The sequence below is a fragment of the Erythrobacter sp. SG61-1L genome, assembly GCF_001305965.1.
GTDB lineage: Bacteria > Pseudomonadota > Alphaproteobacteria > Sphingomonadales > Sphingomonadaceae > Andeanibacterium.
In genome coordinates, this window is the sequence record NZ_JXQC01000003.1 from 1522629 (window position 1) to 1633125 (window position 110497).

Sequence of the window (110497 nt, forward strand, 5' to 3'; positions counted from 1 at the left end):
GGCTGCAATTCACCGCGCAATCGGCTACTCTCCCACCGGACAGGCGGGAGAGCGCAGATCGTTACCCTAAAGCTGAAGCTGCAGATTTATCTGGGCGACGAGATCGCGATGGGGCCGGGCAAGGCCGATCTGCTCGACGCGATCGAAGCGAGCGGGTCTATTTCCGCCGCCGCGCGTTCCATGGGCATGAGCTACCGCCGAGCCTGGTTGCTGGTGGACGCCATGAACCGCTGCTTTGCCAAGCCTCTGGTGGAAACACATCCCGGCGGCGGACAGCAAGCCGGAGCTAAAGTCACCGAACTGGGTCGCGACATCCGAGAGGCCTATCGCAAAGTCGTGGAAATGGCTGAAAATGGCGCTCAGGGCGAGGCGCTCGACATGCTGACACGGGCACTCAAAGCCTGAAAACCGCATCTTGGCGCGCCCCAAGCAAAGCATCGCTTGCCCTCGCGCCCCTGCAGTCCCATCTAACGCGACAGAGTCAACAAACCCCCTCGCAGGAGAGCCGCGCCATGTCCGACGACACCTATACTCCGCCCAAGGTCTGGACCTTCGATCCCGAGAATGGCGGCCAGTTCGCCGGCATCAACCGCCCGACCGCCGGCGCGCGCGAAGATCATGTGTTGCCGGAGGGAGATCACCCGTTCCAGCTCTATTCGCTCGGCACTCCTAACGGGGTGAAAGTCACCATCATGTTCGAAGAACTGCTGGAAGCGGGCTTTTCCGATGCCGAATACGATGCCTGGTTGATCAAGATCTTCGAAGGCAATCAGTTCTGGTCCGGCTTCGTGGACCTCAATCCGAATTCGAAGATCCCTGCCCTACTCGACAAGTCCGGACCGGAGCGGTTCCGCGTGTTCGAATCCGGCTCGATCCTGCTGCACTTGGCCGAGAAGTTCGACTACCTCCTGCCCAAGGCCCAGCCCGCCCGCGCCGAAACGCTGAGCTGGCTGATGTGGCAGATGGGTAGCGCGCCTTCGATGGGGGGCGGCTTCGGGCATTTCTATGTCTACGCCCCGGAACGCTACAAATACCCGATTGACCGCTATGCGATGGAAACCAAGCGCCTGTTCGCGGTGGCCGATATGCAGCTTGCCAGGACCGAATATCTTGCGGGCAGTGATTACACGATCGCCGACATCGCCGCCTACACCTGGCTGGGAAACCTCTATCACGGCGCCTATAATCGCTGTGACATTTTCCTCAGCCTCGACGAGTATGAAAATGTCGGCCGCTGGATCCGCGCAATCGACGCGCGTCCGGGCGCCATCCGTGGCCGGCTCGTCAATACGCAAGCGATGGCCGAACGCCATTCGGCCGCGGATTTCGAGGCACTGGACCAGTCGCTGTTCGATCCGATCCGCAAGCGCCCCGATCTCCTCTGAGGAAGGACGGGTATAGCACCTTGCGCATGGGCGAGGCCCCGCTATAGGGGCGCCTCACCCATGCGCCCGAGAGCGCAGGCGGAGACGCTGCTGGGGCGTCGCCAAGTGGTAAGGCACCGGTTTTTGGTACCGGCATTCGCAGGTTCGAATCCTGCCGCCCCAGCCAGAGTTTGTGCCATCTGGTGTCAATGAACGCCGAGAGCGTTGCAATTCTGCCCTAAAATGCAAAGACTTTGTGCCAAGTGGGGCCATTGAGTCGCAGCGAAGGGCGCTGCAGCTGGGGGCCTTGCCGGGGGCCTTTCGTGAAGAACAACCGCCTTACAGATCGAGCGTGCTTGGCGGCGAAGCCCGGCGATCGGGAACTGCGCCTGTTCGATGGTCAGGGCCTCTACCTTGCGGTTCTGCCCAGCGGCACGAAGAGCTGGCGATTGAAGTACCGCTTTGCGGGTCGCGAAAAGAAGCTCAATCTGGGTCCGTACCCGTTGCTCTCACTGAAACAGGCACGCGAAGCGCGGGATCGAGCTCGCATCGAAATCATCTCCGGAACCGATCCAGCCGCCGCACGGAAAGCTGCGCGCCTGAAGGCGAAGACCGGCGAGACATTCGAGGAGGTGGCTCGCAGCTGGCATTCGCAGAAACAGCAGAGCCTGTCTCCGCGCTATGCCGCGCACATTCTCTCACGCCTCGAGGCCAACGCCTTTCCAGCGTTCGGACGCACTTCAATCAAGGATGTGACGCCCAGCGACGTGCTGGAGGCAATACGTCGGATCGAGGCGCGGGGCGCCAAGACTATGGCCCACGAAGTTCGGGGCCACATCTCCGAGGTCTTCGTCTGGGCCATTGCATCAGGCCTGGCGGAAACGGATCCAGCAGCGATCATTCGCAAGGCGCTCTCGCCATCCGGCGGTGGGCGCCGGCCAGCACTATTGCGGATCGAGGATGCCCGAACGCTGGTCGAGGCAATCGACAAGGTGCAGCTCGCATCGACTTCGACCAAGCTGGCTTCACGACTTCTCGCGCTGACAGCTGTTCGGCCGGGCGTGGTCCGTCTAGCCGAGAGGAACGAATTCGAGGACTTGGATGGAACGATGCCACTATGGCGTGTGCCGGCATCCAAGATGAAACTGAGCAAGACGCGCAAGGCGGATCCTGCCTTCGACTTCATAGTGCCTCTTTCGTTGCAGGCGGTCGCTACGGTCCGCGCGGCAATGCAAGCCAGCCAACACAAGTCGCTGCTGTTCCCCGGCGATCGCGGGACGAAACCGATCTGCGACTCCACACTGAGCCAGTTGTATCTCGACGCTGGGTATCGCGATCGCCATGTGCCCCATGGCTGGCGGGCAAGCTTCTCGACCATAATGAACGAACGAGCTGCAACCGCAGGCCGCGAAGGCGATCGCGGGATTATCGACATGATGCTCGCGCACATGCCTGGCGGCGTGGAAGCTGCATACAATCGAGCGGCCTACATGCCCCGGCGACGCGAACTCGCTCAAGAGTGGGCAGACTTGCTTCTGCCTTCAGCTCCCGCCCCGGCCAGCTTGATCAAGGCAAAGCGCAGAACACGCTGAACGCCATGGGAGGTGCAGCATGACGGCTGCAGTTCCCAGCTTCGATGCGCAGCCCCTCGGCTTGCTGGCAGCCAAGATCACTGGCGCAGCCCTCGACCGCAAAACACGAGTCCAACTCACGCGCGGCGACAGTCCACGTAGTGGCGAACCCGTCTGGAGAAACAGCTATTACGTTGGACAGATCGAAGATCGGATCTGGCGGCCGATCAACGGCGGCTCTGTCCGCGCCGGCAAGCGCTGGACGGCTGCGCTCCTTAAGGCCGCAAAGGCTTTCGAAATTCGAACACGTGCCGAAAGGCGAGAAAAGGAACCTGGTGCAAGGAACGGTGCTTTGGGAGAGGTCGGAATCGCCGTCCTCGAATACCTCTATGGCAAGGTTGACTATGCCACCGGCCGCCTCGATCCAGCTATCCGAACGATCGCAGACGAAATAGGCCGCGCATATTCCGCCGTGCATGAAGCGATAGTGCGACTGCGCAAGCATGGCTTCCTGCAATGGATGCGCAGATCTCAGCCGATCGAGAACCCAGAGCCGGGAGGCCCTCAGGTGAAGCAGGCTAGCAACGCCTACGCCCTGCTTGTCCCGGAAGCATTAAAGGGCTGGCTAGCCCGTCTGATCGGAAAGCCTCGCACGGCCGACTGCGAGGAAGACAGACGCCGCATGGAGCGCGAAGAATTCGAACGCATGCTCACTGGCCTCTCGGCCACGGAATATGCGCGGGACTTCCTCTGGACTGGCGACAGGCTCCTGGGCGAAACGCTGCGCAATATCGCCGCCGCCCTCGACGGTCGCGATAACCTGCACCGCGAATCCTCCAGCAACGATGAAACCGGGGGATCATACTGATCCATATGAGGAATGAGGCCCCATAGGGGGACCTCATGCCCCTTTAGCTTCCCCCGGTGCCCATCTAGAGGTGTCCCAACCCCCAAACAAAGCGCCGGCCGCACCGGCGCGCAGGGGCGGCTGCGCCGCCCATGGGCTGCCAGGGGGGAAGCGCAAGGTCCATGCCAAGCGCCCCCATGCGTTTGTAGTGCCGACCGAGATGCATTTACGTGCGTCATTCTGCGTTGCGTGATCTCGAAGGGCAGAGGCGCTCTTTTCCCCTGAAACGTCACGCTTCCAGCCATGCGTCAGTGGCAACCGAACTGCGTAAAAACCGACCAAAGAAGCCGAGGGCGAGGCGTGGGGGCGAGGGCGGCGCGCGGGGTCCGGGAACCGGCCCGTTCACATTGGGCTCGCCGAACATGAATGCACTGTCGCATCGCTTGCGGTTGCGCCGTTTGTTCTTCATTCGTTCCGAAATGAGTCGCTACGTTGATGGCATCCCGGTTCCCACCTGCGTGTTTGAGGCAGCTGCCTGGCATCAGACCGTGAGGATCCGCTGCGCCTGCGGTCACACGGCGTTCCATGATCCCCATGGCCTGTGGTGGCTCTGCCGCTGCCGACACTGGGATGATGGCTTCCGGGCCCTCGTCCCGCGCTTCTACTGCACCCGCTGTCTGGCCAGCCTGCGCCGCAAGGTGCGCCCCGCCTCGATCGACGTGGCGAAGGCGAGTGCCACAATCTACCTCCCGATGCCGCCCGACCGGGTTTGGAAGAGCGAGATACGTCGCTTTCGTGGCTAGGCGATTGACAGTGCCCCTCTGCCGCGCTCACCCTCGACGCCCATGTGCAACCTCTACCGCATGACGAAAGCCTCCGCCGAAGTCGCCCGGCTCTTCGGCGCGGCCGATGCGGCGGCGGGCGCCAATCATTCGGAGCTGATCTTCCCCGGCTATCCCGGCCTAGTCGTCGCCCAGGGCGAGGTGCGCCAGATGAACTGGGGCTTCCCGCTGAGGCAGGTGAGCAAGAAGACCGGCAAGCCCATCAAGCCCAAGGCCGTCACCAACACCCGTGACGATCGACTGCACACCGCCTTCTGGAAGGACAGCTTCGTCCACCGTCGCTGCCTGATCCCCGTCAGCGCCTTTGCCGAGGCGGAAGGCGATTATGGCAGCATGACGCGCACCTGGCTGTCAGTGCCCGGCGAAGAACTGTTCGCCATCGCCGGGATCTGGCGCGAGAGCGAAGAATGGGGAGCGGTCTATTCGATGGTCACCTGCCCGCCCACCGCGCAGACGGCCGACATTCACGACCGCATGCCGGTGGTGCTGAACGCGGCCGACCACGCCCGATGGACCGACAGCACCCCGGAACAGGCCTTTGCGCTTTGCCGGCCCTATTCCGAGGTGTTGTCGATCAAGCGGACTGCCGTCCCCTGGATCAGCCGGTGATAATCACTTCCTTCGCAAGCTTGGCGCGACTGTTTCCGCCCACCGTCCAGCGCACTTCTTCCTCGCGGGAATTGAAGCCGGCGAAGATCCTTCGCACTTCGGGGTGATCATTGAGCGACAGGATGAAACGACCCCGGATCTGGCGGAGCTGCTCAGCCATCTGCTCAAACTCACCCCGTTCGAACATCCCGGCGCCATAATCGCGCTCGTTCCCGTAATAGGGCGGATCGAGGTAAAACAGCGTGCCCGGCCGGTCATAGCGGGCAATGAACGCGCTCCAGGGCAGACGCTCGATCGAAACCGAAGACAGGCGTTCGTGCACCGCTTCCAGTACCGGGGCCAGCTTTGTGACATCGAAGCGTGCCGGATTATCGACCGCCACCCCGAAATGCCGTCCGCTCACCTTCCCGCCAAAGCTGGTGCGCTGCAGGTAAATGAACCTCGCCGCCCGCTGCAAATCGGTCAGCGAACGCGGTTCCAGCGCCAACAGCTTCTCGAACCCTGCCCGGCTCGTCACCTGAAAGCGCAGCATGTCCATGAAGGCGACATAGTGGTGCTGCAGGATCCGGAAGAGGTTGGAAACATCCTCTGACCAGTCATTGATCACTTCGGCCTTTGGCTTGCGATCGCGGCGGAAGAACACCCCGCCCATGCCTACGAACACTTCGGCATAGAGTGAATGGGGCGTTTCATCGATCAAGGTGACAAGGCGCTTGGCCAGGTTGCGCTTGCCGCCGATATAGGGCGCCGGCGGCCGGCAGGGGGTAACATGCTCCAGGACGTATCCGGGATTCGACTCCATCTCATTTGTTCCTTATTCGTTCCGCCGCCGAGTCGGCAGGCGGGTTGGCCCCATGGCGGGACCGAGTGGGGACAGGACGAGCATGGATCGTCGGAAAAGGGGCGTTGCCGCGCCCCCTTCCCCCGCCTCTCGGCGGAGGGAATTCAGGCGGCGGTGGCCGTCATCATCGGCTGATATTCGCGATACTGCACCACCGGGAGGCCAGTGCGTTCATTCACCTGCTCCATCGCCCGCATGATCGGTTCGATCTCATTGGGGAAGAAGACGTCCATCGCGCTGCGCACGTCGCCAAAGCCACCGTTGTTCTGCGGGATCACGCCGATCAGCTGGGGCGGCACGCGGTGAGCGGCCAGCAGGTCATCACGGCTCACGTTCTTAATGCTGCCAAAGTCATCCTTGGCGGAAACCTCCGAGATCGGGATCAGCTTCACGCCATCGGGCTTGCCGCCGGACGAATGGATCGCGAGATTCTTGAAGTTGTTGCGGCCTTTCGCTGACGACAGCTGGGCCTTGATCGCCTCGAAGTCCTTTTCGCTGATCGTCGCATCCGTCACGAGCAGGATGTAGCCAGCATGCCCGCCATTGATGTAATATCGACGCCGGAACAGGGTGGCGCTCTCATTGAGCAGGCCTGACTGCAGCGCGCTCAACCAGCCCGGCATGCCATAGATCTCCTGCTCGACATCGGGCTCGCGCAGGTGGATCACCGAATTGGCGGGGAACTCATAATCGCCGCTCACACTCCCCAGGCCGAGCGTATTAGGTTTGACCCAGAAGTAGCGGCCGGCTTCCACTCCCACGCGCGTGTGCAGCGCCGGGCTGACCTCGTACCGCAGCGGTCGCTTCGCCAGGTTGCGGACTTCCTGCAGGAAAAGGTTCCCCATCTGGAGATAGTCCAGCACCGCCCGTTCATGGGTGGCAGCGTCCATCCAGCGCGAAGGGACGAAGTGGCGCTTCAGCAGGTTTACCTTCAGCTTGATCGCGCTCTGGTGGTGGGCGCTCATACGAAAGCTGCGGGCAAGGCCCAGGAACGGCACCGGCGGCTCGTACCAGTCGCCGCAAATCCACGCGCCATCGAAATAGCCCCAGAGTTGGCCGTCCAGCACGCCGGCATCGTCGCCGAACGCAAATGCAACCACCTTGCCGGTCGCGGCCGAATTGCTGGCCTTCTTGCTCATTGGAAAAACTCCACCTTAGCCTTGCGGGTGCCGCCATCTTCGACGCCCAAGGGTTCGTTGATCAGGGCGTGCATCGTCGCCCATGCGATATCGGCATGGCCCAGCTCGCCGCTGCGGCCGGAAACATAAGTCAGCTGCTTGCCGCTGCTGGTCAGGCTGGGCCGGATCATCATGAAGGAATCGCGCACGTCGCCGAATTCGATCGGGATCTCGATGCGGCCGGCGCGCAGCAAATTCTGCGCCTTCATCACCATATGCGCCTTGCCGGTGATCGAATAATCCACCTTGCGCGCCAGCGGGAACCACTTGACCACCTGCTGGTAGACCGCGCTGCCGAAGGCGCTGTTCTCGATCGCGATATCCGTCACATTGTAACGGCGGGCCATCTGCTGCAGCGCGCGGTTCTGCGCGGCAAAATCCCCATCCACCTTCTGCTTTTCCAGCAGGCGGAACTTGCCGCCGGGCCGATCTGGTGGCGCAACCACCATGATCTGGGCATTGTCTCGGCCCTGGTCGTTCGGATCGAAGCCCAGCCACACGGGCTTGTCGCCAAAGGGGCGCGGCGCGGCGGGCTTGAAGTCCTTCCACTTGTAGAAGGCATCCACCATCGCGGGCTGCAGCATCGCCCAGGTGAAGGCAGATTGCGTATCGTCCACGAACAGGCACAGGAACTTGTTGCCGAATTCCTCGACTGAATATCGCCGCTGCAAAGCCTCGCGGTCGAAGCGATCGAAGCCCTGTTCTTCCGCATCGTCGATCGTCACGATCTGGCGCCAGATCCCGTCCGGCCCCACCGCGCCCTGTTTCAGTGCCTTGTGGCTGGTGTCGAACCGCTGGCGCTCCGCCTTTGGCCGGCCCTTGTTCCACTCCTCGCCGCTCCACTTGCCATAGGCGCCATGGGTCACGGTGCTGGGGGTGGAGAAATAGGTCAGGCGATAGAATTTCTGCGACGCCATGGCGCTCGCCGCGGCCTCGAAACTGAGGAAGCCCGGCAGCCAGAAACATTCGTCCAGATAGACGTCGCCGTTATAGCCCTGCGCCGTGCGCAGATTGGTGGCCAGGAAATAGAAGGTCACCGGCTCGAGCTGGTTGCCCTGCTCGTCCTGCCGGTTGATCACCAGCGGGTTGCCCTTCAGCTCGATCCCGGTCGCCGCGAAGACGAAATCCTGAATATAGCTGCGGAAGATCTCGGCCTGGTTCTTCGATGCCGACAGGAAGATCTGGTTATTGCCCGTCTCCATCCCGCGCATGAAGGCCTCGCGCGCGAAATACCAGGTCGCGCCGATCTGGCGGCTCTTCAGGATGAAGCGGATCGTCTGCCCGCTCGCCTCCCACCAGGCGCGCTGGTGGCCGAACAGCCCCTCGGCGAACAGGGCGCGGCACTTTTCGATGTCCTCATGCGTCAGCGCGTTCTTGCGCCGGGATCTCTTGGCCTTGGCCGCCGGTGAATTGCGCCGCTCGATATTGGGATTGAGGTCGGTCTCGTTCCCGCCACTGGCATATTTCCGGCGCCGCTCCACCTTGTCGAGCTGGCGGTTGAGCAGGTCGATTTCCTTGAAGTCGCCGCCGGTCTTCTGTTCCTTGCCCACCAGAGTGAGCAGCCGCTCGAGCAGCCCTTCCTCAAGGCGCAGATCGGGCGCGGCGGCATCCCACTTTTCCCGCCGGCACCAGCTCGCAACGGTTGAGTATTTGAGGCCCAGCTCCCCCGCGATCTGGGTCAGCGCCCAGCCCCGCCAATAGAGCGAGCGCGCAGCGCGGCGCGCCTCGAACGGCACAGCCGGTGCGGGCACATTGCTGTCGGTCTCGGGCGGCTCCTGCATCCCGGCGGGAATGTCGCGTCACTGCCCCGCCCGCACCTTCGCGCACTCCTTGGCGGCACAGCAAGGAGGCGGGCCTGTTGCGTAAAGCAGCCCATTTCGGGCCTTCCAGCCCCATCGAACCCGCTGAACCGCCTCCGCCCTGGGAGACCCCGATGAAGACCAAGAAGTTCCTGCTCGCCACCTCTGGCGCCACCGTCGACGGCCGCAACATCGACGCGAAGATGCTCAAGGAAATGGCCAGCAGCTTCAATCCCAAGACCTATGGGGCCCGGCTCAATATCGAGCATATTCGCGGCATCAGCGGCGACGGCCCCTTCCGGGCTTATGGCGACGTACTCGAGCTCTCGACCGAGGAAATCGAAGTCGATTTCAACGGCCAGAAGGAAACCCGCACCGGCCTCTACGGCGTGTTCGAGGTGACCGAGGAAGCCAAGAAGCTCAATGCCGCAGGACAGAAGGTTTACCCCTCGATCGAGATCGAGCCGAATTTCGCAGGCAAGGATTTCGCTTATCTGATGGGCTGCGCCCTGACCGACAGCCCCGCCTCGATCGGCACCGATCGCCTGACCTTCAACCGCAAGCTGCCCGGCACCATCCTGCTCACCGCCCAGGACTGCGGGATCGAGGCGGCGTTGCTCGAGCTGATGCCGGAAGGCCCGGCAGCCGATGCCGCCGTGCAGGAGGTGAAGAGCTTCTTCTCCAAACTGACCGCGATGCTTCCCGGCGCGGCACCCAGGCAGGAAGAACAGCCCAAGCCCGCCGAACCGGCCCCGGTGGATTTTGCCAAATTCGCCAGCGATCTGGGCGAGACGCTGGACAAGGCCTTCACCAGGCAGGCCGAGGTCAATTCCACCCAGATCACGGCGCTGACGGCCAAGGTCGATGCGCTGGCCGCGTCGATCGAGAACACCGAAGCCCCCAACCAGCCCAGGCGCCCTCCCGCGACCGGCCCCAGCGGCAATTACAGCAAGACTGACTGCTGATCCCCGCCCGCTCCGCCAAACCCCACCCAAGCCGCGCACTTCGATCGAGGACACCAAACGATGCGTAACGAAACCCGCGCCCTCTTCAACGCCTATGTCAGCCAGATCGCGCTGCTCAACGGCGTCGATCGGGCAACCACCAAGTTCTCGGTCGACCCGGTGGTCGGGCAGCGGCTCGAGGAGAAGATCAAGGAATCTTCCGAATTCCTTCAGCTGATCAATATTGAGCCGGTCACCCAGCAATCGGACGAAACGCTCGGCCTGGGCGTCACCCGCACGCTGGCCGGTCGCACTGACACGTCCGGCGCTGGCGAGCGCAACCCGACTGACCCGACCGACAACGAAAAGATCAACGAGTATTTCTGCAAGCAGACCAATTTCGACTGGTCGCTGCGGTATGCTCGGCTCGATGCCTGGCGCCACAAGCCTGAATTCCAGACCATCATTCGCGACGCGATCCTGAAACAGCAGGGCCGCGATCGCATCATGATCGGCTTCAACGGCACTTCGGCGGCGGCCACCACCAATCGCGCCGCCAACCCGCTACTGCAGGACGTCAACGAAGGCTGGCTCTACAAGATTCGCACCAATGCGCCGGAGCAGGTGTTCAACGATGGCAATCTCACCGTCTATGCCAGCGGCGCCAACAATCCTGGCCTCAAGGCGATCTATGTGAAGGCCGGCGTCGAACTCTTCGATGGCGAGGCCGTCTACAATGCCACGGGTGGCTCCGCTGACGCAGCTGCGGACTACAGTTCGATCGATGCCCTGGTGCTGGACGCCAAGCGCATGCTGCCGGAATGGCATCGCGGCGACACGGAACTGGTGGTGATCGTCGGCCACGAACTGGTGGACGACAAATATTTCAACATCGCCCAGCAGACCGGCGCCACTGCCACGGAAGTCGAGGCTACTGACCGCATCCTGCGTTCCAGCAAGACGCTAGGCGGCCTGCCGGCGGTGCGCGTGCCCTTCTTCCCGGCCAACGGCATCCTGATCACCCGCCTCGATAACCTCTCCATCTATTGGCAGGAGGAAACCCGGCGCCGGATGCTCGCGGACGAACCGAAGAAGGACCGCGTGGCCAACTACGAGAGCGTGAACGAGGCCTACGTGGTCGAGGATTACGAGCTCGTCGTTCTGGTCGAAAACATCGTGATCGGCGGGGCACCGGCACGCCCGGCCGCCCCCTAAGCCATAAACCCCGGAGGGGCTGTGAAGGGGAACGCTGCCGGTGCCAGCGGCCAGCCTGGAGCCTGACAAACAGGAGGGGGACGGCACCACGCCCCCTCCACCCACAAATCAGGAGCCGCGCATGTTCAGTCCCGCCCTTCGTCACAAGCAAGCCAAGCTGGCCGCCCTGGCGGCCGCTGCCTCCGGCGCTGTCCTCGTGCAGGGCGAAGCGCCCGCCATGCCCGAGGAGGGCCCGGTCGCGACCGAGTACCAGAGCCTGCTCGGCCAGCTGCACGAGGATCTGCGCAAGCTCCACGAGATCCAGTCGACCGAGGCAAAGGCCGTCGAGAAGGAAAAGATGATCCTGGCCTATCTCGACTGGTGCAAGGGCGCGCTTGAGATCGAGCCGGGCACTGCCGCTCCGCAGGACGAGATCGTAATCCACTGCCTGATCTGGGCCGTCGATATCCGCAACTGGCCGCTGGCGCTGCTGCTGGCCGATCACGTGATCGCGCATAATCTCAAGCTGCCGGAACGCTTCCACCGTTCGCCCCGCGCCCTGTTGTGGAGCGAGCTGGCAGACTTCGCCATCGCCAATCCAGGCGCCGTTCCGCACGATATCCTGCTGCGCGCAGCACCGGGCGACGATCCGGTCAGCGACGTGAAGGACGAAACAATCGCCCGCATGCACCGCGCCATCGGCGAAAGCTGGGCCCTGCAGGCGGAGAATTTCGACGCCTCGGCCGACAGTGCCCCCGCCGGCGGCAAGCCCGCCATGGTCGATGCCGCCCTCGCCTCGCTGCGCCGCGCGCGCCAGCTCGATGCGAAGGTCGGCGTCAAGAAACAGATCGAGCAGCTGGAGCGCGAGGAGAAGAAACTCGCCGCCGCTGCCGCAGAGAATTGAGAGCTCGCGCCACGGCGCCAGGGGGGCGGTGATGCGGAAGCGACGGGATCCTCTCCCCCTGTCGCAACCGCTGATCCCCACCCCCCTTTAGGACCCGACCATGCCCAGCGACGTCATCTCCACCCCGCCGCTTCCTGCCTCGCCCGATGGCAGCACGATCGACGCGGGCGAGTGGTGGCCGACAATCGACGTCAACCAGGTACGCGATCAGGTGAATATCGGCGGCGCGATTCCGCACGCCCGCCTGGTCGAAGCCCTGCAGCAGGGAATGATTTCGGCGATCGACGAACTGGCCGACTGGCAGGCCGCGCAGATCGCCGCCGGCCACGCGGATCTCGGCGCGGTGCCGCCCGCCGTGACGGTGGACGGCAAGCCCCGGCGCGAGCTGCTGTTCCTCTCTGCCGTCTGCTCATTCGCCGCCGCGCGCCTGGCCGAACGCAATCCCGATCTCACCGCCACTCGCGAAGGCAGCGACCGGGCCGACCAGCGCCGCGACATGGCCGACGATCTGCGGCGCGAGGCAACCCACGCCATCCGCCAGATCATGGGCAAGCCGCGCACCAATTCGGAGCTGATCTGATGGCCGCGCTGGAAACCATCACCAGCAAGGCTGGCGAAATGCTCGACCAGATCGTCTGGCGCCATCGCGGCCGTACTGCCGCGCTGGTGGAACAAGCGCTGGAACTCAATCCGGGGCTGGCCGATCTCGGCCCCGTCCTGCCCGCCGGGATCGCCATCACCCTGCCCGAAGCCGCCAGCGCTCAGCCGGTGCGCGAAACCGTGAAGCTGTGGGGGTGATGATGAGCGACCCGTTCCGCGAAATGTCCGAGCCCGCCAAGCACGTGGTCGACGGCCTTTCGATCATGACCATGCTGGGGGCGCTTGTGCAGATCCTGCCGTCCGTCGCGGCTGTCCTGACCATCATCTGGACCGCGATCAGAATCTACGAAACCGACACCATCCGCCGCCTCTTCCGGCGCAAGGGGGAGGATTGACCATGCAGATCTCCGAACACTTCACGCTCGAGGAATTCCTCAAGAGCCAGACGGCCGCGCGCCTGGGAATCGACAACAGCCCCAGCGATACGGTGATCCGCAACCTGCAGGCCCTGTGCCACAACGTGCTGGAGCCGGTGCGGCTGCACTATCGGCGCCCGGTGGTGATATCGTCCGGCTATCGCAGCGCTCTGCTTAATCACTGGATCGGCGGGGCAGCCACCAGCCAGCACCGCAACGGCGAAGCGGCGGACTTCGAAGTGCCCGGCGTTGCCAATCTCGAGGTGGCGCGCTGGATGGAAAAGCACCTCAATTACGATCAGCTGATCCTCGAATTCTACACCCCCGGCCAGGCCAATAGCGGGTGGGTGCATGTCAGCTGGCGCAAGCCCTACCGCAATCAGGAACTGACCGCCGTGAAGCGCGGCGGGAAGACGGTCTATCTGCCGGGGCTGGTGGCGTGAGCCGCCCTCGCCCGCGAGACATGATGCGCGCCGTGTTGGTGCTGCTGCTTGTGGGCGCCTTCGAGCTCGCGCTGTTCTGGCTGTTCCAATGGCCGATCCCCAAGGGCAACCGCGATCTGGTGACTTACATGCTGGGCCAGCTCTCCGGCCTCGCCCTGGCGGCGGTCACTTTCTACTTCGGCACTTCGCAATCGAGCCGGGAAAAGAGCGATGCCATGGCGCGGCTTGCCGCCCCGCCCGCGCCCGAGCCGGAGGCGCCCCCGTCCCCGGCCGAGCTTCCCGAACCTCGCTTCGGCATGGAAGGAAATGCCCGATGATCTTCGCCACCATCACCGCCCTGCTGGCGAAGCTCGGCCTCGGCCAGCAGGCCGCCAATCGCGCCGCGCCCTACGTCTTTGCCCTTAGCCTGCTCGCCGCCGCTGCCACTGGCTTCGCCCTCTGGCTGCACTTCCACGATGCCGGCGTGGTGGAACGGCACCTCGCCGCCGCGAACAACCAGACACTGGGCCGCACGATCAAGGCCAACGAGGCCGCCGCCGCCGAGCAGCTGGCCGACCAGAAAATCCTATCGGACCTGCAGAGGAGTTACGCCGATGCGCTCAACAATCCGCCGCCTGGCGCCAGCCCTGATCCTCGCAAGCGCCTTGATTGCCAGCGCCTGCTCCGGGCCGGCTATCGAGAGGCCGATCTTCCCGCGAGCTGCGGATATGCGGGAAGCGGTGGCACAGGAACCCCGCCCCACCCCTGACATCGTGGACGATCCCGATGCCAGCGCCGCCTTTGGCGCTGCGCATGATGTCTGGGCACTGGGCGTCTCACTCGCCGCCGGCCGCATCTGCCGCGCCGCCGTGGCGATGGGCGCGGATTACGATTTCTGCCCGCCCGCGCCGGCAGGCCAGCCCGACCAGTAAGGAGCCCAGATGATGGCGCAGCAAGCGACAAAGGAAAATCAGGAACGCGAGATCGCGCTGCTGGACGGCTTCGATTACGTGGCCGTTCCGGCAAATTCCGCCGCCATGCCACTGGGCGCGGGCGGCGGCGCTTCCGGCGATACGCTCAGCCATTTGCTGATCACCCCGCTCAATACTTCGCCGGGGCCGGTCTCGATCAAGGATGGGGACGGCGCGGCCATCACCGTCTTTGCCGGCGGGGCAAACAGCCTGGGCCAGCTGGTGCCCTTCCCCGTCTCGCTCGGCGGCAAGTCCGCTTCCGGCCCCTGGAAGATCACCACCGGCGCCAATGTGCAGGCCGTGGCTTTCGGGCGCTTTGCCTGATGCGGCTTGCCAGCACCCTGCTGGCCTCGGCCTGCGCGATCGCCGCGCTCGGCATGGCCACCCCGCACACCACGTTCGGCGCAGGCCTCAAGGTCTGGCATGATGTGTGGGATCCTGACACGGTATTCGCTGACTTCGCTGGCACGCCCGCCACGCTGGGCTCCCGAGTGGCGCTGGTGCTCGACAAGTCGTTGTGGAATGGCCGGACGCGGGCGCAGGAACTGGCGCAGCAGCCGGAACTTGTGACAAATGGCGATTTCTCGGATGGCCTAGCCGGTTGGACTGCGGCTCCTGCCTCTGGCAGTGTCGGAAATGGCATCATATCGCAGAGCTCCGGCGGCGGAATACGCGTTACCAACGATGCTTCTGGTTTCAATTTTGGGCTGGCGTCTCAGGCCATCAACTGCGTGCCAGGTTGCCTCTACAAGGTGACGCTCTCTCGCGGTGCGACGTCCAGTGGATCATTGGCCTTTTGGTATGTTGGAGATGCACCGAACGGGAATCAGGCGACCGCCGTGGCGGCGAACATCACCACAAACACGCGATACTTCTTAGCCACCAAGGCCACGCATTATCTCAACCTCGGGGCCTACGTGAATGTCGCCAACGGTTGGGCTGAGTGGGACAATATCTCCGTCAAAGCCCTCCCCGGCCCGCACATGGCGCAGGCTTCCACTGCCCAGCAGCCATTCTATGGCCGCGTGCCTCGTGGCGGGCGCAGGAACCTTCTGACCTATACGGACCCAGACGCTGTGGTGCCGACCGGATGGACTGACTTTAGCGCCGCCCCACCGGGTAAGAGCTTCGCCGCTCTTTCCAACGGCATTTCGGGGCTGCGCTTCCAATCGTCGGGAAATCGTCCAAGAATTTCGCAGTCCTCTGTGACTGTCACTGCCGGCCAGACCTTCACTGCGACCGTTTACGTTGAACCGGGATACACTGCGCCTCCACCATCCATCTCGGGTAACGACGTTCTACGTCTGTTTGTTTCAGGCGGCGCAGACATTCGAGCCAGTCTTGGGCAAGAGGATGAAAACGGCAGGCTCACATTGGTATACACCGCGACCGTGGGCGGTGTGCTCGTATTCCAATACGGGCCGGGGATCGATGGCCCCGTCACAGGCCACGACGTTGTGATGGGGGGCGCTCAGCTTGAAACCGGCTCCACCGCAACGGCCTATCAGAAGGTCTTGCAGCCCTACGACGTAACCGAAGCCGGGGTGCCCAGCGTTCCCTGCCTATACTCGGATGGCGTAGATGACGGGATGGTGACGCCTCCGCTCGACCTGACCGGAACCGACAAGCTCGCCGTGTTCACTGCGGTTGAAAAAATGAGCGATGTGGCAGCCGGTATTCTTATCGAACTTAGTTCAAACATGGCCAGCAACAACGGCTCCATATTTGTCGCCGCCCCCGCAGCATCAAACGCCTCATACGCCAGCGCGTCTAAGGGCAATGCACAATCAACGGCTAGTTACATCAACGCAGTAGTCGCGGCGCCTAATACCGCCGTGCTGACTGGGCTGGGCAACATCTCTGGCGACAGAGCAACCCTCCGAATAAATGGCGCACAAGTGGCTCAATCCACTGTTGATCAAGGCACTGGAAACTACGGCAACCATCCACTCTACTACTTCCGGCGCGGCGGCACATCGCTGCCATTCAACGGCTATTGGTTCGGCGACATGATCGTCGCCGGCATTCCCTCGCCCGCCCAGATCGCCTGGGCGGAAGATCACTACAATCGCATCGCAGGGGCTTACTGATGGCGCTGGTTCTCATCGTTCCCGCCGCCTTGCTGGAAGCGGCCAATGCGCTGGGCGCTGCCCTTGGCCACGGCCCCCAATCCTATTCCATCGCCCTCTCGCCATCAGGCGAAGCGCCCGCCAGCCATTTCGGCCTCAACCTGGTCGAGCCGGATCAGGCCTTTCTCGCCATGCTGGCGGGGGCCGGTGAGGGCGTGATGCCGCAAGGGCTGGAATTCCCTGCCGGGGACTTTGCCGAAGTCATGGCAGGGCTGATTTCCACGGATGGGGAATTTTTCGCCGTGGCCACGGCCAATGGCCTCCGCATCGTGGAAGCCACGCAATGAGCCCCACCCCGCCCGCGAGGATCGCCGATGAAAAAGCCTGACAGCCTGCGCGCCAAGCTGATGGAGATCTTTCCCGAGCTGACCCGCGACCCCCACCGCCTGCGCATGTGGATCGAAAAGGGCGCGGTAAAATGCCGCGCCGCCGATCCCGCCCAGGGCGAGAACCTCAGCTACCGCCTCGACTACACGCTCACCGTCGTGATCGAGGAATGGACCCGGCCCAGCCTGCTGATCTGGATCGTGCTGCTGGACTGGCTGCGGATCCACGAACCCGCCCTGCTCACTGCCGCCAATGGGCGCGGGCTGGAATTCGAGGCCGATCTGATCTCCAACGCCAAGGCGGATATCAGCTTAGACCTGCCCCTGTCCGAAGCGGTGATCGCCACCCGGCGCGCGGATGGCGGCTTCGATATGCAGGTGAAAGAAGAGCCCGATCCCCTGATGCCGGACACCATGCCCATCGTGGCGGGCGGAGAGCGGCTCAAGGCGATCTGGCTGGACGGCACTCAGCTGGTGCCCGATCCTCTGGCAGCCGAGCGGGCCTGATGGAACGCAAGGGCGAGCTGGAGGCAATTGAGCCCTTCTTCGGCGAGCTGCTGCAGGCCGTCGAACCGCGCGGCCGGCGCAAGCTGATCGACAGGCTGATGCGCGCCGCCCGCCGCGCCAATGCCCAGCGCATCGCCACGAATTTGGAACCGGATGGGGCAAAGATGGCCCCGCGCAAGAAGCGCAAGGGCAAGCGCGGCAAGATGTTCCGCCGCCTGGGCAAACAGTCCAGCCTCAAAATCCGCACTTCACCCGAAGAAGGGGAACTGCGCTTTGGCAGCCGCTCAGTTGAGGACACCGCCGCCACTCACCACTTCGGCCTGACCGGCTTCGTCGGCCGCACCCGCGACGGCCGCGTGATCCGCACGAAATACGACGCACGGCGGGTTCTGGGCTTCGGGAAAGAGCAGGAGGAATTGCTCGACGAAGTGCTGCGGCATTTAACAGAGACTGCAAACTAAAGCTTTTTCCGCGGTTCTTGGTATGCTTTATCTAGGTGCTTTTGAGCCTCTTCTTTGTCAAAATCACCGCCGATGAATTTGTCAAAATCTTCGCCGATGTAACTCAATATTGATTTGGCAATTCGCCCGATATCAAGTCCGTCGGCGATAACAGGAACCGTTCGGTCCTGCTCGCAGCGATCCGCTCCATCATAGAACTGTACGCCTCCCCCATCGCAGTGCCATTTCACGATACATTTGGGGCTGACTAAACTGTCTTTGCGGGACACATTTGCATTCAAACCGGCCAAGAAATCGGCCACGTTGAGCGGTGAGACTCGTCCTTTCTCAAATGCTGCAATCAAGCGGAACAGGTTACGATACCAATCGCCAACAGGATCGAGGTGACTTGCACCAGAGCCACCCACTCCAATTCGAGGAAACCATTTGCTTTTGTCCAATCTCATATATCGGTTCGTCTGCATTATCGGTTCACCGGCCGGACCTAGAACAAGTCCGATCGTGTAAAGTCGAGGAGCCCCCTCCACGATGGCTGGCGCGACAACAAAGTGCCCCGCAACTGGCATCTTAGAAATGTGGATGGGCAAGGACTTTCGCATCTCCTCAACGAGCACACCTATGTAGTTTTCCAAGGGCATTGCAGGCAGGTCGATGAGGAGATCGTTCATCCACTCAGAAGGCTCGGTCTGGCGGGCAGAAGCGCCGAGCCCAGCATAGCCCAACAATGCACTTCCATCTCGCGCACTCACCTCCAGCATCTTGCACCCATCGTCTCTATGACGATTGGGATATGAGAGCCGACGATCAGCAAGCAACCAGGCAGATTTTTTGCCCAAAACCGCAAGGATGAAAGTCACAATGAAGGCTCCTAGTCCGGCTGACTATCCCGCACCTCACACCCCTCACCCATCACGGCGCGCAGCTCGCCCTCGATCCGGTGGATGTCCCGCCAGTCGCGGATGTTATCGAGTGACCGGCGCGAACCTCTGATCTCGCGGCCTTCCTCGTCCACTACGTAAAGCCACCTTCGCATCGCGCTCCCCTTCCGGCTTGCCCCCACAATTGCTGCCCCAACGCCNGGCTAGGCAGGGGCCTCCTTGCCATGCCGCCAAGGAGGCCCCTGCCTAGCCAGCGCGCGCGGGGCTGCGCATCCGATGCTGCATGCTTTCCGGCAGCACCTCGACCAGCAGCGCCATCGATCTTTCACGCCTGCCCCCGCCGGACGTGATCGAGGCGCTCGACTTCGAAACCCTGTTGGCGGACCTTGTCGCCACCCTTCAAGGTCTCTGGCCCGAGTTCGATGCCGTGGTCGAAAGCGACCCGGTGATGAAAATCCTGCAGGTGGCCGCCTATCGCGAACTGCTGCTGCGCCAGCGGGTCAACGAGGCTTCGCGCGCGGTCATGCTGGCCTATGCCGCCAGTGCCGATCTCGATCAGCTGGCCGCGCTGGTTGGCGTGGAGCGGCAGGAAATCACCCCTGCCGATGAGGATGCCGGCACTCCCGCCGTGATGGAATCGGATACCGAGCTGCGCGCCCGCGTGGTTCTGGCGCCCGAAAGTTTCTCAGTCGCCGGGCCGACGCTGGCCTATGTCTTCCATGCCCTTTCCGCCCATCCCTCGGTGCTCGATGCATCGGTGATCAGCCCCGCGCCGGGCGAGGTGCTGGTCACTGTTCTGGCGCGCGAGGGGGATGGCGAGCCGGAGCCCGACGTGCTCGACGCGGTGGAGGCGCGGGTCAATTCCCGCAGCGTCCGCCCGCTCACCGATCTGGTGACAGTGCAGCCGGCCGAGATCGTGCCCTATGCGATCGAGGCGGATCTGTTCCTCTACGATGGGCCCGATCCCACCGTGGTGATCGCCGCCGCGCTGGCCAAGGCGCAGGCCTATGTCGAGCTGGTGCGCAAGCTGGGCCGCGATGTCACCCGCTCCGGCATCTTCGCCGCCCTGCATGGTGAGGGCGTCCAGCGGGTGGAACTGCCCAGCCCGGCAGAGGATCTGGTGCTGGCTGCCACGCAGGCCGGGCATTGCACCGGCATCGCGCTGGAGTTTGCCGGCTATGCCGACTGATCTCCTGCCGCCCAATGCCACCCCTTTCGAACGGGCGCTGGCGCAATCCCTCGCGCGGATCAGTGAGGTGCCCGTGCCCCTGCGGGATCTCTGGTCGCCATGGAATTGCCCGATCGAGCTGCTGCCCTGGCTGGCCTGGGCCTTGTCCATCGACCGCTGGAAAGCGGAATGGAGCGAATATCAGAAGCGCATGGAAACCGCCCGCGCGATCGAACTGCAGCGGCGGAAAGGCACGCCTGCCTCGATCGAGGATCTGCTGGAAAGCTATGACCGGCTGATCCAGCTGGTCGAATGGTTCGAAACCAGCCCCCGGATGGATCCGCACACTTTCCAGGTGATCATCCCGATCGACGGCACGCAGGCCGCCCGCACCACCGCCGCATTCCAGCGTGAGATCGTGCGCGACATCTTCCGCACCAAGCCTGCGCGATCGCACTTTGACCTGGTGCTCAAGCTCGCCTGCGCGGCGAAGCTCACTCTTCGCGGGGCAGGCCATGCCATGGTGTTCCGGCGCCTGACCCTCGCCTCCGATGTCTCGGTCACCGATGTGCTGGTCACCGAAGATGGCTTTGCCCTGACCACCGAAACTGGCGAAATTCTCGAGGTAGGCTGATGGACCCCCTTCCCCTTACGATCACCGATGCCGGCATTGACCTGATCGTGGCGGCCGAGTCCGGCGGGCTGGATGCCATCGTGATCGCCGAGATCGGGCTGAGCGCCACGCCCTTTGTCGCTGCGGCGGATCTCACTGCCCTGCCCGATGAGATCAAGCGCGTGGCCACCATTTCCGGCGCTGCCGTGGATGCCGGAACGCTGCACCTGACCATGCGTGACAGCACGACGGACACTTACGAATTCACCGGCTTCGGCGTGTTTCTGGCAGATGGCACCCTGTTCGCCACTTACAGCCAGGCGGAAGAGGAAGGGCCGATTGCCGCCAAGGCGGAAGTGAGCATGCTCTACCTCGCCTTCGACCTGAAGCTGGAAGCCGAAGTGGCCGAGCTGTTCACCTTTGGGGACGCCAATTTCCTCAACCCGCCCGCCACTGCCGAGACGGCAGGCGTGGCCCAGCTTGCCACGCTGGAAGAGGTTCAGGCCGGGGATGGCGACGACACGATCGTTTCCCCCGCCATCCTCAAGGCGGTCTATGTCGCGCTTGCCCAGCTGGGCGTTGCCAATGGCGTGGCCACTCTGGGCGCGGACGGGAAGCTTGCCCTTGCCCAGCGCCCGCCGATCGATCCCATCGACTTCTGGTTTCCGGAATCGGAAGCGGCCATGCTCGCACTGGAAGCCAGTGTCGGCGACTGGGCCATTCGCGGCGATACCGATCCGACCGAGATCTACGTGCTGCAGGAAGAGCCTGCCAGCGATCTGGCCAACTGGCTCTCGCTGAATATCCCCGCGCCGGTTTCCAGCGTGAACGGCAAGGTCGGCGTGGTGGTGCTGGATGCGGCGGATGTTGGCGCCGTGCCCACTGCCCGCACCATCACCGGAACCGGCCTTGCCAGTGGCGGCGGCGATCTGGGCGCCAATCGCGAGATCATGGTGCCCAAGGCAAGCCGGGCCGAAACCTCCGCTGGCGAGATCGATACCAAGGCGGTCACGCCCTATGGCCTTGCCGGTGCCTTGGCAGACATTGGCGCCGGTGTTCCGGCGGGCCGCAAGATCAATGGCGGCGGCCTTGTCAGCGGTGGCGGCGATCTTTCCGCCGACCGGACCCTAACCGTGTCGATCGCCAGCGCGGCAGAAGCACTGGCGGGTGCCATCAACACCAAGGCCCTCACCCCGGCCTCCCTCGCCAGCATCCTCGATGCGATTGCGGCAAAGGTGCCCAGCACCCGCACCATTTCCACCAGCGGGCTGGCAAGCGGCGGCGGCGCCCTCTCGGCCAACCGCTCGATCGATGTTCCGGCGGCCAGCGTGGCCGAAGTTCTGGCTGCCACGATCGGCACCAAGGCCGTTACTCCCGCCTCGCTCGCAGGCCTGATCTCGGTCAGCGGCAGCGGCAGCACCATGGTGATCAAGATCGGCAGCGCGATCTTCCAGATCTTCGCTGGCACCGCCAATGCCAATGGCACCACTACGCTCGCCCTGCCCGAAAACTTCCCCAGCGCCTGTGTCGCGGCCTTCGCCAATGGCGGCCTCTACAATGCGGCAGCCTCGGACAACGGGCCCTATGTCTACAGCAAGACCGCCTCCTCGGTGACGCTGTTCAACGCATCGGATGCTGTCCCGGTGCAGATCCTCGCCATCGGGAAATAGCGGAGCACATCATGTCGAACCGACGATTTTACAGCCCCTCTACCGGCGGCTTCTATTCCGAGCTGATCCACGGCGCGCTCAGAATCCGTGAGGATCAGCCCGCCCCCGGCAGCCGGCGCCGCCGGATGATTCCCAACCCGGATTGCATGATCCCGGCAGATGCCGTTCCGGTCACCCCTGCGGAATATGAGAAGCTGTTTGCCGCACAGGGCGAAGGCAAGATCATCGTGGCGCGCGGCGGCAGGCCCCGCGCCGTGGATCCCGAAGACGATCCCGAAACCCGCACCGCCAGGAACCGCCTGCGGCGCGACCGGCTGCTTGCGGCCAGTGACTGGACCCAGCTGCCGGATACGCCGCTGGACGATGCCCTGTGTGCCGCCTGGGCCACCTATCGGCAGGCCCTGCGCGACATGGACCTTCTGGACCCGATCTGGCCAGTCGCGCCCGGCACTGCGGAAGCGGAGGCGAACTGATGGGCAGGAAGATCTCCCAGCTGCCTGCTGCAGAGGCAGCCACGGGCACGGAAAGCGTGCTGGTTGTCCAGGGCGGCGCGACAAAGACCCTGCCAATCGAACTGATGCGCGGCCCGCCCGGCGGCGGCGCGGATGGCTTTGGCGATCTGGCAGGCGTGCCCGGCGACAATGTGGCGCTGGCGGCAATTCTGGCCGCCCTCGCCCCCAAGGCCAGCCCGGCCTTCCTCGGCACGCCCACCGCCCCCACGGCGGCCCCCGGCACGAACACTACGCAGCTTGCCACCACGGCCTTCGTGCTTGCCGCCACTGCCGCCATTCTCGACAGCGCGCCCGAGGCACTCAACACGCTCAACGAGCTGGCCGCCGCACTGGGCGACGATCCGGCCTTCGCCACCACCGTGCTCAATGCCCTCGCGACCAAGGCCTCGCTCACCGGCGCGGAGACGCTCACCAACAAGCGCATCACCCGCCGCGTCGTCGCAGCCCCGGCCGCCAGCGGGAACCTTACTGCCAATTGCGACACGACCGATCGCTTCAAGGCTTTCGGCCTGACCGGGGCCACCACCTTCCCCGATCCCACCGGCACGCCCACCGATCAGCAGCAGCTGGTGGTCTATGCGAAGGACAACGGCACTTCCCGCGCGATCAGCTGGGGCGCTTCCTTTGTTGCCGCCAAGAACAAGACGCTGCCAGTGGCCACCACTGCCGGCAAATGGTTCAAGGCCGCCTTCGAATGGAACAGCGATGATGCAAAATGGGTGATGGTCGCCCTGGTCGAACAGGCCTGAGCCAATGACCCAGATCCTTCGGCCGAACAGCAACGTCACCAAGGCGAACTTCTACAACGGCTATGCGGCCATTGACGAAACGCCCTATAGCGACAGCGATCAGGCCTACCACACGGATGAAAGCACCGGCACCAGCCTGGCCACGCTGGAAGTGGGGCTCACCGACCCCGCAGGAACCCCGGCGCCGGGCACCTGCACCGTCCGTTATCGCATGGCCAAGATCAACACCTATGGCGGCGCGCTGGTTTCCACCGGGTCGAACCCCACGGCGCAGATGCATGTCTACCAGGGCGCTACGCTGATCGCTTCGGATGCGGTCAAGACGCTCACCACCGGGGCCTTTGCCGATTATGCCTTCACCCCGGACCTATCCGCCGTAACCGACTGGAGCGACCTGCGCCTGCGCCTGGTCAGCAACGCCCTGAACTATCGCGGCGCCGGCATTTCCTTTGCCGAGCTGGAAGTGCCGGACGACATCCCCGACAGTTCCGACATGATGCTGGCTTTCGGCTGAGCCACCCTCCTTGCCGCGCCGCCAAGGAGGCGCGTCTCTCGCATTCCCCCGGCATTTGCGCTTGCCATCGCTGCCATGCAGCGCCCGCTTTCCGATCATGTTTCCGACCCGTCGCAGATCCTGCGCCTGGGCAAAGTGGTGGGCGTGGACCTGACCACCGCCCTTTGCGAGGTGGAATTCGGCGACCCGGAAGAAGGCGCCGTTTCCACTACCCAGATCCAGTGGGGCGTGATCCGCGCTGGCGAAACCATCGTCTGGAGCCCGCCCAGCGAGGGCGAGCAGGTGCTGCTGTTCTGCCCGGACGGCGACCTTGCCCAGGCGATCCCCTTCGGCGCGCTCTATTCCGATCAGTTCCCTGCCCCCGGCAATGGCGCGCGGGAATTCGTGCGCTTCGGGGACGGTGCCGAAATCGGTTACGATCCCGATGCCCACCATTACGACATCACCCTGCCCGGCGGCGCGACCGCCCGGATCGAGGCCGATGGCGGTGTGAGCATCAAGGGCGACGTCTCGATCGAGGGCAAGCTGGACGTTTCCGGCAACATCGCAACTGAGGCGGATCTGTCCGTTGCAGGCGATGCCGATGTCCAGGGCGAGGTTACCGCCAGCGAAGTGACCGGCGGCGGCAAGCACCTGTCCAGCCACACCCACAGCGGCGTCACTTCCGGCAGCGGCAGTTCGGGGCCTCCCTCATGATCGGGATGGACCGCAACACCGGAAAGGCGATCTCTGGCGAGCTGCATCTCGCGCAGTCCATCGGCGACATTCTCACCACCCCGATCGGCAGCCGCGTGGAGCGGCGCGACTATGGATCGATGCTGTTCGAGCTGATCGATCAGCCGCTCAACGGCGCCACGCGCCTGCTGGCCTATGCCGCCACTGCATACGCCATCCGTCGCTGGGGGCCGAACTTGCGCGTCCTCAAAGTCGGCCTCGCCCCGGTCGAAGGCCAGCCCGGCCAGGCCGTGATCACCATCGAGGGCGAACGCACCGATCTGCCCAGCGCGAATGAGCGCATCGTCCTTTCCATCCCCATCCGGGCGGGCGGCGTTTCCCCCGCGCCCGTCAGCTGAAGGAGAAATCCATGTTCCACGGCGTCAAGGTCAACGAGGTTGTTACCGGCACTCGCCCGATCAACCCGGAATCCACCGCGATCATCGGCCTGCTCTGCACCGCCACGGCGGATGCGGGCACCGCAACCGACGCGCTCGATGAGGCCTTTCCGCTCGATACCCCGGTGCTGGTGACCGATATCCGCAAGGCCATCGGCCAGGCGGGTACGGGCGGCACGCTCAAGCCCGCGCTCGAGGCGATTGCCGATCAGTGCAGCCCGGTACTGGTGGTGGTGCGCGTGGCCATTGGCGTTGCCGGCGTGGGCGAGGATGCCCCCACCGCCGCCGAGGATCAGGAAGCCAGGCTGATCGGCACTGTCACTGCCGGCAATGTCTACACCGGCATGCAGGCCTTCCTCGCCGCACAGGCCCAGCTGGGCCTGCGCCCGCGCATCCTTGGCGTGCCGGGGCTGGATAGCCAGGCCGTGGTGGCCGAACTTCTGCCCATCGCCGAGCAACTGCGCGCCATGGTCTATGCCCAGTGCGAGGGCGACGATGTGGCCGAGGCAATCACTTATGCCGGCGGCTTCGGCGCGCGCGAGCTGATGCTGCTCTGGCCCCGCTTCGCCGCCGAATTCCTGGGCGATACCGTGGCCCGCGCGCTGGGCCTGCGCGCCAAGATCGATCAGGACATTGGCTGGCACAAGACGATCTCCAACATCGCCGTTTCCGGCGTCACCGGCCTCGATCGCGATATCAGCTTCGACATTCTGGGCGGCGATACCGACGCCAAGCTGCTGAACGATGCCAAGGTGACCACCCTGATCCGGCACGAAGGCTATCGCTTCTGGGGCAATCGCACCCTGTCCAGCGAGCCGCTGTTTGCCTTCGAAAGCGCCACCCGCACCGCGCAGGTGCTGAAGGACGAGATCGGGGTGGGCCTGACCTGGGCAATGGACAAGCCGCTCACCAAGGTGCTGGTGAAAGACATCCTCGAGACGATCAACGCCCGCTTCCGCCTGCTGACCGGGCAGGGAATGATCATCGGCGCCCGCGCCTGGTACGATCCCGCCATTAACGAGGAATCCACTCTCGCCGCCGGGCAGCTGAAGATCGATTTCGACTTCACCCCCGCCGCGCCGCTGGAAGGCCTCGAGATCAACCAGCGCATCACTGACAGCTACTACGCCAGCTTCGCGGACATCGTGGCGGGCTGATCTGCCGTCTGACCCTTCCCGCCCCTCCACCTGACGAAAGGATCCCGCGATGCGCCTCCCCTCCAAGCTCAAGAACCTGAACCTCTATAACGAGGGTAACGCCTACCTCGGCCAGAGCGCCGAACTGACGCCGCCCAAGGTCAGCCACTCCATGGAAGACTGGCGCGGCGGCGGCATGCTCGGCGCGGTGAAGATCGACCATGGCCTCGAAGCGCTCGAGTTCGAATGGACCATTGGCGGCTTTGCCAGCCAGGTCGTGGGCCAGATGGGCATTACCCAGATCGATGGCGTACTAATCCGCGCGCTGGGCGCTTTCCAGGCGGAAGACACCGGCGCCGTCTCCTCGGTCGAACTGGTGATGCGCGGTCGGCACCAGGAACTGGACTTCGGCAGCTGGAAGCCCGGCGACGATACCGAGAAGAAGGTGAAGACCGTCCTCACCTATTACAAGGTGATCGTGGACGGGCGCGAACTGCTCGAAATCGACATGATCTCCGGAATCTACGTGGTGGATGGCGTCGATCGTTACGCAGCCATCCGCGCCGCCATTGGCGGCTGACCCTCTTCGCCGGGCGGGGCTTCGCGGCTTCCCGTCCGGCGGAGATCCCGAAGCCGCGAGTCCCCGGCCTCAAGCAGCGTCAGCAATAGGCCGACAAGGAACCAAGGAAAGCCGCGATGGAAACCCCCGATCCCAATCAGCTCCCAACCGAACCGCAAACCGAACTGGCGCCCGAGAATGCCCCCGCGACAGAGACAGTCCCCCTGCAGGAGCCGATCCGCCGCGGCACCCAGCTGATCACCTCCGTCGATGTGCGCAAACCCAAGGCCAAGGATCTGCGCGGGCTCACCCTGCAGGCCATCCAGCAGGGCGAAGTGAACACCATGATCGCGCTGATCCCGCGCATCACAATCCCGCCCCTTCTGCCCCATGAAGTGGAAGACATGGACCCTGCCGACCTGCTTTCGTTGGGAGGGGCGATCTCGGGTTTTTTCTACACGGCGGCGGACAAGGCGATGCTGGCCAAGGTGCTTGGCCAGATCGAGCAGGAGACCCCGAACAGCTGATCGCGGACGTCGCCTTCCTGTTCCACTGGCCGCTGGCTGACCTGCGCGAGATGGATCTGGAAGAGCTGGCCATGTGGCAGCGCCTGGCGGTCGATCGATACGAGATGAACCTCAAGGCAGTGCTTTCGCCATGGATAAGAAGCTAGCTCTCACCATCCGCTTCAACGCGCTCGACAAGCTCTCCGGCTCGATGAAAAACATCATCGGGCTGGGGAAGTCGGGCGCGCAGGAACTGGCCGGGCTGAAGCGCGAGGCCCGCGATCTTGACCGCCAGCTGCAGGATGTGCGCAGCCGCCTGTCCAGCGGCAGCATGCAGGGCGGGCTGGTGATGGCCGAGCGCGAGCTGGTGAAGGCCGTCGCCCAGACCAATCGGGAACTGGAGAAGCGCCAGCGCTTCCTGCAGATCGACAGCAAAGTCGCCCGGATGCACGCCCAGGGCGACAGCCTGCAGGCCGCCGGACAATCAAACATGATGCAGGGCGCCGGGATGATGGCGCCGATCATCCTTTCCGCCCGCGAGGCCATGCAATTTTCCAGCGGCATGGTGGACCTGCAGCAAAAGGCCAATCTCACCAATGGCGAGATGATGCGCATGCAGGGCAACATCCTATCGGTCGCACGCGCCACCTATCAGCTGCCGGAGAACATGCGCGCGGCGGTGGACGTGCTTTCCGGTTTCGGCATGGATCCGCGTGACGCGGTGAAACTGGCCACGCCCATTGGCCAGCTGGGCACTGCCTTCAAGGTGGAACTGGCAGACGGCGCCGCCGCCGCCTACGCCAATATCAACAACCTGAAGCTGGCAGCCAGCGAGACGGGCAAGGCCTTCGACATCATGGCCGCCGGTGGCAATGCCGGCGCCTTCGAGATCAAGGACATGGCCAAGTGGTTTCCTGCACTGACCGCGCAGGCGCAGACGCTTGGCCAGCACGGAACGGCAGCGGTGGCGGATCTGACTGCCGCGCTGCAGATCGCCCGCCGCGCTACCGGGTCTGCAGACGAAGCCGCCACCAACGTGGGCGATCTGATGTCCAAGATCTACGCGCCTGCCACCATTCGCGCTTTCGACAAGCAGTTTGGCGTGGACCTGCCCGCCGCGATGAAGCGCGCCTATGCCGAGGGGAAAACCCCGCTCGAGGCCATTGCGGAGCTCACCAACAAGGTGACCGGCGGCAACATGGAAAAGATCGGGCAGGTTTTCGGCGACAAGCAGGCCCGCATGGCAGTGACCTCGCTGATCCAGAACATGGACGACTACCGCAAGATGCGCGACGAAATTTCGAAAGCGGAGGGCACCGTTCTCGCGGCTTTCGATCAGCGCAAGATGAATGACGGCATGGTCGCATGGTCCGCTTTCAGGGTCGAACTCAGTGCAACCATGCTGGTGCTCGGCAACAAGCTTCTTCCCGTCGCAAGCCAGTTCCTTGGTATTCTCGGTGGAATGGCGGAAGGCGTGGGAAATTTCGCCCAGGCGAACCCGCAGCTGACAACCGGGCTGCTCTACCTTGTCGCCGGCACCGCCGCCGCGAAGATCGGAATCGGCGGGCTGCAATTCGCCTTTGGCAGCATCCTGAAGCCTGCCGCCAGCGCATGGGGAATGTACCAGAAGTGGAAGGCAGCTGCTTCGGTGGCCGAGGCATTCCCAAAAGCTGCTCGCGCCTTCACCATGCTCCGGACGGCAGCCCTGTTCATGGCCAAGGGAATTGCCCGCGCAGGCCTCTATCTGCTGGCAAACCCCATAATCCTCGGGATCATGCTGATCGCGGGCGGCATCGCTGTGGCGGGCTATCTGATTTATCGAAATTGGGACACGATCAAGGCCGCCTTCAACGCCGGGCTGGCCAATCTCAGCGCGGCATGGAACTGGATCAAATCCACCTTCATGCGCTTCCCGGCCCTGTTCGGCCCGATCGGCATGGCCGTGGCCTTCGTCATCCGCCATTGGGACGGGATCAAGTCCGCCTTCGGCGCGGGGATCGACTTCCTTGCGTCCCTGCCCTCCCGCATGCTGGCCATGGGCAAGCAGATCATGGCCGGGTTGCTCAACGGCCTTAATCCCTTCGGCCTGCGCAACCGGCTGCTGGACATCGCGAAAACCGGCGTCACCGCCTTCAAGAACTTCTTCGGCATCAAATCCCCTTCCCGCCTGTTCATGCAGATGGGCGGATACCTCACCGAAGGGCTGGCGCGCGGCGTGGATCAGGGCGCGGCGCGGCCGGTCCGCTCGGTCGGCCGCATGGCCACGGCGGTTGCCGGTGCCGTCGCGCTGGGCACCGCCCCGGCGGCGGCCAAGGGCCCCACCAGCGGCAGCGCGCTGGCAGGCGCCGCCGGCGGCGTGAACATCTCCATCACTATCCACCAGCAACCCGGCGAGGATGCCGCCGCCCTTGCCCGCCGCGTGGCGGACGAGCTGGAGCGCCGCGCCGCCGCCGCCCGACGCGGAGCCTATTACGATGAGTAGCGATCGTCTGCTCTCCATCGGCATGTTCATCTTCACCACCGATGGCCTCTCCTATCAGGAGCTGGAACGGCGCATGAGCTGGAACTGGGCCGCCGCGCCCCGTTTCGGCGCGCGCGATGCCCTGCAATTCACCGGGCCGGGCGAGGACAAGATCACGCTCAACGGCGTGCTGGTGCCCGAAGTGGCGGGCAAATATTCCGACATCGCCCGCCTGCGCGAAATGGCCGACAGCGGCCAGGTGCAGGATGTCACCCTGGGCGAAGGCGATGTGCTGGGCCAGTTCGTGATCGTGGCCGTGGATCACCGCGAACAGAACATCATCATGGGCGGCCGCGCCCGCCGCTATGACTTCGCGGTGGATCTGCTGAGGTATCAGCCATGAGCGCCCGCCGCGCCGGCTTTTCGCTGGTGGTGGACGGGATCGATTATGCGAAGGAAATCGTCCCCCGCCTGATCCGCCTCTCCCTCACCGAAAAGCTGGGCGAAGCGGCGGACGAGCTCGAGATCGAGCTTTCCAACCATGACGGCGCGCTGAAGCCCATCAAGCGCGGCGTCTATGCCAGCCTCTCGCTGGGCTGGCTGGAAGGCGAAGGGGTGAAGCTGGGCCTGATCGACAAGGGCCGCTTCAAGGTGGACGAGGTGGAGAAGAGCGGCCCGCCCGACACATTGCGCATCAAGGCCCGCTCGGCCGACCTCACCGGGGATTTTCGCAAGCGCAAGGACAAGGGCTGGAAAGACACCACTCTTGGCGCCGTGCTGCAGGATATTGCCGGGGCCAATGGCCTCAAGGCCAGCATCCATGCCGATCTGGCCAGCATTGCCCTGCCCTCGATCGAGCAGGCCGCCAAGAGCGATGCCGCCTTCGTGCGCGATCTGGGCGCGCGTTACGATGCCGTGGCCACGGTGAAGGACGGCACGCTGATCTTCCTGCCCATCGGCGCCAGTGCCAATGCCTCCGGCCAGGCCTTCACAGGCGCCACGCTGAGCCGCCAGAACAACAGCCGCTGGAGCTTCACCATCCCCGACCGCGAACAGCATGACGGGGCCGAGGCGCGCTGGCACGATAAGCGCGGAGCCAAGGGCAAGACGGTAAAGGTGGGCGGCGCGAAGAACGCCCGGCGCATCAAGCGCAGCTTCGCCAGCGAGGCCGAGGCAAAACAGGCCGCCGCCGCCGAAGCCCGCAAGGCCGCGCGCGGCGAATATCAGTTCTCCTACCAGATGGCGCTGGGCGATCCCGGCCTGGAGCCTAACCTGCCCGTGACGCTGGAAGGCTGGGACAGCGAGATCGATGCCGTGAAGTGGCTGATCGGCGAGAGCCAGCACACGCTGGATAAGGGTGGCGGGCTGGCCAGTTCGATTAAGCTGGAGAGTGTGAGCTGAGACCGACCGCCCCTCGTGCTGAACTGCCACCTTGTTCTATGCTGGCCCACTGGGATTATGTTGCAACGGTCAGATTTGGTAGGCTCGAGGCGAGATCAGTTAGACAGAGTGAGAATGAGTTCATCAGCTTGTTGGCGCGCAACTCGATGCTTGAGGTCTCCACCCAAGGTTGAGAAACGGGATGACACTTTCTCTTCCTCAATCTTGAAGTGATCCGCTGCGAGCGCCTTCACATCATCTCCACTGAGGCCGTTTGAAGCCTTCCCTGCCGGGAAGGTTATGATCACGCTGGCCTTCTTCCTAGCAAGGGTGGCAAGCAGTTCATCAAAAGCTCGTTTGGAAGTGGTGAGCATAGAAAAGTCAGATGCTGGGCGCTCGCTCCGGTCAGGGTATCGTCCAGAGCCCGAAACTTCACCGACCTCACCACGAGCTACACTCTCTAGCACATGATAGAAGCGGCTGTAATGAACCCCAGAATACGGTGGATCGAGAAAAACCAAGTCGCCCGCTTGCGCTTCTTCAGCAAGTTCCAGTGCGTTGGTGCAGTGAGCCTTTCCCTTCGTGCTAGCTGAGCGAGGTGCAATATCATCAATGCGCGCACGAACTATAGCCGCCACATCTCGCGCCCAGGCCTCAATTAGGTACTTGCCTGCCGTGGCATTAGGTTTGAACGGCTGTGCGGTATGGCCGGGAGAGGCGGCACATCGGCTTGCTGTTTGAATCAGTGCGGCCAACGCCACATTGCGTAGGTCATCCTCAGTTGGCAGGCTCGCCCTCAATGCATCCAACCAAAGGGATTGGAGAGGAGAAAAGTAGTATCCGCCGTAGGCTTGGCTAAGAGGATACCTCTTATCAAAGACGATCTCATGGGCACCTGCCGCAGCTTCTTGAGCAGACAATTGCTTCAAGTTGCGCTGCAATTCCTTGATTATTTTCCAATCCTTGTGGGCCGAGACGCGCGCGCGCGCGCGTCGCATCCAACGTTCGACCCAATCCCGATCAGTGATTGGCGAAGTCCGCTCAATTACAGATGCGGCTAGCACCACCGAATACTGCTGAAGATCGCATGCAAGAACTTCGTGTTTGTAGCGCTCAGCGACATGCCACGCGACCGCCCCCGATCCAGTGAAGAGGTCGAACACGCGTTTGGCCTCTGACAATGAGCGTCCAAGCGCCTCGCCCAGGCCATTGCCGAGCATCGCACGCTTCGACCCCATATATTTCACTGGAACAACCCCCAGAGAGCAGCCCGCTCTGTCTCACACATTCTGATGGCGTTGCCTGCTAATGCCGTTATCCATTCATGTCGATGGCCAGTCGGCGCTGCCGCACAATCTTCCAAGGCCAGCTCAATATCCGACCAAAGATCGACTGTCGCCTCTGGTGGGTTACCTGGTGGCCAGAGCCCCTGCTGGGCGCCAAAATCTTGCCACCAATCGTTGAAATGCTGTGTCGGCTGTACGCCCGCCGCACGCAGGTTTTCCTCTGCCATACCAATCGCCAACTTGAGAAGGAGGCCCGCTCGGCACAGCATTGCGTAAGGATGTGCGGGCGCAGCCCTGTCAGCCAGATATGTCAGGAACTGGTGATCGTATGCGTCGACCACTCTTGTTAAAAAGCCGAAGGAGACAACATTCTTAGTGCCGGCCTGCAGCCGCTCGTACCTGTGTTCGTAGTCCGCCACTCCTGCATTTAAAGATCGCGCCTCAGTTTCCAACAAAATGCGCAGGAGATGCCGTTCCAGTTCCACGCCATTCGGTCGAACCGCTTGCCAGAACATCTGAAAAAAGGCGGCGTCATCGACCGGACGGGTCAAAATTGGCCCCAATGCGGTGGGCTGGTAGCTAGACCAATTGCGTTGATTCCGGTCGACGAGGCCTTGCTGAAGATCGAAACCCCATTCGATCATCAACTCGCCTATCGCAGTTGAGGCGCCGCCAGGGAAAAACTCCTGGAATGGATCGAGAAGTGACCCACCCGCAAAGCGAATCGGCGATATCAGATGTTCGATGCTCGAAGCCCGCGCAGCCCACTCTGAGAGTGCGAGCCACGCCATTTCATGGGTCCCGCGCCGCGACATGATGTGAACGTCCCCATTCGCATCTAGCACTGCATTTTGCCTATTGAATATTCCTACTCCAGCGCTTGCCAGGATCGACAGACCAGCTCGCAATTCAGCATAGTAGGAGAGGTGTCGAGCAGCGTGTACTTGACCACTGAGGAGGGAAGCGAGAGCTCGCCCTAGGTAGCTCCAGCCGTCCACAGCATGAAGTGGTCCCCTTACAGCGATCAACTCAGACATGTCTTGAGCGGACACCCCTCCAAAGGCGACCGGGCCTGTTGGCAAAACTCCATCTGGAAAATGATTTACTGCAGAAAGCCAAGGCGGGACCGCAGCATTCCTGTAGCGCGTCAAAGCGGCGACAATGACAGCTGGATCGGCAAGCGCCAACGTTGCCTTATCTTGTTGATTAAGCGGAGCAATCATTTCACGCCAACCGGCTGAGTGCGTGACCTGAAATTTCGGCCAACCAGTTTGGCCCTTCAGCGAGATGCCGGTAAAGTTGCTCCCGGAGCGCAACATAGCCGCTGCTTCCCCTGAACGCTCTTTTTAGCAGGCGTTGTCCCTCATCAAGACCCGGAGCATCGGCAGAACGCCAATCAAAACTGGCGATGGTCGAGCCGAATTGTGCTATCCGAGCGTGAAGCTCTGAACCAGCAAGCTCACTTAGAGCGACTGACACATCTTCGGGTGCCGTAGCTCCTCCCGCCTGAATCCTGGTATCGAACTCAAAGAGATCCGGTTCGATCTGGGCAAGGCCGAAGAATACCTCATTCGCCACCGCAAGGACTCCACGAACACCTTGCTCCTGGTTCAACATCGTGCGCCCGCCGGTGAAGGCCGGAATTGGGTTAGGATCTAGGCTGTCTTGACCCTGAGGACGGATTAGTTGTTCCACCCATTCAGCAGGCCGATCAAGGATCGCGCTCTTAATAGAATTCCATAGCTCAATGAGGAAGGCGGCCTGCTGTGGTCGCGACCAAGGAAGAGGGCCTCTCGCAGCGGAAATGTCCGCAGCGAACAAACCGTTTGCTGAGCGCCCAGAACCTGTCGCCAAGAAACTAGTGGTGATTGCCTGTACCCATCCAGCCTGAGTCACACCAGCGCCCGGAGGGGCGGTTCTGGAGGACTCGCCCAGCATATTGATGCGGTTGTGGAATGGACTCTCTGGTTGGGTGTAGAGAATCTCTGTCAGTTCCTGCGCACGAGCTTGGCGATAAATGCGAAGGTCTGAAAGCGTCTCCAGCCATTCAGCCGAACGCAACAGGGGAAAGAGATCGAATGCGTGACTCGGATTAATGCGCTTTGGTGAGACGTTGATCGACCAAAACAGATATGCCTGCCAGCCGACGTCCAGACCGGTAAACGCTACCACTGGCAACTCAAAATCACCTGGCAAAGTTCCGTCCTTAAGCGCTTCGTCAAATGCCCACAGACGATGCTGCCCGTCTATGACTTCAAAAGGCTCAAGCTCGGTCGGCATCCATTGCTCGAGACGATCGGAATAGGGGAGGGTCAATTCAGCACGGCTGTCACCATCACAATTTACTGAAACTAGATCTGACGCCGCCACTTTGCGTCCGCGTCGGCGATCACCCTCAGTAAGGATGTTCACTACAATTGCCGTTGGAAGCCATCCAGGCTTCCGCATTGCTGCCGAAGATTCGTCTCGAGCGGCAACCGGCAGTCCGCTGTAGGGGTGACCAAATCGGACGAAGTCACGAATAGCTGCAGATCGCTTAGGATCGTGCAATCGTTGCAGCCCTTCCCCGCCTTCATTGTCACGTGTTCGACGATAAACACCGCTCAATGCCCGAAGTTGCACTGCGGGCATTGAAAATAGAAGGATGTGTTCCTCAGGCTTACGCCTGTGCTGTGCGGGATCAAACTCAAAATCGTCCCACTCTGGCAGCCATTGCTTGAACCGGATTGCCTGAACATTATTCGCCATCGACCAATTCCCGTTGCCCCAGCGACGTTTCACTGAAGCTTGCAATTCCATAGACCCTCACTCTGAATTTGGGGTCGTCTATGGTAGGCCTGCTACAGCGAAAATTCTTAACCGGAGCTTCTGCTCTTCCGCGTTTGTTTACTGATCCTTCAGCCCCAGATCAGCCTCCGAAGCCCCCACTGACATCGCGCCCCCGGCAAGCCCCGCCCCGCAGATCAGGATAGCAGCCTGCAAACCCTCAGTAGCGTCAGCCAGGTCCGCTTGCGCGGCTATGGAATCGCTGTGCTCGACTGCTTCCTTCATCGCTCGCGCAGCAGACCAGCGGGCGAGATAGGCATTGTCGCAATCCTCCACCGCTTTGGTGAACTGGGCATGGGCATCTTTGCCAAGCGAAACCGGCACCTCAAGCTCCCGAATTTTGCCGGGCACTTCCAGGCAGGCCGCCTCCATGTGGTCAGCCGCGCGATACATGCTGACCATGTCATTGACGGAACTCACTACCTTTCCGGCGGCATCGCAGGGGGCGACGACAGCCTGGAAACGTTTGACGAAAGAGACCGCATCATCCTTTGCGGTTGCAGTCGGCTCCTGCGGGATCTCGGGTGCGCCAGAGCCACAAGCCGCGAGCAGCAGCATCGCGGCGATAATCAAAGTTCCCCTCATGAAGCCCCCACTTCACACCTAAGTCTTGCGGAAAATCCCCGCTACCCGGCCGATGATCTGCATCTCGCCGTCATAGGCGACGTCATCGGGCACCTCGGGGTTTGAGGAAATCAGGATCATTCCTGATCCGTCCTTTGTGGGCCGCAGGCGCTTGATTGAGCCCATCCCACCGATCTCGATCGCCCAGAGCTTGTCGGCAAAACGTGGGGTGCGGTCGTAACTGTCGATCAGCACCACGTCGGAATCGAGGATGGTCGGCATCATCGAATCCCCGCTGCCGGTGGCGAAGAACAGATATTCCATCGGGGATTCGGTGAACTGACGCACCCATGCGCGCGAGAATACCCGCTTTTTTCCGGTCACCGGAACATCATGGATGAACGACAGGCCAAGCCCGAATGACACGTCGAACTCGTGCAATTCGACCAGATCGCTGGCCTCGCCAACACCTTTGACTGCAGCCTTGCTGGTCGCGCTGGGCGGCGTCGGCACGCCTCCATGCGGCGCGGAATCGTCGGTTTCGCCCATCAAATATTCCGCCGATGTCCCCAGCTCGCTGGCGATCCGGTGGATATACTTTGATCCCTGCGATTGTCCGCTGACGAGTTTGTAGATCACCGTTTGCGAGACGCCAACGCGCCGCGCCAGCTCGGATTGTGACAATCCAAGCGCGATCAGCAGCTCTTCTAGGCGATCACCACGAAACATCAGCCACCGACGCTACATCATTGGTTTTAGCGCGCCACCCAACTTTAGGCATTGACACGGCTAAATCATTAGTTTTAGCTATGCCTATTGATATAGCCCTCCAACCAAGAGGAAGCCGCGCATGAAACTCCTCAACACACCCGTATGGTTTGAAATGCCCACCTCGGGCCGCCCGCGCTATCTGGCGTGGTGGCTCCTCGGAGCGCTCTGCGGGCTTTCGGAAGCCTCCCCCGTGCTGGCCCGGATCTACGAATTGCTGGTCCCGAATGCCCTGCAGGCAGACGAGCCTCACAACCCCGCAGCCTTCCAGGACGGGTATGACACCACGGTAGATTGGGTGTCGAACCGGAAGCTGGCTGCGCGCTGAGATGTCAGCCCGGTTCACACCGTTCGAAGCGCTCGAAGCTCTGGTCGAGAAGGCCGGCTCGCAAAGCGCCCTCGCCCGCGCGCTCGGCGTCTCGCAGACGGCGGTGTGGAAATGGCTGCAATCCTCCAAGCGCCTGCCTGCCGAATACGTCCTCAAGGCAGAAGCCCTTTACGGCGTCTCCCGCCACGATCTGCGGCCTGACATCTACCCACGCGGATACCCTCCTGCCCCCGATGCCCGCTGGACCGGCGTGGATCGCCGCGCGGGGGCATCGGCATGAACTCCCTTCCCCAGGCGACCCGAGCCGGGTCTTTCTCCCCTGTTGCAGTCCCGGCTCACCTCAGGGTGGACGGCGGAGAGGGCTTAGCCCCTGTTGCCCCCTCCGTCGTCCGCCCGCCTTTTGCCTACCTCTGCAGCGCTTGCCAATCATCGGGCGAATTTCTCGAAAATTCCCCCCACTCCCGGAACGGAACCCACGCATGAACCTCCCCGCCCAGGAACAGCGGCAGGCCGAACGCGCACGCCAGTTGATCGAAGATGCCGGCGGGCTGGAAGCCTGCGCCGAGGAAACCGGCCTCTCCACCAGCCAGCTGCACCGCTATTATTCCAAGTCTGACCGGGATTCGATGCCCGCCCGCGTGATCGAGGCGCTGGAGGCTGTCACTCATGGCAAGCCCGGCCACCCGGTGATGACGCGCCACCTCGCCCGGCGGCAGGGCTTTGTCCTCGTGCCGCTGCCCCGCGCCTTCCCCGGCGAAGGCGAATGGAACCGCCACATTGCCAACCTCTCCAGCGAGGCAGGCAATCTGATTTCCGGCATTGCCGAAGATCTGGCCGACGATCTGGATGTAGACCCTCAGGAAGCTGCCCAGCGCCTGCCCGGCGCCCGCAGGCTGGTGGAGATCGCCGCCGAGATCGAGGCCGCCCTTACAGCCCGCGCCGGGAGGGATCGCTGATGAGCGGCGAAGGGGCAGGCTTCATTCCCACCCGAGGCACCAAACGCATGCGCCGGGGCACTATCAGCTGCCCCGTCTGCAGCTGCGGCGGCGTGATCCACGGCAACGATCCCATCACGCCCATGGTCAAGGCCCTGTGGGTCCATTGCGAGAATACCGCCTGCGGCATGACCTGGCGGATGGACCTCACCTTCGTCCACGTGATCAGCCCATCGGGCATCGCCCATGCGCTCGATCTGCCCATGGCCCCCGCAACCATGCTGCGGGCGGGCCTTCCGGCTGAGCCTGCCGAGCCGCCCGATCCCAACCAGCTCAGCATGTTCCCTGACCATGGCGACCCGCTCGCCCCGCCTGCCCCCCTCACACCCTGCACCGGAGAGTAACATGGCCGAAGCCACCGATGACCGCCTGCGCCTGCTGATCGAGCGCGTGGAGCGCCTTGAGGAAGAGAAGAAGGGTATCTCCGACGATATCCGCGACGCCTACGCCGAGGCAAAGGCGGTCGGTTACGATGTGAAGATCATGCGCCAGATCGTGCGGCTGCGGAAATTGCGCCCTGATGATCGCCGCGCGATGGACCTCATCCTTGAAACCTATCGCAGCGCGCTGGGGCTGGACTGATGGCCCGCCGCGCCTCCCCCGCCCGCCGTGCACCCCTGCCCACCGCCATCGTGCATGAATGCGCCCGCTGCGCCCGCGCGCACCATGGCGGCGGTACTCCGCCGGGCTGGGCCGTCCATCCCGGCCACGGCCTGCTGTGTGATGATTGTGACGAGGCCGTGCGCCTCTCCGGGATCACCGGCATCCCTTTAGCGCGGCGGGCGGCGTGACCCCGCGCCCGCCCGAATTCATCGGCGTCGATTGGGCCGTGCAGGATCAACGCCTCGCCATGCTCAATCGCCGGGTGGAGAAATGGGCATTGCGCGCCCAGCTCGCCATTCTTGGCACCTGCGGCCTGGTCGCCGCCTTCGCCGCGCCGGTGTTCTTCAAGAACCTCGCCCTCGGCCTGTTGCTGGGGGCGGAGGGGCTGCTGCCATGAGCCTGCGCGATGTCGCCTTCATGGCCTCTGCCCTGATCGTCGCCGCCCTGATGGGCTGCGCCTTCGCCCTGCTGTCCACCCCGCCGGAGTTCCCCTGATGCGCCCCTTCCGCGCCTCTCGCCGCCAGCTCAGCGTGCTGCGCTACATCCGCGGCTATCAGCTCGCCCACGATGGCATATCGCCCACCCTGCACGAGATTGCGCGGGGCACCGGCACCATGAACAAAACCGGCGTCTGGCGCGTCCTGCGCACGCTGGAACGCCAGGGCGCCCTCCGCCGCCTCTTCCGCCGCCCCCGCGCAATCGAACTGCTGGTGCCCGTGGCCATCCCCCAGGCCCCCAACGGCGCCCCGCTGTTCCATATCCCCATCCCCACGCGCACCCACCCCGGCTCCGCCATCGAGAAGAAGGCGCGGGATTTCATGCAGCGGAGTGCTGCGTGAACGGAAACCGATCCACTGCGGTCATGCAACGCCGCGCCCCTGCACCGGACGAACTGGATTACTTCCCCACTCAACCGTGGGCCGTGCGCGCTGCCTGCGAATTCCTCGCGGCCGAACTGGGCGAGGACCTGACCGGCCAGACCTGCTGGGAACCGGCATGCGGCGAAATGTTCATGGTGCTCGCCCTGGCCGAATACTTTGCCCACGTGATCGCCAGCGACATCTATCGCTACACCCCCGATCACCAGATCCATGACTTTCTCTCGCATGGCCCGCCCTTCGCCATGCCGGACTGGATCTTCACCAACCCACCCTTCCTGTTGGCCGAACAATTCGTGGCCCGCGCGATCGAGCGCGCACGGCGCGGTGTGGTCATGTTCGTGCGTGGTGCCTTCACTGAGGGCGACAAGCGCTACGAGGCCCTTTTCCGGCCCCATATCCGCCCATCATTCGTTGTGACCTACGTCGAGCGCGCAGTGCTTCTGCGCGGCCGCCTGATCCGCTCCGGCGCCCCGGATCCCTTCAACGTGGATCCCATTACGCTGGAGCCGCGCAAGGCCAGCTCGGCCACCGCCTATTCCCTCGTGATCTGGCAACCCGGCCAGCACGACACCCGCCACCGCTGGATCCCCGCCTGCCGCCGCCGCCTTGAGCGCGATGCCGATTATCCGGCTTACGAAACCCAATGGGCCTGGCTGCGAGAGCAGCAGGCAAAAATCGCGCAAGTGAGCGCACAGGAATCACTGCTGTGACCAGTTTCCCCCACCGCGATGAAACGCGCATCCCCCAACAGCAACGCCGGGAGGCTCGGCATGTCTAACCGCCTGCTCAAGATCGCCCAGGTTATCGAAGAAACCTCGCTCAGCCGCCGCTCGATCTATCGCCTCATCGCGCAAGGCGAATTCCCGCCCAGCCGCAAGATCTCCCCCCAACGAGTAGCCTGGCGCGCCGACGAGGTGGAAGCCTGGATGCAGGGCCGCCCTATTAACTCCGGGGCCTAACTGGGGGCCTCAGTCAGTTAAAATAGTACATTTATCGTTTTAATACAGGACCATAGGCAAATGACATGCATCCTGCCGCCCCAGCCAGCTTTTCAGGTCAACTGAAGTAATACGCGGGTGTGGCCTAAGGTCGATCCTGCTCAGTTCGGGCAGGAATTGACCGGTGCGGCTGGCGACGGATTGTAGATCTGAGTCAGATCGCGGTCGTCACGAACATACATTGCCGCCGTCTTGCGAATGGCCTGTGGCGGCACAAGGCTGCTGAAGATCAGCGGTTTGTAGTTGTAGACCACTTCCACAAACATCACGGCAAAACCGCTTTCCGCGCGAATCCGGCGGTCTACAGGCCCCATGCCGGGGAATCCCGTGCCAGAAGCGCCATCGCCCTGCTTGCCATAGCTGGACTTGTAGGCCGTCTTGCCGAAGCAGCGCTGCCAGTGGACCCACTGGCCACCCTGCGCATTCACTTCGAGACTGGAGAGGATCAAGCGGCCATTCTGCTCGATGTCGAGCCCTCCCGACTGCAATGCGGCGCCCTGGAAAGTCTCGTTCACGTCATATTCGCGCATGCGCGGCACCCCCGCGACGATTTCCTGCTTCGCGCGCGACGCATTGTCGGCAAGTGAAATGGCAATCTGGCTCACGCGCATATGCGTGACCGAGAGATTGGCGATCTCCACCCCGCCCAGCCCGAGCATGGTGAGAACCGGCAACGAATAGGCGAATTCGATGAGGGCGAGCGCCTTCTCATCGCGCCACAGCCGACGCGCGAAACGGCGCAGGCTGCCAAGTTTGGGCTTGCGCATCATGTTCCGGGGCACACCTGTTTCTTAGCCCGCGCGGCCTGCGGGCCGAAAGGCTGGTTGCGCAGTGCGGTCGTGGCAGAGACGCTGCCACGCTGTTCGCCGCTGATCAGCTTCCACAGGGGGAACACACGGTCATAATTGACTGTTACCGAATAGACGACCACGTCATTCGCGCCGCCCAGGCCGCCTTTACCGACGTCGCCGTCCCATGTGTTATTGCCGTTTTCGTCGACGAAACACTCGCCTGCATCGTATTTGTCATTATTGTTCGAGTCCGTGAAATCCTCGGGCCGACCGACGTCGTTGAATCCCGAATAGTTCAGCCGCTCCACTTCGTAGGTCGGATTGCTGATTGCGATCGGGCTAAGCTGGTCACGAACATATTGATCGATCGCGTCCTTCTGGCTGAGGCCACTTTCAAGGCCGGCGTCGCGCCCCGCATCCAGAATGGCGCCCTGCAGTACCGACTTGAGGTAAATGCCCTGCCCCAAATCGTAGATGCCAAACAGAAGCACGAGGAATGTGGGCAGCACGATCGCGAACTCCGGCAGGGTCGCCCCCTGCCGGTCGCGCGCCAGCATACGCATCATAGGGAAAACCGGCAGACGGATCATGCACCAAGCCTCAGGTCGGCCACCTGCGCGGCGATGAACTTGAACGTGTTGCGCAATTCATCCGTATTGCTCGAATAATAAGCGCGGCCATTACTGGCGCAGTTCTGCAATTCGGTGGTCATGCTGGTACCGAAGGCAACCACCCAGATCGTGGTGCCCTGCGCCTTGATCGCCTCGCACATTGCCGAGAAGCGCAGATTGTGACGCGACGTGATCGTGTTGGAATAATACCGGGGCGCGATACGGCTATCGAGGTTTTCGATCCCATATGCGGAATAACCGGACGCGGTCGGCTCCATGATACCGTCGGTCATGAAGATCACGTGCTTGCTGACATTGATCTTGTCGGAATCGAGATTGACGTTGGCTGCGAACAGGCCGGTCGGGCTGGTCAGGCGACCTCCCCAGATCATGCCGATGTCATGGTACGTATTGCCGGTGGCGACCAGATTGTTGAGGTAGGTGTTCAGCCAGTCGGGCACGTTGTTCGGATCGTCCGACAATTCAACATTGCGGAACATCATCATCGGCGAAGGACAGCTGCTCGATGCCGTGCTGCGATTGCTGGTGGAATCTTCATAGTCGTAGTTCGAACGGCTATATTCCACCGGGTTCCAGTGCGGTTTCCAACTGGAATCCCGATCATAAGGAACCAGATCGAAGCTGAGATCGAACGCATCTTCCGGCAGTGGCGCCAGGTTGGGCAGCGTCACTTCCGGTGTGATGGTCTTGCGTTCCTCGATACAGCCGCTCCAGGTGTAATTCGTCGTGCCTACACCGGTAGCGGTGCTGCCGCTCATTTGGGCCAGGCGGACGGGATCATAAGCACCGGCGGACTGAACAATGGCGTTGCTTACATTGGTCGCCACAGCAACCGAGTCGAACCTCTTTACCCTTGAGGTATCGATTGGCGCCTCTGAGTAGCGCCAGGTCGTGAACTTGTAGCCGTCCAGAGTGTACGTCGTGCGCGTAGTCCACACGCGGCGGACACAGGTGCCAACGTTGGTGCCTCCACTCTTCCCGGTCTTCGTCCAAGAAACGTAGTCATATTCCTTCGTAGTCACCGGATTGGGAGCAGTGCCGCTTGGATCAGGGTTGCTGCCGCTGGAAGGATACCTGTTATCGCCGTATTTCGTGCAATTGTTGGAACTGATGGCGTAAGGGTACGTCTCGTTGGTTGTACCAAGGTCCTGCACATGTTCTTCGTAGACTGGCGTGTTGAACACTGCCAGGCGTGACTGGTAATTGGTCGAATCCGCCATGAACTCATACGGCATCTCACCACTTTGCAGCAGATCCTTGACGTTGACGGTCATGGAATAGGGTACGAAGCCGTAACGGATGCGAGTGCGGTTATCGTTCACCGCCTGATTGATCGTCTTGTGGAAATCGCGCACGGCAGCGCGAAGACCTTCGATCTTGGTCGGTTCACCCCAGTTGATCGAATTGCCCATCGAACCGGTGGTATCGAGCACGAACATCACATCCGCATTGCCGATCTGCAGTTCCGCCATACAGTCAACCGAAAGGTCGACCGTGCGCATGTCAAAGATCTTCATCACCAGCGTAGGCACACGGGCCGAGGCCGTCCCCAGAACCTGACCATCGTCATTGTCATGCGTGACATAGCTGACATTCGTCGCATCGAAGGACACCGGGTCGAAATTGAAGGTGAACATGCTGTTCGCCTTAGCCTTCTCAGACGTGCCGTAGCTCCCGGTCTTGCTCATCGCACGCCGACCCGCCAGCACGCCCGCGTCGCATGCGGCTTGCAGTTGCGTCTTGGCCATATAGGCTCGGCCGACATCCACGCCGCCGCCAATCAGGGCCGTCATCGGAATCAGCGAGGCAGCCGCGATCACGAGCGTATTGCCCGCGCGATCCTCTACCAGCGCGCGTAGGAAGTTACCCCCCAGGGAACGACTGCGCATTCCATTGATCTCCATAGACTAGGCCAAGCCTGCATGGAGATAGGCTGAACAGGGTTACTCCCCCGCCAAGACTTATGGTTAATGCGCGTTAATACCCGCGGATTCCGCAGACGTGCGATATTGGGACAAAGTTTCTACAAGCGTTAACTCTTGCCCTTCATCATCGCAGTCTCTGCCTGAGTGGATTGCGGGCCGGTGTTGCGGCGTGCAAGTCCACCCAATTGCGGCCCCTTCTGGAACGGCTCGGGATCGCCTTCGCGCAGTTGCAGACCGAACAGCGGCAACATGCCGGGATGGCGCCCAAGGCCGCCATAGAGATCAAACCCACGGTCAATCCAGTCACGCAGCGGATCGTCATCCGTCAACACAGGCGTATCGGCCACCGCCGCAGCGAAGAGGAACACGCTGAGCATCCGGTGATCGGCATAATTGGGGCTTTCCCCGCCGAACCACTTATTGTCCGCCAGAGTGTTGCGCAGCAGTTGCAGTGCGGGCGGGACGAGCGGCAGGCGATCTTCGCGCCCTACGATGATGTCCTCCATCTTGCGGCCGAACATACGCTCGCGGCTCTGGGTCACATATTCATGATCCTGCGGCAGCGAACGGTCGCGATAGGATTTGATGAAACAGGTCATCCACGGGCCGATGGCCGCCTGCCACAGCCAGCTTTCCATCATTGTAGTGAGCACGCGTACGCTGGGATCGGGGATCAGAGTCGGGCGATCGGGGTATTTCTCGTCGAGATATTCTGCAATCAGCCAGCTATCCAGCACCCATTCGCCATCGTCCACGATGGCCGGAAGGCGCTCCGTCTTACCGCCCGTACGCTCCATGATGCCGGTGAAACCACCGGGGACAATGTCAATCTCGAAGCCCTTGTGAGCAATGGCATATTTGGTAGCCCAGACGAAGGGGCTGATCGTGCAGCCCGGTTCGAGCTGAAGATCGTAAAGCGTAATCGTGTTGTTCTTTGCCATCCGGCCCTCTCCGTCCTTGCTGTACCTCGCGTGGGTAACGGCGGCGCGGTTTGTGCAACCGCATAAGGACAGAGTCAACTTGGCGCGCGAGTTTTCCTGCCGTTGTCAGGCCGAGGCGCAGGAATCAGGCGCTCCGCTCATACCCGCCTGGCAGATTTCCCACAGGGCGAGAATGATCTGGCGCACGTCATTGTCCACCAGCTTGTAATAGCGGGTCTGCGCATCGGGCCGCACAGTCACCAGCCCCATATCACGGAACTTCGCCAGATGCTGGGAAACGGCGGATTGGGACATGCCGGTCAGCTCTACCAACTCGCCCACCGTCACTTCCTCGTCCGACATGCGGCAGAGCATCAACAGCCGGTCCGGATGCGAGAGAATCCGCAGCCGGTTGGCCATTGCCTCAGAATTTTCGCGCAACAGGTCCAAAGGCATCAGAGTCTTCATTCGTCTCCGGTGGCAGGCAACCCGTCATCGCGCAAGACGATATAGATGGCGGGAATGACCAGCACCGTGAGAGCGGTGGAGGAAGCAAGGCCGAAGAGCAGCGAAATCGCCAGCCCCTGGAAGATCGGATCGGTCAGAATTACAGCCGCACCGATCATGGCCGCTGCGGCGGTTAGCGCGATCGGCTTGAACCGGATGGTCCCGGCTTCCAGCAAGGTATCGCGCAGCGATTTCCCGGGCGCCCGGGCATGGCGGATGAAGTCCACCAGCAGGATGGAATTGCGCACGATGATCCCGGCAAGCGCGATGAAGCCGATCATGCTGGTGGCGGTGAACGGCGCGCCGAACAGCATGTGGCCAATCACGATCCCGATCAGGGTCAGCGGAATGGGCGTAAGGATCACCAGCGGGATCTTGAAGTTCCCGAACTGCGCCACAACCAGCACATAGATGCCCAGCAGGGCCACCATGAAGGCAGCGCCCATATCGCGGAAAGTCACCCAGGTGATTTCCCATTCACCGTCCCACAGCAGGGTCGGTTGGCGCTCATCTTCAGGCTGCCCGTTAAGCGAGATTTCCGGCTTGGGCAGACCGGCCTTGGCCCAGTCGAAATCGTTAATTGCCTGATCGACTGCCAGCATTCCGTAGATCGGCGCCTCGTAACGGCCGGCCAGTTCGGCCTGCACCATCGCCGCCCCGCGTCCGTCGCGGCGGAACACGGCAGGCTCGCCCCGCTCCATCCGCGCATCGACCAGTTCGCCCAGCCGGATCAGCTGCGGTGCGCCTGCGGCCGTTGTCACCGCGACCGGGGTTGCGGCAAGGCTGGCAGACCATGCCCGCTCCGACTGGTCCAGCGAGACCTGGATCGGCAGCGGATCGCGTCCCATGCCCTGCGGCGCGTAACCGACGATCTGATTGCCCATCAACGCGCCGATGGAATCGAACAGCTGGCGTTCCGACAGGCCATAATGGTCCAGCCGCGAACGGTCAGGCACCAGCCGCAATTGCGGGCGCCCGTCCCCGAAGCTGTTATCGACATCGACGATGAAGGGCACTTCCTTGAATATCTTCTCCACCTGCAGGGCAACAGCGCGGCGAGTGCCTTCGTCCGGCCCGTAGATTTCGGCCAGCAGGGTAGCGAGTACCGGCGGCCCCGGCGGGGTTTCGACCACCTTGATCGAACCGCCAGCGGGCAGAACAATCCCGGAGAGCTTTTCACGCATGTCCACGGCGATGGCATGGCTGGCGCGCGAGCGGTCACCCTTGGGCAGCAGGGTGACCATCAGATCGCCCATCTCCGGCCGGGCGCGCAGGAAATAGTGCCGCACGAGCCCGTTGAAATTGAACGGCGCGGAGGAACCGGCATAGGCCTCCATCGAGGTGACCTCGGGAACGCTGCGCGCGACGGCGGCAGCCTGATCGAGCACGCGGGCCGTCGCCTCGAGGCTCGTGCCTTCCGGCATGTCGACGACAAGCTGGATCTCCGACTTGTTGTCGAAGGGCAGCAGCTTCACCGTTACCGCCTTGAAGTAGAACATCGAACAGGCGACCAGAGTTGCGACACCCACGCCGATCAGGAAATTGCGCGCGCTTTTGCGGTCGCGGATAACGCGGCGGGCAACGCGGGCGTAATATTGGCCCAGCTTGCCGCCCTGTTCGTCATGGCCATGCGCCAGTGTTTCGCGGGCGAAACGGATCATCAGCCATGGCGCAATGATCACCGCAACGAAGAAGCTGAAGATCATTGCGGCAGAGGCGTTGATCGGGATCGGCGCCATGTAAGGCCCCATCAGCCCCGAAACGAACAGCATCGGCAGCAGAGCCGCAACCACGGTCATGGTCGCGACGATGGTGGGGTTGCCTACTTCGGCAACAGCCTCAACCGCGGCCTGAATGCGCGTGCGATCATCGTTCATCGCCCAGTGGCGGGCGATATTCTCGATCATCACGATGGCATCGTCGACGAGGATGCCGATCGAGAAGATCAGTGCGAACAGGCTCACACGGTTGATCGTGAAGCCCATGATGTTCGAGGCGAACATGGTGAGCAGGATCGTGGTGGGAATGACGATGGCCGTCACGCCCGCCTCACGCCAGCCAATGGCAAAACCGATCAGCACCACGATGGAAACGGTGGCGAGCGCGAGGTGGAACAGCAGTTCGTTCGCCTTTTCATTCGCCGTCTCGCCGTAATTGCGAGTCACCGCAACATCGAGCGAAGTGGGAATGAGCGTGCCCTCAAGGCTTTCGATCCGGTCCACCACCGCTTCCGAAACTGTCACGGCATTGGCGCCGGCGCGCTTGGCAATGGCGATGCTGACGGCGGGAGTGCGTGCCCATTTCGCGCCCTCTTCCTCGCCCTTGGCCCAGCGCCAGACCATCTGCTGATCCTGCGTGGGGGCCTCGGTCACGGTGGCGACGTCGCGCATGTAGACAGGCGATCCGTCCACTGCGCGCACCTGCAAATTGCCGACTTCATCGGCGCCAGAGAGCGTGCGCCCGGCCACGACGTCCGCAGCCTGCCCCGCTTCGCGCACACTGCCCGCCGGGAAGGCACGATTGGCCTGGCTGGCCGCCTCGATCAGATTGCCGAGCGGCACCTGATGGAGTTGCAGCTTCGCAGGATCGGGCGCGATCCGCACGGCCTGTCGCTGACCGCCGGTAATGAAGGTAAGGCCGACATCAGGCACCTTGGCGACTTCGGTCCGCAGCCTGCCGGCCAGTTCGCCCAAAGCCTGTTCGTTCCAGGCGCCGGGTGCACCCGGTTTGGGAGAGAGGGTAAGGACGACAATCGGAACGTCATTGATCCCGCGCACCGTCACCTGCGGTGCGGGAACCCCCACAGGGATGCGGTCCATATTTGCGTTGAGCTTCTCGTCGATGCGGGTCGCGGCATCTTCCGGATCGGAGCCGACAATGAACCGCGCCGTCACCATCACGCCATTGTCTTCGGCCTGGGTGTAGACATGCTCCACCCCATCCACGCTCTTGACGATGGTCTCCAGCGGCTTGGCCACCACTTCCACCGCATCGCTGGCCGAAAGGCCCGGCGCGGCAACGCGGATGTCCACCATGGGGACGGAAATCTGCGGTTCTTCCTCGCGCGGGATCGTCAGTGTGGCGATCACGCCCACCAGGATCGCGGCGAGCAGCAGCAACGGAGTAAGCGGCGACTGGATCGTCGCCCGGGTCAGCCGCCCGGATATGCCAAGGCTCATTTCGCGGCCTGCTTAACGATAGTGTCACCAGCGGAAAGGCCGGAAAGCACTTCCACCTTGCCCTTCTCGGTCGAAGGGGCGGTCTGGACCGGCACGCTGGCCGCACTGCCATCCTTGCCCACGGCCCAGACAGTATCGAGGCCATAGGCCGTGGTAACGTAATCCGCAGGGACGAGCAGCGCCTTGCGGCTGCCTGCCTCTACCTTCGCGGAAATGCGCCTGCCGATCAGCGAGCCATCCAGCCCGGCAATCTCCACATCGGCGCGCACCTGCCCGCCCATGACGGAAGGATAGAGCTTCACGATAGTGCCGGTCACATCCGCCGCGCCCGGCATCTGGGCCAGAACACGCGAACCGGGATGGACCTGTGCGGCGAGCGATTCCGGCAGTTCGAGCTTCAGCACCGTTGCCCCTGCGGTAATGACCGCAATCGGCATACCCGGCGCCACGGGCGAACCGGCAGGCACATCGGCCATGAGCACCCGGCCCGAAGCTGGCGCGACGACCGCGCCCTGCCCTGCCACTGCATTGACGGCGCCCTGCTGCTGGCGGGCGGCATTGACCTGCGCCTGCGCCGCATCGGCGGAGGCCTTGGCCTGATCCAGCCGCGCCTTAGCATAGACGCCATTGTCGAAGAGGAACTGGACACGCTCCAGCTCAGCCTTGGCGGCGGCGGCCTGTGCCTGTGCGGCAGCGGCCTGCGCGCCATAGGCGCCCGCCTGATAGCCTAGCTGGCTGTCGACGATGCGCCCGATCACCTGCCCCTTGCGGACAAGATCGCCTTCCTTGACAGAGAGCGAGGTGAGGATGCCGGGAATACGGGCGAGAACCTGTGCCTGATCCACGGTAGAGATTTCCGCACTCACATCTTTCCAGTCGCCAGTCTCGGCAAGCTGGACAGTGAAGCGCTCTCCGGTGGCCTTCTGGACCTGGGCTGGCTCGCTCTCGCTGCTGCCGCAACCCGCCAGAGGCAGCGCCAGCGGCAGCAACGCCGCCGCAATACCCAGACGCAGATGTGTCTTCCCGATCATCGTCCGGCCCCCTCGCCGCTTGTCTTAGCGTTCTACCGGCAGGCCAGCCTGCGCCCAGGCACCGAAGCCACCCGCAAGATGGGTATCCACCGCAGATTGGGCCACGCCGCATTGATCGAGCGCAATGCCGGAACGCTTGCCGCCAAGGCAGTTTAGCACGAGAATCTTGCCCTGCGACTCGGGAAGCTTGTTGGGCGAAAAGCTGGAGAGCGGCATGTTGAGCGCCCCTGGAATGTGCCCCTGCTGGAATTCGTCAGGTTCGCGCACGTCAACGACCTGCACTTCGCCGCGATCCAGCATGGCCTTCAGCTCTGCTGCGGTCAGTTCCTTGTGCTTGGGTTTGCCGAACAGGCCCATGATTCGAATCCTTTCCGATTAAATTATGGATTGCTTATATGCAGTATTTGTTATATTAGCAAGCCCGTAAAGGGAGAAGCGTTGATGTCTGACCAACCCCAAATCGTCGTCCTCGGAGCGGGACTTGGCGGAACGATTGCCGCCTATGAAATCCGGCAGGCTCTTGGAAAATCCGCCAGCATTACCGTGCTGAACAAGGGCGAGGATTACTGGTTCGTCCCGTCCAATCCCTGGGTTGCCGTCGGCTGGCGCGAGCCTGAGTCGATTCGGGTCCATCTCCCTCCCGTGATGGAAAAGCATGGCATCGGCTTCAATTCGGTGGGCGCCGCCAAGGTTCACCCCAAGGAAAACCGGGTCGAGCTGCTCGACGGCTCTTCGGTTTCCTATGACTATCTGGTTATCGCCACCGGGCCGGAACTGGCCTTTGACGAAATCCCCGGCTTTGGCCCCAATGGCCATACGCAAAGCATCTGCGTGACCGACCATGCCAAGGCCGCTCACGCGAAATTCGAGGAACTCTGCGCCAATCCCCGGCCCATCGTGGTCGGCGCCGTTCAGGGCGCCAGCTGCTATGGCCCCGCCTACGAAATGGCGATGATCCTCGATACGGAACTCAAGCGCCGCAAGATCCGCGACCGCGTGCCGATGACATTCGTGACGCCGGAACCCTATGTCGGCCATCTCGGCCTTGACGGGGTGGGCGACACCAAGGGCCTGCTCGAAAGCGAAATGCGCGACCGCCACATCAAGTGGATCACGAATGCCAAGGTCACTTCGGTGGAAGACGGCAAGGTCCATGTCGAGGAAGTCAATGATGACGGCTCCCTCAAGAAGACCCACGATCTCGATTTCGGCTGGGCCATGATGCTCCCCGCATTCCGCGGCGTGGAAGCCGTGATGGGCATCGAAGGGCTTTCCAACCCGCGCGGCTTCATCATCACCGACAAGCACCAGCGCAACACCGCCTATCCCAACATCTTCGGCCTTGGCGTGTGCATCGCGATCCCGCCCGTCGGCCCCACTCCCCTGCCTGTAGGCGTGCCCAAGACCGGCTTCATGATCGAAAGCATGGTCACCGCCATTGCCCAGAACCTGAAGGAAATCCTTGCCGGGCAGGAACCGACCCACGAGGCGACCTGGAACGCGATCTGCCTGGCCGATTTCGGCAATGGCGGCGTGGCCTTCGTCGCCAAACCGCAGATCCCGCCGCGCAACGTCAACTGGGCGAGCGAGGGCAAGTGGGTTCACTTGGCCAAGATCGGCTTCGAGAAATACTTCCTGCACAAGGTCCGCAGCGGCGAGAGCGAGCCGTTCTACGAAAAGCTCGCCCTGCATGTGCTGGGCGTGAAGAAGCTGCGTTTCAACTGAGATAACAGGAGGATATGCCATGAACCTCGATCGTTCCGTCCTCGCTTTCGCAGGCATTGTGGTGCTGCTCAGTTCCATTCTTTCGGTCACCGTTCATCCCTACTGGATCGCGCTGACGATCTTTGCCGGGCTGAACATGCTGCAGGCCAGCTTCACCGGCTTCTGCCCGGCAGCGATGATCTTCAAGAAGCTGGGCGTGCGCAGCGGCACGGCCTTCAACTGAACCTCCGAACGGGGCGCGCCATGAAATTCCGCCATCTCGTCCTTCTGGGCACCGGACTGGGTCTACTCCCCCTTTCCCCCCCGGCCGGTGCCCAGTCCCTCGACGAAGTGACCGCGATCGCGCTGGAGCATTCCCCCGCGATTGCCGGGGCGGATGCGCGCGCCGAGGCGGCGGCGGCCCAGCTCGATTATGCCAAGGCGCAGAACCTGCCGGACCTCAATGCACAGGGCCAGATCGGCTTCGGCCGGATCGACCCGCAGGGCTTCTTCGGCCTTTCCGCCGACGATGTGACCCCGCGCACGGCGCAGGTGACGGCCGAAATGCCGCTGCTGACATTCGGGCGCACTGGCGGCGGGATCGACGCGGCGCGCGGCGGTTCGAAGGCGGCCGAACTGATGGCCCGTCAGGCCCGGCTCAATTTGCGGGTGGAAGTGGCTGCCGCCTATGCGGAGGCCATTTCGGCCAAGCGCCTGCTGGGCAGCTATGATCTGCTGCGCCTGTCGCTGGCCGAAGTGGTCCGCCAATCCGAACTCAAGTTCAAGGTCGGCGCGGCGACCTCTACCGATCTGGCCCAGGCCAAGGCCCGGCTGGCGGAGGCCGATGCCGGTTATGCCGCCGCCGATGGTCGCCTGAAGGCCGCCATGGCAGGCCTGCGGACGCTGACCGGCCTCGATGCCGTGACGCTCGACGAAACGCTCCCTGCCCCGCCGCAGGTGCCTGCGACGCGCGAAGAGGCCATGGCGATGGCTCTGGCGGGCAATCCGCAACTGCTCGCCGCCGGGAAGGCCGTCGAAGCTGCGGAAGGCAAGCACCGCATGGCCAAGGGCGATACGCTGCCGATGGTGGGTGCCTATGCCGAAGCGGCCAGCGTGAGGGACCAGTTCTTCCCCGGCTATGCCGCCGATTCCTATTCCGCTGGCCTTCGGGTGAAGTGGAACTTCTTCTCTTCCGGCCGCAACGGCGCCAAGGCGCGCGCTGCCGGATCGGAAGCCGATGCCGCCCAGGCCGATTACGACATGGCCCGCCTGCGCACCGAGCAGGCCGCGATTACCGCGCATGACGGCTATGAAACCGCAAAGCTGATGCTGACGGCCGCCGAAGCGCGGCAGGCCGCCGCGAAAGAGGCTTTGCGCGGAACCAAGCTTGAAGTCGAAGCCGGAGCCAAGCCACAGCTTGCCCTGCTCGACGCCCAGCGCGAAGCGATCGAAGCCGAAGCCGCCCTGTCGGGCGCGCAGGGCCGCGTGATCGCTTCGGCATATCAGTTGCGAGCCGTCGCCGGCATGGAGTGACCCCGGCTCTCCCCCCCTTGTGCGGGGTTGCCGGCCGGCGGCGGTTCGCTTGGTTTCCTGCCCTGTGATTACGGGCCTGAAGTGCCACCCTCGTGTTACACAGAACGACCTGTGAAAGGTCATGTGTAACACCCCCTGTAAGCCGCAGTTTCAAGACGTTTTCCGGCCGTGAGTGCGCGCGGAAGTGTGACTTTCCATTTCGGGTTTTCGTGCAGGCCGATCCGGGTTCGGCGCGCTTGCGCGAGGCGGCTTGCGAGGCGCAGAGAAAGGCTGGGGCACAGCGGTTCATCGCGCAGGATAAACGCTATTTGGGGTGCTGTAGGAAAGTGTTTTTCAGAACCACCTACTCTTCGTCATTCCCGCGAAGGCGGGAACCCAGTTCAACGGTTGCTGCTGGGTTCCCGCCTTCGCGGGAATGACGAATCTAAGATACGCCGCGCAATGACGAGGAACTCAAACCTTCAGCCACAGCCTGATACCATAGGCCACCGCCCCCAGCACCGTGACGCTACCGACCCACAGCGCCGCCATCCACAGGAGGCGGCGCCAGAGGGGGGCGTCATCGGCGTCCAGATGCGGGGCCTGCCCCATCAGTGATACCCCTCGCTGCCTACCTTCCCGCGGAAGACCCAATAGGCCCAGCCGGTATAGGCAATGATCAGCGGCATGGTCAGACCCACGCCGATCAGCATGAAGACCTGGCTGCGCGGCGGTGCTGCGGCATCCCAGATGGTCACGGCATCGGGCACCACGAAGGGCCACATGGAAACGCCCAGCCCCGCCATGCCGAGCAGGAACAGGCCCAGCGACAGCAGGAAGGGCGCCGCCTGCCACTGCTTCTTCAGGCCCCACAGCAGGAAGCCCGCAATGATTGCCGTCAGCAGCGGCACCTGCGCCGCGAACAGCACATTGGGCATGGCGAACCAGCGTTCCCAATATTGCGTGTCGAGCAGCGGGGTATAGAGGCTGACCGCGCCGAGCAGGGCCAGCGTGGCAAGGGTTGCGCGCAGTGCCAGCCTGTAGGCATGGGCCTGCGTGCTGCCTTCCGTCTTCCACACCAGCCAGGTCGAGCCGAGCAGTGCATAGCCCGCAACGGTGCCGAGGCCGGTCAGCAGGGTATAAGGCGTAAGCCAGTCCCACCAGCTGCCCGCATAGGCGCGGCCATCCACGTCGATCCCCTGCAGGATCGCGCCCAGGATCATGCCCTGCGAAAGCGCGGCGACCAGCGAACCGCCGCTGAAGGCCATGTCCCAGAACGGCCGATGGCCCGGATCGCGCCAGCGGAATTCAAAGGCCACGCCCCGGAACACGAGCCCCAGCAGCATGGCGATGATCAGCGGATAGGTCGCCGGAAGAATGATGGCATAGGCCAGCGGGAAGGCAGCAAACAGCCCGCCCCCGCCCAGCACCAGCCAGGTCTCGTTACCGTCCCACACGGGCGCGATGGAGTTCATGGCCTGATCGCGTTCCTCGCCCACCTTGAAGCTGGGGAAGAGGATGCCGATGCCCAGATCGAACCCGTCCATCACGACATAGGCGAAGACGGCGAAGGCGATGATGAAGGCCCAGATGGCGGTGAGGTCCACGCTCATTCTCCGTCCTCCTTCGCGGGCTGCTCGATGATCGGGCCGCCTACGGCCCGCGCCGGTCCGGGCGTGATGCCCGCCGTGCGGATCGGGCCCTTCTCCGTCCGCCGCACACCCGGTTCATGCACCTTGGGCGCACCATGCATCAGGCGCAGGATATACCATGTGCCCGTGCCGAAGACGGCGAAATAGACCACTACGAAGGCGAGCAGCGATGCCCCCACGGCAGGCGCATCGAGCGGCGAGGCGGAATCCGCCGTCCGCAACAGGCCATAGACCGTATAGGGCTGGCGGCCGATTTCCGTGACCATCCAGCCCGCGATCACCGCGACAAAGCCAGAAGGCGCCATCAGGATCGCGGCCCGGTGCAGCAAGGGCCAGTCATAGAGCGACTTCTTCCAGCGCGCGACGAGGCTCCACAGGCCCAGCCCGAGCATGGCAAAGCCCAGCCCCACCATGACGCGGAACGCCCAGAAAACGGGGCCGACCGGCGGGTGATTTTCCGGCGGAATAGTGTCCAGCCCGGCCAGCGGCGCATTGGGATCGTGCTTGAGGATCAGCGAGGACGCCTTGGGAATCTCGATCGCATAATCGACGCGCTGTTCCTTGCTGTTGGGAATACCCGCCACGATGAAGGGCGCGCCGTCCGGGTGGCTCTGATAATGGCCTTCCATCGCCATGACCTTGGCCGGCTGATGCTCCATCGTGTTCAGCCCGTGCATGTCACCGGCGAAAATCTGCACCGGAGCGACCAGCGCCGCCATCCACATTGCCATGGAGAACATCTTGCGCGCGTGCTGGTTGGTCTTGTCCTTCAGCAGGTGCCAGGCCCCCACCCCGCCGACCACGAAGGCAGTGGTGAGATAGGCGGCGATCACCGTGTGGACGAGACGATAGGGGAAGCTGGCGGTGAAGACGATGTCCAGCCAGCTCGGCCCCGGCAGGAACTGCCCGTTCGCGCCCATTTCGAACCCGGCGGGCGTCTGCATCCAGCTGTTCACGCTGAGAATCCAGAAGGCCGAAACCGCCGTGCCGCCGGCCACCATCAAGGTGGCGATGAAGTGAAGCTTCTTGCCCACGCGTTCCAGCCCGAACAGCATCACGCCAAGGAAGCCTGCCTCAAGGAAGAAGGCCGTCAGCACTTCATAGGCGAGCAGCGGGCCGATGACGGGGCCGGCCTTGTCGGAGAATTCGGCCCAGTTGGTGCCGAACTGGTAGGACATGACGATGCCGGAGACGACGCCCATGGCGAAAGCCACGGCGAAGATCTTCAGCCAATATTTGAACAGGTCGAGATAGATGCCCTTGCCCGTCTTGAGCCACAGCCCTTCGAGCACTGCGAGATAGCTTGCCAGCCCGATCGAGAAGGCGGGGAAGATGAAATGGAAGCTCACCGTGAATGCAAATTGCACTCGTGCAAGCAACAGCGCGTCTGCCTGATCGAACATGGATCACTTACTCCCGGCCGCGGCCTGTTCGTTGCGCCAGCGGTAATAGGTTTTCTCCGAAATGCCGAAGACCCGGCAGCTTTCGGTAACTCCTCTACCCTCGGCGATCATCCGCCCGATGGAGCGGCATTTTCGGTCCTTGTCAGCGATCGCGGCCATAGCAGATAAGCCCTTTCTCTTCCTATGGTTTGGCGCATGATTATCCCGCAAGCGCGATTGCGCTGCGTGCAAGCATGTAGAGGGCGACAGCCATGATCAGCCCCGAAAACAGGGTGTTGAGGCGGCCCTTCTGCGCCGAAAGGCGGCGCGAGGCGGCAGTGCCGGCAAAGCTGCCCACTACGCCGCCTGCAATGAACACGCCTGCCAGCGGCCAGTCGACCAGGCCGGAAAAGGCATAGGACGCAGCCGTGGCAACACCGAAGGCGGTGACGGCCACCAGCGAAGTGCCGACCGCGCGATAGATCGCCATGGATGTGGAGGCGACCAGGGCCGGAACGATCAGGAACCCGCCCCCGATCCCGAAGAAGCCGGATAGCGCGCCAGTGCCGAAGCCATAGGACAGGACCTTGCCCATATTGTCGCGATTGCAGGCGACGTTTTCCGGCCCTTCCCCGCTGCGGCCGCGATACATGGCAATGGCCACCACGATCATCAGCAGGGCGAACAGGAACAGCAGCTTCTGCCCGTCCACTGCCTTGCCCAGGGTTGACCCGGCCAGCGCGCCCAGCACGCCCGCCGTGGCGAAGGTGCCGCCGCAGCGCCAGTTGACGTTATGGTTGCGGGCATGGTTCGCAAGGCCGGCCAGCGCATTGGCGGCCACTGCCAGCGCGCTGGTGCCGATGGCGACATGCGGGCTCTTCACCCCCACGACATAGACCATCAGCGGGACCGCCAGGATCGACCCGCCCCCGCCGACAAGGCCAAGGGTAAAGCCCACCGCCACGCCGCTGAAAGCAGCGAGGATATAATGGAGCTGGTCGATCATGATCCGCCCTCCCCTGTCAGATCGCGTTGATCGGGATCTTGATATAGCTGACGCCGTTATCCTCAGGCTCGGGCATGTGGCCGCCGCGGATGTTCACCTGCACCGAAGGCAGGATCAGCCGCGGCACAGCCAGCGTCGCGTCGCGTTTGGTGCGCATGGCCACAAACTCGTCCTCGCTGACGCCGTCATGCACATGGACATTGCCGTCCCGTTCCGCACCCACGGTGGTCTCCCACGCATAGGTATCGCGCCCCGGCGCCTTGTAATCATGGCACATGAACAGCCGCGTCTCGCGCGGGAGGGTCAGCAACCGCCGGATCGAGCGGAACAGCCGCGCGGCATCCCCGCCGGGAAAGTCCGCCCGCGCCGTGCCGTAATCGGGCATGAACAGCGTGTCGCCTGCAAAGCCGGCATCGCCGATGATATAGGCCATGTCCGCCGGGGTGTGACCGGGCACGTGCAGCACGATCCCTTCCAGATTGCCGAGACGGAATGTCTCGCCATCCTTGAACAGATGATCGAATTGCGAACCGTCGCGCGCGAATTCGGTGCCTTCGTTGAACAGCTTGCCGAACACGCCCTGCACGGTGACGATATGTTCGCCAATGGCCAGCTTCCCGCCCAGCTTCTCCTGCAGATAGGGCGCGGCCGAAAGGTGGTCGGCATGGGCATGGGTCTCGATCAGCCAGGTGACCGAAAGGCCCTGCGCCTGCACATAATCGACGATCCGGTCCGCAGAGCCGTAGGACGTGCGCCCGGCATCGGGATCGTAATCCAGCACCGAGTCGATCACGGCCGCTTCCAAAGTGGCCGGATCGTGGATCACATAGGATACGGTATAGGTCGGCTGATCGAAGAATGCCTGCACAACCGGGCGCAACGCCGGGTTCCCCAGCGCGCGAGCCACCTGTGCGGATGCGGCTTCCAGCGGGCGATCGATTTGCGGGGCATTTGCAGTCATGGAATCTCTCCTGCTAAACATTAGTTAGTTCTAATGTTCTAATTCGTCAAGAACAGATCTCGCCCCTTCCCCACCCGCGCTCGCGGCGATAGCGTGGGGGAAAGACAAACCTGTTGCGAGAGGAAACCATGCCTGCCCCGACCGTGAAGCTCAGCTTCTTCAAGCTCAACGTGCCCGACATGGACGCGGCGCTCGCCTTCTATCGCGGGGTGTTCGGTTTCGAGATCACTCAGACCTTCGACGAGGATGCGTTCCTGGAACACATCATGGCGCTGCCCGGCCAGGAAGCCGGCCCGAACCTGCTGCTGGTCGCCTATAAGGACGGGCGCGATGTGTCGGTCGGCCCCGGGCACGGCCCGGTGGGCCTGGTCACCGACGACATCGACGCCCTGTGCGCCAAGGCCGTGGAAGCCGGCGCCAACCCCATCGTGCCTGTGTTCGACATGGGTGCGGTCCGGGTCGGCATCGTGCTCGATCCCTGGGGCCACGAACTGGAATTGCTGCAATTCGGCGCGGGCTGAGCGGCCCGCACCGCCTCAAAACGGCGCGAGATCGAGCGCGATCTTCGTCAGTTCCGGCAGGAAATCCTCATCCTCCAGCCGCAGCGGCCCCGGCCCGTTGATGATCTGGTTGTTGATGACCGAATTGAACACCTGCCCGGCAATCGCCAGCTGGCGGCGCTCACCTGCGTCGAACTGCCGCCCGGCAGCCGCCTCCACGACGTTCAGCGTCATCGCCCCCACCCGTTCACGGAAGGAATGGTAGGTCGCCCAGAACGAGGGATCGGCGGCGGAGCGTTCCAGCGCCGCATGCCAAAGGTTCCGGTTCTCCACGATGCCGCGATAGCCGCGCGCCAGAATATCGGCGTAGATCTCTGCCGGGGAGCCATCGGGCGTAATCTTTTCCCGCCAGCCCAGAGAATCCCGGAAATAGGCGGAAAGCAGCACGTGCAGGAAATCATCCTTGCTGCCGAAACGCTGATAGAACACGCCGACCGAGCGGCCGGCCTTCTGCGCCAGTTCCGCCACCGACAGTTCCGCATAGGTTTTTTCGCGCAGCAGTTGCAGCGCCACCTGAATGAAGCGTTCGGCGGTCTTGCGGCTACGTTCCTGCATCGGGGCGGGCATGTCCCAGTCGCCCGTAGCAACGGGATGCTTGACGCCTAAATGAGAACCCGTATTCATATTGAGAGGATGGCCCCGTTGCGGTTTGCACGCAAGTGGCAATGACTACATCGTGTCCGCGCCCGAAAGGCAAGTGCGGAGCCGAATTTTCGGAGAGGAATTAGGAACATGGCTGAATTCGCGGACCAATCGAACACCGAACGGACCGCGATCACGCGCCGTACAGCCGTGGCCGGCCTGGCCGGGGCGGCGGCGCTGGCCGTGCTGCCCGGCTGTTCCGCACAGAAGGCGGGCGCCAGCGGCAAGCCCAACATCCTGTACATCATGGCCGACGACATGGGCTATGCCGACCTCTCCTGCTATGGCCGCCGCGAATACAAGACTTCGAATATCGACCGGCTGGCGGCGGAAGGCATCCGCTTCACCCACGCCTATGCCAACAGCGCAGTATGCACCGCCACGCGGGTTGGGCTGATCACCGGCCGCTACCAATATCGCATTCCGGTGGGGCTGCAGGAGCCATTGGGACCGGGCGATATCGGCCTGCCGCCGGAACATCCAACCATGCCCTCGCTGCTGCGCAAGGCCGGTTACAAGACCACACTGGTGGGCAAATGGCACATGGGCAATCTGCCCAAATACGGCCCGCTGCAAAGCGGCTATGACGAGTTCTGGGGCCTGCGCGGCGGCGGGGTAGACTATTTCCGCCACGGCTTCGGCGGCCTGAAGGATCTGTGGGACGGAGATACGCCGATCGAGAAGGCCGGCTATATGACCGACCTGCTGGGCGACGCCGCCATCGCCGCGCTGGAGCGGCGGGCGGAAGACAAGCAGCCCTTTTTCATCTCGCTCCACTTCACTGCGCCGCACTGGCCTTGGGAAGCCAATGACGAGGCCGGAAAGGCCGAGGCGGAGCGGATTGCGAAGATTCCGGGCGGCTTCAGCCATTACGATGGCGGCACGATGGACACTTACAAGAAGATGATGCTCTCGCTCGACGAGAATGTGGGCCGGGTGCTCATCCGCCTGAAGCAGCTTGGACTGGACGACAATACAATAGTGGTCTTCACCAGCGACAACGGGGGGGAGCGTTTTTCCGACAACTGGCCCTTCACTGGCCGGAAGACCGAACTGCTGGAAGGCGGGTTGCGTATCCCCGCCATCGTGCGCTGGCCGGGCGTGGCCAAAGCGGGCAGCACCAGCGAGAGCGAGATCATTTCCATGGACTGGCTGCCCACATTCCTTGCCGCGGGCGGCGGGAAGCAAGATCCGGCCTTTCCCAGCGACGGGCGAGATATTCTCCCCGCGATCAGGGGGGAGACCATGCCGGAACGCACGCTGTTCTGGCGCTTCACCAACAAGGGGCAGGAAGCGGCGCTGCGCGGCAGGTGGAAATATCTCAAGATCGCCGGAAACACTTTCCTGTTCGACGTCTTTGCCGATCCGCTGGAGCGCGCAAACCTGAAGGATCGCTATCCCGCGCGGTTCGCGCAATTGCAGAGCGCCTTCGCGGAATGGAACAAGGGCATGTTGTTCGATCCCAACGCCCCCAGTTACGGCTTTACCGGCCAGCAACTGGCCGATCACTTCGGTATGGATAGCTAAGAGCGATCAGGCCCAGCCGTGCGCATTCGGTTTGGCCCCCTGCAAGGGGGCCAGGGGGCGGGCCAGGAGGGGAGTTGCGATGCGATCATATCCTGTCGCCGCAACTCGCCCGCCCCCGGCTTCTTTTGCGGCCTTACTGGCGGGATGCTGCCCGGGGGCCGAATGCAGGCGCGAAGATGCCCAGCGCCACGATCAGCACTGCCACCGCGACTGCCATGAAAGCTATCAACGTCATGATCGTCTCCAGCGGCAGCATCATGCGCAGCGCGGCCGCCCCCGCGAAAGGCGCCAGCACGATGCCCGCGACGCGGCCCCAGCCCCCTGCCCAGCCGATCCCGCTTGAACGCATTTCAGGCGGATAGCTGAGCGTGGCGAGATTGTTGATGCCCGTCTGTCCGCCCACCTGCGTGAAGTTCCACACGATCAGCGCGCCAAGGAATATCCCGCTGCTGAACGGCACCTGCCCCAGCAGGAACAGGGCGACTGCCTCGACCAGGAAGAAGGCCGCGATCAGCCAGTAGGGATTCACCCGGTCCATCAGGAAGCCCATGATCAGCGTGCCGGTGGCTCCGCCGATGAACGAAATCATCGCGGACACGGCGAATTCCTGAATCGGAATGCCGCCCAGTTCCTGGAAGAAGGTGGCCATCCAGTTGGTCAGCAGCGCGATATTGCCGAGCGAGATGAAGCACGCGACCCACAGGATCATAGTCTGCAGGAAATAGGGCTTGTGCAGCAGGGCCAAGGGCCCGGCGCCGCTCTTCTCGCGAGGCGGCCTGTTGCCATATTGGAAAGTCGATCCAGCAGAAATCGGCGCACTCGCATCGAGGAGCTTGATCGTGGCCGGGATCTTCGGATCCTGCGGATTGCGGGCCAGGCGGAAAGCAAGCGATTCCGGGATCAGCATCAGCACTGGTACCGCCACGAAGCCGAGCACGCCGCCGACCCAGAAACCGATCTGCCAGCCATAGAGATCGAGCAGCCATGCCGCGATCACCCCACTGGCGGCATTGCCGGCGGAAAACAGCACCAGCGCCATGGCCATGAAGCCAGCACGCCAGCGCCGCGGCGTCATTTCCGAAAGCAGTGCCAGGCCGATGGGCAGCATCGCGGAAAAGAAGATGCCCGATACGCCGCGCAACACCGCCATCTGCGTGACCGTCTGGGCATAGGCGCCCATGATCGAGAGCACGCCGAAGCACAGGGCGCACAGGCCCAGCACCGGGCGCCGCCCCACCTTGTCGGCCAGCGGCGGCATCAGGAACGCGCCCACGGCCATGCCGACATAGGTCCAGAAGATCACCACATCCATGTCGGCCGGCTTGGCATCCAGCCCATGCGCGATGGCAGGCAGGATCTTGCCAAAGAAATACATGTCGAAACCGTCGATGAAGAGGACCAGCGAACAGACGACGAGCATCATCACTTCGCGGCCGCCGATCCGGCGCCCGTCAATAAAGGCCTCTACGTCGAAACGCTCCCCCTGCGCACCGAGAGTCTCGGCGGTGCTGCTGGCCATCAGGCTGATCTCCCAGATTTCGCGAATTTTTTTCGCGATTTGCTTTGGCGGGAGAGTGGCCGTGCCACAGATGCTCGTCAATCAGAGTTTGGTATCGGAGATGTGCCGCGCCGATGCGCCGCACTGTCAAGCGGCTTGCTGGACCTTGTTGCGCCCGGCATCCTTGGCTTCATACAATGCGGCATCGACGCGGGCGAGCAGGCTGTTTGCATCGTCGCCCTCGCGCCACAATGCATATCCGATGCTGGCCGTGACGCGCGGCAGCCCGCCTTCGGCGCTTTCCTGCTCGATTGCGTGACGCAGCCGTTCTGCCGCCGCCTGTGCCTCATCCAAGCCGGCGCCGGGCAACAGCCAGACGAATTCTTCCCCGCCCATGCGCCCGATCAGGTCGCTTGCCCGGGCCTGCGCGCGGGCAATATCGGCAATGCGCACCAGCACATCGTCACCGGTCTGGTGGCCGCTGGTATCGTTGACCCGCTTGAAATGGTCGATGTCGAACAGGATCAGCGCGGTCGGCCTGCCGTCCTGTTCGGACCGGCGGATGCACTTCTGCAATTGCGTGATTGTGCGGCGACGATTGGCAAGGCCGGTCAACGGATCGGTGTGAGCCAGATATTGCGCCTCCGCCGCCAGGCGCATGGCGCGCGTGCGTTCCTTGTCCAGCGCTTCCTGCCGCTGGTAATGTTCAGTCACGTCCATCACCACGCCGAACATGCAAGCCAGTTCTCCGTCATCGGTGAACTGGTTGGTGGCATACATCTTGAGGATGCGCTCGTCGCCATTGGGCGGGCAGATGCGGTATTCGAAGCTGTAGCGCGCGCGGTCGCGGGCGTGATGGGCAAGCTGCCCGAACAGTTCGGCCCCGCCATCGGGCAGCATGGACGTAAGGTCGCCCGGATCGCGCCCAAGAGTCGGGTCCAGCCCGTTGATGAGATACATCTGGCGCGACCAGTCCTGCTCGCCAGTGCGCGGATCGTAACGCCAGCGCCCGATCCGCGCGACTTCCTCCGCCATGTTGAGCATCAGGAGGTTCTCGCGCATGCGCGAATTGCGCGCCTTCAGCCGCAGGGCCAGCCGTTCATTGTCGAGCAGCAGTGCCGCCAGCGGCAGCGAAGTGGCCATCATCAACAGCATCACGAGTTGCAGGACGATCCCCGCCTCGAACGGCGTGAATTCCAGATAGGCCGCAGACGGCGTATGCCCACCGATAGAGCGAAGCGTTCCGGCCAGTCCGAACACGAAAGTGCCCAGCGAGGCGCCGATCTGGCCATAGCGGGTGACGATCAGGACAAGCGCAGAGACCACCACGGCAATCAGCGATACATGGCTGTAACCCAGCGCCAGCCACGAAAGGACGAACAGGGTGATCATCGAGATCACCAGCCACAACGGCAGGCGTTCGGCCGTGATCGACTTGTCGTCGCGCCGCCTGCTCAACAGGTCGTGCAGATAAAGCAGGATCGGCGCGCCGACCGTTGTGCCGAGCGTGGTGGTGAGAATCCACCAGACGAACTGTATCACTTCCTGATGTGGCCGGAACGGAAGGGAAATGATCCCGCTGGAAAGCGAACCGACGACCACGCCAAGAAACAGCAGCGTCATGTCGCGCAGCCGCAAGGCTTCCAGCTTGCGCCGTCCGATGATCTGGTGGGCTATCGCCACGATCACGATCGGCTCGACCAGATTGGCGACGATATAGCCGAGCGAATCGCCAAAACCCACGCCGACCACAAAATTGAAGATCAGATTGGCGACCGCCAGTATGGCGATCAGCGGCAGGCGTTGTCCGGGCTTGGAGACATAAAGCGCGGAAACGGCAATCGCGCTGGGCAGCCACAGCACCAACACCGCCCCACCCTGATCGCGCAGCGACACGGATGCAATCGCGCAGACCAGCCACGCAATCGCTGCCTTTGCCGCAAACAGCCAGTTTCTGGCGATCTTGCTGTCCAAAACCCGCCTCCTCAATCTGCAAGATATAGAGGCGATGAGTGAAGCTATGGTAAATCGCGCGGCTACGGTTTGCCGCGCCTCACATGAAACGGGCCCCGCACCGAAGCACGGAGCCCGCAATCATTCCCGAAGACCGGGCCGCCGCGTCAGGCGGCGTCGGCGTGGCGCTGCTGCGCTTCGAGATTGAGCATCTCGGCCAGCAGGAACGCCAGTTCCAGCGACTGCGCGGCATTGAGGCGCGGGTCGCAATGGGTGTGATAGCGATCGGCCAGACGTTCGTCGGTAATCGCAACGGCGCCGCCGGTGCATTCGGTCACGTCCTGACCGGTCATTTCGACATGGATACCACCCGCATGGGTTCCTTCGGCGCGGTGGACGGCGAAGAAGCCCTTCACTTCCGACAGGATGCGGTCGAACGGGCGGGTCTTGTAGCCGCTTTCCGCCTTCACGACATTGCCGTGCATCGGATCGCAGCTCCACACCACCGGATGGCCTTCGCGCTTCACCGCGCGCACCAGCTTGGGCAGACCGGCTTCCACCTTGTCGTGGCCGTAACGGCTGATCAGCGTCATGCGGCCGGCCTCGCGGCCGGGGTTGAGCGTGTCGAGCATGCGCAGCAGCGCGTCCGGCTCAAGGCTGGGGCCGCACTTCATGCCGATGGGGTTCTGCACCCCGCGCAGGAACTCGACATGGGCGGAACCGTCGAACCGGGTACGGTCGCCGATCCACAGCATGTGCGCGCTGGTATCGTACCAGTCGCCGGTGAGCGAATCCTGCCGGGTCAGCGCCTGCTCATAGGGAAGCAGCAGCGCCTCGTGGCTGGTGTAGAAGCTCGCGCTCTTCAGCTGCGGCGCATTTTCCGGATCGATCCCGCAGGCTTCCATGAAGTCCAGCGCCTCGCCGATACGGTCGGCAATGTCGCGGAACTTGTCGGCCCAGGGGCTGCGGCCCATGAAATCCAGCGTCCATTTGTGAACCTGGCGCAGGTTCGCATAGCCGCCGCCCGCAAAGGCGCGCAGCAGGTTCAGCGTCGCAGCCGACTGGCTGTAGGCGCGGATCATCCGCTCCGGATCGTTGCGGCGCTGGGCATCCTCGAAGTCGATGCCATTGATGATGTCGCCGAAATAGCTCGGCAGTTCCTTGCCGCCGATCGTCTCGGTCGCGGCACTGCGCGGCTTGGCGAACTGGCCGGCCATGCGGCCCACCTTCACCACCGGCTGCTTGCTGGCAAAAGTCAGCACAGCAGCCATCTGCAGCAGCACGCGGAACGTGTCGCGAATGTTGTTCGGATGGAACTCGGCAAAGCTTTCGGCGCAGTCACCGCCCTGCAGCAGGAAACCGCGGCCATGGACCACTTCGGCCAGTTCGGCCTTGAGAGCGCGCGCCTCGCCCGCAAAGACGAGCGGCGGATAAGCCGACAGCGTATCCACTGCCACATCCAGCGCTTTTTCGTCTTCATAGACCGGAAGGTGCTTCGCTTCGAAGTTCTTCCAGCCCTCGGGGGTCCAGCTCTTAGCCACTTTTCATCTCTGCCTGTTATGGGAAGGCGGCGCAAATAGGCGCTCGCGCGCCAGATTGCAAAGGTTACACTCTCAACTACTCTGATCGATTATTTCGATCTCACGGCGCAGCGGGATTTGCGGCGGCCGAAGTGCCCGCCCCCGCGCCCTTTCGCGGGGCCGAACGGGCCAGCTGCTGCCCCTGCGGGATCACCGCAACGCGCATGCCCTGGCCGGTGGGAAGAAAATGCGCAGCCAGTTCCTTCATCCGTTCCGGCGTGGTCACAGTGAAATCGTCAAACAGCGATCCGACCGTGGCGATCCGTTCCGGCTGGATCGAGGCGCCCTCAACCAGATTCATCCAGATGCCATGCGCGGAAAGCGCGCGCGTCAGCTGCTGCAGGATCGGTTCCGTCACGCGCACGATCTCATCCTGATCCGGCCCGTTCTTCGCAAGGTCGGCTGCGATCTGGTCTGCCACGGCGAAGAATTCCGGCACCATTTCCGGCTTGAGCTGCGCCAGCGCGATGAAGCGTCCGCCACTTTCGATATCGGTCGGCCAGCTGGCCATGACAAAGGGTGTGTAGCTTGCCCCCGCCTTCTCGCGCATCGCATCGAGCAGGCGGTTATTGTAGATGTCGCCCAGCACCGTCAGTTCGCGCGAAACCGGCACGCCCTTCACCCCGCCACCCAGCGGCCAGGCGACCACGGCGGCGGCCTGATCGGCCTCGCCGTTGTGATGCAGCACCACCGGTTCGGCCGGCACGGGCGAGAAGGACACGCCGCGCGCCAGTGCCTCGGGCGGAATTGGGGCGCGCGACGGCAGGGCACCGAATGTGCGGGCCAGTTCCGCCTCGGTCGCGGCCGGATCGATGTCACCGAACACCATCACCTCAACCGGCCCCTGCCGCAGCAGCGGCTCCCAAACCCGGCGGAAGCCATCCGCTGTCGCCAGATTGAGCTGAGCTGGAGTCGGCGTGGCAAAGCGGGCATCGCGATTATCGAGAATCCAGTCCAGATCGCGGTTCATCACGCTCATCGGATCGGCATTGAGGCTGTCATAGCCGAGCTGGCCGATCGCTTTTGCCCGGTCGAAGGCAGGCGTATCCCAGCGCGGAAGGGCGAGTTTGGCCGCGAACAGCCACAGTTGATCCGCCAGATCTTCCTGCCTCGTCTGCGCCTCGAACTGGAAGGCCCCATTGTCGATGGAGAAATCGAAGCCCAGCTTGCGGCCCGAGGCAATGGCGTCGAGCTGCGAAGCGCCAAGCGGCCCCATGCCCGAAGCCACGAGGGCGGACTGCCCAAGGCTGATATAGGGTGCATCTTCGGCGGCAAAGGCGCGGTAACCGCTGCCGAAGCGAACGCGCACCGTGATCCGGCCAGGCTCGTTATCGGTCCGCCAGATCAGCGCGTGGACGCCATTGGCGTAATCGAGCTGTTCGATCTCGCGCACGCCGATCTGGTGGCGCGCGACAGGCTGAGCAAGCGCGCCGATGACGGGCATATCCGCAAAGCTGAGCGCGCCGGCTGAAACGCGCGCGCCATTATCGGCCGCCACCGGCTCCAGCAGGGCGTCGCGCAATTGCGCTTCGGTCGCGTCACCGGCCTTGGGCGTCAACATGATCGCGCGGGTCACTGTGCCCTGGAACAGCTTCCTGGTATGCTCGAACACTGCTTCGGGAGTGAAACGGTCCCTCATGGCGCGCAGGACGGTCAGGAAGGTCTCGGGCGATGCAACCGATTCCCTGATGTCGACCGCGCTGACCAGATCGTCCGCCAATTGCGAGCCGGGCTGATTGACGCGCTGATCGAACATATCGGCAAAACTGACGTCGATCTCGGAAAGCTCGCGGGCGATCTCTTCTTCGCTCGGCGGCGTTTCCAGCGCATCGGCAATCACCGCGCGCACATCGTTCAGCGCGCCTTTCCAGTCATCGCCGATGGGCGTCACATTGATGAAGGTCACATTGGCGGACCGGCTCATTTCCCGCCGTTCCACGCTGGCAAGCACGAAGCTGCCGCCGGCGCGGGACCGCTCCATAAGCCGGCGATTGACAATCTGTTCGGCCACCCGGTCGATCATCAGCCCGCGGTTATATTCCAGATTGTCGATCGGCTTGCCCCAGGGGCGCAGCAAAGCAACGATAATGCCGCGCGGCAGATCAGGCTCCACCAGCACCTTCGTCTCGCCGAGCGGGCTGTCCAGCCCGGCCACTTCCGGCGCCCCTGCGGGGGCGACCGGCTTGCCGAAATCGGGCGCCTTTGCCGGCGCGCCCTTGCCCTTCCAATCCGAATAATATTGCTCGATCAACTCGGCGAAGCGGTTGGGATCACCATCGCCGACAATCACGATGGTGGTGTTTTCCGGGCGATACCAGCGATCGTGAAACCCCCGGAGCGAGGCACTGGTGGCCGCCTGCAAGGTAGCCTCCGTACCCGACGGCGCCCGGTTGGCGAGCAACTGCCCCTTGTAGAACAGCGCGCTCGACGCGTCGGAGAAGCGCTTGCCCGGCCCGCCATTCTCGCGGTTTTCCGCCAGCACGATCGGCAGCTCGGCAGCGATGTTCGCATCGCTCAGCAGCGGTTCGCGGATCATGCCGGACAGCAGCTTCATGCTCTCATCCAGCTTGGCGTCCGTCGCATCGGGCAGGTCCAGCTGATAAGCCGTTTGTGTGGGCGACGTGATAGCGTTGGTGTCCGAGCCCAGCCTCGCCCCCAGCCTCTGCCAGGTGGGAATGGCCTGCCCGTTGGCCAGATATTTGGATTCGCGGAACGTCAAATGCTCGATCAGATGGGCAAAGCCACGCTCTCCATCCTGTTCGTTGAGCGAACCGGCATCGATGCGAACCCGGATCGAGACCTGCTGGCCCGGTACGAGATTGCGACGCACTGCGTAGCGCAGGCCATTGGGCAGTTCGCCGAACAGCCAATCCTTGTCATGCGGAATGTCGCCGCCGCGATAGATCCACGGATCATCGGGGTTGAGCGAGGCCGGAGGCAGCGGCGCGGTGGCCGATGGCACAAATACAGATGAAGCATCATCCCGCGCCTGGACGGCGGGCGTGGCCGCAACAAGCAAGGCAAGAAACGGTGCGAGCAGCCGAACGGCGCGCGAATGGATCTTCATGGGCGCACTAATAGGGGCCGAGGGCATGAAGGGATAGTGAATGACGCGAAACAAGCTCTACCTTGTCGGACAGCCGCCCCGCGCCTAAATCCCTGACCATGTATATCGAGACAGAAACCACGCCCAACCCCGCGACGCTCAAATTCCTGCCCGGACAGGCCGTGATGGCCAGCGGCACACGGGAATTCACTTCGCCGGAAGCTGCGGAAGCATCCCCGCTGGCCGATGCGCTGTTCGGCACGGGCGAAGTCGTCAACGTCCTGTTCGGGCGGGACTTCGTTTCCGTAACTGCCGCACCCGGCGCAGACTGGTCCGCGCTCAAGCCGCAGGTGGTGGCGATCCTGCTCGATCATTTCATCAGCCAGGCTCCCCTGTTCCATGCAGGCACCGCGGCCGACATCGCCGTACCGCCGGAAGAAGAGGACATGGGCGACGATCCGGCCGATGCCGACATCGTGGCGCAGATTCGCGAGTTGATCGAAACCCGCGTTCGCCCTGCCGTTGCCGGCGACGGGGGCGACATCCAGTATCGCGGATTTCGCGAAGGCGTGGTCTATCTGACCATGCAGGGCGCCTGTTCTGGCTGCCCCTCTTCCACGGCCACGCTCAAGCACGGGATCGAAGGCCTGCTGAAGCACTACGTGCCCGAAGTCACCGAAGTGCGCGCCGCCTGACATGGCCGAGCCTCTTTCGAACGCCGCGCTCGACCAGCTGTTCCGCACTGCGCGGACCTATAATGGCTATCTCGACAAGCCAGTCAGCACCGAGCAGCTTCATGAGATCTGGGATCTGGTGAAGATGGGGCCGACTTCGGCCAACCAGCTTCCTGCGCGCATGATCTGGCTCACCACGCCCGAAGCAAAGGAAAGGCTGGCGAAGCATGCAGGCGGCACCAATGGTGACAAGATTCGCAAGGCGCCGGTCAGCGTGATCATCGCCATGGACGTGGATTTCCACGAGCAATTGCCTTGGCTCTTCCCCCATGCCGACGCGAAAAGCTGGTTCGAAGGAAACGAAACGGCCCGCGAACTTTCCGCCCTGCGCAATTCGACTCTGCAGGGCGCCTATTTCATCCTCGCCGCGCGCGCTTTGGGGCTGGATACCGGCCCCATGTCGGGCTTCGACAATGCGGCGGTAGATGCGGAATTCTTCGCCGATCAGCCGCGCTGGAAGTCCAATTTCATCTCGACACTGGGCTATGGCGATCCCTCCACGATCTTCCCCCGCAGCCCGCGGCCTGATTTCGAGGTCTTCAATCGCGTGCTGTGACGCGCTAGCGCTAAGCGCAATGAAGACACTTGCCATAGATTGCGCCACAGAAGGCTGCTCCGTCGCCTTGTTCGAAGGCGATCAACCGGCCGTGGGCGAATTCCGCTTACTGGGGCGCGGCCATGCCGAACACCTCGTGCCGATGATTGCGCAATTGCCGGAACGCGGCCGCGCAGACCGGATCTGCGTATCGCTCGGCCCGGGCAGCTTCACCGGCGTGCGCATCGGCCTTGCTGCCGCGCGTGCGCTGGGGCTGGCGTGGAAAGCCGAAATGCTCGGCTATCCAACTCTGGCGCTGGTTGCCTCCATGGCGCGCGGCGACATGGGCGCACAGCCCGTCACCGTGTGCATGACCGGCGGCCATGGCGAATGGTTCGTCCAGGACTTTTCCGCCGACGGCATGCCCGAAGGCCCGCTGGAATCGCTGCGCCCTGAAGCGGCTGCTGCACGCCAATGCCATGCACTGACGGCCGGGACGCAGGCCGAATCGCTGGTCGCCGCCAAAGGCAGCGGCACGGCCCTGCCCTTGTGGCCGGATGCGCGCCGCCTGTCGCAGTTGCCGGCCGCGCTGCTGACACCGGCTCTTGCCCCGCTTTACGGCCGCGCGCCCGACGCGCGCCTGCCGGGTGCCCCCGCATGACGGCACCGCGCGATCCCGTCGATCACATCATGGAAGTGATGGAGGGCGCGTTCGATCCAGCCTTTGGCGAGGCCTGGAATCGCAGGCAGGTCAGCGATGCGCTGGTATTGGCGAATTGCCGCTGCCATCTGCTCGACGTGAAGCTGCAAGTACCTGACGCAAATGGGAAAGCTGCCGGATTTACTTTATCCAGACAAATTCTGGATGAAGAGGAATTGCTGCTTATCGCCGTACTTCCCGCCCATCGGCGCAATGGCATTGCCGGTGCCCTGATGGATCGCCTGATTGCCGATGCGCGCGCCCGCGGAGTGACACGGATGTTCCTTGAAATGCGGGACGGCAATCCTGCCGAAGCGCTCTATCGCCAGCATGGATTTGAACCGGTGGGCAGGCGACCGAATTATTACAATCGAGGTTCGATTGCCGGGATCGATGCCATTACCTTTGCGTTAGGGCTTTAAATCATAAAGGCTTAACTTGATCCCCAGCGACAGTTCTTCTCCATTTCCGCACTGCACTTGAATTTCGATTTTGTTTCATGCAAGGCGCGCAATCCGGCCCATACCGGAAAAACACGTAAGCGAGCCCCCCTCTCGCTGGAATTGAGGAAATTATGGACACCATCGAAAATGACATGACCGAGACGTTGATCACGCTCACCTCGGATATCGTCGCTGCTCATGTCAGCAATAACAGCGTCGCGGTTGAAGAACTTCCCGGCCTGATCCAGAACATTTACGGCGCCCTTGCCGGTCTGGGCCAAAAGGTCGAACCCGAAGTCGCTCCGCTGGAACCCGCTGTTTCCGTGCGCGCTTCCGTGAAGCCCGACTACATCATCTGCCTGGAAGACGGGAAGAAGATGAAGATGCTCAAGCGCCACCTGATGACGGCCTACAACATGACCCCGGAAGAATATCGCGCGCGCTGGAATCTGCCCGCCGATTACCCGATGGTTGCCCCCAATTATGCGGAAAAGCGCCGCGAGCTGGCCAAGAAGATCGGCCTTGGCCGCAAGCCCGGCCAGAAGCGCGGCCGTCGCAAGAAGGAAGCCTGAGACTTACAAAGTCTCACTGCAGGTTGAAAAAACGCCCCATGGGTCTAAAACCCATGGGGCGTTTTGATTGACGGGGCTAGCGTTGAATCAACCCATTGATATTGAGCAGCTCTGCAACGAGCGGGGACTGCGGATTACAGAGCAGCGGCGCATCATTGCCCGCGTGCTTTCCGAAAGCACGGATCATCCCGATGTCGAGCTGCTGCACGAGCGCGCCTCCGCGATCGATCCCAAGATCTCGATCGCGACAGTTTACCGGACAGTGCGCCTGTTCGAAGAGGCCGGCATTCTTGACCGACACGATTTCGGCGATGGGCGCGCACGCTATGAAGCGGCGCCGGAAGCCCATCACGATCACCTGATCGATGTCGAATCCGGCAAGGTCGTGGAGTTCGTCGATCCCGAGCTGGAAGCCTTGCAGCGGGTGATCGCCGAAAGGCTGGGCTATCGCCTGGTCGATCACCGCATGGAGCTTTACGGCGTCCGGCTCGATCGAGAGGACTGACGGGGCGTTGCGATGAGCGGCGCACTCGCCCTCGATCCACCCCGCATCACCCCGCTCGGCTGGCTGCTGATCGCCGTCAAGCTCGTGCTGATGGTGGCACTGCTCGCGCTGTGCCTTCCTCTGCACGGATTATGGAAGCTGCTGCGGCTGGACCGGTTCTGGCCGCGCGTTTTCCTGACCGGAATCGGGGCGATCTGCGGCTTGCAGATCGAACGGCGCGGCCGTCCCGTGCCGGGTGCCCTGCTGATTTCGAATCATGTCAGCTGGCTGGACATCCCCGGTCTCGCCCAGACGGCAGGCAGTGCCTTCGTGGCGCATGACGGGCTGTCGGCCTTCCCGCTTCTTCGTTTCCTTTGCCGCCTGAACGAAACGGTCTTCGTTGCCCGCCATGACCGGACGAGCGTCGCCCGGCAGGTGGAGGATGTGCGTCATGCCATCGACCATGGCGGCACGCTCACCCTGTTCGCCGAAGGCACCACCAGCGACGGGACCGGCCTGCTTGCGTTCAAGAGCGCCTTGTTTTCCGCTGTCAGCCCGCTTCCGGATGGCGTCGCAATCCAGCCGGTGTTGCTGGCATATAGTGAAGTGCCGGGAATTGCCTGGGTTGGCGAGGAACACGGGCTGGACAATTTCAAGCGCATCCTCGCCCGTCTGCGGCCGCTGCACCTGACTGTCCATTTCCTGCCCCCGCTCACAGGTGAGCAGCTTGCCAGCCGCAAGACCATGGCCATCGCCGCGCAGGAAGCAGTGCGGAACGCGCTGGGGCGCTAGATCGCCGCCCCCTTCACTCCGGCCCGCATTTCCCCTAAACGCCCCCACCATGCGACAGAGCCCGCCCCCCAAGACCTACAGGGTCAAGAGCTTCGGCTGCCAGATGAACGTCTATGACGGCGAGCGTATGGCCGAATTGCTAGCAGAACGCGGCCTTTCCGCCGCGCCAGAGGGCGAGGATGCCGATCTGGTGGTGCTGAACACCTGCCACATCCGGGAAAAGGCGGCTGAGAAGGTCTATTCGGATATCGGCCGGTTGCGCCGCGAGGACGGCTCCAGCCCCCTGATCGCCGTGGCTGGCTGCGTCGCACAGGCCGAGGGTGAGGAGATCATGTCCCGCGCTCCGGCGGTCTCCATGGTAGTCGGCCCGCAGGCCTATCACCGCCTGCCGGAAATGCTGGAAAAGGCCACTCTGGGCGAACGGGCGACCGATACGGACATGCCGGCCGACGCCAAATTCGCGGCCCTGCCTGCCCGCCGCCGGGCTGGGCCGACGGCATTTCTGACCGTGCAGGAAGGCTGTGACAAATTCTGCACCTATTGCGTTGTCCCTTACACACGTGGTGCAGAAATTTCACGCCCTTACAAGGATTTGATTGCCGAAGCGCAGAGGCTGGTCGAAGCCGGTGCACGCGAGATCACATTGCTGGGCCAGAACGTCAATGCCTGGACAGGCGAGGATGACAAGGGCCGCCCCGTAGGGCTGGACGGCCTCATCAAAGAACTCGCCAAGCTACCGGAATTGCAGCGAATTCGCTACACCACCAGCCACCCGAACGACATGACGGAAGGCCTTATCGCCGCCCATGGCGAAGTGGCCAAACTGATGCCCTATCTGCACCTACCGGTACAGAGCGGTTCCGACCGGGTGCTGAAGGCGATGAACCGCAGCCACACGGCGGAGAGCTATCTGCGCGTGCTGGAACGCGTCCGAGCGGCGCGCCCGGACATTGCCCTGTCGGGCGACTTCATCGTCGGCTTCCCCGGCGAGACGGAGGCCGAGTTCGAAGAGACCCTCGGGCTGGTCGATGCTGTCGGCTATGCAGCCGCCTTCAGCTTCAAATATTCGCCCCGCCCCGGCACGCCTGCGGCAACCATGGACAATCAGATCGCGGTTTCGGTGATGGACGAGCGCCTGCAACGCCTCCAGGCCGCGCTCAATCGCGATCAACTGGCCTTCAACAAGGCGTCCATCGGCAAGACCTGCGAAGTGCTGGTGGAGCGCAAGGGCAAATATCCCGGCCAGTGGCTGGGCAAGTCACCCTGGCTGCAATCCGTCCATTTCGAAGGCGATGCCGCCATTGGCGACATCGTTACCGTCGAACTGGCGGAAGCCGGGCCGAACTCCATCTCGGGCCGCCTGCTGCAACCCGCCACGGCCTGACCCGCCCCCCTTCGCCCGGTTCACTGGGCGAGATAGGCCCCGTCCACCGGATAATAGGCGCCCGTCACGAAGCTGGCCGCATCGCTGAGCAGGAAATTGGTCAGCGCAGCCACTTCTTCCGGCTGGCCCAGCCGCCCGATGGGATGCATGCCGACCAGCGCCGCCCGCGCCTCGTCCGTCATGGCATTTTCGATCAGCGGAGTTTCGATGAAGGCCGGGCCAACGGCATTCACACGAATGCCTTGCGCCGAATATTCGAGCGCCGCCGACTTGGTCATCCCGCACACGCCATGCTTGGCCGTGACATAGGCCGCCGCACCGCGCCAGCCGACCGAACCGAGGATGGAAGCCATGTTGACAATGGAGCCGCCGCCCGTCTCCAGCATGGCCGGAATCTGATAACGCATGCCGTAGAACACGCCGTGCAGGTTCACGTCGATAACCCGGTGCCAGTCATCCAGATCGATTTCACCCACCGGCTTGTCCGCACCCGCGATCCCGGCGTTGTTCACTGCCAGATCGAGGCGCCCGAACTGCGCGACGGCAAAATCGACCATGGCCTTAACCTGCGCGGCGTCAGCGGTATCCACCCTGAAGGCCAGCGCCCCGTTGCCGGCCTTTGCCGCCAGTTCCTCCGCGCCTGCCAGATTGTAATCCGCAACGACCACTTTCGCCCCGCGCGCCGCCAGATCGCGCACGATCGCTGCGCCGATCCCGGATGCCCCGCCCGTGACAATGGCCACCTTGCCGGAAAAATCCTGTGTCATGCGTGCTCTCCAATATTTGGCTGAAAGATAGGCGGATATATGGACGAGCAGTTCTTTCCTTGTCCTGACTCAATCCGGCAGAACGTTTTCAGCCCGACGCACAAAAGCAACATCCGCGTGGTTTTCCACCGGGACAAACGCCCCGCCCGCTTGCCCTCGCCCACTCCTGTATTATCTTCCCCGTTACAGACCGAAAGGAGCGCATGGCCCGCAAAGCAGATCGTGCCGGTTACGCGGCACTCGCCCATCCCGAAGACCGCCGTGACCCGTCACGCCGCGCAAGGGTGGAAGTGGAATTTGACGAACAGACAGTGCTTGGCGCGCTGTTCGGAGAGTTCGATGCCAATCTGGTGCAGATAGAGAACCGGTTGGGCGTCTATATCGCGGCGCGCGGCAACAAGGTTCAGATCGAAGGCCCCGACGATGCCGTTGCCCGTGCGCGCGATGTGCTGAAGGGCATGCATCAGCGCCTGCTGACCGGCCAGCAACTGGATTCCGGCGCCATCGAATCGCTGATCGCCATGTCGAGCGAACCGACGCTGGAGGGCATCATTTCCGGCGATGCGGAACGCCCGCCGATCATGATCCGCACCCGCAAGAAAACCATCGTGCCGCGCTCTGCCGCGCAGATCGACTATATGCGGGCACTGGCCCGCGAAGACGTGATCTTCGCCCTTGGCCCCGCCGGTACGGGCAAGACCTATCTGGCTGTGGCTCAGGCGGTCAGCCAGCTCATCACCGGCAGCGTACAGCGCCTGATCCTGTCCCGCCCGGCCGTGGAAGCGGGCGAGCGCCTGGGCTTCCTGCCCGGCGACATGAAGGAGAAGGTCGATCCCTATCTGCGCCCGCTTTACGATGCGCTGTACGATTGCATGCCGCCCGAACAGGTGGAACGGCGCCTTGCCAGCGGTGAAATCGAAATCGCGCCCATCGCCTTCATGCGCGGGCGCACCTTGGCTGACGCCTTCGTGATTCTGGACGAAGCGCAGAACACCACGCGCGAACAGATGAAGATGTTCCTCACCCGCTTCGGCCAGAACAGCCGGATGGTGATCTGCGGCGACCCCAAGCAGGTAGACATTCCCGGCGGCCCGAACATGAGCGGCCTGAACGATGCCGTCGGCAGGCTGGAAGGCGTGGAAGGCATCGCTGTCTCCCGATTCTCGACCGGGGACGTGGTCCGCCATCCCATCGTGGGCCGGATTGTCGAGGCCTATGAGGGGCAGGAGGGGTAATGTCGTCGCCCCCGCGAAAGCGGGGGTCCCGCTGCCTTTCGGCCATCAGGCAATTCCCGATATCACCTGCCCTTACAAATCGCGGGATTTCCGCTTTTGCGGGAATGACGAAAGATGGGTAAGGGCGGCTGGATCTACATGACAAGCGACCGCTATCGCGGCGGCATCTACACAGGCGTAACGGGCGATCTGGCGGCCCGCATGGTCCAGCATCGCGCGGGCACAGGCTCGGAATTTGTGGCTAAATATGGCTTCACCCGGTTGGTCTATATGGAATTCCATGATCGGATCGAGGGCGCCATCGCTCGTGAGAAGGCGATCAAGAAATGGCGTCGCGCCTGGAAAATCGAGTTGATCGAAACGATGAATCCCGATTGGGATGATCTGTTCGACACACTTAACGCATGAATTATAGCGGGGTCCCCGCTTTCGCGAGGACGACGGAGAAATTTTGGAACTCGAAATCGACATTGAAGAGCCCTGGCCGGCCGGCCAGTGGGACAGCCTTGCAGAACAGGCAGCCGATTCCCTTGCGCAAGTCGCGCCGGAACTGGGCAATCCGCGCCTGTGCGTCAGCCTGATCTTCACTTCCGACGAGGAAATCCACTCGCTCAACCGCGAATGGCGCCAGCGCGACAAGCCCACGAACGTGCTGTCCTTCCCCATGCTGGAGCGGGACGATCTGCTTGCCCTCGCCCCGGAAGGCCCGCCCGAATTGCTGGGCGACATTGCCCTTGCGCACGAAACCTGTGCCCGCGAAGCGGCGGAAAAGGGCGTTCCGCTGGAACATCATGCGGCACATCTGATCGTGCACGGATTGCTGCATCTGGCCGGTCATGACCATGAAATATCCCCAGCCGATGCAGATGCAATGGAAGCGCTGGAAACAAAGGCGCTTGCGCTAATGGGAATTGCAGACCCATATGGCGACCGCGAGCAATGACAGGAGAAAGTAGCAAGGTCATGTCCGACACGGCCAGGACCGGCGACTCCAGCAATGGAGACGCGGACAGTAAAGGCGGCTTGTGGGGTTCCATCCGCCGCTTCTTCGATGGGGACAATGGGGAAACCTCGCTGCGCGCGCAGCTTGAGGAAGCCATTGCCGAGCACGAAGACGAGCATCCCAGGGGCGATGCGGGGAAGACCAATGGCGACCTGTCGTCGGTCGAACTGACGATGCTGCGCAACCTGCTCCACTTCAGCGAACACGATGCTGACGACGTGGCCATCCCGCGCGGCGAGATCGTGTCCATCTCAGCCGATTCGAGCTGGGCGGAGCTGGTGGCGACCTTTGCCGAGCATGGCCATTCGCGCATGCCCGTCTATCGCGAGACGCTGGACGATGTGATCGGCATGATTCACATCAAGGACGTTTTCACCATCATCGCCACCGATCAGCCGCCACCGGCCGACTGGTCTACCCTGATGCGCCAGCCGCTCTATGTGCCGCAGTCACGCAATGCGCTGGACGTGCTGGCAGACATGCGCGCGCGCCGCACCCACCTTGCGGTGGTGGTGGACGAATATTCAGGCGTCGACGGGATCATCACGATCGAGGATCTGGTCGAGGAAATCGTCGGCGAGATCGAGGACGAACACGATGACGCGCCCGAAGCGCTGATCGTTCCCATTGCCGAGGGCATGTGGGACGCCGATGCGCGCGCCGAACTGGACGATGTGGCCGAAACCGTAGGCGATCCCCGCATTGCCGAGGTTGAGGAAGCCGTCGACACGCTGGGCGGCCTTGCCTTCGTGCTTGCGGGACAGGTGCCGGAAGTGGGCGCGATTCTGGAACATCCGAGCGGGTGGCGGATCGAGGTGACTGCCGGGGACGAAACTCACGTAACAAGATTACGCCTGCACCCACCGCGGCGCAATTTTGAGGAAGATGACTAAGTCCGGCTCTTCAAATTGTATTTTTCGCAACTATTTTCCGGCTGGTTCTCGACAGACCGGGGTTTTTCTGACCAACTATAGCTCTTCATGGTAACACGCCGCCTTCCCCCCCTACGTGCGCTCGAAGCGTTCGTGCGCATCGTGCGCATGGGCTCTGCCCGCGCTGCCGCGAACGAACTCGGCCTGTCGCCATCCGCGCTTTCGCGCCGTGTGACGAGCCTTGAGGAGTTCGTCGGCAAGAAGCTGTTCACCCGCGCCCATCAGGCCATGAAGCTGACCGATGACGGCCGCGCCTTCTACGAAGCGATCAATCCGCATCTGGAAGCGCTGGCACAGGCAGTGGAAGCACAGTCGGAAAACCTGCAGCTGCTGCGCCTGCATCTGGGCGTTTCGCCGCTGTTCGGCAGCCAGCGCCTGTTCCCGCGCCTGCTCGAACTGCGCAAGCTGCATCCGCGCCTGCACATCGACATCGATACCGGCCCGAACCTGCTCGGCCGCGTGGGCGACACGCTGGACGCTGCCATCATCGTGACAGCCGATCCGGACGAAGCCTATTATTCGGTGCGGCTGGACCATAACCGGGTGCATGCGATCTGCAGCGAGGCGCTGGCCGCCGAAATCGGCCCCTCACCCGATCTGGAAACGCTCGCCAAGCAGACCTTCCTGATCCACAACGACCTGCCTGAGAGTTTCGAGGCATGGAAAGAAGCCCTGGGCTTCCAGGCCCTGCAGCCCGCCGCGATCGACCATTACGATTCCGGCCAGCTGATGCTGGAAGCGGCCGCGCAGGGCCTTGGCATCGCGATCATGCACGATGACCATTATCGGCGGGCGACTGGCAAGAAGCTGGCCAAGCTCTACGATGTGGAAGTGGAAAGCCCCTATTCCTACTGGTTCGTCTGCCGGCCCAAATCGCTCGATACGCGGCCGGTGAAGCTGTTCCATGACTGGATGATCGAATCCGGGCTTTAGGGCGCGGATAGCAAGCGGACCTCGAAAACCTCAGTCCCGAAAAGCAAAAGGCGACCCGGCGCGGCCCTGAAGACCGCCCCAGATCGCCCTGAATGCGTTTGACCTGTGCCCTTGCGGGCTATCAGGCGACCGTCGCCTTCACGATCTTGCCCGGGCTTGCCGGCGGCTCGCCCTTGGGCAGCGCGTCGATATGTTCCATGCCGCTGACGACCTGGCCCCAGACGGTGTACTGCTTGTCGAGGAAGCGGGCATCGTCGAAGCAGATGAAGAACTGGCTGTTCGCGCTATGCGGATACTGGGTGCGCGCCATGGAGCACACGCCGCGCACATGCGGTTCGTCGTTGAATTCGGCCTGCAGGTCCGGCTTGTCGGAACCGCCCATGCCGGTGCCCGTCGGGTCGCCGCCCTGAGCCATGAAGCCGGGGATCACGCGGTGGAACACCACGCCGTCATAGAAGCCTTCCTTGGCCAGTTCGGTAATGCGGGCCACGTGGCCGGGCGCAAGGTCGGGGCGCAGCTTGATCACGACATCGCCGCTCTCGAGCGAGAAGGTAAGAGTTTCATCGGCCATCGGGCTATCTCCTGAAGTTCGGCCGCCGATATAGGCGTTGCAATCAATAAGTCACCCCACCTTGCTTTTGCCTCCCACCGGAATAGGAGGGACCGATGAGCCCAGAGGAACTCGAAGAACTGGAACGCGCGCCCGCCGCCGATGCCGGAACCGGCGAAGAAAAGCGCGAACAGTTCGACAATGAGAACCGCCTGAAGGCCGATTTCGTCCGTGCCGTTTCCGACGCGCTGGAAGAAGGCGACGAGGCTCAGGTCTACGAACTGGTGGAGCCGCTCCACCCCGCCGACATCGCCGACCTGTTCGAACTGCTCGAACGGCCCGAGCGCGCGAAACTGGCCGCCGCCATCACCGACCTGATGAGCGGCGAGGTGATCGCCGAACTCAACGACTATGTGCGCGAAAGCATGGTCGAGGAACTGGCGCCCGGCGCCGTGGCCGAGATCGCCGAGCAGCTGGATACGGACGATGCCGTCCAGCTGATCGAGGATCTCGACGAGGAAGATCAGGCCGCTGTTCTGGCGGAAATGGACCCGGAAGACCGCGCCGCAATCGAAAGCGCGCTGTCCTATCCCGAGGAAACCGCCGGCCGCCTGATGCAGCGCGAGCTGATCGCGGTGCCCGAACACATGAATGTCGGCGACCTGATCGATTATCTGCGCGAGCGCGACGATCTGACGACCGAATTCTGGGAAGTGTTCATCGTCGATCACACCCACAAGCCGGTGGGCACCTGCCAGCTTTCGTGGATTTTGCGCACTCCGCGCCACATCGCCCTGACCGATGTGATGAAGCGCGACCAGACGCTGATCCCCGTTTCGATGGATCAGGAAGAGGTCGCGCTGCTGTTCCAGAAATACGCGCTGATCTCCGCCGCCGTGGTGGACGAAAGCGGGCGGCTGGTCGGCCAGCTGACGGTCGACGACATCGTCCACATCATTCAGGAAGAAGCGGGCGAGGACGTGCTACTGCTGTCGGGTGCCGGCGAAGGCGACATTAACGAGCCGATCCGCGAAGCCTATGCCGCGCGCGTGCGCTGGCTAATCGCCAATCTGCTCACCGCAACGCTCGCCAGCACGATCATTGCGACATTCGAAGGCACTATCGAAAAGATGGTGGCCCTCGCCACCCTGATGCCCATCGTTGCCGGGATCGGCGGCAATGCGGGTACTCAGACCCTGGCCGTGACCGTGCGCGCACTGGCCACCAACCAGCTTACCGCCTCCAATGCCTGGCGCTCGGTGCGGCGCGAGTTGGGCATTGCCCTGCTCAATGGCAGCACCGTGGCCGTGGTGATCGGCATAGTGGTGGGGCTGCTGTTCCACAATCCGGCACTAGGCCTGGTGATCGCGGCGGCAATGCTGACCAATATCGTGATCGCGGGGCTGGCCGGCGTATTCGTGCCGCTCACTCTGGAACGGCTGAAAGTGGACCCCGCCATTTCCAGTTCCATCTTCGTGACCATGACGACCGATTCGATGGGCTTCCTCGCCTTCCTCGGCCTGGCGACTCTCAGCGGGCTGACCGGCTGACATGCCGCTGCACCTCACCAAGATCGCGTTCGGCGCCCAGTCCATGGAGGATCTGCGCAGCTGGTTCGACATTGGCGGGCCGGAAATGCGCCTGACCACGCGTTACGTGCCCAAGCGGCTTGCCGAAATGGAAGGCGGATCGCTCTACTGGATTTACGATCACGCACTTGTTGGCCGTAGCCCGATCCTGCGCTTCGAACAGCGCGAGGATAACGGCCGCTGGTGGATCGTGCTGGAGCGCAAGCTGATCCCGGTGGAGCCGCGTGCGAAGCGGGCACATCAGGGCTGGCGCTATCTGGATGAAGAGAACGCCCCGCCCGATCTCGGCGAGGGCAGCATGGAAGGCGACGTTCTGCCCGGCAGGCTGGTGAAAGACCTCGCCAAGCTGGGGCTGGTCTGAAACCGATGCTGCGCGCAGCAAACGCTGCCATGGCGGCGCTGCTGGAACTGGCCGCGCTGGCGGGTTTCTCCATCTTCGGCTGGTCGCTTGCCAGTGCCCTGCCCCTGCAGCTGCTGTCATCCATAGCCTGCGCGGGTGCTATTTCGCTCGCCTGGAGCCGCTGGGCGGCTCCCAACTCGCCTCACCGGCTGACGGGTGCGGCCCTCACCGCGTTCAGGCTGACCGTCTTTGCGGGCGCTACTGCGGCGATAATGGCGTTGGGCCATCCGGTGCTGGCAGCGACATTTGCGGGCTTTGCCCTGACTCACATCGCTCTCGCAGCGGCGATCCGCGCGCTCTGAATTCTCGGAAAACCCGACTTTACAGCGCCTTCTGGCAGCGCAGAAACGTGCCCGACGCATATTTCATATAAGCTAAACTAACATAAAACTTGCGCACCTCATTTTTCATGTTATTCAAACTCACATGAAAGACGAATCGAGCAAGACACGCGGCTATCGACAGTCGGCGCGGGCCAAGGCGGCAGAGGAGACGGGCAACCGTATTCTCGACGCCTTCCTCGCCCACCTGCAGGCCCAGTGGTTCGACGAAATCCGGCTGGACGACGTCGCGAAGGAAGCCGGTGTCACGGTGCAGACCGTCATTCGCCGTTTCGGTGGCAAGGAAGGGCTGCTCAAGGCCACCAGCGACCGGATGCAGGAAGAGATCGTCGGCGATCGCGCCCCGGCTGCGCAGGATGTCGGCCGGGCGGTCGATACGCTGATCGGGGAATATGAGGCGGTTGGCCCGCTGATGATGCGCTTGCTCTCGCAGGAAGATCGCTATCCGGCGATCCGCATCATGGCGGACCGAGGACGCGCCACGCACCGCGAATGGGTAGGCGATGTGTTCGCCCGCTGGCTGCCGAAGGTGCCCGCCGAAAAGCGCGAATATGTGCATGACCGGCTGGTGATCGCGCTCGACCTCTACGTCTGGAAATTGCTGCGTGCCGATATGGGCCGCAGCGTGGAGCAATTGCGCAAGGCGATGCTGGAGATGGCCGCCGACGCGCTGGACCTGGAACCGGGCGAGCTGGAACGCCCCGCCCTGCTTACGGAGGCCTGACATGACCTGCGCTACACCTTCTCGCAAATTCCTCATCGCCACCTGGGAAGGCGGCGGTTCTGTCGGCCCCAAGCTGACCGTGGCGCGCAAGCTGCTGGATGCCGGGCATCAGGTCCGTGTGATGAGCGATGAATGCAATCGGCTGGAAAGCGAAGCCATCGGCGCGCGCTTCATTCCCTGGACCCGCGCCCCCAGCCGCACCGATCGCAATCGCGAGAGCGACCCGATCCTCGACTGGGCGCAGGCCAATCCGCTGGAAGGCTTCGCGCAGGCACTGGATGCCGTCTTCACCGGGCGGGCACTGGATTACGCACTCGACCTGATCGAGGAACTGAAGCGCGAACCCGCGGACCTTGTGATCTCCAGCGAACTTCTGTTCGGCGTCATGGCCGCCTGCGAGACGCTGGATCAGCCGATGGTGCTGATGCCGTGCAATTCGCTGATGTTCCCCCTCACCGATGCCCCGCCCGCCGGGCCGCTGCGGTTCGAGGATATGACGCCGGATCAACAGGCGCAGGCCGGGGCGATGTTTGCAGCCGCCAGCGCGGTGTTCGACGGCGCCCTGCCTGCGCTCAACGATGCGCGCGCCCAGCTTGCCCTGCCGCCGCTGGAAACGCTGATGGCCCAGTTGAAACCCGCCCGCAAAGTGCTGATCGGCATCAGCCGCTTCTTCGACTTTGCGCCCGCTGGCGATCATGCCCGCTATGCCTATGTCGGCCCCCAGATCGACGATCTGGCATGGACGGAGGAATGGCAGTCCCCCTGGCCTGCCGACGATGCCCGCCCGCTGGCGCTGGTCGGCTTTTCCACCACCTTCCAAAACCATGTGGCCATCATGCAGCGGGTAATCGACGCTCTCGCAACCTTGCCAGTGCGCGCGCTCGTCACCCTCGGGCCTGCGATTGAGCCGGAAGAACTGACCCCGGCCGCCAACACCGTGCTCGTCCGCAGCGCGCCGCATAATGCGGTGCTGAAGGAGGCGAACCTCGTTATCACGCATGGCGGCCACGGCACTCTGGCCCGCGCCATGGCGCATAAGCTGCCGGTGCTGGTAATCCCGCATGGCCGCGATCAGGATGGCAATGCCGCCCGCATCGTGGCCCATGGCGCCGGACTGATGCTGCCGCCGCAGGCCGAAACGCACGAGATCCACGATGCGCTGGAGCGTGTGCTCTATGACCGTTCGCTCCACCGGGGCGCGCAGCAACTCGGCACTGAAGTGGAACGCGAAATGCGCGAAAGCCGCGTGGTGGAGGAGTTGGAAGCCCTGTGCTGCCCTGCCTATGCCTGAACCGTCATTGCGAGCGTAGCGAAACAATCCAGGGCGACACATCCCAACCCTCTGGATTGCTTCGGGCCTTTGGCCCTCGCAATGACGATCCTATAAGGCTGAGAGCAATCTATCCCGCCTGAGACAGTTCGACCACCTTGCGCAGGGTTTCCCGATAGACTTCGGGTTCCTGTGCACCGGGCACCAGATAGCGATCGTTGATGATGAAGCTGGGCACCGAATTGATGTTCGATTCGCGTGCCCGGCGTTCTTCCAGCCGCACGGCGATGCCCAGAGCCTCGTCCTCCAGCGCCGCTTCCATGGCCTTACGGTCGAAGCCGAGATTTTCGGCCACGTCGAGCAGGACGGAACGCTTGCCGATGCGGCGGCGCTGCTGGAAATGGGCGCGGAACAGGGCCAGCTTCAGCGCCGTCTGCGCCTCCATGCCTTCCACGGTCAGCGCCCAGCGCAGCAGCTTGTGGGCATCGAAAGTGTTCCACATCCACGGTTCGGGCGGCTCGCCCTCCCCATCATATTCCATCGGGAAACCGGCATGGGCCGCCACTTCCAGCAATTGCTCGCGCATTTCGGCGACTTCCGCCGGGCTGCGGTCATAGACGGCGGCGAGGTGTTCGGCCTGGCTGCGGCCTTCGGGCGGCATGTCGGGGTTCAGTTCGAAGGGCATGAAGCGCACTTCGATGTCGATCTCCCCTTCCAGCTCTTTCAGGGCCTTGGCAAACTGGGTGTAGCCGATGGCGCACCATGGGCACATGACGTCCGACCAGATGTCGACTGCAACCTTGGGAAGTTCTTCGGCACTCATTTCGCAAGCCACCATGTGAGCATGTGATAGGCAATCGCCTGAGGGGGCGGCGGGAAGAAGCTGGTGCTCTCCCGGTTTTTCTCGATTGCTTCCGCCACTTCTTCCCGCGTGTACCAGCGGGCATCGTCCAGTTCCGTCCGGTCGATGATCAGCGCGGCAGAATCCGCATAGGCATGGCAGCCGATCATCAGTTGCGAGGGGAACGGCCAGGGCTGGCTGGAAATATAGGTGACATCGCGCACCTTCACTCCCGCTTCTTCCAGCACTTCGCGCGCCACGGCCTCCTCGATCGCCTCACCCGGTTCGACAAAGCCCGCCAGAGCTGAATAGCTGCCCGGCGGAAAGCGCGACTGGCGCCCCAGCAGCAGCTTGCCCTCATGCTCCACCAGCATGATGGTGACCGGATCGACGCGGGGGAAATGCTCGGCCGCGCAATTCTCGTTCACGCAATTGCGCTGCCAGCCGCCCTTGGCCAGCACCGAAGGCGCGCCGCATTTGGCGCAGAAACGGTGGCGGGCATGCCAGTCCACCAGACTGCGGGCACAGCCATAGATGGCCATATCCTCGCCACTCATCGCGGCAATGGCCTGCCATGATTTGCGATGGGCATAGGCCGGGCTGGTATCGCCCATGAGAGGCACGGCGGCAAAGCAGCCGAAACCGTGGCGCAGGCCAAGGAACACCAGTTCCGCATCTTCCGGCGCGTCGGACAGCCTGCCCCACAGAAGGCCGCCATCCTCACCTGTTTCCGGGGCAAGCCCGTCCATCAGCAACAGGCTGGCCTGCGGGCTTTTCAGCACCGCGAGCCGTTCGGGATCGGAGCGGATATGGTCCGCCCGGTCCAGCCCCGAGCCGGCAAAGGCAATGGCGGCGGCGCAACAGCTCATGCGGTTCCCTTCCTTGAGGCGAGATCGGATTCGACCGCCTTTTCAAACTCGGCATATACCGGATAGGCAGTGGAGGGCATGTATTGCGTGTAGATCCCGCCGCGCAGGCCGCTCGCCATGTCGACAAAACCCACCGTGCCAGCCGCGCCCGCCCAGCCAAAGGCACTTGTGCCGCCCGCCCAGCCGACCCTTCCGCCAGCGCCGAAGCCATATCCGGCAACGGAAGTGCCCTTCGTGACCACCGGGCTGGGCAACAGGTCTGACGTGCCCATGCGCACTGCCGCCTCGCTCATCACCCGCTTGCCTTCGATCCTGCCGTAACCGGCCAGCATCCTTAGAAAGCGGTCATAATCGCGCGGGCTGCCCACCAGGCCGGAACCGCCGAAGGGGAATGCGGGCTGATCGAGAAAGATCGAGGATGGCCCCGGATCGAGCGGCAGGACTTCGCCCTTCACCACGGCATAGGTGGTGGTGAGCCTGCCTGCCTCGCTTGCAGGCACGCGGAACCATGTGCTCGTCATCCCGCAGGGATCGAAGATATGGTCCTTCAGGAATTGGTCGAACGTCTCTCCGCTGGCCAGTTCGATCACCCTGCCGAGCAGGTCCAGCCCGCAGGAATAGGACCAGCGCGTGCCGGGCTGACGGACCAGCGGAATTTCCGCCAGCCGCTCCGCGAACAGGGAAAGGCTCTCCACCGGCTTGCCCCGGATGAAGCCCTCCATCGGGATGCGGCTGATCTGGCCGGAAATCACGCCGCGTTCTTCCATCAGCGCCTTGATCGGCCCCTGCTGGACAATCGAATAGCCCAGCCCGGCCGTGTGGGTCAGCAAATGACGGATAGTGATCGGGCGGGCGAGCGGCTCCAGATTGTCCTCGCTCACCAGCCCGTCATAGGTCTTCTGCACTTTCACATCGGCGAAGGCAGGCAGGATTTCCGCGAGCGGCTGGTCCAGACTGAGGCGGCCCTCGTCGATCAGAATCATCACCGCCATGCCGGTGATCGGCTTGGTCATGGAATAGAGGCGATAGAGGCTGTCCGCATCGGATTTGCGCGGCCCGCCCGCCATGTCGCGCCCTTCGGCAACCATTTGCGGCGCCCCGTCGCCCTGCCCCATATAGGCCAGCATATTGGCGACCTTGTGGCTCTCGACATAGCTGCGCGCCATGGCTCGCAAGGCAGGCCATTGCTCGCCTGTGGCGGCAAATGCGGAGAGCGGCCAGCCGCCAAGCCCTGCACCCAGGCCAAGCGCGGCGCCGCCTCGCAGCAAATTGCGGCGCGACAGGCAACCAAGTGTGGGACTGGGCTGGATGGTGGATTCCATGCGGCCTCTCCAATCAATTTGTGTTTTGCCCTGCCTAGGCAGCAGGCGTGACGGGCGCAAGGCACCCTTTGGGCGCCGGGCTTGCATTGCGAGGGTGTATTATTCATATAGAACACATGTTCAATCTGATCTCGATCCTCATCGGCATTGTCGCCCTGGTGCTCGCCATTCCCTCGCAAATTCCGCTGCTCGGCTGGGGCAATTGGGTCGTCCTGCCCATCGCCGTGCTGGGCGTGGGCTTCGGTGCCCTGTCGCGCCACAATCACGGGCGGAATTTCTGTCTGGTAGTGTTCGCCATCGCCGTGATCCGGCTGATTCTGGGCGGCGGGCTGGTGTGATCCGGCGGAGAAAAGCCTCCCGAAAGTGACACAGAACGGCCGGTGAAACTCCTCGAGCAACACCTCCATAAGGCCCGGCTTTGCGCCACTTTCCGGCACCGGGCGCGAAATGGAGTGTGACCTTTCGTTTTGGCGCGCTTTGAGCGTTTCGAATGGCCGGGAGATTGCAGCTTTCTGACGGGCGATCATGCTTGTCGGTCGGGCGTTTCATCGCGCAGGATAAACGCCATTCGGGGTGCTGTAGGAAAGGGATTTCTGGGGAGTGTGGTGATTGCGATCACCTGTCTCCGCTCGTCCTGAGCCTGTCGAAGGACGCGCGCGACACCAAGTCCCGACGAAAAACAAACGGTACCGATTTGCGTCGCTCCCCTGCCGGAAAGGCGGCGCGTGTCCTTCGACAGGCTCAGGACGAACGGGAATGTTTAGGGGGCGATGCCCCCCTAAGTCACCGCGAGCCGGGCAACCTTGGCGAACAGGGTCGGCAGGCCTGCATCCCCCAGCCGGGCGAGTGGCCACCACTCCCCTTCACCGTCCATCTCCATGCCCTTGAGCACCTTGAGCTTCAGCGTGAGGTGGAAATGGGTGAAAGTGTGACGTACCGCGCCTGCATCGCGCCAGTGGCCGGGCACCGGTGCCTCGCCCGAACCGTCTGCCCGCGCATGCCAGCCATCGTCCGGCAGGGCGCGCATTCCGCCAAGCATGCCTTCGCCGGGACGCGTGACGAGCCAGACCTTGCCCGCCCGCTCGATCCAATAGGCCGTGCCTATCCGCTCCGGCTTGGCCTTCTTCGCCGCCTTTACCGGCAAGCGCGCCGGATCGCCCTGCATCCGCCCCATGCAGGCATTGGCCAGCGGGCACAGCAGGCAACGCGGATCGCGGGCGGTGCAGATCGTCGCGCCCAGATCCATCATCGCCTGCGCGAAATCGCCTGCGTCTCTGTCCAGGGTGACGAGGTCCGCCTTTTCGCGGATTTCCTTTCGTGCGCCGGGCAGCGGATCGTCGATGGCGAACAGCCGGGCGACCACGCGCTCCACATTGGCATCCACCACCACGGCGCGCTGGCCGAACGCAATCGCGGCCACTGCCGCCGCCGTATAGGCACCCAGTCCCGGCAGGGCGCGCAGCCCTTCCTCTGTCTCGGGAAAAGCGCCCAGTTCCGCCACGGCGCGGGCGCATTTCACCAGATTGCGGGCGCGCGAATAATAACCCAGCCCTGCCCAGGCGGCCATCACCTCTTCCTCCGGCGCGGCGGCCAGTGCCTCGATTGTCGGCCAGCGGGAAGTGAACTTCTCGAAATAGGGAATCACGGCCGCAACGGTGGTCTGCTGCAGCATCACTTCGGACAGCCACACGCGGTAAGGTTCCGGTGCATTTTCGCCCGGAGGCGCGCGCCACGGCAGCCTGCGCGCATGGGTGCGATACCAGTCCAAAAGCAGCTCTGAAATCGTCGCGCTGGCGTCCATCGGGGCGCTATGGCATGGCGAAAGCGATCATGGAACGGGACGATGGAAAAGCCGGGCGCAAGCCTGCGAAGGCAAAAGGCGTAAAGCGCTACGAACGCCCGCGCGGCGGCCCCGCGCGCGCCATTTCCGACCTGATGCCCGATATTGGCCGCACGGCCTTTCGTCGCTTCGGCTTCATCCAGTCCAGCGTGGTCACGCGCTGGCCGGAGATCGTCGGGCCGAAACATGCCGAAGTCTGCGTGCCCGAATCGATCCGCTTCCCGCCCGGCGAGAAGAGCGACGGCATTTTGCAGCTCACCGTCACGCCCGCCCATGCGCCGCTGATCCAGCACGTGATCCCCGAGATCATGGAGCGGGTGAACCGTTTCTTCGGCTACAAGGCCGTTGCGCGGGTGAAATTGCGGCAAGGCGCGGTTAAGGCGCCCTATGCTCAACGCGGCGCGGGGAAGCCCGGCTCGGCCCCGCCGTCGCTCAAGCCGATCCCGATGGAACTGGGCGAAAGCCTGCGCGACATCGGCGATCCGGAACTGAGGACAGTGCTGGAGAGTTTGGCGCGCAGCCTGGGTGCGCAAGAGGAAGGGGAACAATGAAGGGTCTGATCCGTGCCGGTGCAGTGGTGGGCTTCGCGCTGATGAGCGTGGGCGCCGCGCCCAACTGGCTTGTAACCGTCAGCAAGACCGATGGCGGCCACTTGCTGGGCAATCCGAATGCCAAGGTGAAGCTGACCACTTTCGAAAGCTATACCTGCCCCCATTGCGCCGATTTCGAAAAGGAAGCCGGGGCCGAACTGCGCATTTCCTTTGTCCAGTCGGGCAAAGTGTCGCTGGAAGTGCGCCACGCTCTGCGCGATCCGGTGGACCTTACCGCCGCCATGCTGACCGAATGCGTCGCGCCGGGTAAGTTCTTCGCCACGCATCAGGCCATCTTCCGCAATTTCGACCAGATCGCCCGCACCCTGACCACGTCCACCAAGGCGCAGCAGGATCGCTGGTATGGGCAGGACAAGGCCGCCGCCCGCCGTGCGATCGCGTCCGATTTCGGGTTCTATCCGATCGTCGCGTCGCAGGGGCTTACCCGCGCGCAAGCCGATCAGTGCCTGAACAACAATGCGCTGGCCAAGCGCCTTGCCGAACAGGACAGGGCGGATGAAGAAAAATACAACATCACCGGAACGCCCAGCTTCGCCATCAACGGCGTAAGGCTGATTGCAACATATCAATGGTCGCTTCTCAAGCCGCAGCTCGACGCGCGGCTCTAGACAGAAAATCGGGGGGTTAAGCTGTGCAAAACCGGCGATGCCCCGCCCTCCTCGCTTCTATGCCCACAAACGATGGGCTAGCCTCAAGGGATTGATCACGATGGATGCCATGAAGACTTTCCGCCGCCTTGCCACCCTTTCCGTCGCTCTTCCGCTCACGCTGGCCATTGCGGCCTGTGGCGGCAGCGATACTGCGGAAGGCGAACTGCCCAAAGCGGCCGAACCTATCGCCCACATAGCGCCGCCTGCCGGCCAGCAATGGGCCGATGTCGCCGTGGAAACGCCCGAAGGCGGCTTCCGCATCGGCAACCCCGACGCACCGCTCAAGCTGGTGGAATATGCCAGCCACACCTGCTCCCACTGCGCCGAATTCTCAGTGGAAGGCGCCGAGAAGCTGCGCGACGATTACGTCGCCAGCGGCGTACTGAGCTATGAAATCCGCAATCTCATCCGCGAACCGCTGGATCTGACCATTGCCACGCTGGCCCGCTGCAGCGGCCCGGCAGCATTCCACCCGCTGGCGGAACAGGCATGGGCCAATCTCGGCCCGATCTTCGATACAACGAACAAGAACCAGTCGGTCTATGCGGCCGCCATGCAGAAGACGGGCGGCGCCCGCTTCCAGGGCATTGCCGAGGCTGCCGGCCTGTATGACTTCTTCGCGCAGCGCGGCATCAGCCGCGATCAGGCGATGCAGTGCCTTGGCGATGTGAACAAGATCACCGCGATCGTGAACCGATCGGACAAGGATTCGAAGGATCTCAACATCACCGGCACGCCCACGTTCTTCCTCAACGGGCAGCGGATCGAATTCACCACCTGGGAAGCGGTGGAACCGGTCCTCCAGAATGCCGGCGCGCGCTGACGGGCCCGCATAAAGGACGGCGATGCGGATCAGGAAGCTCAAACTCAGCGGTTTCAAGAGCTTCGTAGAACCGGCAGAGCTGCGCATTGAACCGGGGCTGACGGGTGTCGTCGGCCCCAACGGTTGCGGCAAATCCAACCTGCTTGAAGCGATCCGCTGGGTGATGGGCGAAAACTCGCCCAAATCCATGCGCTCGGGCGGGATGGAAGACGTGATCTTCGCCGGCACTGCCCAGCGCCCGCCCCGCGCCTTTGCCGAAGTGGTGCTGCATGCCGAAAGCGGCGACGGCGATGAACTGGAAGTTACCCGACGGATCGAACGCGGCGCGGGCAGCGCCTATCGCGTGAACGGGCGCGACGTGCGCGCCAAGGACGTAGCGCTGGTCTTTGCCGATGCCGCAACCGGCGCACATAGCCCGGCGCTCGTCAGCCAGGGCAAGATCGCCGCGGTCATCGCCGCAAAGCCCGCCGAGCGGCGCATGATGCTGGAAGAGGCGGCCGGGATCGCCGGGCTGCATGTTCGCCGCCGCGATGCCGAAAGCAAGCTGCGCCAGACCGAGGCCAACCTTGCCCGGCTGGAAGATTTGATGGCGGGGCTGGACACCCAGATCGCCTCGCTTCGCCGTCAGGCCAAGCAGGCGGAACGCTACAAGGCGCTGTCCGAGAAGATTCAGCTGGCCGAGGCGCGGCTGCTGTTCGCCCGCTGGCGCGACGCCGCCGCCGCCGCTGACGAGGCTCGCAAGGCCGCCCGCGCGGCGGATGACCGCGTAAGCACGGCCCAGAAGGACACGGCCGAAGCGCAGAAGGCGCAGGCCGAACTGGCCCAGAAACTGGCCGATGCACGCGAGGAACTGGCCGACCGGCGGGACGATACTACCGCCCACGGCCACCGCATGGCCGCGCTCACAACCCAGCTCGAAGCCGCCGAACAGCGCCTCGCCGATCTCCAGCGCCAGCAGCGCCGGCTGGAGGAAGATCGCAGCGAGGCCGACCGGCTGACCCGCGACGCCGCGGAGGCGCTCGCCCGCCTGCAGGCGGAACTCGCGCAATCCGAGAAGGATTTGCAGGATGATGAGGCGCGCCGCCCCTCCTTCCTGATCGCCGCCGAACGCGCGGAAGCAGCGGCCCGGACGGCGGAACTTGACCTTGCCCGCGCCACTGCCGATCATGCCGGGGTCGAAGCGGAATGGCGCGTGGCCGAAGCCGAAGTCTCCCAGGCAGAGGCCCGGCTTGCCCGGCTGGATGCGGAGGCCCGACGGCAGGAAGACACGCGCGCGGCGCTGTCCAGCGCGGGCGATCCGGAAGAGGCAGTAATCCGCGCCAGGCAGGCAGCGGAAGATGCGGCGAAGCGCCTTGGCGATTTGCGCGACGGGCTGACCGCCCGGCAGGAACGCAAGACCGAGCTTTCCGCCGCACGTGACGAAGCCGCCAGCGCCCTGGCAGCCGCAAAGGCGGAGCTTGCCGGTATTGAACGTGAATTCAATGCCTTGCAACGCGATCGTGAGGCCCGGGCGAAGCAGGCATCGAACAAGCATGGCATGCCCGCCGCGCTGGACAAGGTTCGCGCCGCGCCCGGTTTTGAGCGGGCGCTGGCCGCCGTGCTGGGCCGCGATGCCAAGGCTCCATTGGGTAAACCGGATGCGGGTACAGAAGGCCGCTTCTGGGCCGGAAGCGACGCGCCCGCGCCCGTGGCCGACAGTCTGGCAGCCCATGTGCCCGAATGCCCGCCCCAGCTCGCCGCGCGGCTTGCGCTGGTCCATGTGGCGGATAGCGACGACGGTCGCGCGCTGAAGCCGGGCGAATGGCTGGTGACGAAGGACGGCTTCCTGCGGCGCTGGGATGGTTTTCTGGCGCGCGGCGAAGGCGCTGCCGAGGCGGCACGGCTGGAGGCAGAGAACCGCTTTGCCGAACTGGAAGGGCAATTGCCGCCCAGGCGGGCCGCCGCAGCCGAGGCTGAAGAGCGGCAGGCGACCACGCAGAGCGAACTGAGCGCCTTGCAGCAGGCATTGATCGCGGCCGAACGGGAGATTGCGCAGGCTTCCGAGGCGGAACGTGCCGCATTGCGTTCACTCGATCAGGCGGAAGCCGCGCGGGAACGCCATGCCGCGCGGCTTGTAGAACTGGATGCCGCCAAGGCCGACCTTGCCGAACAGCGCCAGATGGCCGAGGCCGAACTCGCAACCGCTCAGGCCAGGCGCGCCGCCCTGCCCCATCCCGAAACCGGGCGAGCCGCTCTCGCGGCTGCGCAGGCGAAGCATGAGGCCTCCCGCATCGGGATGCAGTCCGCCGCAGCAGCCCTTGCCGCTCACGATCAGGCGCTGGCCGTGGCGCGAGAGCGGCGCGCAGCCCGCGCCGCCGACATCAAGGGATGGGAAGCGCGCGCGGGGGACGCCACACGCCGTCTGGCGGATATGGAACGCCGCTTCGAGGAAATCGCCGAGGAACGCGCGGTGATCGAGGCCAAGCCAGCATCGCTGGTGGCGGAGATCGAACGCGGCGGCGAATTGCGCGCCCGGCTGGCCGAAGAACTCGCAGCGGCAGAGGCCACACTGGCAGCCGTGACGCAGGAAGCACAGGCCGCCGACAGTCTGCTTGCCCGGCTGAACGAAGCGCTCTCCACCGCGCGCGAAGACCGCGCCGGGGCTGCCGCGCGGGCGGAAAACGAGGAATCCCGGCGCGAGGAAATGTCGCGCCTTTCGGGCGAACGCTTCCAGTGCTCACCCCCGCTGCTGTGCGGGCGCTTCCAGTTCGAGGCGAGTGAAGTCGCCGGATCGGCGGAGGAATCCGCCACGATGGACCGCCTGACAGGCGAGCGCGAACGTATCGGCCCGGTCAATCTCGTCGCGGCCGAGGAATTGGAAAAAATCGAGGCCGAACACGGTAACAGCGCCGCCGAACAGGCGGAACTGGCCGAAGCGGTCAATCGCCTGCGCGGTTCCATCGGCAACCTCAACCGCGAAGGGCGCGAACGCCTGCGCGCCGCCTTCGAGGAAGTGGACCAGCACTTCCAGCGCCTGTTCACACGCCTGTTCGAAGGCGGCAATGCCCATCTCGCGCTGGTCGATTCCGACGATCCGCTGGAAGCGGGACTTGAGATCTACGCCCAGCCGCCGGGCAAGCGGCTTCAGTCGCTCACCCTGCTTTCAGGCGGGGAACAGGCGCTTACCGCCGTTGCGCTGATCTTTGCCCTGTTCCTGACCAACCCGGCGCCGATCTGCGTTCTGGACGAAGTGGACGCACCGCTGGACGATGCGAATATCGACCGTTTCTGCGATCTGCTGGAGGCAATGGCGCAGGAAACCGACACGCGATACCTGATCGTGACGCATAACGCCGTGACCATGAGCCGAATGCACCGCCTGTTCGGCGTGACCATGGTGGAAAAGGGCGTCAGCCGCCTCGTCAGCGTGGACCTTGGCGGGGCAGAGGAATTGCTGGCGGCCGAATAGACCGCCGCGCCCCGTTCAAATCCGCGTGGCCGACAATTGCTCGCACCAATGGTCTTGGCGCTCGCCGATCACGCGATCCAGCGCAAAACCCAGTTCCTCGCCATCCAGTTCCTCGACCCGTTCGAAACTGAATGCGTCACCGCCATGCTCACGCCATGCCTGCTGCAGGCTGCGATGCGGGCAGGAACCGAGGCGCAGGGTAAACCACAGACGATTGTGAATGGTCGAAAGATCGGGCGCCCGCCCCACCCAGCATTCACCTGTTGCAGCACACTGCACAGCGTAAATGCCGGGAATGGCCACCCGCTCCTTATAGGCCGCAATCGCCGCGCGGCGTTTTTCCAGATCCATCGTCAGCCCTTCGTTCAATCATTTTTACCCGGATATATTATACGCCTCACGCCTCACTAAGGCAATTAAATCCGGGTGAAATTATGATCTGACGAGAAGGCGCTGGGTAGCGATTACCCCAGAACCAGCTGCGGCCCGGGGCCGCGCGCGGCCATCCGGTCATCCTTGTTGTAGAGTTGGCACTTGTGCAGGCTGAGACAGCCGCAGCCGATGCATTGATCCAGCTGGTTGCGCGTACGGGTGAGCAGTTTGATCTTCTCGTCAATCGCCACGCGCATGGACCGGCTGATGCGCTGCCAGTCATTGATCGTGGGTGTGCGGCCCTGCGGCAATTGCGCCAGTTCCGCCTCGATCTCCGCAAGGCCCAGCCCCAGTTTCTGCGCGACAAGGATGAAGCTGACCCGCCGAATATCAGAACGCAGGAAGCGCCGCTGGTTGCCACCGGTGCGGAGCGAGGTCAGCAACCCCTTGGATTCATAGAAACGAATGGCCGAAACCGCCACGCCGGTGCGGCGCGCCAGGGTTCCGATCGGAATCAACTGGTCATTGCCCATTTCAGGAATCCCCCAGACCCGAGCGCGTAAATCGATAGCTTGACCTCAACTTAGCTTGAGGTTGCACAAGGGACAAGCCCCGCGATTCGCGACGCCTGATGGCTAACGTGGGCATAAGACAATTGAATGAAGGAACTGGCTTTATGTCACTGAAAAACCCCGGACATGGGCAGCTCGAACATGCGAACCTGACCGTCTCGGACCCGGAGCGCTCTTCCGCCCTGCTGCAGCGGCTACTTGGTTGGCACGAACGCTGGCGCGGCCCCGCGCGAGACGGCGGCTGGACGATCCATGTGGGTGACGAGGCTGCCTATCTGGCGCTTTACACCGATGGACAGGCGCGTGACCGTTTCACGAAGGGCGTCCCGCTCAACCATGTCGGCCTGCTGGTCGACGATCTCGATGCAGCGGAAATGATCGTCAGCGAAACCGGGTTGGAACCCTTCGGCCACGCCGATTACGAGCCGGGGCGGCGGTTCTATTTCTTCGACTGGGACGGCATCGAGTTCGAGGTCGTGAGCTACAATTAGACTGCCCTGCCTGCCCAGGGCTGCGCCGTGCGGTCGATCAGCAATTCCCCGTCATAGGGGCGGCACAGATCGAATGCCTCGCGCGCGGTGCCGCCCAGAAAGGCGGCGCGATCCACCGGGCGGATCAAGGCAGGCATCCTTGTGTGGACCCCGGCCACGCCCGGCCCGGCATCCACGATCACCATGGAATAGACGTCGCCCCACTCGTCACTCGGCCGCCAGAGTCCGGCGGCCGTGCACATCTCGCCATCGGCCAGGCTCAGCCAGGTGCGCGTCTTGCCGCCCTTCGGCCCCTCTGCTTCGGCCCATGCGCTCATGGGGATCAGGCAGCGGCGATGTTCGAAACTGCCCCGCCAGAACTGCCCTGACAGCTTGTCGCTGCGGGCATTGTTCACCGGGCGAGGCTTCAGCAATTGGCCATGCTTGCCGTGGAGCGCCAGCGGGAAGCCCCAATGCATCTGCTGCAATTGCCCGTCGGCAATGACCATGCCCGGATAGCCGGGATAGACTTCCTGCGCCGTGTTGGCCTGCTGGGGAAAGCCGACGCCGAACAGCCGGGCGACCTCGCCCGCAGCCTTGGTCATGCGGTAGAGGTTGCACATCGCGCCGCCCCTGCCGCCCGCGCCTCAGGCGTTTCCGGCCACGAAGCAGGCTGCTGCCACCAGCAATCCGGCGAAGCGGTTGGAGCGGAAGCGATGCAATGCGTTGGCTCCATCGTCCGGATCGAGCGTGAGCACCTGCCACGCGAAGTGGGTCGCCGCCGGGGCCAGCGCCAGCAAAGCCAACCAGTCCGCCCGCAGCAGCCAGATCGCAAGGCCGAAGAAGAACACCGCCCCGGCGAAAAAGGCCCCCACCCCGGCGCGGACATTCTTGCCGAGCGACAGCGCGCTGGAGCCGATACCCACCAGTGCATCGTCTTCCCGGTCCTGCAGGGCGTAGATCGTGTCATAGCCGATGCACCACAGGATCGCCCCAGCATAGAGCGCGGCCAGCACGTCCAGCCGATCGCTCCGCAAGGCAATCCAGCCCACCGGCGCGCCCCAGGTAAAGACCAGCCCCAGCCATGCCTGCGGCCAGCCGGTGATGCGCTTCATGAAGGGATAGGCGGCCACAAGCAGCAGGCTGCCCAGAGCGACAAGCTGGGCAATCGGACGCAATTGCAGCAGTACCACCAGCCCCACGGCACACAGGGCCAGCAGCCATGCCCAGGCGGCGGTGCGGCTGACCCGGCCGCTCGCAACTGGCCGCTGGGCCGTGCGCGCCACCTGCCGGTCAATGTCGGCATCGACGATGTCATTATAGACGCAGCCCGCACCGCGCATGGCAATGGAGCCGAGCAGCATCCACAGGACAAGCTGCCATTGCACTCCTGCCCCGGTAAGCCACACGCCCCATGCGCAGGGCCAGAACAGCAGCCACCAGCCGATGGGCCGGTCAAACCGGGCGAGCGATGCGTAATCGCGCAGCGGAAGCGGAAGCCGGGCGACGATGCCCCTATGCTCGCTATCGGGGACGATCTCGCTGGCCGGAACGGGTTGGGTCATGCCGGTGCCCTACCCCATTCGCGCCATGCACGAAAGAAGGGCGCAGCCTGTCTGTTCGGCAGGGGCCGAACTGCTCGACATGGGTTGCGCAAGGCAACGCATCGCGCAACAAAGGCGGTCCCTTTTGGCCGCTCCCGAGGATTGCCCGATGCGCTTCGTCCCACTTGCCGTTTCCGCCCTGGCTCTGGCTATGCCTGCAGCGGCTTACGCACAGGCGACCCCAGCGACTCCCGCCGGGCAAGAAGCTCTGGAAATCCTCAAGGAAGCGATCGAGGTGCCCACCGTGGCCGGGCGCGGCAATGTTCCCAAACTGGCCGAGAAGCTGACCGCGCGCCTCGTGGCGGCAGGCTTCGATCCGAAGGACATTTCCTTCACTCCGGTGGAGGGCACCGATACGGGCTATTTCATCGTCCGCTATCCGGGCAAGGACCGCAAGGCGAAGCCGGTGGTGGTCAACGTCCATCTCGATGTCGTGGAAGCCAAGCCCGAGGATTGGGAACGCGATCCCTTCACCGCGGTGGTCGAGAATGGCTATGTCTTCGGGCGCGGCGCTTCGGACAACAAGGGCGACACGGCGATGATGCTGGCCGCCGTGATGAAGCTCAAGCGGTCCGGCTGGGTGCCCTCGCGCGATCTGGTGCTGGGCATTTCGGGCGACGAGGAGACGCTGATGCGCTCCACCGCGAAGCTTGCCGAGGCGCTCAAGGATGCCGAACTGGTCATCAATGGCGATGGCGGCGGCGGGGAACTGTCGAACGATTTCCAGCCGATCGTCTACAGTGTGCAGGCGGCAGAAAAATCCTATGCCGATTTCAAGCTGACCGTGACCGATGAAGGCGGTCATTCCAGCCGCCCCGGCAGCTTCAATGCCATCGGCGCCATGTCGCGTGCTTTGGCCAAGGTCGATGCCTATCGCTTCCCGCCCCAGCTCAGCCCGCTGACCAAGGCCTATTGGGAAGGCACCGCGCCCAACGCGCCGGAAGACGTGGCCGAAGCAATGGTGGCCTTCGCCGCCGATCCGAACAACACGGCTGCTGCCGAGCGGCTTTCCGCCCGCCCGGAATATGTCGGCCTGGTGCGCACAACCTGCGTGCCGACCATGGTGAATGGCGGCCACGCGGCCAATGCCCTGCCCCAGTCGGTCACCGCGAATATCAATTGCCGCATCTTCCCCGGCACGTCCCGCGTGCAGGCGGGCGAGATCCTCAAGCAAGTGATCGACGATCCCCGCGTGACGCTGGAAATGATGGACGATGGCTCGATCGAGTCGCCCGAAAGCCCGCTGCGCAAGGACATGATGGATGCCATCACCAAGGCCGTGCACCAGCGCGCGCCGGGCCTCACTGTCGTGCCGCAAATGAGCGCGGGGGCCAGCGATTCGATGTATTTCAGGGCGCTGGGCATTCCCAGCTACGGCGTTTCGGCAATCTTCATGCGGCCGGACGATGAATTCGCCCATGGCCTGAACGAACGCCTGCCCATCGCCACGATCGATCCCGGCGTGAAGCAGTGGGAGACCCTGCTGCGCGAGATCCTGAAGTAAGCGCAGCCGGACCAGCCATGCCTGCCACTCCCGCCTGGCCGCCTCGCAGCGCGCCGCGCCTGTTCGTTCCCGGCCCTCTGGCGGCTGGGGCGGCAGTGACGCTGCATGGCAATCCGGCCAATTACCTCGCCCGGGTAATGCGCGTGGGCGAAGGTGACATCGTAATCCTGTGCGATGACGAGACCGGCGAATGGGCGGCCCGCGTCGCCACCACGGGCAAGCGCGACGTGGTGCTGGAAGTGGTCGAGCGCCTGCGCGAACGCGAGGACGTGCCTGACTTCACCCTGTGCGCCGCCCTGCTGAAGAAGGACCGCTTCGATCTCGTGCTGGAAAAGGCCACCGAATTGGGCGTTCGCGTGATCCAGCCTGTGCTCACCCGTCGCTGCGTGGCCGACAAGCTCAATCTCGAACGTGCACGCGCTCTGGTCGCGGAAGCGGCCGAGCAATGCGCCCGCACTGCCCTGCCCCGCATTGCCGAACCGGTGAAACTGGACGCGCTGCTGAGGGACTGGGACGAAGGCCGCGCCCTGTTCTTCGCTGACGAATTGGGCGGCGAATCTGCCCATTCCGCCTTTGCCGCAAGGAAAGGCCCCGCCGCGCTGTTGACCGGCCCCGAAGGCGGGTTTGACGATGCCGAACGCGAGGCTATCCGCGCCCATCGGGCAACAACCGCAATCACCCTTGGCCCCCGCATCCTGCGCGGCGAAACGGCGGCAATCGCCGCCACCGCGCTGTGGATGGCAGCGGCCGGAGACTGGCAAGAATGACATCCGCAATTTGCGCTGGCGCAGCGCCCCTTAGTGCCCTAACGGCGCCGCTATGAGCACGCGCACAGCGTCAGATGGAGAGGAGCGGCTGATCGAAAGCCGCGATCAACTCGTGGCCCCCATGCAGGCCGGCGAGAAGCCGGTCAGCGCCTGGCGGATCGGGACGGAGCATGAGAAGCTCGTCTTCGCCCGCAACGATCACCACGCCCCTTCCTATGAAGAGACGGGCGGCATTCGCGACATGCTGCTGGCCCTTAAGGAATATGGCTGGGAACCGGTGGAGGAAGGCGGCAACGTCATCGCCATGTCCGGCTCCGACGGTACGGTCAGCCTTGAGCCTGCCGGCCAGCTGGAGCTTTCCGGCGCGCCGTTGGAAAACCTGCACCAGACCTGCGCCGAAACCGGCCGCCATCTGGCTCAGGTGAAGGAAATCGGCGATCGCTTCGGCATCGGCTTCCTTGGCCTGGGCATGTGGCCCGACAAGACCCGCGAAGCGCTGCCCGTAATGCCCAAGGGCCGTTATGCCATCATGATGCGGCACATGCCGCGCGTGGGCACGATGGGCCTCGACATGATGCTGCGCACCTGCACCATCCAGGTCAATCTGGACTATGGCAGCGAAGCGGACATGGTGAAGAAGTTCCGCACCAGCCTTGCGCTCCAGCCGCTGGCAACCGCGCTCTTCGCCAATTCGCCTTTCACCGAAGGCAAGCCCAACGGCTTCCTTTCCTATCGCAGCCACATCTGGTCTGACACGGACCCGCAACGCACGGGCATGTTGCCCTTCGTGTTCGAAGATGGCTTCGGCTATGAGCGCTATGTCGACTATATGCTCGACGTGCCGATGTATTTCGTCTTCCGCGATGGGAAATATATCGACGCTGCCGGCCAGAGCTTCCGCGATTTCCTGAAGGGCGAACTTCCCGCCCTGCCCGGCGAACTGCCGACCGAGAGCGACTGGCAGGATCACCTTTCCACCGCCTTCCCCGAAGTGCGCCTGAAGAGCTTCCTCGAAATGCGCGGTGCCGATGGCGGGCCGTGGGGCCGCATCTGCGCGCTTCCGGCATTGTGGGTGGGCCTGCTCTACGATTCCGGTGCGCTCGACGCGGCATGGGACGTGGTGAAGGACTGGACGATGGATGAGCGGGAAGCGCTGCGCAACGCCGTGCCCAGGCTCGCCCTCGACGCGCCGATCCCCGGTGGCCGCAAGCTGAAGGACATTGCCAGCGAAGTGCTGGACATTGCCCGCGGCGGCCTCTCCGCCAGGGCAAAGCTCAACGCCGCCGGCGACAATGAAACCGGCTATCTGGGCGAATTGTTCGAGATCGCGGAAAGCGGCACTGTTCCCGCCCAGCGCCTGCTGGACCTCTATAACGGCCCGTGGGGCGGCGACATCACGCGGGTTTACGAACAGAGCTTCTGACCGACCCGATCTGCGCGGCATCCTTCGACAGGCTCAGGATGAGCGGGTCACGGGCTGCACAGGTCAAACTGATTCAGACACGTTCCAACAACCGCTCGTCCTGAGCCTGTAGAAGGACGCACTCCGCACTTGCCCCGCTATTCCGCCGGCTGCAAGGCCACAGGCGGACGGCGGCGGAAGCGGAGCAGCAACTTGCGCAAGCGGCTGGTAATCAGGCCGTGTTCGGCCATCCAGTCATGATATTCGCGGTACTTCGGGTCTTCGGCCAGCAGATGCGCTTCCTCCGTGCGGGCGCGCCAGTAATAGACGCCGCTGACGCAGGCGAGGAAGAAGGTGTTGCGCACCACATCCACCAGCGATCCGTTGGTGACGAAGAACGGCAAGGTCGAGCACCACCAGAAGGTGTTCTTGGCCAGATAGGCCGGATGGCGTGTGAAGCGGTAAGGCCCATTGGTCAGCACACCGCGATAGGTCAGGTTTGAAAAGCGGATGCCGAAGGCTACCGTCGCCCAGGCATAGACTGCCGTCAGGAAGCCCAGCCAGCCTGCCCAGACCCACATGAGTGCGGTGTGCCCCTGGAACCAATAGGACCAGTCCGCCGTGTGATATTCATAGCCGATCACGCCATTGTTCGACATCACGCCCCAGACAAAGGGCGGATAACACATCAGCGCGGCCAGCCAGCCTGCCAGGAAGGGATTGCCGCTGCGGATATGCGCATCGAGCGGACGCAGCGTGAAGAGATAGCCCACCGTGCCGATCTGCACGTCGATCACGAACAGCAATTCGAACAGCACGCCGCCGAACCGCCCTGGATCGTTGAGAAGCGCGGGAATATCCGCATTCACGATATTGGCGAAGCCCGGCGGCAGAATGGAGATCATGAAGGCACCGAAGAAGGCCTTGATGGTCCACGCGCGCCAGTGCTTCTTCACCTGCTCCGCATCCCACGGTTCGCGCCCGATCAGCATGGCACCGAAATGCCAGGCCCCGTCGTGCGGGTTCACCAGCACACGGTCAAGCCAAAGGACATAGGGAACGGACAGAATGAACAACGGGATCGCCGAAGCCCCAATCACTTCCATCGCGAAGAGATATTGCCCGTCCCAATACCAGCGGCACACGCAATAGAGGAAACCGATGATCGCCCAGGTGGACCAAAGGCCCGCTAGTTTGGTGACGGATACCTCTATCACGCTGGAAAGCGGGCGTGGGTTCTTCCACGAAATGCCCGTGGAAGGCCGCAGGTAAACCTTTTCCACCAGCACCGACCATGCCGCCATCAGGATGCCGATAAACAGCATGGAAGCCAGTGCCGCATAGGCACCGGACATGCGCTCTCGCGGGCCGGGAAGGTTCAGCGCATCGGCGATGTGCGGCCAATTGCGGCAGATCGCGATCCACACGAACAGCCCGATCAGGCCCACCAGCCCTACCCTGGGCGAAACGTCGCTCCGGGGCGGCTTTTTGCCGGCAATGGGGTTAGGTTCTGGGCGCGCGCTCATCCCATGGGCGCATAGGGAAAAAGGGTTAAGGGGCAGGTAACGCCCCTAATCCCTGCCCGCTGCGCCCGTCAGGCCGGACGATCAGCGATAGGCGCGGATCGTCCCGTCATCGTCCAGAATGTAAAGCGTCTGGTTAGCAACGATGGGCGCCAGCGAAACCGGCGTCTTGATGTTGCGGAACTCGGTAGGGGTACCGGTCATCACATCCAGCGTCAGAACTTCGCCGCGTGAGCTGGCGACCCACAGCTTGTTCCCCGCCAGCACAGGACCAGTCCAGAAGATGCGGTTGGACCGCTTTTTGGGGTTCTTCCATTCCTGCAACTGCGTCAGCCAGCGCACCTTGCCGCTGCTGCGGGCAATGGCGAGCATGCGCGCATCGTCTGTCAGGGTGAAAATCCACTCACCGGCCAGCGCCGGGGTGGAAATGCCCGCAAGATTGAGTTCCCAGATGCGCTGCCCGGTCACCAGTTCATAGGCGGCCATGCGCCCACCCTGCCCCAGTGCATAGACGCGGCCGGAATCGATGATCGGATCTGCATCGACATCGGTCAGCGCACCGACTTCGGTGGAAATGTTGGTGCGCGACAAAGCGTCGGCCCAAACTTCGCGCCCGTTTTCGAAGCGATAGGCCGCCAGTTCGCCCGAACTGTAGCCCGCGATCACCGTGCCCTGCCCCGCCGCAGGAGCGGCAACGCCGAACACGCCCGCCTGCCCGATAGAGCCGGATTCGTTCCACGAAACCGTGCCGTCGGTCGGGTTGATCGCGATGATCTGGTTATCCTGCGTCATCACAAAGATTGTGTTGAACGCGATGGTGGGCGCCCCGCGCAGCGGGCCTGCCGGCTTCACCGTCCACAGCTGGGTGCCATTGGAAGCGTCCAGCGCCAACACGTCTCCCACGCCATTGGTGGCATAAACGCGGCCGTTGGAATAGCTCACGCCGCCGCCAAAGGCCGCACTTTCGACCTTGCCGGGAACCGGCATCTTGTAAGTCCATTTCTGGCTGCCTGTGTTGGCATCCATGGCATGGATCACTGCATCTGTGTCGACTACGTACAGCGTTCCGTTGCCGACCACCGGCGCAGCAGCCAGACGGCGCTTCTTGCCCGAACCGGCAATCCGCGCGGTCCACAATTCGGTCGGATTCGCCGCAATCGCCAGATGGCCGTAGCTCTTCGATGCCGTACCGCCCGCCTGGCTCCAGTCCGCATTTACCTGCGGCGCGGGAATCACCACCGACGTCGCCGAAAGCGAAGGATCTACAGTCGTCCCCGCCTCGATCCGCGACAGGATCGGAACGCGATTGCCGATAGTGGGCGTCTTGGGCTTGTCCTTGCCGCCGAAGACGCCGCAAGCCGAAAGCGCGGCGGCCATCACGACCAACATGGGGAGCGCCATATAGCGCCGGGTAGAGATGCGGTTCATAGGCTTCGTCATTCTCGCAATCTTACTGCGCCGCCGCGGGCTCTTCACCCTCCTGGCGCAGTTCTTTCAGCGTCTCGTCGACATCCACAATCGCATCGACACCCATCATTCCCGCAAGCTGTCGCGCCCGTGAACGCAGCGAATCGGGAACCTTCTCGTCCTTGGCGATCTCGGCGAAAAGCGGCCCGGCAAGATCCGGCTTGCCCATATCGAGATAGGCCGCGCCAAGCAGTTCGCCCGCACTGCCGAAATAGGGCGTGCCGGGCTTTGCCAGCGGCTTGAGCTTTTCGACCACATCCGCCGGCTTCATCCTGGCGTAATTGATCGAGACCTGACGGATCGTCGCAAGGTTGCGATAAGGTTCCGGCACGCCGCTGTCATTGGCCACTTCGCCATAGAGCCGCGCGGCTTCAACCAGCTTGTCGTCACGCACGGCGACGCTGGCGCGCATCAGCTTGGCAACGGCCGCAGCGCCCGCGCCGCCATCCTTTTCAAGCTTGGCGAATTCCTTGGCGGCCGTATCGTTGTTACCGGCATCGAACTGGTCGAGCGCCTTCACCAGTTCCTCGGACACCTGCTCGTGCCCGCTTTCGCGATATTCGGTCCACAGCAGCCAGCCGCCGAACAGCGCAAGGCCGCCGATCACGACACCGGCAACCTGCTTGCCGTAATTTTTGGCGAAATGGGCGAACTGATCCTGACGCAGCGCATCGTCGACTTCGCGCAGCAGGGCATCCTGCTGCTTCGCATCGCGTTCGGCACGCTTTTCGGCATCGGTCTTCGGGGTAGTAGGTGTAAGAGCCACGCGGGAGCCTTCTGCTCGGTGAGTTCCTTGTTTCGGGCGCTGTTTAGGGGCCTCGCGGCGATACCGCAATGGCGGATGCCCCACCATCCTCAACTGGGGCACATGCCTGCAGCCTCGCGGGTGAACCGGCCATTAAGCATGCGGCCACTCAGCGAACGGCGCCACCTGCGATCGCACCGGTGTAAAGCGCATGATAGGCGGCCAGCATTGCGCCTTCATCATAGGAAATGCGGGCCTTTTCTCGATTGGCTTTGCCCAGCCTGCGTCGGAGTTCCGGGTTAGTCGCCAGACTTGCGAGCGCTCCGGCCAGCGCAGCCCCAGACCCGCCATCGACGATGAAAGGTGCGTTTTCCTCCGCCACCATCTGCGCCACATCCCCCACTTGCGGGGCGGCGATGGGCGATCCGGCCGCCATCGCCTCCACCACGGAGATCGGAAATTGCTCGCTCTTGGAAGACAGTGCGAAAATGTCGAACAGCCCTACGACCTTTGCCGGATCGGAGGCAAAACCGGGCAGGTGCACGCGCTCCGCCACGCCCAGCCGCCGCGCTTCCTCGAGAATCGCGGCGCGTTCCGACCCCTCGCCCACGATCACCAGCCGCCATTCCGGGCTGAGCGGAGCAAAGGCCCGGACAAGCGCGGGCAGATCCTTCACCGCGCGCAGACCCGCCAGCGTGCCGACCCACTTCTCACCTGCGCCCTTGACCAGACCGGGCACCGCATTCGGTTCGGGGTGCAGGGCATAGGCGGCCGTTGCAATCCCGTTGGCAATGCGGTGCACGCGCCTTGCCGGCTGGTGCCACACCTCGCGCGCAATTCTCTCCAGCCGGAAGGATGGAACGACCAGCGCCGATGCCCCGCGCAAGGCCAGCCGGCGATAGATATTCCGCCTTGGCTTGAGGCGCTCTGCCTCATCGGAATTGAAGCCATCTTCGTGATGGACAAGCGGCGGAAGCCCCATCGAGCGGGCAAACAGGCAATGGGCCATCACTGCATCCATCGCACCCCAATTATAGGTCAGCACCAGATCGAAACCCGCCATGGCACGCGCCAGCCCCTTCAGGCGGCCTGGCAATGGAGGCCCGGCAAGTGAAGGGAAGTCCTGCGGATATTCGACTGTTATATCGGGGGAAATGAGAGCAGCTGCCGCCATCGCCCCACGCTCTGCGGAAACGATTGCATGGGCAAATTCGCCCCCGAAGGCATTGATCAGGCGGACGCAACGCACTTCCTTCCCGCCTGCATCGAAGCTCGAATGCAGGTGCAGGATGCGCTTTTGACTCATTCGACCTTCGCCAGCAGCCGGGCGATCGCTTCGCGCGCCTGCGGTTCGGCCAGCGTCGGCGCATGGCCAACCCGCTTGAGCGTCAGCGTCTCCGTCCCCGGCACTTCCTTCGCCATGCGCCGCAGCGTGGCCGCGGAAAGCAGATCGGACAGCGCCCCGCGAATAGCCAGCACCGGCCTGCCCGCAAGCGCCCGATAAGCCGGCCAGAGATCGAAATCCGCACTGGCGGCAGGGGCATTGAACGGCTCGGCGATCTTCATGTCATAATCGAACACGATACGGCCATTACCGCTCACCGCCATCACGCGCTTGGCCATCGCCAACCAATCGGTAATCGCGAAATCCGGGAAGATCGCCCCGCCCGATTCCTTAAGTGCGCGCGCCGCATGCATCCAGGTGGGGAAGCTGCGACCCTGCCCGACATATTCGCGGATACGTTCCACACCGGCCGGTTCCAGCACCGGCCCCACATCGTTGATTACCGCCCCTGCAATCCTGTCTGCCCCGCCGGCAGCCAGCAGCATGGTGAGAATGCCGCCCAGCGAAGTACCGATGGCAACAAAGCGTTCAATGCCCGCTTGATCGAGCAGCGCATTGATGTCCGCGACATATTGCAGCGGATTGTAGGTCGCCGAATCCTTGGAATAGTCGCTTTCGCCCCGCCCACGCAGTTCAACGCAGATTACTCGCCATTCCCCGGCGAAGGCATCGGCAACAGGCTCGAAATCGCGGGCATTGCGGGTAAGGCCCGGCAGGCATAGCAGCGGCGGCCGGTCGGCCCGGCCCGGATAATCGCGATAATGCAGCTTGAGGCCGTCAGGCGAGGTCCAGAACCCGTCCTGAAATGCGGCGCCATCTGCCATATTCGCTATACCCCTTCCCGGCCGGCTCCTTGCATGCGACCCGCCAAGCCCCCACTAAAGCGGGATGCCTTCAGAACCGCAACCAGCCCCCTATAGGGCAGACCCGCAAATCCTCAAGCTCGCCGAATGGCTTGGGGACGAAGTGGCACCCGCCGACTTTCCCCGAGCCGAGCTGCGTTTTCGCAATCGCCGCTGGGATCGCGCCGTAGGGCTGGATAGGCTGTCGGACGAGCAGTGGGTGCGCCATTTCGGGCGGTTCGAAGCCCTGCCCGACAATCTGCCCCACCCACTGGCCTTACGCTATCACGGCCACCAGTTTCGCATCTATAACCCCGATCTTGGCGACGGGCGCGGTTTCACTTTCGCCCAATTGCGCGACGGACCGAATTACGGCCAGACGCCGCGCTTGCTGGACCTGGGCACCAAGGGTTCCGGCCTCACACCTTACAGCCGCACAGCCGATGGCCGCCTGACGCTGAAAGGCGCTGTGCGGGAAATTCTGGCTACGGAAATGCTGGAAGCACTGGGCACCTATACCAGCAAGACCTTCTCGGTGATCGAAACCGGGGAACAGCTCTGGCGCGGGGATGAGCCATCGCCCACCCGCTCGGCCGTGCTCGTTCGGCTCAGCCACAGCCATGTCCGTATCGGCACTTTCCAGCGTCTGGCCGCGTTTGAAGCAAAGGCTGAGATGGAACAACTGGTTGCCTATTGCCTTGAACAGTTTCCCGGCCCGCTGCCGCCGGATGACGCGCCGGGGCGGGATGAACCCGCAGTGATCCTGTTCCATCAGGCGGTAGAACGCCTGGCCGACCTTGCCGCCTCCTATATGACGGCCGGTTTCGTCCATGGCGTGCTCAACACCGACAATATGAACATCACGGGCGAAAGCTTCGATTACGGCCCCTGGCGCTGGCTGCCGCGCTGGGAACCGGGCTTCACGGCTGCCTATTTCGACGAGAGAGGCCTGTATGCCTTCGGACGACAGGCAGAGGCGATCCACTGGAACTGCGCGCAACTAGCCATCGCCTTGAGGCAGTTGAGCGAAGCCGCCCCACTCATCGCCGCGCTGGAGCGTTTTCCGGCGCTCTATCATGCGGCGATGGCGCGGCGCTTCTGCTGGCGCCTTGGCGTGGAACCTCGCGGCGTGGAGGAAGACGGCAGACTGATCGCCACAGCCGAACAGGCCATGCGCGATCAGGCGATCGGGCCGGATACATTCTTCTTCACCCATCGCGGGGGGCGAAATGCGGCAGGGCCTCTGGCAGAAGCACTGGCAGCCTATGCACCCGTCCCCTCAACTCATGAATATTGGGAAGGCGAGGCCCCGCAATCGATGCTGATCGACGAGGTGGAGGCCATCTGGGCGCCCATTGCCGAGCATGATGACTGGGCATTGCTGCAAGCTAAGCTCGTAGCCCTGCGCCGGATGGGCGAGGCCCATGGCGACGCGCCAACCCCGGCTGGCCACGCACTCACCGGCCACTGAGGCGATCTGCTGCGGCCTTCTGAATTGGCACCCAACTTAGGGCCGCTGCAACAGAACCAGACAGCAAAAGGCCCGGAGGTTTCCCTCCGGGCCTTTCGTTTGTCGGACCTTGCGGTGATCCAGGCAGTTCAGATCGAGCCTAGTTGCCCGAACCCGGACCGTAGGAGATTTCGACGCGGCGGTTCTGCAGTTCGCGGACGCCGTCGGCAGTCGGAACCCGCGGGTTCGCTTCACCGAAGCCTTCGCTGCTGATCGCCGAGGACGGGATGCCCTTGCCGACCAGGTAGGTCTGGACCGAAGCGTTACGACGGTTCGACAGGCCCACGTTGTACTGGGTGCTGCCCGAACGGTCAGCATAGCCAGCCAGCATGATCGGAACCGTACCGCAGTTGCCATAGGCAGTTACGGCGCTGTCCAGGGTCGTCGCAGCCTCAGGCGTGATGTCCGACTTATCCCAGTCGAAGAACACGATGTACGGGCCCTTGTTGCACACCGGCGGAGGCGGCGGGGTCGCTGCCTTACCGAACGCCTTACGGACGCCGAGGTTGCCAACGTAGCCGGCAAAGCCCTGTTCGCCGAACTGCGTGCCGCCCCTCAGGAAGAAGCTCCAGCCATTATTCCCGTTGGAAACGCTGATGCCGCCCAGGATTTCACCCTGATCGCCTTCGACATTGTAGCCAACGGGCAGGCTCGAACCATTGCTGAGCAGGTTGGTGACGTAATCACCTTCAAACTCATGCCACCAGTTGCCCTCGATATAGGGTTCAACCACCGTGCCGCTATCCAGCTTGGCAGTATAGCCCAAACGACCACCGAGGCGGCTGCGGAGAGTCTCCGAGTCCAGAACTTCAACGCCAGTGCCCAGCAGGGTCGGCAGATCGTTGTCGAACTTGGTGTTGCCGTAGCTCAACGTGCCCTTAGGCTCGAAGAACGCACCGCCCGAACCCAGCGCCAGCTTGTAACCGAGGTCGAGAGTTGCACCCAGCGTGGTGTAATGGGTGGTGAAGCTATCGCCGAACACACCATCATTCATCGAATAGTCGAGCGTGCCGAAGTCAGCCTTGAGCAGCAGGTCAGCGAAGAACGGACCATCAAGACGGGTCGCATAAGCGCCAACCGACCACTGGTCATAGGTGATCGCCGTATTCGACATGTCGAACTTCAGGTCCGACTGGACCCAGCCGCCAAGCACGCCGAACAGCCACGCGCGATCCTTGCCCTTGGCCGAGACGCTCTCGCTGCCGAAGTCCACGCCCATCTGAAGACCGAAGAAGTCCTGCGAGATCTGGTCATCATAGTTGTAGACGCCGCCGCCAGAGAGGCCCGCAGGCGCTCCGACGGTGTTCGACATGTCGCGTTCGATATTGGCACCGAACATGCGGCCCCAGACGCCCGGCGTGACATTGCCCGCCTGCCCTTCGCCATGGTCGCCAAAGGCATTGCGCAGATCGGCAGTACGATCGAGCCAGGTGCCGGTCGTGACATTCCAGAGATTCTGGGCACCATAGGCAATGGTCGAAAGGTCGAAGGCTTCACGATCGAGATTGCTTGCCAGCACCCATTCCTCAAACCCGTCGGTATTCTTCGGTGTATCGCGGAGATAGGCGTCGAAGCGGTACAGACCCTTGTCGATGCCGCCATCGGTCGTGAAGTCAGGCGCTGCCGAACTGACCGCCCCGCCGACATAGGCGAAGACGATCGCATCGTCGGCATCGACATATTCGCCGGGAACGGCAGCCGCGAGATCGTCGATCTCGAGATGCGTGGTGCCCGAAACATCGCCGCCGATAACCAGATAATCAGACGCACCATTGGCTTCCAGTTCTGCGTTGAACGCGAAAACGGTCGGACCGGAGGCAGTGTAATTGCCAGTGGTGGTCAGATAGTCATCAGCATCGGCATCGACCATGTCGATCCGGTTGGCGTTGTTGAACTCGTCCAGGCCGATGAAGTTCAGCCCGCCATCGACAAGAACCCTGCCGGTATTGTCGAAAGTGGCACTGCCCAGCGGGTGGATGAACTCGAAGTCGTGCTCGTAACCCGTCGCGCGGAAGATGCCGGAATTGGCGATTTCGATATCGCCTTCATCCGACTGGAAGGTCGAGAGCGAGGCATCGACAGCGTCAATGATGCCGACATTGTTCAGGACAATATCGCCAAGCCCATAGACCGCATTCGCAC

General features: G+C 63.2%; 122 protein-coding genes, 1 tRNA gene and 2 pseudogenes (1 of these 125 running past the window's edge). 79 read left to right on the forward strand and 46 right to left on the reverse strand.

Annotation, left to right across the window (positions count from 1 at the left end; genetic code table 11):
* Nucleotides 1–108 precede the first annotated feature (108 nt).
* From SZ64_RS07765 to SZ64_RS07795, 7 genes are all read left to right on the forward strand, one after another.
* Nucleotides 109–405, forward strand: coding sequence for a LysR family transcriptional regulator (locus tag SZ64_RS07765; RefSeq protein WP_054530290.1), 297 nt, complete (start codon nt 109–111; stop codon nt 403–405).
* 107 nt (nt 406–512) lie between these two features.
* Entirely contained in the window at nt 513–1385 is an 873-nt protein-coding gene (gene yghU / locus SZ64_RS07770) for a glutathione-dependent disulfide-bond oxidoreductase (protein ID WP_054530291.1), read from the forward strand.
* Nucleotides 1386–1476: 91 nt separating this feature from the next.
* Nucleotides 1477–1551, forward strand: a tRNA-Gln gene (locus SZ64_RS07775).
* Nucleotides 1552–1687: 136 nt separating this feature from the next.
* Nucleotides 1688–2956, forward strand: coding sequence for an integrase arm-type DNA-binding domain-containing protein (locus SZ64_RS07780; RefSeq protein WP_054530292.1), 1269 nt, complete (start codon nt 1688–1690; stop codon nt 2954–2956).
* Between the two features lie 19 nt (nt 2957–2975).
* Nucleotides 2976–3803 carry a hypothetical protein gene (locus SZ64_RS07785; protein WP_054530293.1) on the forward strand — a complete coding sequence of 276 codons (828 nt, stop codon included), beginning with the start codon at nt 2976–2978 and terminating at the stop codon, nt 3801–3803.
* 458 nt (nt 3804–4261) lie between these two features.
* The gene (locus tag SZ64_RS07790) at nt 4262–4585 is read left to right on the forward strand and encodes a hypothetical protein (RefSeq protein WP_156313572.1); all 324 of its coding nucleotides are present in this window, start codon (nt 4262–4264) and stop codon (nt 4583–4585) included.
* Nucleotides 4586–4627: 42 nt separating this feature from the next.
* Nucleotides 4628–5233, forward strand: coding sequence for an SOS response-associated peptidase family protein (locus SZ64_RS07795; protein WP_054530295.1), 606 nt, complete (start codon nt 4628–4630; stop codon nt 5231–5233).
* Here the strand turns inward: SZ64_RS07795 and SZ64_RS07800 are convergent.
* From SZ64_RS07800 to SZ64_RS07810, 3 genes are all read right to left on the reverse strand, one after another.
* Nucleotides 5223–6035, reverse strand: a complete 813-nt coding sequence (locus SZ64_RS07800; RefSeq protein ID WP_054530296.1) for a DNA adenine methylase — start codon at nt 6033–6035, stop codon at nt 5223–5225. The genes SZ64_RS07795 and SZ64_RS07800 overlap by 11 nt on opposite strands.
* 143 nt (nt 6036–6178) lie before the next feature.
* The gene (locus tag SZ64_RS07805) at nt 6179–7213 is read right to left on the reverse strand and encodes a phage portal protein (protein ID WP_082384475.1); all 1035 of its coding nucleotides are present in this window, start codon (nt 7211–7213) and stop codon (nt 6179–6181) included.
* Nucleotides 7210–9033, reverse strand: coding sequence for a terminase family protein (locus SZ64_RS07810; protein WP_054530297.1), 1824 nt, complete (start codon nt 9031–9033; stop codon nt 7210–7212). The genes SZ64_RS07805 and SZ64_RS07810 overlap by 4 nt, the downstream gene beginning before the upstream one ends.
* A gap of 152 nt (nt 9034–9185) precedes the next feature.
* Between SZ64_RS07810 and SZ64_RS07815 the strand changes: the two genes are divergently transcribed.
* From SZ64_RS07815 to SZ64_RS07885, 15 genes are all read left to right on the forward strand, one after another.
* Nucleotides 9186–10016 (forward strand): GPO family capsid scaffolding protein, encoded by an 831-nt coding sequence (locus SZ64_RS07815; protein WP_054530298.1) that lies wholly within the window; start codon nt 9186–9188, stop codon nt 10014–10016.
* Nucleotides 10017–10076: 60 nt separating this feature from the next.
* A complete protein-coding gene (locus SZ64_RS07820) occupies nt 10077–11210 on the forward strand; it encodes a phage major capsid protein, P2 family (protein ID WP_054530299.1) in 1134 nt (377 codons plus the stop codon).
* 121 nt (nt 11211–11331) lie between these two features.
* Nucleotides 11332–12093, forward strand: coding sequence for a phage terminase small subunit (gene gpM / locus SZ64_RS07825; RefSeq protein WP_054530300.1), 762 nt, complete (start codon nt 11332–11334; stop codon nt 12091–12093).
* Between the two features lie 100 nt (nt 12094–12193).
* Nucleotides 12194–12673 (forward strand): head completion/stabilization protein, encoded by a 480-nt coding sequence (locus SZ64_RS07830; RefSeq protein WP_054530301.1) that lies wholly within the window; start codon nt 12194–12196, stop codon nt 12671–12673.
* Nucleotides 12673–12891 (forward strand): tail protein X, encoded by a 219-nt coding sequence (locus SZ64_RS07835; protein WP_193391515.1) that lies wholly within the window; start codon nt 12673–12675, stop codon nt 12889–12891. The genes SZ64_RS07830 and SZ64_RS07835 overlap by 1 nt, the downstream gene beginning before the upstream one ends.
* Complete coding sequence (locus tag SZ64_RS07840; RefSeq protein WP_054530302.1) at nt 12891–13088, forward strand: hypothetical protein; 198 nt, start codon at nt 12891–12893, stop codon at nt 13086–13088. Before SZ64_RS07835 ends, SZ64_RS07840 begins: the two co-directional genes overlap by 1 nt.
* A gap of 2 nt (nt 13089–13090) precedes the next feature.
* Entirely contained in the window at nt 13091–13552 is a 462-nt protein-coding gene (locus SZ64_RS07845) for a D-Ala-D-Ala carboxypeptidase family metallohydrolase (protein ID WP_054530303.1), read from the forward strand.
* Nucleotides 13549–13869: a hypothetical protein gene (locus SZ64_RS07850; protein WP_156313573.1), complete on the forward strand. Its 321-nt coding sequence runs from the start codon at nt 13549–13551 to the stop codon at nt 13867–13869. The genes SZ64_RS07845 and SZ64_RS07850 overlap by 4 nt, the downstream gene beginning before the upstream one ends.
* A complete protein-coding gene (locus tag SZ64_RS07855) occupies nt 13866–14300 on the forward strand; it encodes a hypothetical protein (RefSeq protein ID WP_054530305.1) in 435 nt (144 codons plus the stop codon). Before SZ64_RS07850 ends, SZ64_RS07855 begins: the two co-directional genes overlap by 4 nt.
* Nucleotides 14272–14463 carry a hypothetical protein gene (locus SZ64_RS07860; RefSeq protein WP_054530306.1) on the forward strand — a complete coding sequence of 64 codons (192 nt, stop codon included), beginning with the start codon at nt 14272–14274 and terminating at the stop codon, nt 14461–14463. The genes SZ64_RS07855 and SZ64_RS07860 overlap by 29 nt, the downstream gene beginning before the upstream one ends.
* Before the next feature lie 9 nt (nt 14464–14472).
* Nucleotides 14473–14826: a hypothetical protein gene (locus SZ64_RS07865; protein WP_054530307.1), complete on the forward strand. Its 354-nt coding sequence runs from the start codon at nt 14473–14475 to the stop codon at nt 14824–14826.
* The gene (locus SZ64_RS07870) at nt 14826–16592 is read left to right on the forward strand and encodes a hypothetical protein (protein WP_054530308.1); all 1767 of its coding nucleotides are present in this window, start codon (nt 14826–14828) and stop codon (nt 16590–16592) included. The genes SZ64_RS07865 and SZ64_RS07870 overlap by 1 nt, the downstream gene beginning before the upstream one ends.
* Nucleotides 16592–16918 carry a hypothetical protein gene (locus SZ64_RS07875; protein WP_054530309.1) on the forward strand — a complete coding sequence of 109 codons (327 nt, stop codon included), beginning with the start codon at nt 16592–16594 and terminating at the stop codon, nt 16916–16918. The genes SZ64_RS07870 and SZ64_RS07875 overlap by 1 nt, the downstream gene beginning before the upstream one ends.
* 27 nt (nt 16919–16945) lie before the next feature.
* Nucleotides 16946–17464 (forward strand): phage tail protein, encoded by a 519-nt coding sequence (locus SZ64_RS07880; protein ID WP_054530310.1) that lies wholly within the window; start codon nt 16946–16948, stop codon nt 17462–17464.
* A complete protein-coding gene (locus SZ64_RS07885; RefSeq protein ID WP_054530311.1) occupies nt 17464–17925 on the forward strand; it encodes a phage virion morphogenesis protein in 462 nt (153 codons plus the stop codon). Before SZ64_RS07880 ends, SZ64_RS07885 begins: the two co-directional genes overlap by 1 nt.
* Here SZ64_RS07885 and SZ64_RS07890 read toward each other — a convergent pair.
* Together SZ64_RS07890 and SZ64_RS18550 are read right to left on the reverse strand one after the other, a co-directional pair.
* Nucleotides 17922–18782: a hypothetical protein gene (locus SZ64_RS07890; protein WP_156313574.1), complete on the reverse strand. Its 861-nt coding sequence runs from the start codon at nt 18780–18782 to the stop codon at nt 17922–17924. The two genes, SZ64_RS07885 and SZ64_RS07890, sit on opposite strands and share 4 nt — an antisense overlap.
* A gap of 11 nt (nt 18783–18793) precedes the next feature.
* Nucleotides 18794–18958 carry a hypothetical protein gene (locus SZ64_RS18550; protein WP_156313575.1) on the reverse strand — a complete coding sequence of 55 codons (165 nt, stop codon included), beginning with the start codon at nt 18956–18958 and terminating at the stop codon, nt 18794–18796.
* Between the two features lie 128 nt (nt 18959–19086).
* Between SZ64_RS18550 and SZ64_RS07895 the strand changes: the two genes are divergently transcribed.
* From SZ64_RS07895 to SZ64_RS07960, 15 genes are all read left to right on the forward strand, one after another.
* Nucleotides 19087–19992, forward strand: coding sequence for a baseplate J/gp47 family protein (locus SZ64_RS07895; RefSeq protein WP_054530313.1), 906 nt, complete (start codon nt 19087–19089; stop codon nt 19990–19992).
* Complete coding sequence (locus SZ64_RS07900) at nt 19982–20605, forward strand: phage tail protein I (protein ID WP_054530314.1); 624 nt, start codon at nt 19982–19984, stop codon at nt 20603–20605. The genes SZ64_RS07895 and SZ64_RS07900 overlap by 11 nt, the downstream gene beginning before the upstream one ends.
* The gene (locus SZ64_RS07905; RefSeq protein ID WP_054530315.1) at nt 20605–22254 is read left to right on the forward strand and encodes a hypothetical protein; all 1650 of its coding nucleotides are present in this window, start codon (nt 20605–20607) and stop codon (nt 22252–22254) included. The genes SZ64_RS07900 and SZ64_RS07905 overlap by 1 nt, the downstream gene beginning before the upstream one ends.
* 11 nt (nt 22255–22265) lie before the next feature.
* Nucleotides 22266–22727 (forward strand): phage tail assembly chaperone, encoded by a 462-nt coding sequence (locus SZ64_RS18225; RefSeq protein WP_241773005.1) that lies wholly within the window; start codon nt 22266–22268, stop codon nt 22725–22727.
* The gene (locus SZ64_RS18865; protein ID WP_054530316.1) at nt 22727–23515 is read left to right on the forward strand and encodes a hypothetical protein; all 789 of its coding nucleotides are present in this window, start codon (nt 22727–22729) and stop codon (nt 23513–23515) included. Before SZ64_RS18225 ends, SZ64_RS18865 begins: the two co-directional genes overlap by 1 nt.
* A 4-nt stretch (nt 23516–23519) precedes the next feature.
* Nucleotides 23520–24029 (forward strand): hypothetical protein, encoded by a 510-nt coding sequence (locus SZ64_RS07920; protein WP_054530317.1) that lies wholly within the window; start codon nt 23520–23522, stop codon nt 24027–24029.
* 75 nt (nt 24030–24104) lie between these two features.
* The gene (locus SZ64_RS07925; protein ID WP_054530318.1) at nt 24105–24725 is read left to right on the forward strand and encodes a phage baseplate assembly protein V; all 621 of its coding nucleotides are present in this window, start codon (nt 24105–24107) and stop codon (nt 24723–24725) included.
* Nucleotides 24722–25102, forward strand: coding sequence for a GPW/gp25 family protein (locus tag SZ64_RS07930; protein WP_054530319.1), 381 nt, complete (start codon nt 24722–24724; stop codon nt 25100–25102). The genes SZ64_RS07925 and SZ64_RS07930 overlap by 4 nt, the downstream gene beginning before the upstream one ends.
* Nucleotides 25103–25113: 11 nt before the next feature.
* Nucleotides 25114–26298 carry a phage tail sheath subtilisin-like domain-containing protein gene (locus tag SZ64_RS07935; RefSeq protein ID WP_054530320.1) on the forward strand — a complete coding sequence of 395 codons (1185 nt, stop codon included), beginning with the start codon at nt 25114–25116 and terminating at the stop codon, nt 26296–26298.
* A gap of 49 nt (nt 26299–26347) precedes the next feature.
* A complete protein-coding gene (locus SZ64_RS07940; RefSeq protein ID WP_054530321.1) occupies nt 26348–26857 on the forward strand; it encodes a phage major tail tube protein in 510 nt (169 codons plus the stop codon).
* Between the two features lie 116 nt (nt 26858–26973).
* Nucleotides 26974–27363, forward strand: coding sequence for a phage tail assembly protein (locus tag SZ64_RS18230; protein WP_082384477.1), 390 nt, complete (start codon nt 26974–26976; stop codon nt 27361–27363).
* Nucleotides 27363–27509: a GpE family phage tail protein gene (locus SZ64_RS18235; RefSeq protein ID WP_156313706.1), complete on the forward strand. Its 147-nt coding sequence runs from the start codon at nt 27363–27365 to the stop codon at nt 27507–27509. Before SZ64_RS18230 ends, SZ64_RS18235 begins: the two co-directional genes overlap by 1 nt.
* Complete coding sequence (locus tag SZ64_RS07950) at nt 27494–29824, forward strand: phage tail tape measure protein (RefSeq protein ID WP_054530322.1); 2331 nt, start codon at nt 27494–27496, stop codon at nt 29822–29824. Before SZ64_RS18235 ends, SZ64_RS07950 begins: the two co-directional genes overlap by 16 nt.
* Nucleotides 29817–30206 (forward strand): phage tail protein, encoded by a 390-nt coding sequence (locus SZ64_RS07955; RefSeq protein WP_054530323.1) that lies wholly within the window; start codon nt 29817–29819, stop codon nt 30204–30206. Before SZ64_RS07950 ends, SZ64_RS07955 begins: the two co-directional genes overlap by 8 nt.
* Nucleotides 30203–31204, forward strand: coding sequence for a contractile injection system protein, VgrG/Pvc8 family (locus SZ64_RS07960; protein WP_054530324.1), 1002 nt, complete (start codon nt 30203–30205; stop codon nt 31202–31204). Before SZ64_RS07955 ends, SZ64_RS07960 begins: the two co-directional genes overlap by 4 nt.
* Nucleotides 31205–31299: 95 nt before the next feature.
* On the opposite strand, the gene SZ64_RS07965 is transcribed toward SZ64_RS07960, so the two are convergent.
* The 5 genes from SZ64_RS07965 to SZ64_RS07990 form a co-directional block, all read right to left on the reverse strand.
* Nucleotides 31300–32421: a DNA adenine methylase gene (locus SZ64_RS07965; protein ID WP_054530325.1), complete on the reverse strand. Its 1122-nt coding sequence runs from the start codon at nt 32419–32421 to the stop codon at nt 31300–31302.
* 5 nt (nt 32422–32426) lie between these two features.
* Entirely contained in the window at nt 32427–33788 is a 1362-nt protein-coding gene (locus SZ64_RS07970; protein ID WP_156313577.1) for a hypothetical protein, read from the reverse strand.
* Nucleotides 33694–35217 carry a DGQHR domain-containing protein gene (locus tag SZ64_RS07975; RefSeq protein WP_206742900.1) on the reverse strand — a complete coding sequence of 508 codons (1524 nt, stop codon included), beginning with the start codon at nt 35215–35217 and terminating at the stop codon, nt 33694–33696. Before SZ64_RS07975 ends, SZ64_RS07970 begins: the two co-directional genes overlap by 95 nt.
* A gap of 138 nt (nt 35218–35355) precedes the next feature.
* Nucleotides 35356–35868: a hypothetical protein gene (locus SZ64_RS07985; protein ID WP_156313578.1), complete on the reverse strand. Its 513-nt coding sequence runs from the start codon at nt 35866–35868 to the stop codon at nt 35356–35358.
* Nucleotides 35869–35898: 30 nt separating this feature from the next.
* Nucleotides 35899–36588 carry a S24 family peptidase gene (locus tag SZ64_RS07990; protein ID WP_054530330.1) on the reverse strand — a complete coding sequence of 230 codons (690 nt, stop codon included), beginning with the start codon at nt 36586–36588 and terminating at the stop codon, nt 35899–35901.
* Between the two features lie 121 nt (nt 36589–36709).
* Here SZ64_RS07990 and SZ64_RS07995 point away from each other — a divergent pair, with 121 nt between their 5' ends.
* The 9 genes from SZ64_RS07995 to SZ64_RS08040 all read left to right on the forward strand — a co-directional run bounded on the left by SZ64_RS07995 (nt 36710) and on the right by SZ64_RS08040 (nt 40393).
* Nucleotides 36710–36955 carry a hypothetical protein gene (locus SZ64_RS07995; RefSeq protein ID WP_156313579.1) on the forward strand — a complete coding sequence of 82 codons (246 nt, stop codon included), beginning with the start codon at nt 36710–36712 and terminating at the stop codon, nt 36953–36955.
* A 1-nt stretch (nt 36956) separates the two neighbouring features.
* Nucleotides 36957–37235 carry a YdaS family helix-turn-helix protein gene (locus SZ64_RS08000; RefSeq protein WP_054530332.1) on the forward strand — a complete coding sequence of 93 codons (279 nt, stop codon included), beginning with the start codon at nt 36957–36959 and terminating at the stop codon, nt 37233–37235.
* A 199-nt stretch (nt 37236–37434) separates the two neighbouring features.
* Nucleotides 37435–37911 (forward strand): hypothetical protein, encoded by a 477-nt coding sequence (locus tag SZ64_RS08005; RefSeq protein ID WP_054530333.1) that lies wholly within the window; start codon nt 37435–37437, stop codon nt 37909–37911.
* On the forward strand, nt 37911–38294 hold the full coding sequence (locus tag SZ64_RS08010; protein WP_054530334.1) for an ogr/Delta-like zinc finger family protein: 384 nt from the start codon (nt 37911–37913) through the stop codon (nt 38292–38294). The genes SZ64_RS08005 and SZ64_RS08010 overlap by 1 nt, the downstream gene beginning before the upstream one ends.
* A 1-nt stretch (nt 38295) precedes the next feature.
* Nucleotides 38296–38532 (forward strand): DUF2312 domain-containing protein, encoded by a 237-nt coding sequence (locus tag SZ64_RS08015; RefSeq protein WP_054530335.1) that lies wholly within the window; start codon nt 38296–38298, stop codon nt 38530–38532.
* Between the two features lie 205 nt (nt 38533–38737).
* Nucleotides 38738–38950, forward strand: a complete 213-nt coding sequence (locus SZ64_RS08025) for a hypothetical protein (protein ID WP_054530337.1) — start codon at nt 38738–38740, stop codon at nt 38948–38950.
* Nucleotides 38951–39047: 97 nt separating this feature from the next.
* Entirely contained in the window at nt 39048–39392 is a 345-nt protein-coding gene (locus SZ64_RS08030) for a hypothetical protein (RefSeq protein ID WP_054530338.1), read from the forward strand.
* Nucleotides 39389–40144: a hypothetical protein gene (locus tag SZ64_RS08035; RefSeq protein WP_193391516.1), complete on the forward strand. Its 756-nt coding sequence runs from the start codon at nt 39389–39391 to the stop codon at nt 40142–40144. Before SZ64_RS08030 ends, SZ64_RS08035 begins: the two co-directional genes overlap by 4 nt.
* 60 nt (nt 40145–40204) lie before the next feature.
* Nucleotides 40205–40393, forward strand: a complete 189-nt coding sequence (locus SZ64_RS08040; RefSeq protein ID WP_054532156.1) for an AlpA family phage regulatory protein — start codon at nt 40205–40207, stop codon at nt 40391–40393.
* A gap of 140 nt (nt 40394–40533) precedes the next feature.
* Here the strand turns inward: SZ64_RS08040 and SZ64_RS08045 are convergent, their stop codons facing one another.
* The 8 genes from SZ64_RS08045 to SZ64_RS08080 all read right to left on the reverse strand — a co-directional run bounded on the left by SZ64_RS08045 (nt 40534) and on the right by SZ64_RS08080 (nt 49774).
* Nucleotides 40534–41202: a hypothetical protein gene (locus SZ64_RS08045; protein WP_054530340.1), complete on the reverse strand. Its 669-nt coding sequence runs from the start codon at nt 41200–41202 to the stop codon at nt 40534–40536.
* Nucleotides 41199–41780 carry a TadE/TadG family type IV pilus assembly protein gene (locus tag SZ64_RS08050; RefSeq protein ID WP_206742901.1) on the reverse strand — a complete coding sequence of 194 codons (582 nt, stop codon included), beginning with the start codon at nt 41778–41780 and terminating at the stop codon, nt 41199–41201. Before SZ64_RS08050 ends, SZ64_RS08045 begins: the two co-directional genes overlap by 4 nt.
* A 29-nt stretch (nt 41781–41809) precedes the next feature.
* Entirely contained in the window at nt 41810–43744 is a 1935-nt protein-coding gene (locus tag SZ64_RS08055) for a TadE/TadG family type IV pilus assembly protein (protein ID WP_162225086.1), read from the reverse strand.
* 143 nt (nt 43745–43887) lie between these two features.
* Nucleotides 43888–44721 carry a beta-etherase gene (locus SZ64_RS08060; RefSeq protein ID WP_054530343.1) on the reverse strand — a complete coding sequence of 278 codons (834 nt, stop codon included), beginning with the start codon at nt 44719–44721 and terminating at the stop codon, nt 43888–43890.
* A gap of 105 nt (nt 44722–44826) precedes the next feature.
* Complete coding sequence (locus SZ64_RS08065) at nt 44827–45168, reverse strand: metalloregulator ArsR/SmtB family transcription factor (RefSeq protein WP_241773006.1); 342 nt, start codon at nt 45166–45168, stop codon at nt 44827–44829.
* Nucleotides 45165–48386: an efflux RND transporter permease subunit gene (locus SZ64_RS08070; RefSeq protein WP_054530344.1), complete on the reverse strand. Its 3222-nt coding sequence runs from the start codon at nt 48384–48386 to the stop codon at nt 45165–45167. The genes SZ64_RS08065 and SZ64_RS08070 overlap by 4 nt, the downstream gene beginning before the upstream one ends.
* Nucleotides 48383–49417 carry an efflux RND transporter periplasmic adaptor subunit gene (locus tag SZ64_RS08075; protein WP_054530345.1) on the reverse strand — a complete coding sequence of 345 codons (1035 nt, stop codon included), beginning with the start codon at nt 49415–49417 and terminating at the stop codon, nt 48383–48385. Before SZ64_RS08075 ends, SZ64_RS08070 begins: the two co-directional genes overlap by 4 nt.
* Before the next feature lie 24 nt (nt 49418–49441).
* A complete protein-coding gene (locus tag SZ64_RS08080) occupies nt 49442–49774 on the reverse strand; it encodes a rhodanese-like domain-containing protein (protein ID WP_054530346.1) in 333 nt (110 codons plus the stop codon).
* An 84-nt stretch (nt 49775–49858) separates the two neighbouring features.
* Between SZ64_RS08080 and SZ64_RS08085 the strand changes: the two genes are divergently transcribed.
* The 3 genes from SZ64_RS08085 to SZ64_RS08095 are packed head-to-tail and all read left to right on the forward strand — an operon-like array spanning nt 49859 to nt 52654.
* On the forward strand, nt 49859–51142 hold the full coding sequence (locus SZ64_RS08085; protein ID WP_054530347.1) for an FAD/NAD(P)-binding oxidoreductase: 1284 nt from the start codon (nt 49859–49861) through the stop codon (nt 51140–51142).
* Nucleotides 51143–51161: 19 nt separating this feature from the next.
* Nucleotides 51162–51365, forward strand: a complete 204-nt coding sequence (locus tag SZ64_RS08090; protein WP_054530348.1) for a DUF2892 domain-containing protein — start codon at nt 51162–51164, stop codon at nt 51363–51365.
* A gap of 20 nt (nt 51366–51385) precedes the next feature.
* Nucleotides 51386–52654, forward strand: coding sequence for a TolC family protein (locus SZ64_RS08095; RefSeq protein WP_054530349.1), 1269 nt, complete (start codon nt 51386–51388; stop codon nt 52652–52654).
* Between the two features lie 453 nt (nt 52655–53107).
* Here the strand turns inward: SZ64_RS08095 and SZ64_RS18240 are convergent, their stop codons facing one another.
* The 6 genes from SZ64_RS18240 to SZ64_RS08115 are packed head-to-tail and all read right to left on the reverse strand — an operon-like array spanning nt 53108 to nt 57634.
* The gene (locus SZ64_RS18240) at nt 53108–53245 is read right to left on the reverse strand and encodes a DUF2474 domain-containing protein (protein WP_082384481.1); all 138 of its coding nucleotides are present in this window, start codon (nt 53243–53245) and stop codon (nt 53108–53110) included.
* Nucleotides 53245–54246, reverse strand: a complete 1002-nt coding sequence (gene cydB / locus SZ64_RS08100; protein ID WP_054530350.1) for a cytochrome d ubiquinol oxidase subunit II — start codon at nt 54244–54246, stop codon at nt 53245–53247. Before cydB ends, SZ64_RS18240 begins: the two co-directional genes overlap by 1 nt.
* Nucleotides 54243–55688, reverse strand: a complete 1446-nt coding sequence (locus SZ64_RS08105; RefSeq protein ID WP_054530351.1) for a cytochrome ubiquinol oxidase subunit I — start codon at nt 55686–55688, stop codon at nt 54243–54245. Before SZ64_RS08105 ends, cydB begins: the two co-directional genes overlap by 4 nt.
* A gap of 3 nt (nt 55689–55691) precedes the next feature.
* On the reverse strand, nt 55692–55847 hold the full coding sequence (locus SZ64_RS18560) for a helix-turn-helix domain-containing protein (RefSeq protein WP_156313580.1): 156 nt from the start codon (nt 55845–55847) through the stop codon (nt 55692–55694).
* 40 nt (nt 55848–55887) lie between these two features.
* Nucleotides 55888–56673, reverse strand: a complete 786-nt coding sequence (locus SZ64_RS08110) for a sulfite exporter TauE/SafE family protein (protein WP_054530352.1) — start codon at nt 56671–56673, stop codon at nt 55888–55890.
* Nucleotides 56674–56689: 16 nt separating this feature from the next.
* Nucleotides 56690–57634: an MBL fold metallo-hydrolase gene (locus SZ64_RS08115; RefSeq protein ID WP_054530353.1), complete on the reverse strand. Its 945-nt coding sequence runs from the start codon at nt 57632–57634 to the stop codon at nt 56690–56692.
* Between the two features lie 128 nt (nt 57635–57762).
* Here SZ64_RS08115 and SZ64_RS08120 point away from each other — a divergent pair, with 128 nt between their 5' ends.
* The gene (locus SZ64_RS08120) at nt 57763–58155 is read left to right on the forward strand and encodes a VOC family protein (protein WP_054530354.1); all 393 of its coding nucleotides are present in this window, start codon (nt 57763–57765) and stop codon (nt 58153–58155) included.
* Between the two features lie 15 nt (nt 58156–58170).
* Here the strand turns inward: SZ64_RS08120 and SZ64_RS08125 are convergent, their stop codons facing one another.
* Complete coding sequence (locus tag SZ64_RS08125) at nt 58171–58818, reverse strand: TetR/AcrR family transcriptional regulator (protein WP_082384482.1); 648 nt, start codon at nt 58816–58818, stop codon at nt 58171–58173.
* Nucleotides 58819–58926: 108 nt separating this feature from the next.
* Between SZ64_RS08125 and SZ64_RS08130 the strand changes: the two genes are divergently transcribed.
* Nucleotides 58927–60363: a sulfatase-like hydrolase/transferase gene (locus SZ64_RS08130; protein WP_054530356.1), complete on the forward strand. Its 1437-nt coding sequence runs from the start codon at nt 58927–58929 to the stop codon at nt 60361–60363.
* A gap of 133 nt (nt 60364–60496) precedes the next feature.
* Here SZ64_RS08130 and SZ64_RS08135 read toward each other — a convergent pair whose 3' ends face one another.
* The 4 genes from SZ64_RS08135 to SZ64_RS08150 all read right to left on the reverse strand — a co-directional run bounded on the left by SZ64_RS08135 (nt 60497) and on the right by SZ64_RS08150 (nt 68461).
* Complete coding sequence (locus tag SZ64_RS08135; RefSeq protein ID WP_054530357.1) at nt 60497–61882, reverse strand: MFS transporter; 1386 nt, start codon at nt 61880–61882, stop codon at nt 60497–60499.
* Nucleotides 61883–62008: 126 nt separating this feature from the next.
* Nucleotides 62009–63835: a sensor domain-containing diguanylate cyclase gene (locus SZ64_RS08140; protein WP_054530358.1), complete on the reverse strand. Its 1827-nt coding sequence runs from the start codon at nt 63833–63835 to the stop codon at nt 62009–62011.
* Nucleotides 63836–63981: 146 nt separating this feature from the next.
* The gene (locus SZ64_RS08145) at nt 63982–65355 is read right to left on the reverse strand and encodes a 3-deoxy-7-phosphoheptulonate synthase class II (protein ID WP_054530359.1); all 1374 of its coding nucleotides are present in this window, start codon (nt 65353–65355) and stop codon (nt 63982–63984) included.
* Between the two features lie 100 nt (nt 65356–65455).
* Complete coding sequence (locus SZ64_RS08150) at nt 65456–68461, reverse strand: insulinase family protein (RefSeq protein WP_054530360.1); 3006 nt, start codon at nt 68459–68461, stop codon at nt 65456–65458.
* A gap of 98 nt (nt 68462–68559) precedes the next feature.
* Between SZ64_RS08150 and SZ64_RS08155 the strand changes: the two genes are divergently transcribed.
* The 8 genes from SZ64_RS08155 (at nt 68560) to miaB (ending at nt 74084) form a co-directional block, all read left to right on the forward strand.
* On the forward strand, nt 68560–69135 hold the full coding sequence (locus tag SZ64_RS08155; protein ID WP_054530361.1) for a NifU family protein: 576 nt from the start codon (nt 68560–68562) through the stop codon (nt 69133–69135).
* Between the two features lies 1 nt (nt 69136).
* Nucleotides 69137–69730, forward strand: coding sequence for a malonic semialdehyde reductase (locus SZ64_RS08160; protein ID WP_054530362.1), 594 nt, complete (start codon nt 69137–69139; stop codon nt 69728–69730).
* A gap of 19 nt (nt 69731–69749) precedes the next feature.
* Nucleotides 69750–70370, forward strand: a complete 621-nt coding sequence (gene tsaB, locus SZ64_RS08165; RefSeq protein ID WP_054530363.1) for a tRNA (adenosine(37)-N6)-threonylcarbamoyltransferase complex dimerization subunit type 1 TsaB — start codon at nt 69750–69752, stop codon at nt 70368–70370.
* Between the two features lie 38 nt (nt 70371–70408).
* A complete protein-coding gene (locus SZ64_RS08170; protein ID WP_241773007.1) occupies nt 70409–70831 on the forward strand; it encodes a GNAT family N-acetyltransferase in 423 nt (140 codons plus the stop codon).
* A gap of 152 nt (nt 70832–70983) precedes the next feature.
* A complete protein-coding gene (locus SZ64_RS08175) occupies nt 70984–71424 on the forward strand; it encodes a MucR family transcriptional regulator (RefSeq protein WP_054530365.1) in 441 nt (146 codons plus the stop codon).
* A gap of 82 nt (nt 71425–71506) precedes the next feature.
* Entirely contained in the window at nt 71507–71929 is a 423-nt protein-coding gene (locus SZ64_RS08180; protein ID WP_054530366.1) for a Fur family transcriptional regulator, read from the forward strand.
* A gap of 12 nt (nt 71930–71941) precedes the next feature.
* Nucleotides 71942–72700, forward strand: coding sequence for a lysophospholipid acyltransferase family protein (locus SZ64_RS08185; RefSeq protein ID WP_054530367.1), 759 nt, complete (start codon nt 71942–71944; stop codon nt 72698–72700).
* Between the two features lie 49 nt (nt 72701–72749).
* Complete coding sequence (gene miaB, locus SZ64_RS08190; RefSeq protein WP_054530368.1) at nt 72750–74084, forward strand: tRNA (N6-isopentenyl adenosine(37)-C2)-methylthiotransferase MiaB; 1335 nt, start codon at nt 72750–72752, stop codon at nt 74082–74084.
* A gap of 20 nt (nt 74085–74104) precedes the next feature.
* On the opposite strand, the gene SZ64_RS08195 is transcribed toward miaB, so the two are convergent.
* Nucleotides 74105–74851 (reverse strand): SDR family NAD(P)-dependent oxidoreductase, encoded by a 747-nt coding sequence (locus SZ64_RS08195; protein ID WP_054530369.1) that lies wholly within the window; start codon nt 74849–74851, stop codon nt 74105–74107.
* 203 nt (nt 74852–75054) lie between these two features.
* Here SZ64_RS08195 and SZ64_RS08200 point away from each other — a divergent pair, with 203 nt between their 5' ends.
* From SZ64_RS08200 to SZ64_RS08220, 5 genes are all read left to right on the forward strand, one after another.
* Nucleotides 75055–76086 (forward strand): PhoH family protein, encoded by a 1032-nt coding sequence (locus tag SZ64_RS08200; RefSeq protein WP_054530370.1) that lies wholly within the window; start codon nt 75055–75057, stop codon nt 76084–76086.
* A 138-nt stretch (nt 76087–76224) separates the two neighbouring features.
* On the forward strand, nt 76225–76494 hold the full coding sequence (locus SZ64_RS08205; protein ID WP_241773008.1) for a GIY-YIG nuclease family protein: 270 nt from the start codon (nt 76225–76227) through the stop codon (nt 76492–76494).
* 43 nt (nt 76495–76537) lie between these two features.
* Nucleotides 76538–77029, forward strand: coding sequence for an rRNA maturation RNase YbeY (ybeY, locus tag SZ64_RS08210; RefSeq protein ID WP_054530372.1), 492 nt, complete (start codon nt 76538–76540; stop codon nt 77027–77029).
* Between the two features lie 20 nt (nt 77030–77049).
* Nucleotides 77050–77982 carry a hemolysin family protein gene (locus SZ64_RS08215; protein ID WP_054530373.1) on the forward strand — a complete coding sequence of 311 codons (933 nt, stop codon included), beginning with the start codon at nt 77050–77052 and terminating at the stop codon, nt 77980–77982.
* An 87-nt stretch (nt 77983–78069) separates the two neighbouring features.
* Entirely contained in the window at nt 78070–78954 is an 885-nt protein-coding gene (locus tag SZ64_RS08220; RefSeq protein ID WP_082384483.1) for a LysR substrate-binding domain-containing protein, read from the forward strand.
* A 121-nt stretch (nt 78955–79075) separates the two neighbouring features.
* Here the strand turns inward: SZ64_RS08220 and SZ64_RS08225 are convergent, their stop codons facing one another.
* The gene (locus SZ64_RS08225) at nt 79076–79525 is read right to left on the reverse strand and encodes a peptidylprolyl isomerase (RefSeq protein WP_054530375.1); all 450 of its coding nucleotides are present in this window, start codon (nt 79523–79525) and stop codon (nt 79076–79078) included.
* A gap of 95 nt (nt 79526–79620) precedes the next feature.
* Between SZ64_RS08225 and mgtE the strand changes: the two genes are divergently transcribed.
* The 5 genes from mgtE to SZ64_RS08250 all read left to right on the forward strand — a co-directional run bounded on the left by mgtE (nt 79621) and on the right by SZ64_RS08250 (nt 83849).
* The gene (gene mgtE / locus SZ64_RS08230) at nt 79621–81054 is read left to right on the forward strand and encodes a magnesium transporter (protein WP_082384484.1); all 1434 of its coding nucleotides are present in this window, start codon (nt 79621–79623) and stop codon (nt 81052–81054) included.
* Nucleotide 81055: 1 nt separating this feature from the next.
* The gene (locus SZ64_RS08235) at nt 81056–81454 is read left to right on the forward strand and encodes a DUF1489 domain-containing protein (protein ID WP_054530376.1); all 399 of its coding nucleotides are present in this window, start codon (nt 81056–81058) and stop codon (nt 81452–81454) included.
* A 5-nt stretch (nt 81455–81459) separates the two neighbouring features.
* The gene (locus SZ64_RS08240; RefSeq protein ID WP_054530377.1) at nt 81460–81795 is read left to right on the forward strand and encodes a YrdB family protein; all 336 of its coding nucleotides are present in this window, start codon (nt 81460–81462) and stop codon (nt 81793–81795) included.
* 124 nt (nt 81796–81919) lie between these two features.
* Nucleotides 81920–82558, forward strand: coding sequence for a TetR/AcrR family transcriptional regulator (locus SZ64_RS08245; RefSeq protein WP_054530378.1), 639 nt, complete (start codon nt 81920–81922; stop codon nt 82556–82558).
* Nucleotide 82559: 1 nt separating this feature from the next.
* The gene (locus SZ64_RS08250; RefSeq protein WP_054530379.1) at nt 82560–83849 is read left to right on the forward strand and encodes a glycosyltransferase; all 1290 of its coding nucleotides are present in this window, start codon (nt 82560–82562) and stop codon (nt 83847–83849) included.
* Nucleotides 83850–83958: 109 nt separating this feature from the next.
* On the opposite strand, the gene SZ64_RS08255 is transcribed toward SZ64_RS08250, so the two are convergent.
* Genes SZ64_RS08255 through SZ64_RS08265 form a run of 3 tightly spaced genes read right to left on the reverse strand, consistent with a single transcriptional unit; the run spans nt 83959 to nt 86860 of the window.
* Nucleotides 83959–84651 carry a DsbA family oxidoreductase gene (locus SZ64_RS08255; RefSeq protein ID WP_054530380.1) on the reverse strand — a complete coding sequence of 231 codons (693 nt, stop codon included), beginning with the start codon at nt 84649–84651 and terminating at the stop codon, nt 83959–83961.
* On the reverse strand, nt 84648–85538 hold the full coding sequence (gene nudC, locus SZ64_RS08260; RefSeq protein WP_054530381.1) for an NAD(+) diphosphatase: 891 nt from the start codon (nt 85536–85538) through the stop codon (nt 84648–84650). The genes SZ64_RS08255 and nudC overlap by 4 nt, the downstream gene beginning before the upstream one ends.
* Nucleotides 85535–86860 (reverse strand): serine hydrolase domain-containing protein, encoded by a 1326-nt coding sequence (locus tag SZ64_RS08265; RefSeq protein ID WP_054530382.1) that lies wholly within the window; start codon nt 86858–86860, stop codon nt 85535–85537. The genes nudC and SZ64_RS08265 overlap by 4 nt, the downstream gene beginning before the upstream one ends.
* 116 nt (nt 86861–86976) lie before the next feature.
* Between SZ64_RS08265 and SZ64_RS08270 the strand changes: the two genes are divergently transcribed.
* Nucleotides 86977–87198: a hypothetical protein gene (locus SZ64_RS08270; protein ID WP_054530383.1), complete on the forward strand. Its 222-nt coding sequence runs from the start codon at nt 86977–86979 to the stop codon at nt 87196–87198.
* A gap of 440 nt (nt 87199–87638) precedes the next feature.
* Here the strand turns inward: SZ64_RS08270 and mutY are convergent, their stop codons facing one another.
* Nucleotides 87639–88661, reverse strand: coding sequence for an A/G-specific adenine glycosylase (mutY, locus tag SZ64_RS08275; RefSeq protein ID WP_054530384.1), 1023 nt, complete (start codon nt 88659–88661; stop codon nt 87639–87641).
* A gap of 29 nt (nt 88662–88690) precedes the next feature.
* Between mutY and SZ64_RS08280 the strand changes: the two genes are divergently transcribed.
* From SZ64_RS08280 to SZ64_RS08295, 4 genes are all read left to right on the forward strand, one after another.
* A complete protein-coding gene (locus SZ64_RS08280; protein WP_054532159.1) occupies nt 88691–89251 on the forward strand; it encodes a DUF721 domain-containing protein in 561 nt (186 codons plus the stop codon).
* Nucleotides 89248–89919: a thioredoxin domain-containing protein gene (locus SZ64_RS08285; RefSeq protein ID WP_054530385.1), complete on the forward strand. Its 672-nt coding sequence runs from the start codon at nt 89248–89250 to the stop codon at nt 89917–89919. Before SZ64_RS08280 ends, SZ64_RS08285 begins: the two co-directional genes overlap by 4 nt.
* 100 nt (nt 89920–90019) lie before the next feature.
* Nucleotides 90020–90784, forward strand: a complete 765-nt coding sequence (locus SZ64_RS08290) for a thioredoxin domain-containing protein (protein ID WP_156313581.1) — start codon at nt 90020–90022, stop codon at nt 90782–90784.
* A 22-nt stretch (nt 90785–90806) separates the two neighbouring features.
* A complete protein-coding gene (locus SZ64_RS08295; protein WP_054530386.1) occupies nt 90807–94232 on the forward strand; it encodes an AAA family ATPase in 3426 nt (1141 codons plus the stop codon).
* Nucleotides 94233–94247: 15 nt separating this feature from the next.
* Here SZ64_RS08295 and SZ64_RS08300 read toward each other — a convergent pair whose 3' ends face one another.
* Both SZ64_RS08300 and soxR read right to left on the reverse strand, forming a co-directional pair.
* Nucleotides 94248–94601 (reverse strand): GIY-YIG nuclease family protein, encoded by a 354-nt coding sequence (locus SZ64_RS08300; protein WP_241773009.1) that lies wholly within the window; start codon nt 94599–94601, stop codon nt 94248–94250.
* 95 nt (nt 94602–94696) lie between these two features.
* Entirely contained in the window at nt 94697–95137 is a 441-nt protein-coding gene (gene soxR / locus SZ64_RS08305; RefSeq protein WP_054530387.1) for a redox-sensitive transcriptional activator SoxR, read from the reverse strand.
* Nucleotides 95138–95280: 143 nt separating this feature from the next.
* On the opposite strand from soxR, the gene SZ64_RS08310 reads away from it, so the two are divergent.
* A complete protein-coding gene (locus tag SZ64_RS08310; protein WP_054530388.1) occupies nt 95281–95667 on the forward strand; it encodes a VOC family protein in 387 nt (128 codons plus the stop codon).
* On the opposite strand, the gene SZ64_RS08315 is transcribed toward SZ64_RS08310, so the two are convergent.
* Nucleotides 95664–96269: an SOS response-associated peptidase family protein gene (locus SZ64_RS08315; RefSeq protein WP_054530389.1), complete on the reverse strand. Its 606-nt coding sequence runs from the start codon at nt 96267–96269 to the stop codon at nt 95664–95666. The genes SZ64_RS08310 and SZ64_RS08315 overlap by 4 nt on opposite strands.
* A 24-nt stretch (nt 96270–96293) precedes the next feature.
* The gene (gene ubiA, locus SZ64_RS08320) at nt 96294–97211 is read right to left on the reverse strand and encodes a 4-hydroxybenzoate octaprenyltransferase (RefSeq protein WP_054530390.1); all 918 of its coding nucleotides are present in this window, start codon (nt 97209–97211) and stop codon (nt 96294–96296) included.
* A 148-nt stretch (nt 97212–97359) separates the two neighbouring features.
* On the opposite strand from ubiA, the gene SZ64_RS08325 reads away from it, so the two are divergent.
* From SZ64_RS08325 to SZ64_RS08335, 3 genes are read left to right on the forward strand one after another with little or no spacing between them, the layout of a single operon-like run.
* Entirely contained in the window at nt 97360–98754 is a 1395-nt protein-coding gene (locus SZ64_RS08325; RefSeq protein ID WP_054530391.1) for a M20/M25/M40 family metallo-hydrolase, read from the forward strand.
* Nucleotides 98755–98771: 17 nt separating this feature from the next.
* Entirely contained in the window at nt 98772–99521 is a 750-nt protein-coding gene (locus SZ64_RS08330) for a 16S rRNA (uracil(1498)-N(3))-methyltransferase (RefSeq protein WP_054530392.1), read from the forward strand.
* Between the two features lie 52 nt (nt 99522–99573).
* Nucleotides 99574–100944, forward strand: a complete 1371-nt coding sequence (locus SZ64_RS08335) for a glutamate--cysteine ligase (protein ID WP_054530393.1) — start codon at nt 99574–99576, stop codon at nt 100942–100944.
* Nucleotides 100945–101081: 137 nt separating this feature from the next.
* On the opposite strand, the gene SZ64_RS08340 is transcribed toward SZ64_RS08335, so the two are convergent.
* The 5 genes from SZ64_RS08340 to SZ64_RS08360 form a co-directional block, all read right to left on the reverse strand.
* On the reverse strand, nt 101082–102449 hold the full coding sequence (locus tag SZ64_RS08340) for a DUF1295 domain-containing protein (RefSeq protein WP_054530394.1): 1368 nt from the start codon (nt 102447–102449) through the stop codon (nt 101082–101084).
* An 81-nt stretch (nt 102450–102530) separates the two neighbouring features.
* Complete coding sequence (locus SZ64_RS08345) at nt 102531–103886, reverse strand: PQQ-binding-like beta-propeller repeat protein (protein WP_054530395.1); 1356 nt, start codon at nt 103884–103886, stop codon at nt 102531–102533.
* Between the two features lie 10 nt (nt 103887–103896).
* On the reverse strand, nt 103897–104679 hold the full coding sequence (locus tag SZ64_RS08350; RefSeq protein ID WP_054530396.1) for a tetratricopeptide repeat protein: 783 nt from the start codon (nt 104677–104679) through the stop codon (nt 103897–103899).
* Between the two features lie 148 nt (nt 104680–104827).
* Complete coding sequence (locus SZ64_RS08355; protein ID WP_054530397.1) at nt 104828–105964, reverse strand: glycosyltransferase; 1137 nt, start codon at nt 105962–105964, stop codon at nt 104828–104830.
* Complete coding sequence (locus SZ64_RS08360; protein WP_054530398.1) at nt 105961–106827, reverse strand: alpha/beta hydrolase; 867 nt, start codon at nt 106825–106827, stop codon at nt 105961–105963. The genes SZ64_RS08355 and SZ64_RS08360 overlap by 4 nt, the downstream gene beginning before the upstream one ends.
* 64 nt (nt 106828–106891) lie before the next feature.
* Between SZ64_RS08360 and SZ64_RS08365 the strand changes: the two genes are divergently transcribed.
* Nucleotides 106892–108316, forward strand: a complete 1425-nt coding sequence (locus SZ64_RS08365) for a protein adenylyltransferase SelO family protein (protein ID WP_054530399.1) — start codon at nt 106892–106894, stop codon at nt 108314–108316.
* 139 nt (nt 108317–108455) lie between these two features.
* Here SZ64_RS08365 and SZ64_RS19070 read toward each other — a convergent pair.
* Nucleotides 108456–108809 (reverse strand): annotated as a pseudogene (locus tag SZ64_RS19070) (OmpA family protein); the annotation flags it as partial.
* 42 nt (nt 108810–108851) lie between these two features.
* Nucleotides 108852–110497, reverse strand: a pseudogene (locus SZ64_RS08370) (autotransporter outer membrane beta-barrel domain-containing protein) (its annotated part continues 5260 nt past the right edge of the window); the annotation flags it as partial.

Coding starts and splice junctions, on each gene's coding strand:
- SZ64_RS07950 (WP_054530322.1), top strand. CDS start 27,494: ATGGATAAGAAGCTAGCTCTCACCATCCGCTTCAACGCGCTCGACAAG.
- SZ64_RS08340 (WP_054530394.1), bottom strand. CDS start 102,449: ATGAGCGCGCGCCCAGAACCTAACCCCATTGCCGGCAAAAAGCCGCCC.
- SZ64_RS08135 (WP_054530357.1), bottom strand. CDS start 61,882: ATGGCCAGCAGCACCGCCGAGACTCTCGGTGCGCAGGGGGAGCGTTTC.
- SZ64_RS08150 (WP_054530360.1), bottom strand. CDS start 68,461: ATGAAGATCCATTCGCGCGCCGTTCGGCTGCTCGCACCGTTTCTTGCC.
- SZ64_RS07965 (WP_054530325.1), bottom strand. CDS start 32,421: ATGGGGTCGAAGCGTGCGATGCTCGGCAATGGCCTGGGCGAGGCGCTT.
- SZ64_RS08185 (WP_054530367.1), top strand. CDS start 71,942: ATGAGCGGCGCACTCGCCCTCGATCCACCCCGCATCACCCCGCTCGGC.
- SZ64_RS08315 (WP_054530389.1), bottom strand. CDS start 96,269: ATGTGCAACCTCTACCGCATGACCAAGGCTGCGGGCGAGGTCGCCCGG.
- SZ64_RS18560 (WP_156313580.1), bottom strand. CDS start 55,847: ATGGCCGCGATCGCTGACAAGGACCGAAAATGCCGCTCCATCGGGCGG.
- SZ64_RS08250 (WP_054530379.1), top strand. CDS start 82,560: ATGACCTGCGCTACACCTTCTCGCAAATTCCTCATCGCCACCTGGGAA.
- SZ64_RS07830 (WP_054530301.1), top strand. CDS start 12,194: ATGCCCAGCGACGTCATCTCCACCCCGCCGCTTCCTGCCTCGCCCGAT.
- ubiA (WP_054530390.1), bottom strand. CDS start 97,211: ATGACCCAACCCGTTCCGGCCAGCGAGATCGTCCCCGATAGCGAGCAT.
- SZ64_RS08360 (WP_054530398.1), bottom strand. CDS start 106,827: ATGGCAGATGGCGCCGCATTTCAGGACGGGTTCTGGACCTCGCCTGAC.
- SZ64_RS08090 (WP_054530348.1), top strand. CDS start 51,162: ATGAACCTCGATCGTTCCGTCCTCGCTTTCGCAGGCATTGTGGTGCTG.
- SZ64_RS08105 (WP_054530351.1), bottom strand. CDS start 55,688: ATGTTCGATCAGGCAGACGCGCTGTTGCTTGCACGAGTGCAATTTGCA.
- SZ64_RS18550 (WP_156313575.1), bottom strand. CDS start 18,958: ATGCGAAGGTGGCTTTACGTAGTGGACGAGGAAGGCCGCGAGATCAGA.
- SZ64_RS07895 (WP_054530313.1), top strand. CDS start 19,087: ATGCTTTCCGGCAGCACCTCGACCAGCAGCGCCATCGATCTTTCACGC.
- SZ64_RS08095 (WP_054530349.1), top strand. CDS start 51,386: ATGAAATTCCGCCATCTCGTCCTTCTGGGCACCGGACTGGGTCTACTC.
- SZ64_RS08220 (WP_082384483.1), top strand. CDS start 78,070: ATGGTAACACGCCGCCTTCCCCCCCTACGTGCGCTCGAAGCGTTCGTG.
- SZ64_RS08030 (WP_054530338.1), top strand. CDS start 39,048: ATGCGCCCCTTCCGCGCCTCTCGCCGCCAGCTCAGCGTGCTGCGCTAC.
- SZ64_RS08005 (WP_054530333.1), top strand. CDS start 37,435: ATGAACCTCCCCGCCCAGGAACAGCGGCAGGCCGAACGCGCACGCCAG.
- SZ64_RS08080 (WP_054530346.1), bottom strand. CDS start 49,774: ATGGGCCTGTTCGGCAAACCCAAGCACAAGGAACTGACCGCAGCAGAG.
- SZ64_RS08085 (WP_054530347.1), top strand. CDS start 49,859: ATGTCTGACCAACCCCAAATCGTCGTCCTCGGAGCGGGACTTGGCGGA.
- SZ64_RS07900 (WP_054530314.1), top strand. CDS start 19,982: ATGCCGACTGATCTCCTGCCGCCCAATGCCACCCCTTTCGAACGGGCG.
- SZ64_RS08265 (WP_054530382.1), bottom strand. CDS start 86,860: ATGGAATCCACCATCCAGCCCAGTCCCACACTTGGTTGCCTGTCGCGC.
- SZ64_RS08065 (WP_241773006.1), bottom strand. CDS start 45,168: ATGAAGACTCTGATGCCTTTGGACCTGTTGCGCGAAAATTCTGAGGCA.
- SZ64_RS08270 (WP_054530383.1), top strand. CDS start 86,977: ATGTTCAATCTGATCTCGATCCTCATCGGCATTGTCGCCCTGGTGCTC.
- SZ64_RS07765 (WP_054530290.1), top strand. CDS start 109: ATGGGGCCGGGCAAGGCCGATCTGCTCGACGCGATCGAAGCGAGCGGG.
- SZ64_RS08330 (WP_054530392.1), top strand. CDS start 98,772: ATGCCTGCCACTCCCGCCTGGCCGCCTCGCAGCGCGCCGCGCCTGTTC.
- SZ64_RS08050 (WP_206742901.1), bottom strand. CDS start 41,780: ATGCTGGCGCGCGACCGGCAGGGGGCGACCCTGCCGGAGTTCGCGATC.
- SZ64_RS07975 (WP_206742900.1), bottom strand. CDS start 35,217: ATGGCGAATAATGTTCAGGCAATCCGGTTCAAGCAATGGCTGCCAGAG.
- SZ64_RS07925 (WP_054530318.1), top strand. CDS start 24,105: ATGCAGCGCCCGCTTTCCGATCATGTTTCCGACCCGTCGCAGATCCTG.
- SZ64_RS07970 (WP_156313577.1), bottom strand. CDS start 33,788: ATGTTGCGCTCCGGGAGCAACTTTACCGGCATCTCGCTGAAGGGCCAA.
- SZ64_RS08040 (WP_054532156.1), top strand. CDS start 40,205: ATGTCTAACCGCCTGCTCAAGATCGCCCAGGTTATCGAAGAAACCTCG.
- SZ64_RS08155 (WP_054530361.1), top strand. CDS start 68,560: ATGTATATCGAGACAGAAACCACGCCCAACCCCGCGACGCTCAAATTC.
- SZ64_RS07875 (WP_054530309.1), top strand. CDS start 16,592: ATGGCGCTGGTTCTCATCGTTCCCGCCGCCTTGCTGGAAGCGGCCAAT.
- SZ64_RS07835 (WP_193391515.1), top strand. CDS start 12,673: ATGGCCGCGCTGGAAACCATCACCAGCAAGGCTGGCGAAATGCTCGAC.
- SZ64_RS08295 (WP_054530386.1), top strand. CDS start 90,807: ATGCGGATCAGGAAGCTCAAACTCAGCGGTTTCAAGAGCTTCGTAGAA.
- SZ64_RS08070 (WP_054530344.1), bottom strand. CDS start 48,386: ATGAGCCTTGGCATATCCGGGCGGCTGACCCGGGCGACGATCCAGTCG.
- SZ64_RS08205 (WP_241773008.1), top strand. CDS start 76,225: ATGACAAGCGACCGCTATCGCGGCGGCATCTACACAGGCGTAACGGGC.
- SZ64_RS08245 (WP_054530378.1), top strand. CDS start 81,920: ATGAAAGACGAATCGAGCAAGACACGCGGCTATCGACAGTCGGCGCGG.
- SZ64_RS08125 (WP_082384482.1), bottom strand. CDS start 58,818: ATGAATACGGGTTCTCATTTAGGCGTCAAGCATCCCGTTGCTACGGGC.
- SZ64_RS07845 (WP_054530303.1), top strand. CDS start 13,091: ATGCAGATCTCCGAACACTTCACGCTCGAGGAATTCCTCAAGAGCCAG.
- miaB (WP_054530368.1), top strand. CDS start 72,750: ATGCGACAGAGCCCGCCCCCCAAGACCTACAGGGTCAAGAGCTTCGGC.
- SZ64_RS07880 (WP_054530310.1), top strand. CDS start 16,946: ATGAAAAAGCCTGACAGCCTGCGCGCCAAGCTGATGGAGATCTTTCCC.
- SZ64_RS07815 (WP_054530298.1), top strand. CDS start 9,186: ATGAAGACCAAGAAGTTCCTGCTCGCCACCTCTGGCGCCACCGTCGAC.
- SZ64_RS08285 (WP_054530385.1), top strand. CDS start 89,248: ATGAAGGGTCTGATCCGTGCCGGTGCAGTGGTGGGCTTCGCGCTGATG.
- SZ64_RS08060 (WP_054530343.1), bottom strand. CDS start 44,721: ATGGCAAAGAACAACACGATTACGCTTTACGATCTTCAGCTCGAACCG.
- SZ64_RS07935 (WP_054530320.1), top strand. CDS start 25,114: ATGTTCCACGGCGTCAAGGTCAACGAGGTTGTTACCGGCACTCGCCCG.
- SZ64_RS07930 (WP_054530319.1), top strand. CDS start 24,722: ATGATCGGGATGGACCGCAACACCGGAAAGGCGATCTCTGGCGAGCTG.
- SZ64_RS18230 (WP_082384477.1), top strand. CDS start 26,974: ATGGAAACCCCCGATCCCAATCAGCTCCCAACCGAACCGCAAACCGAA.
- SZ64_RS08255 (WP_054530380.1), bottom strand. CDS start 84,651: ATGAGTGCCGAAGAACTTCCCAAGGTTGCAGTCGACATCTGGTCGGAC.
- SZ64_RS08075 (WP_054530345.1), bottom strand. CDS start 49,417: ATGATCGGGAAGACACATCTGCGTCTGGGTATTGCGGCGGCGTTGCTG.
- gpM (WP_054530300.1), top strand. CDS start 11,332: ATGTTCAGTCCCGCCCTTCGTCACAAGCAAGCCAAGCTGGCCGCCCTG.
- SZ64_RS08235 (WP_054530376.1), top strand. CDS start 81,056: ATGCCGCTGCACCTCACCAAGATCGCGTTCGGCGCCCAGTCCATGGAG.
- SZ64_RS07785 (WP_054530293.1), top strand. CDS start 2,976: ATGACGGCTGCAGTTCCCAGCTTCGATGCGCAGCCCCTCGGCTTGCTG.
- SZ64_RS07940 (WP_054530321.1), top strand. CDS start 26,348: ATGCGCCTCCCCTCCAAGCTCAAGAACCTGAACCTCTATAACGAGGGT.
- mgtE (WP_082384484.1), top strand. CDS start 79,621: ATGAGCCCAGAGGAACTCGAAGAACTGGAACGCGCGCCCGCCGCCGAT.
- SZ64_RS07795 (WP_054530295.1), top strand. CDS start 4,628: ATGTGCAACCTCTACCGCATGACGAAAGCCTCCGCCGAAGTCGCCCGG.
- SZ64_RS08010 (WP_054530334.1), top strand. CDS start 37,911: ATGAGCGGCGAAGGGGCAGGCTTCATTCCCACCCGAGGCACCAAACGC.
- SZ64_RS08345 (WP_054530395.1), bottom strand. CDS start 103,886: ATGACGAAGCCTATGAACCGCATCTCTACCCGGCGCTATATGGCGCTC.
- SZ64_RS07990 (WP_054530330.1), bottom strand. CDS start 36,588: ATGTTTCGTGGTGATCGCCTAGAAGAGCTGCTGATCGCGCTTGGATTG.
- SZ64_RS08365 (WP_054530399.1), top strand. CDS start 106,892: ATGCCTTCAGAACCGCAACCAGCCCCCTATAGGGCAGACCCGCAAATC.
- SZ64_RS08045 (WP_054530340.1), bottom strand. CDS start 41,202: ATGATGCGCAAGCCCAAACTTGGCAGCCTGCGCCGTTTCGCGCGTCGG.
- SZ64_RS08015 (WP_054530335.1), top strand. CDS start 38,296: ATGGCCGAAGCCACCGATGACCGCCTGCGCCTGCTGATCGAGCGCGTG.
- SZ64_RS08225 (WP_054530375.1), bottom strand. CDS start 79,525: ATGGCCGATGAAACTCTTACCTTCTCGCTCGAGAGCGGCGATGTCGTG.
- SZ64_RS08240 (WP_054530377.1), top strand. CDS start 81,460: ATGCTGCGCGCAGCAAACGCTGCCATGGCGGCGCTGCTGGAACTGGCC.
- SZ64_RS08290 (WP_156313581.1), top strand. CDS start 90,020: ATGGATGCCATGAAGACTTTCCGCCGCCTTGCCACCCTTTCCGTCGCT.
- SZ64_RS07870 (WP_054530308.1), top strand. CDS start 14,826: ATGCGGCTTGCCAGCACCCTGCTGGCCTCGGCCTGCGCGATCGCCGCG.
- SZ64_RS07995 (WP_156313579.1), top strand. CDS start 36,710: ATGAAACTCCTCAACACACCCGTATGGTTTGAAATGCCCACCTCGGGC.
- SZ64_RS07865 (WP_054530307.1), top strand. CDS start 14,473: ATGATGGCGCAGCAAGCGACAAAGGAAAATCAGGAACGCGAGATCGCG.
- SZ64_RS08200 (WP_054530370.1), top strand. CDS start 75,055: ATGGCCCGCAAAGCAGATCGTGCCGGTTACGCGGCACTCGCCCATCCC.
- cydB (WP_054530350.1), bottom strand. CDS start 54,246: ATGAGCGTGGACCTCACCGCCATCTGGGCCTTCATCATCGCCTTCGCC.
- SZ64_RS08130 (WP_054530356.1), top strand. CDS start 58,927: ATGGCTGAATTCGCGGACCAATCGAACACCGAACGGACCGCGATCACG.
- SZ64_RS08120 (WP_054530354.1), top strand. CDS start 57,763: ATGCCTGCCCCGACCGTGAAGCTCAGCTTCTTCAAGCTCAACGTGCCC.
- SZ64_RS08000 (WP_054530332.1), top strand. CDS start 36,957: ATGTCAGCCCGGTTCACACCGTTCGAAGCGCTCGAAGCTCTGGTCGAG.
- soxR (WP_054530387.1), bottom strand. CDS start 95,137: ATGGGCAATGACCAGTTGATTCCGATCGGAACCCTGGCGCGCCGCACC.
- SZ64_RS07840 (WP_054530302.1), top strand. CDS start 12,891: ATGATGAGCGACCCGTTCCGCGAAATGTCCGAGCCCGCCAAGCACGTG.
- SZ64_RS07855 (WP_054530305.1), top strand. CDS start 13,866: ATGATCTTCGCCACCATCACCGCCCTGCTGGCGAAGCTCGGCCTCGGC.
- SZ64_RS08335 (WP_054530393.1), top strand. CDS start 99,574: ATGAGCACGCGCACAGCGTCAGATGGAGAGGAGCGGCTGATCGAAAGC.
- SZ64_RS08160 (WP_054530362.1), top strand. CDS start 69,137: ATGGCCGAGCCTCTTTCGAACGCCGCGCTCGACCAGCTGTTCCGCACT.
- SZ64_RS07960 (WP_054530324.1), top strand. CDS start 30,203: ATGAGCGCCCGCCGCGCCGGCTTTTCGCTGGTGGTGGACGGGATCGAT.
- yghU (WP_054530291.1), top strand. CDS start 513: ATGTCCGACGACACCTATACTCCGCCCAAGGTCTGGACCTTCGATCCC.
- SZ64_RS18240 (WP_082384481.1), bottom strand. CDS start 53,245: ATGGGGCAGGCCCCGCATCTGGACGCCGATGACGCCCCCCTCTGGCGC.
- SZ64_RS08280 (WP_054532159.1), top strand. CDS start 88,691: ATGGAACGGGACGATGGAAAAGCCGGGCGCAAGCCTGCGAAGGCAAAA.
- SZ64_RS08195 (WP_054530369.1), bottom strand. CDS start 74,851: ATGACACAGGATTTTTCCGGCAAGGTGGCCATTGTCACGGGCGGGGCA.
- SZ64_RS08115 (WP_054530353.1), bottom strand. CDS start 57,634: ATGACTGCAAATGCCCCGCAAATCGATCGCCCGCTGGAAGCCGCATCC.
- SZ64_RS18865 (WP_054530316.1), top strand. CDS start 22,727: ATGGGCAGGAAGATCTCCCAGCTGCCTGCTGCAGAGGCAGCCACGGGC.
- SZ64_RS07810 (WP_054530297.1), bottom strand. CDS start 9,033: ATGCAGGAGCCGCCCGAGACCGACAGCAATGTGCCCGCACCGGCTGTG.
- SZ64_RS08055 (WP_162225086.1), bottom strand. CDS start 43,744: ATGCGCAGTCGTTCCCTGGGGGGTAACTTCCTACGCGCGCTGGTAGAG.
- SZ64_RS07820 (WP_054530299.1), top strand. CDS start 10,077: ATGCGTAACGAAACCCGCGCCCTCTTCAACGCCTATGTCAGCCAGATC.
- mutY (WP_054530384.1), bottom strand. CDS start 88,661: ATGGACGCCAGCGCGACGATTTCAGAGCTGCTTTTGGACTGGTATCGC.
- SZ64_RS07790 (WP_156313572.1), top strand. CDS start 4,262: ATGAGTCGCTACGTTGATGGCATCCCGGTTCCCACCTGCGTGTTTGAG.
- SZ64_RS08215 (WP_054530373.1), top strand. CDS start 77,050: ATGTCCGACACGGCCAGGACCGGCGACTCCAGCAATGGAGACGCGGAC.
- SZ64_RS07885 (WP_054530311.1), top strand. CDS start 17,464: ATGGAACGCAAGGGCGAGCTGGAGGCAATTGAGCCCTTCTTCGGCGAG.
- nudC (WP_054530381.1), bottom strand. CDS start 85,538: ATGAGCTGTTGCGCCGCCGCCATTGCCTTTGCCGGCTCGGGGCTGGAC.
- SZ64_RS08175 (WP_054530365.1), top strand. CDS start 70,984: ATGGACACCATCGAAAATGACATGACCGAGACGTTGATCACGCTCACC.
- SZ64_RS07905 (WP_054530315.1), top strand. CDS start 20,605: ATGGACCCCCTTCCCCTTACGATCACCGATGCCGGCATTGACCTGATC.
- SZ64_RS07920 (WP_054530317.1), top strand. CDS start 23,520: ATGACCCAGATCCTTCGGCCGAACAGCAACGTCACCAAGGCGAACTTC.
- SZ64_RS08355 (WP_054530397.1), bottom strand. CDS start 105,964: ATGAGTCAAAAGCGCATCCTGCACCTGCATTCGAGCTTCGATGCAGGC.
- SZ64_RS08170 (WP_241773007.1), top strand. CDS start 70,409: ATGGAGGGCGCGTTCGATCCAGCCTTTGGCGAGGCCTGGAATCGCAGG.
- SZ64_RS07805 (WP_082384475.1), bottom strand. CDS start 7,213: ATGAGCAAGAAGGCCAGCAATTCGGCCGCGACCGGCAAGGTGGTTGCA.
- SZ64_RS07955 (WP_054530323.1), top strand. CDS start 29,817: ATGAGTAGCGATCGTCTGCTCTCCATCGGCATGTTCATCTTCACCACC.
- SZ64_RS07800 (WP_054530296.1), bottom strand. CDS start 6,035: ATGGAGTCGAATCCCGGATACGTCCTGGAGCATGTTACCCCCTGCCGG.
- SZ64_RS08110 (WP_054530352.1), bottom strand. CDS start 56,673: ATGATCGACCAGCTCCATTATATCCTCGCTGCTTTCAGCGGCGTGGCG.
- tsaB (WP_054530363.1), top strand. CDS start 69,750: ATGAAGACACTTGCCATAGATTGCGCCACAGAAGGCTGCTCCGTCGCC.
- SZ64_RS08325 (WP_054530391.1), top strand. CDS start 97,360: ATGCGCTTCGTCCCACTTGCCGTTTCCGCCCTGGCTCTGGCTATGCCT.
- SZ64_RS08310 (WP_054530388.1), top strand. CDS start 95,281: ATGTCACTGAAAAACCCCGGACATGGGCAGCTCGAACATGCGAACCTG.
- SZ64_RS18225 (WP_241773005.1), top strand. CDS start 22,266: ATGTCGAACCGACGATTTTACAGCCCCTCTACCGGCGGCTTCTATTCC.